Origin of the sequence: Candidatus Poriferisodalis sp. (assembly GCF_965262965.1) — a bacterium.
Taxonomy (GTDB): Bacteria; Actinomycetota; Acidimicrobiia; order Acidimicrobiales; family Poriferisodalaceae; genus Poriferisodalis.
In genome coordinates this window covers 2,527,158-2,642,500 of sequence record NZ_OZ253573.1, presented here as the reverse complement: position 1 = coordinate 2,642,500, position 115,343 = coordinate 2,527,158, and the positions used below count along the sequence as shown (strand labels likewise).

The following is a 115,343-nucleotide window of genomic DNA, read 5'->3' as shown; positions in this document are numbered from 1 at the left end:
ATCATCTCGGCGCTGCGCCGCAGCCGCTTGTTGTACCCGTCGCGGTTGGGCAGGTACGCGAACCACGGCCGAAGATGCGCCTGGGCGTAGCGCACGAACTGCGACTCGTTGTCATAGCCCAGCAGCGCCGAGATCACCGCCAAGGTGACCAGCTCCGCGTCGGTCAGCTTCGGGGCGAACCCCACCACAGGTGGACCCCACCCCTTGGAACTAATCATCTAGGAAACTCAGCGTCGTTCAGTCTGCCTGGGCCCGGATCGGCGATCACTCTGTGCCGCTGTTGAGGTGCTTGATGGCCTTGGCGGTGTAGTCGCCGTGCGGCCCGTCGTGGCTGAACACGTAGGCGTTGGTGCGGTTCGCGTCGCCCGCCACCGCGATCACGAACTTTGACGGCTCCGACACGATCGGCACCAGGCGGTCCGGATCGTTTGAGGTTGCGAACTGTGGTGGCAGGTCGCCGACAGCGACGACATCGGTGAGCCGGGGACGACCTGCCGACAAATTCGTCCATTCGCCGATGAGCTTCTCGAAGCGCCATGCCGGAATGCGCGCGTGCTCGAACAGTGCCTCAGCCAAGCGTGCCTTCGTCCACCCAGCCCTTGCGCATGTGCGTGCCAGGATCGGCGAGAGCACGAGCAACGGCCGGTAGTGCAAATGGCCCAAGCCATACAGGTGGCCCAGATCCCAGCCGGTGACTCGGGCCAGACCGTCGCCCAGGTACGGCACGATCTCCTGCGGTGTCGAGCCGAACACGCTGCCGACGATCACGCCGCTGTTGAATCGGGCCATGGTCGCCACGTCGTCGTGCGCGCCGAAGCCGAACTCGGCACTGACGGGTTCCCAGCCGATGTCAGCCAGCGTGGCGGTGTCCTCGCACAGCACGACCCGGAACGTGTTTCCGAAGGTGGACTTGTCGTGTTCGGCGGCGGTGAAGCCGAACACGTTGCGCTGGTACAGCCGCAGCCAGCGACCGACGCTCGTGTTGGCGCGCACGCCGTCGCGCAACGCCCCGACGCCGGAGTTGAAGCCGAGCTCTGCTGCCCGCGGCCCATCGAGGATCATCAGCGCATCGGCGCCGGTGGTGTTGCCGGAGTGCTCTGCGCCATAGTGCGGGTCGGCCAGGATGCGAGCAGCGGCCAGCAGCACCCCCAGGTGCCGCGGCTCGCAGCCCGCCATGACGGCGTTGGTCGCCACTGACCACACGGTCATGGCGCGGCCGGTCGTGCGAGCGAGGCCCAGCGACTGCTGTGGATCCAGGCCGGTGCCAGCCAGGAAGGCCTCCACGCGGTCTGGTGTCGGTGGCACGATCGGCAGCCCGTCGGACCAGCCCCGGTTGGCGAAGATCTCGTTGACGTCGTCGATGGAACCGCTCGCCACTATTTCGTCGGGTTCTGGGTCGTCGGGTTCTGGGTCGTCGGGCGCCGGGTCGCTGTGGGAGGCGGTGTCGTTCGTGCTGTTGCTGACCGCCGCTTGGCCCGTGAGCCCTTCGACGACAGCGTCAACGGTGTAGGCGACGAAGTTGGCCGCCATCTCGTCGGCGGACTGGGCATCGACGTGCCCCACGGTGACGGCCAGCGGCAGTCCTTCGAAACCGTGCCCTCGTGCGGTCGCGACGGCTTGACCCTCGAAGCTCTCGCATACCAGCGAAACTGACGGCACCCCGGCCGACTCGGCTGTCACTGCTGCCCGCGCCACGGCGGGCGTGCAGCTGCCTCAGCAGCCCATGCCCGACACGACAGCGTCCACGGCTCGTGAGCGCAGCGAATCGGGCAGGCGGTCGATCACGTCGGCTTCATCGGGACCGTGAGTGTTGCCGAACGTGTCGTAGCCGATGAACTCGGCGTCGGTGTAGCGGGCGGCGAGCTCGCGTTCGAGGATCGGGAACAGCTCGTCGCCTCGGAACAGGTAGTCCCACAAGAAGGCGATCCGCTTGCCGACAAGGGTGTCGAGTCGTGGCGCGAGTTCCCGGTGTTCGATTCCCAACCGAGATCGGGGCCAGACGACGTCGTAGGAGGGTTCCATGGTCAATTTCGGGGTCCTTCTAACGTGAACTTTCAAACATCCTGCCGTTGCGAGCTTCGCTTCGTGACATCAGGCAATGGTTGCTGTCAATTGGGGCGAGATCAAGTGCAGATCAAGTGCGTCGACGTCGCCGCGAAGTCGACGAGCGCCTTGCGATGTCGTGGCGTGTGGCGTCGCTGGGTAGCTTCACCCGGCGTGATCGATCTCCGGCGGCTCCGTGACGACGCTGCGTATCGCGACGGCGCGATTCGCAAGGGCGCCGAACCCAGTCTCATCGCTGAGGTGCTTGCCGCCGATGAAGCGTGGCGGTCGCTGACGCACCAGGCCGAGGAGGCCCGAGCCGCGCAGAACGCGGTGTCGCGTGAGATCGGCCGTGCGGCACCCGACGATCGCTCGGCCAAGATCGCCGAGGCGGGGCGCCTCAAGGAAGATGTGGAACGCCTTGAGACCGACGAGCGCGCAGCCGCGCAGCGGCGCACTGAATTGGCGCTGCGGGCTCCGAACCCTGCGGCGGCCGACGTGCCGTCGGGCGCCGAGGAGCACTTCGAGACTGTGCGCGAGGTCGGCGAGTGCGGCGAGCCGCCTGCGTACGACCACGCCGAGATTGGAGCGCTCGCCGGTCTCGTCGACTCTGAGCGCGGTGCGCGCAACAGCGGCAGCCGGTTTGCGTACTTGAAGGGCGCTGCGGTCCGGCTCGAGTTCGCGCTGGTTCACTGGACGTTCGACGTGCTGGAGCGCCATGGATTCGTGCCGGTAGTGCCGCCCGTGCTGGTGCGCGAGGACCTGATGGTCGAGGCCGGGTTCTTCCCCGCAGACCGTCATCAGGTGTACGAGATCGCCGGCGATGATCTGTTTCTCATCGGGACATCAGAGGTTGCGTTGGCTGGCCTGCACCGGGGCGAGCGTTTGGGTCGGGCTGAGCTGCCGCTGCGCTATGCCGGGTTCTCGTCATGCTTTCGCCGCGAGGCCGGCACCCATGGCCGGGACACCCGTGGCATCTTCCGGGTACACCAGTTCGACAAGGTCGAGATGTTCTCCTTCTGCGACTCGGACACCAGCTGGGACGAGCTGGAGGCACTGCGAGCCATCCAGGAGGAGATCGTCGGCTCGCTCGATCTGCCGTACCGGGTCATCAACGTGGCCGCGGGCGACCTGGGGGCTGCGGCGGCCAAGAAGTACGACCTCGAGGTGTGGCTGCCGTCTGAGCGGGCGTACCGCGAGGTCACGTCGTGCTCGAACTACACCGACTACTCAGCCCGGCGCCTCGGCACTCGCTGGGCAGACGACGACGGCACTGGCCTGGTCCACACGCTCAACGGCACGGCGTGTGCCATCGGCCGCACCCTCGTGTTCATCATGGAGAATCACCAGCGCCCCGGCGGTTCCATTGCCGTGCCCGAAGTGCTTCACCCCTGGCTCAACTTCACCGAGATTCCCGCACCGACCTGAGGCTCCGACCCGCGGCAACTGTCAAGGAATCTTGGCCACGAACCAGGTGGGTGTTGTTTGGTGCCGCTGGGATGGCGCTGGGCGGGGTTCGCCACAGCAGCGGTCCACCGTCGGGGATCGCAGCGCGCAGCACCGAGACCGCCGCGTCGAGCACTTCTATGTGATCGGCGATGTCGACCACCAACGGGCCGCCGGCTCGGCGCTTCGACCACGCATCGCCACAGATCAGAGGGATATCTCCGCGGACTCACACACCCAAACCCACCAAACTCATGAATAATCAGGGCTAGCGTTCCCACATGGTCGAAGAGGCTTGCTGTCGGAAGCGAATCCTGCTTGCGGCAGCGGTATGCGCCTTGTTTTTGGCCTTCCCGGCCGGGGGCAGCGCTGCGGCGCAAGCGGCCAACAGCCAACCGGCGTTCCCGTCCAGCGAGGACGGCGCGCGATCGGTGGCCGAGAACACCGCCGCAGGCGAAAACGTCGGCGCGCCTGTCGGGGCCACCGACGCGGACGACGATGAGTTGACCTACACGCTGGGCGGCGACGATGCCGCGTCCTTCTCCATCGTGGCCTCCACCGGCCAGCTGCAGACGCTGGCCGGCCTGGATTTCGAGGGCAAGAACTCCTACAGCGTTACGGTGTCGGCCAGCGACCGGAAGGATGCCACCGGCAACGCGGACACGGCCATCGACGCCACTATTGACGTCACCATCAGCGTTACCGACGTGGACGAGCCCGGAACGGTCATCGTGTCTCCCGGGCAGCCACGGGTCGGCGAGGTGCTCCGGGCCAGGGTGAGTGATCCGGAAGGAGTTGCGGTCGGCTCAGGCATCTGGGGCTGGGAGAAGTCCAACGACGAGACAACAGGCTGGTCGAGTGTTCAAAGTGCTTCGCCTTTCCCTAGCTCCTACGAAGTTCAAGCCGCCGACCTGAATCATTACTTGCGGGCGACCGTGGGATACGTCGACGGGCTGGGATCCCCCAAGAGCGCGAATGCTGTTACCGGCCGTGTGGCTGCCAAAGCGGCGGCGCCGCAGATTCATGTGGAACAGCTCGTGTCGGGCCTGAGCATCCCGTGGGGAATCGCCTTTGCGCCCGACAAGACGATGCTGTTCACCGAACGCGCCGGCAAGCTGAGCGTCCGCCTCGCCGACCCCTTGGTCGATGGGATACCTAGCGACGGTGCCAACCATTCCGGCTGCCGGCTGCGCTTCGGGCCGGACGGCTATCTTTGGATTGCTACCGGGGATGCGGCAACCGGGTCGGCGCCCCAGAGCCTGACCAGCCTTGGCGGCAAGGTGCTGCGGGTAGTCGCATCGACTGGCGACGGGGCGCCGGGCAACCGATTCTCTGCCCCCAATTCGCCGCTGATCTACACCTACGGCCACCGCAACCCCCAGGGCCTGGCCCTGCGCCCCGGCGCCGGCGGCCAGATGTGGATGGTGGAGCACGGCCCGGCTTTTGACGACGAGATCAATCTGTTGACCGCCGGCGGCAATTACGGCTGGGACCCGGTGCCCGCGTACAACGAGTCAGCACCCATGACCGACCTGGAGAAATTCCCCAGCGCCATCGAGGCCAAGTGGGCCTCCGGGAACGCAAGCCTGGCCGCCAGCGGCGGCATCTTCCTGGAGGGCGCCTGGTGGGGCCCGTGGGATGGCCGGCTGGCGATGGCGTCCCTCAAGGACAAGTCATTGCGCGTCCTTGAGTTCAGTCCGTCCGGCGACCTGTTGAGCGAGATAAGCGTCAGCAAACTCAAGACCGCCTATGGCCGGCTCCGCACCCCGATGATGGGGCCCGATGGCGCCCTGTATGTCTCCACCTCCGAGGGAAACGGCGCGGACAAGATCCTGCGGGTCACTCCCCAGGTGGCGCCCCGGTTCCCGGCCGATACCGACACCATCCAGAATGCGCCGGAGAACGCCGATATCGCCACCATCGTCGCCACTGTTGCGGCCGAAGAGCCGAACGGCGAGGCTGTCACCTACTCCCTGGGCGGGACCGACGCGGCCTCCTTCAACATCAAAAACACTGCCGTCGGGGAATTGCGGGCCAACGCGCCGCTCGACTACGAGACCAAATCCTCGTACCAGGTCGATGTTGTCGCCACCGACCCCAACAGCTTGAGCAGCAGAGTAACCCTGACCATCACTGTTACCGACGAGGAGGAGGCGGGCGCGATGGCCCTGTCGTCGCGAGCACCCGTCGTCGGCGTAGACGTGACGGCCAGTGTCACCGACCCCGACGGGGGTGTTTCCAGCATCGTTTGGACCTGGAGCAAATCCTCGGACCAAACCACGTGGACCGCTATTGCCGGCGCAACGTCGTCCACGTACAGACCGGTTGCCGCCGACGTCGGCAGCTACCTGCGAGCCACGGCGGTTTACACCGACAGCCGAGGATCGGGCAAGAATGCGCAACAGAAAACGGACGCCCCGGTTGCGGCGCCTCCGGTCGGGGTGAGCGTGTCCGAGACCGCGCTGACGTTGGCCGAGGGCGGCCGCGCCGCCTACACCGTGGTGCTGGACGGCCAGCCCGCCTCCGACGTGGTGATCACGGTGACCGCCGGCGGCAGTTCCGACGTGACGCTGGACACCGACGCGGCGACGTCCGGCAACCAGGACAGGCTGACCTTCACCCGGTCCAACTGGAGCACGGCCCAGACGGTGACGGTGGCCGCCGCCCACGACGCCGACGCGGTGAACGACTCGGCCACCATCGCCCACGCGGTGGTGCCCGCCGAAAGCGCCGACGAGTACGACACCGCGACCATCGCCGGGGTGGCCGTGACCGTGACCGACGACGACACCGCCGGGGTGACGGTGTCCGAAACCATGCTGACGGTGGCCGAGGGCGCCAGCGCCACCTACACCGTGGTGCTCGACGCCCAGCCCACCTCCAACGTGGTGATTCGCATTGACCGCAAGAACCCGGACGTGGGGGTGGACGCCGACGCGGGCAGGGAAGGCGACCAGGCCGTCATGCTCTTCACCCCGGACAACTGGAACACGCCGCAGACGGTGAAGGTGTCCGCCGCCCACGACGCCGACGCCGCGGACGACCAAGCCCAGCTGGACCACGCGGTGAGCTATACGGCCGACAGGTCTGGCCCGTACAACAGCGTGCTCGCCTCCGGGGTGACCGTGACCGTCACCGACGACGAGACCGCCGGGGTGACGGTGTCGGAGACCGCGCTGACGTTGGCCGAGGGCGGCCGCGCCACCTACACCGTGGTGCTGAACGCCCAGCCCGTCGCCGTCGTGCTGATTCGCATTGACCGCAACAACGGGGACGTGAAGGTGGACGCCGACGCGGTTAACCAAGGCGACCAGGCCTTCATGCTCTTCACCCCGGGCAACTGGAACACGCCGCAGACGGTGAAGGTATCCGCCGCCCAAGACGCCGACGCCGCGGACGACCAAGCCCAACTGGACCACGCGGTAAGCTACAGGGACAACAGGTCCGGCCCGTACAGCAGCGTGCTCGCCGCCGGGGTGGCCGTGACCGTCACCGACGACGAGACCGCCGCGGTGACGGTGTCCAGAACCACGCTGACAGTGGCCGAGGGCGCCAGCAACACCTACACGGTGAGGCTGGACACCCCGCCCTCCTCCGACGTGGTGATCACGGTGACCAGCAACAATTCGGCCGTGACGCCGACGCCGGCGCGGCTGACCTTCACCGGGGACAACTGGAGCACGGCCCAGACCGTGACGGTGGCCGCCGCCCACGACGCCGACGCCGCCGACGACTCGGCCGCCATCGCCCACGCGGTGGTGCCCGCCGAAAGCGCCGACGAGTACGACACCGCCACCATCGCCGGGGTGGCGGTGACCGTCGCCGACGACGACGCGGGCGTGACAAACTCCGAATCCACGCTGGCGGTGGCCGAGGGCGGCAGCGCCACCTACACCGTGGTGCTGGCCACCCGGCCCTCCGCCGACGTGGCGATTATCATCGCCGACGACAACCCGGACGTGACGTCGGACACCGACGCTACGCAGTCAGGCAACCAGAACCGGCTGACCTTCACCCCGAGCAACTGGAACACACCGCAGACGGTGACGGTGGCCGCCGCCCACGACGCCGACGCGGTGAACGACGAAGCCCAGCTGCGCTACACGGTGTCGTCCGGCGACCCGTTCGGCCCGTACAGCGGCTTGGCCGCCGCCGGGGTGGCTGTGACCGTCACCGACGACGAGACCGCCGGCGTGACGGTGTCCGCAACCACGCTGACAGTGGCCGAGGGCGCCAGCGCCACCTACACCGTGGTGCTCGACGCCCAGCCCACCTCCGACGCGGTGATCACGGTGACCAGCAACAATTCGGCCGTGACGGTGGACACCGACACGGGGACGTCCGGCAACCAGAACACGCTGACCTTCACCTCGAGCAACTGGAGCACGGCCCAGACGGTGACGGTGGCCGCCGCCCACGACGCCGGCGCGGTGAACGACACGGCCGCCATCACCCACGCGGTGGTGGCCGCCCAAAGCGCCGACGAGTACGACAACGTGACCATCGCCGGCGTGACCGTGACCGTCGACGACGACGAGACCGCTGGCGTGACGGTGTCCAGGCCGAGGCTGAGGATGGCCGAGGGCGCCAGCAAAACCTACACCGTGGTGTTGGGCGCCCAGCCCGCCTCCGACGTGGTGATCGCGGTGACCAGCGACAACTCCGACGTGACGGTGGACACCGACACGGGGACGTCCGGCAGCCAGAGCACGCTGACCTTCACCCCGAGCAACTGGAACACACCGCAGACGGTGACGGTGGCCGCGGACCAGGACGCCGACGCCGCCAACGACACGGCCTCCATCACCCACGCGGTGGTGGCCGCCGAAAGCGCCGACGAGTACGACACCGTGACCATCGCCCGGGTGAGGGTGACCGTCGTCGACGACGAAACCCCCACCGCCGGGGTGACAAGCTCCGTGTCCAGGCTGACGGTGGCCGAGGGCGGCAGCGCCACCTACACCGTGGTGCTGAACACCTCACCCCCACCCGGCTTCGCCGCGACGGTCTTCATTACTTTCGTCTCCGACGGGAACGTGACGCTGTCGCCCAGGCAGCTGATCTTCGGTTCCGGAAATTGGGACACAGCGCAGACGATAACGGTGTCCGCCGAACAGGGCACCGAGGGAGGCCACAGGGTCCAACTTTCCTACGTTGTACGGTGCACCTGCAGCCAGTACAACGGCTTGAGATACGACAACGTGGTGGAGGTGATCGTCGTCGACGACGACGCCGTCGGGGTGACGGTGTCCGAAACCGCGGTGTCGGTGATCGAGGGCGGCAACCGCGCCTACACGGTGGTGCTGAGCAGCCGGCCCTCCTCTGACGTGGTGATCAGCGTCACCAAGAGCGGCAGCGCCGACGTGACGGCGACTCCGGCGAAGCTGACCTTCACCTCCAGCAACTGGAGCACGGCCCAGACGGTGACGGTGCGGGCCGCCGAGGACGCCGACGCGGTGAACGACACGGCCTCCATCGCCCACGCGGTGGTGGCCGCCGAAAGCGCCGACGCGTACGACGCAGCCGCCATCGCCGCGGTGGCGGTGTCCGTCGACGACGACGAGACCGCCGCGGTGACCGTGTCCAAGTCCACGCTGACGTTGGACGAGGGCGCCAGCGGCTCCTACACGGTGGTGCTGGACGCCCAGCCCTCCGCCGACGTGGTGATCACGGTGTCCGGCGACAACCGCGACGTGACGGTGTCGCCGGCGAAGCTGACCTTCACCACCAGCGACTGGAGCACGGCCCAGACGGTGACGGTGGCCGCCGCCCACGACGCCGACGCGGTGAACGACATGGCCTTCATCAGCCTCGCGGTGGTGGCCGCCGAAAGCGCCGACGAGTTCGACGCGGCCGCCATCGCCGGGGTGGCGGTGTCCGTCACCGACGACGACACCGCCGCGGTGACGGTGTCCGAAACCGCGCTGACGGTGGTCGAGGGCGCCAACGACAACTACACGGTGGTGCTGGACGCCCAGCCCTCCTCCGACGTGGTGATCGCGGTGTCCAGCGACAATTCCGACGTGACGGTGGACACCGACACGGGGACGTCCGGCAGCCAGAACACGCTGACCTTCACCCCGATCAACTGGCGCACGGCCCAGACGGTGACGGTGGCCGCCGCCCACGACGCCGACGCGGCGAACGACGCGGCCTCCATCACCCACGCCGTCGACACCTCCCTCAGCGCCGACGAGTACGACACCGCGACCATCGCCGCGGTGAGCGTGTCCGTCGACGACGACGACGCCGCGGTGACGGTGTCCAAGTCCGCGCTGACGGTGGCCGAGGGCGCCAACAACACCTACACGGTGGTGCTCGACGCCCAGCCCTCCTCTGGCGTGGTGATCAACGTCACCAACAGCGGCAGCGCCGACGTGACGGCGTCGCCGGCGAAGCTGACCTTCACCCCGAGCAACTGGGGCACGGCCCAGACGGTGACGGTGGCCGCCGCCCACGACGCCGACGCGGCGAACGACGCGGCCTCCATCACCCACGCCGTCGACGCCTCCCTCAGCGCCGACGAGTACGACGACGCGACCATCGCCGCGGTGAGCGTGTCCGTCGACGACGACGACGCCGCGGTGACGGTGGCCGAGTCCACGCTGACGGTGGACGAGGGCGCCAACAGCACCTACACGGTGGTGCTGGACGCCCAGCCCGCATCCAACGTGGTGATCGCGGTGTTCAGCGACAACCACGACGTGACGGCGTCGCCGGCGAAGCTGACCTTCACCACCCGCAACTGGAGCACGGCCCAGACGGTGACGGTGGCCGCCGCCCACGACGCCGACGCGGTGAACGACATGGCCTTCATCACCCACGCGGTGGTGGCCGACGAAAGCGCCGACGCGTACGACCCAGCCTCCATCACCGGGGTGGCGGTGACCGTCACCGACGACGAGACCGCCGCGGTGACCGTGTCCGAGTCCACGCTGACGGTGGCCGAGGGCGCCAACGGCTCCTACACGGTGGTGCTGGACGCCCAGCCCTCCTCTGACGTGGTGATCGCGGTGTCCAGCGACAACAGCGACGTGACCGCGACTGCGGCCACCCTGACCTTCACCCCGAGCAACTGGAGCACAGCCCAGACAGTGACCGTCGCCGCCGGCCACGACGCCGACGCGGCGAACGACACGGCCTCCATCGCCCACGCGGTGATGGCCGCCGAAAGCGCCGACGAGTACGACAACGTGACCATCGCCGAGGTGACCGTCACCGTCACCGACGACGACGCCGGGGTGACCGTGTCCAAGTCCACGCTGACGGTGGACGAGGGCGACAGCGGCAACTACACGGTGGTGCTCGACGCCCAGCCCGCATCCGACGTGGTGATCGCGGTGTCCAGCGACAACCGCGACGTGACGGCGACTCCGGCCACCCTGACCTTCACCACCAGCAGCTGGAGCACAGCCCAGACAGTGACCGTGGCCGCCGCCCACGACACCGACACGGCGAACGACGCGGCCTCCATCACCCACGCCGTCGACGCCTCCCAAAGCGCCGACGAGTACGACACCGCGACCATCGCCGCGGTGACCGTCACCGTCACCGACGACGACACCGGGGTGACCGTGTCCACGTCCGCGCTGACGGTGGCCGAGGGCGCCAACAACACCTACACGGTGGTGCTGAACGCCCAGCCCTCCTCTGACGTGGTGATCGCGGTGTCCAGCGACAACCGCGACGTAACCGCGACTCCGGCCACCCTGACCTTCACCAACAGCAACTGGAGCACAGCCCAGACAGTGACCGTGGCCGCCGGCCACGACGCCGACGCGGCGAACGACTCGGCCTCCATCGCCCACGCCGTCGACGCCTCCCTCAGCGCCGACGAGTACGACAACGCCGCCATCGCCGCGGTGACCGTCACCGTCGACGACGACGACACCGCCGCGGTGACCGTGTCCGAAACCACGCTGACAGTCGCCGAGGGCGCCAACAACACCTACACAGTGGTGCTGAACACCCAACCCGCCTCCGACGTGGTGATCGCGGTGACCAGCAACAATTCCGACGTGACGGTGGACACCGACACGGGGACGTCCGGCAGCCAAGACACCCTGACCTTCACCTCGATCAACTGGAGCACAGCCCAGACAGTGACCGTGGCCGCCGGCCACGACGCCGACGCGGCGAACGACTCGGCCTCCATCGCCCACGCCGTCGACGCCTCCCTCAGCGCCAACGAGTACGACAACGCCGCCATCGCCGCGGTGACCGTCACCGTCGACGACGACGACACCGCCGCGGTGACCGTGTCCGAAACCACGCTGACAGTCGCCGAGGGCGCCAACAGCACCTACACAGTGGTGCTGGACGTCCAGCCCTCCTCTGACGTGGTGATCGCGGTGACCAGCAGCAATTCCGGCGTGACGGTGGACACCGACACGGGGACGTCCGGCAGCCAAGACACCCTGACCTTCACCCCGATCAACTGGAGCACAGCCCAGACGGTGACGGTGGCCGCCGGCCACGACGCCGACGCGGCGAACGACTCGGCCTCCATCGCCCACGCCGTCGACGCCTCCCTCAGCGCCGACGAGTACGACAACGTCGCCATCGCCGCGGTGACCGTCACCGTCGACGACGACGACACCGCCGCGGTGACCGTGTCCGAAACCACGCTGACAGTCGCCGAGGGCGCCAACAGCACCTACACAGTGGTGCTGGACGTCCAGCCCTCCTCTGACGTGGTGATCGCGGTGACCAGCAGCAATTCCGGCGTGACGGTGGACACCGACACGGGGACGTCCGGCAGCCAAGACACCCTGACCTTCACCCCGATCAACTGGAGCACAGCCCAGACGGTGACGGTGGCCGCCGGCCACGACGCCGACGCGGCGAACGACTCGGCCTCCATCGCCCACGCCGTCGACGCCTCCCTCAGCGCCGACGAGTACGACAACGTCGCCATCGCCGCGGTGACCGTCACCGTCGACGACGACGACACCGCCGCGGTGACCGTGTCCGAAACCACGCTGACAGTCGCCGAGGGCGCCAACAGCACCTACACAGTGGTGCTGGACGTCCAGCCCTCCTCTGACGTGGTGATCGCGGTGACCAGCAGCAATTCCGGCGTGACGGTGGACACCGACACGGGGACGTCCGGCAGCCAAGACACCCTGACCTTCACCCCGATCAACTGGAGCACAGCCCAGACAGTGACCGTCGCCGCCGCCCACGACGACGACACCGCGAACGACTCGGCCTCCATCGCCCACGCCGTCGACGCCTCCCTCAGCGCCAACGAGTACGACAACGCCGCCATCGCCGCGGTGACCGTCACCGTCACCGACGACGACACCGCCGCGGTGACCGTGTCCGAAACCACGCTGACAGTCGCCGAGGGCAACCACAACACCTACACAGTGGTGCTCGACGCCCAGCCCTCCTCTGACGTGGTGATCAACGTCACCAACAGCGGCAGCAGCGACGTGACCGCATCGCCGGCCACCCTGACCTTCACCACCAGCACCTGGAGCACAGCCCAGACAGTGACCGTCGCCGCCGGCCACGACACCGACACGGCGAACGACACAGCCTCCATCACCCACGCCGTCAACGCCTCCCAAAGCGCCAACGAGTACGACAACGTGACCATCGCCGCGGTCACGGTGACCGTCACCGACGACGACACCGCCGCGGTGACCGTGTCCGAAACCACGCTGACAGTCGCCGAGGGCAACAACAGCACCTACACAGTGGTGCTCGACGCCCAGCCCGCATCCAACGTGGTGATCAACGTCACCAGGAGCGGCAGCGCCGACGTGACCGCGACTCCGGCCACCCTGACCTTCACCACCAGCAACTGGGACACAGCCCAGACGGTGACGGTGGCCGCCGGCCACGACGCCGACGCGGTGAACGACGCGGCCTCCATCGCCCACGCCGTCGACGCCTCCCGCAGCGCCGACGAGTACGACGCAGCCGCCATCGCCGCGGTGAGCGTGTCCGTCACCGACGACGACGCCGCGGTGAGCGTGTCCAAGTCCACGCTGACAGTCGCCGAGGGCAACAACAGCACCTACACAGTGGTGCTCGACGCCCAGCCCTCCTCTGACGTGGTGATCAACGTCACCAGGAGCGGCAGCAGCGACGTGACCGCGACTCCGGCCACCCTGACCTTCACCACCAGCAACTGGGACACAGCCCAGACAGTGACCGTCGCCGCCGGCCACGACACCGACGCGGTGAACGACGCGGCCTCCATCACCCACGCCGTCGCCGCCTCCCAAAGCGCCGACGAGTACGACAACGCCGCCATCGCCGCGGTGAGCGTGTCCGTCACCGACGACGACGCCGCGGTGAGCGTGTCTGAGTCCATGCTGACAGTCGCCGAGGGCGCCAACAGCACCTACACGGTGGTGCTCGACGCGCAGCCCTCCTCCGACGTGGTGATCAACGTCACCAGGAGCGGCAGCAGCGAGGTGACGGCGACGCCGGCCACCCTGACCTTCACCACCAGCAACTGGGACACAGCCCAGACGGTGACCGTGGCCGCCGCCCAGGACGCCGACGCGGTGAACGACACGGCCTCCATCACCCACGCCGTCAACGCCTCCCTCAGCGCCAACGAGTACGACAACGCCGCCATCGCCGCGGTGACCGTCACCGTCGACGACGACGACACCGCCGCGGTGACCGTGTCCGAAACCACGCTGACAGTCGCCGAGGGCGCCAACAGCACCTACACAGTGGTGCTGGACGTCCAGCCCTCCTCTGACGTGGTGATCAACGTCACCAGGAGCGGCAGCAGCGATGTGACGGCGACTCCGGCCACCCTGACCTTCACCACCAGCAACTGGGACACAGCCCAGACGGTGACCGTGGCCGCCGCCCAGGACGCCGACGCGGCGAACGACACGGCCTCCATCACCCACGCCGTCAACGCCTCCCTCAGCGCCAACGAGTACGACAACGCCACCATCGCCGCGGTGACCGTCACCGTCACCGACGACGACACCGCCGCGGTGACCGTGTCCGAAACCACGCTGACAGTGGCCGAGGGCGCCAACAGCACCTACACGGTGGTGCTCGACGCCCAGCCCTCCTCTGACGTGGTGATCAACGTCACCAAGAGCGGCAGCAGCGACGTGACCGCGACTCCGGCCACCCTGACCTTCACCACCAGCAACTGGGACACAGCCCAGACAGTGACCGTCGCCGCCGGCCACGACACCGACACCGCGAACGACACAGCCTCCATCACCCACGCGGTGGTGGACGCCGAAAGCGCCGCCGAGTACGACAACGTGACCATCGCCGCGGTGACCGTCACCGTCACCGACGACGACACCGCCGCGGTGACCGTGTCCGAAACCACGCTGACAGTGGCCGAGGGCGCCAACAACACCTACACGGTGGTGCTGAACGCCCAGCCCTCCTCCGACGTGGTGATCGCGGTGTCCAGCGACAACCGCGACGTGACCGCAACGCCGGCCACCCTGACCTTCACCCCGAGCAACTGGAGCACAGCCCAGACGGTGACCGTGGCCGCCGGCCACGACGCCGACGCGGCGAACGACGCGGCCTCCATCACCCACGCCGTCGACGCCTCCCAAAGCGCCGACGAGTACGACGCAGCCGCCATCGCCGCGGTGAGCGTGTCCGTCACCGACGACGACGCCGCGGTGAGCGTGTCTGAGTCCATGCTGACAGTCGCCGAGGGCGCCAACAGCACCTACACGGTGGTGCTCGACGCGCAGCCCTCCTCTGACGTGGTGATCAGCGTCACCAGGAGCGGCAGCAGCGAGGTGACGGCGTCGCCGGCCACCCTGACCTTCACCACCAGCAACTGGGACACAGCCCAGACGGTGACCGTGGCCGCCGGCCACGACACCGACGCGGCGAACGACGCGGCCTCCATCACCCACGCCGTCGACGCCTCCCAAAGCGCCGACGAGTACGACGCAGCCGCCATCGCCGCGGTGAGCGTGTCCGTCACCGACGACGACGCCGCGGTGAGCGTGTCTGAGTCCATGCTGACAGTCGCCGAGGGCGCCAACAGCACCTACACGGTGGTGCTCGACGCGCAGCCCTCCTCTGATGTGGTGATCAACGTCACCAGGAGCGGCAGCAGCGAGGTGACGGCGTCGCCGGCCACCCTGACCTTCACCACCAGCAACTGGGACACAGCGCAGACAGTGACCGTCGCCGCCGCCCACGACGCCGACACCGCGAACGACACAGCCTCCATCGCCCACGCCGTCGACGCCTCCCAAAGCGCCGACGAGTACGACGCCGTGACCGTCGCCGCGGTGACCGTCACCGTCACCGACGACGACGCCGCCGCGGTGACCGTGTCCAAGTCCACGCTGACAGTCGCCGAGGGTGCCAACAACACCTACACGGTGGTGCTGAACACCCAGCCCGCATCCAACGTGGTGATCAACGTCACCAAGAGCGGCAGCGCCGACGTGACCGCGACTCCGGCCACCCTGACCTTCACCAACAGCAACTGGGACACAGCCCAGACGGTGACGGTGGCCGCCGGCCACGACGCCGACGCGGCGAACGACGCGGCCTCCATCACCCACGCCGTCGACGCCTCCCAAAGCGCCGACGAGTACGACGCCGTGACCGTCGCCGCGGTGACCGTCACCGTCACCGACGACGACGCCGCCGCGGTGACCGTGTCCAAAACCACGCTGACAGTCGCCGAGGGTGCCAACAGCACCTACACGGTGGTGCTCGACGCGCAGCCCTCCTCTGACGTGGTGATCAGCGTCACCAGGAGCGGCAGCAGCGAGGTGACGGCGTCGCCGGCCACCCTGACCTTCACCACCAGCAACTGGGACACAGCCCAGACAGTGACCGTCGCCGCCGCCCACGACGCCGACGCGGCGAACGACGCGGCCTCCATCACCCACGCCGTCGACGCCTCCCAAAGCGCCGACGAGTACGACGCCGTGACCGTCGCCGCGGTGACCGTCACCGTCACCGACGACGACGCCGCCGCGGTGACCGTGTCCAAAACCACGCTGACAGTCGCCGAGGGTGCCAACAGCACCTACACGGTGGTGCTCGACGCGCAGCCCTCCTCTGACGTGGTGATCAGCGTCACCAGGAGCGGCAGCAGCGAGGTGACGGCGTCGCCGGCCACCCTGACCTTCACCACCGGCAACTGGGACACAGCCCAGACGGTGACGGTGGCTGCTGCCCAAGACAGTGACACCGCGAACGACGCGGCCTCCATCGCCCACGCCGTCAACGCCTCCCAAAGCGCCGACGAGTACGACGCCGTGACCGTCGCCGCGGTGAGCGTCACCGTCACCGACGACGACGCCGCCGCGGTGACCGTGTCCAAAACCACGCTGACAGTCGCCGAGGGTGCCAACAGCACCTACACAGTGGTGCTGAACACCCAGCCCTCCTCCGACGTGGTGATCAGCGTCACCAAGAGCGGCAGCAGCGACGTGACCGCAACGCCGGCCACCCTGACTTTCACCACGAGCAACTGGGACACAGCGCAGACGGTGACGGTGGCCGCCGCCCAGGACACCGACACGGCGAACGACGCGGCCTCCATCGCCCACGCCGTCAACGCCTCCCAAAGCGCCGACGAGTACGACGCCGTGACCGTCTCCGCGGTGAGCGTCACCGTCACCGACGACGACACCGCCGCGGTGACCGTGTCCAAAACCACGCTGACAGTCGCCGAGGGCGCCAACAACACCTACACAGTGGTGCTGAACACCCAGCCCGCCTCCGACGTGGTGATCGACGTCACCAAGAGCGGCAGCAGCGACGTGACCGCAACGCCGGCCACCCTGACCTTCACCACGATCAACTGGGACACAGCGCAGACGGTGACGGTGGCCGCCGCCCAAGACAGTGACGCAGCGAACGACACAGCCTCCATCGCCCACACGGTTGTGGACGCCAGCAGCGCCGACGAGTTCGACCTAGTCACCGTGGCCGCGGTGACCGTGACCGTGGCCGACGACGACGCCAGGCTGGTCTTGGATGTCAGGGATTTGAGTATGAACGAGGGCCGCAGTAACACTGCCTACGATGTGAAGCTGGGTGGCCAGCCCACGGGTAACGTGGTGGTGCGCGTAACCGTGAGCGGCAGCAGCGACGTGGCAGTGGACACCGACGGCCGCACAGCCGGCGACCAGAATACGCTGACCTTCACGAATGGCAACTGGGACACAGGGCAGCTCGTGAGGGTCCGGGTCGCCGAGGATGCCGACGCGGTCGACGACGAGGCCACCATCACCCACGCGGTCGTGGACGCCAGCAGCGCCGACGAGTTCGACGCCGCGCCCGACGCCGTGCGGCTCGTGACCGTCGACGACGACGACGCCGCGGTGACGGTGTCCGAAGCCACGCTGACGGTGGACGAGGGCGGCAGCGGCGCCTACACGGTGGTGCTGGACGCCCTGCCCTCCTCCGACGTGGTGATCACGGTGAGTAGCGACAACACCGATGTTGCCGTGTCTCCGGCGAAGCTGACCTTCACGACGGCCGACTGGAGCACCGCGAAGACGGTGACGGTGCGGGCCGCCCAGGACGCCGACGCCGCGAACGACGCGGCGTCCATCACCCACATGGTGGTGGACGCCGAAAGCGCCGACGAGTTCGACTCGGTCATCGTCGCGAGCGTGAGCTTGACCGTGGCCGACGATGACGCCGCGGTGACGGTGTCCGAATCGACGCTGGCGGTGGACGAGGGCGGCAGCGGCGCCTACACGGTGGTGCTGGACGCCCAGCCCTCCTCCGACGTGGTGATCACGGTGAGTAGCGACAACACCGATGTTGCCGTGTCTCCGGCGAAGCTGACCTTCACGACGGCCGACTGGAGCACCGCGAAGACGGTGACGGTGCGGGCCGCCCAGGACGCCGACGCGGTGGAAGACGCGGCCTCCATCACCCACATGGTGGTGGACGCCGACAGCGCCGACGAGTTCGACACCGAGACCATCGCCGGGTTGAGTGTCACCGTCACCGACGATGATCTCTCCACGCTGGTCGTGGATGCCACCCTATTTGAGATCAAGGAGGGCGGCCGTAACGCTGGCTACTTCGTGAAGCTGAGCGCGCAGCCCACGGGTAACGTGGTGGTGCGCGTAACCGTGAGCGGCAGCAGCGACGTGGCGGTGGACACCGACGGCATAACGGCCGGCGACCAGGATACGCTGACCATTTCGAGGGGCAACTGGGATACAGGGCAGCTCGTGAGGGTCCGGGCCGCCCACGACGACGACGCCGTGAACGACACAGCGTCCATCACCCATGCGGTCGTGGTCGCCAGCAGCGCCGACGAGTTCGACGCCGCGCCCAACGTTGATCTGCCCGTTGCCGTGGCCGACGATGACACCGCCGCGGTGACCGTGTCCGCGTCCACGCTGTCGGTGGCCGAGGGCGCCAGCGGCTCCTACACGGTGGTCCTGGACGCCCTGCCCTCCTCTGACGTGGTGATCAGCGTGGCTAGGAGCGGCAGTCCCGACGTGTCGGTGTCTCCGGCTACTTTGACTTTCACTTCGAGCAACTGGGACACGGCTCAAACGGTGACGGTGGCTGCTGCCCACGACGTTGACGCGGCGAACGACACAGCCTCCATCGCCCACGCGGTGGTGGCTGCCAGCAGCGCCGACGAGTTCGACGGCGTGGCTATCGCCTCGGTGACGGTGTCTGTGACCGACGACGATGACAGCGCCGCGGTGACCGTGTCTGAGTCTGCGGTGACGGTGGCTGAGGGCGCCAACAACACTTACACGGTGGTCCTGAACGCGCAGCCATCAGGCAATGTGGTGATCAACGTCACCAAAAGCGGCAGTCCCGACGTGTCGGTGTCGCCGGCTACTTTGACTTTCAATTCCAGCAACTGGGGTACAGCGCAGACAGTGACCGTCGCTGCTGCCCACGACAGTGACACGGCGAACGACGCGGCGTCTATCGCCCACGCGGTGGTGGCTGCCCGCAGCGCCGACGAGTACGACGGCGTGACTATCGCTTCGGTGACGGTGTCTGTGACCGACGATGACATCGCCTCGGTGACGCTGTCCGCGTCCACGCTGTCGGTGGCTGAGGGCGCCAACAACACTTACACCGTGGTCCTGAACGCGCAGCCATCAGGCAGCGTGGTGATCAACGTGGCCAAAACCGGCAGTCCCGACGTGACCGCGACTCCGGCGACCCTGACCTTCACCCCGAGCAACTGGGGCACGGCCCAGACAGTGACGGTGGCCGCCGCCCAAGACGCCGACACGGCGAACGACGCGGCGTCCATCGCCCACGCGGTGGTGGCTGCCCGCAGCGCCGACGAGTACGACAACGTGACTATCGCTTCGGTGACGGTGTCTGTGACCGACGATGACACCGCCGCGGTGACCGTGTCCAAAACCTCGGTGACGGTGGCTGAGGGCGCCAACAACACTTACACGGTGGTGCTGAACACCCAGCCATCCGCCAATGTGGTGATCAACGTGGCTAGGAGCGGCAGCAGCGACGTGACCGCGTCGCCGGCTTCTTTGACTTTCACCACCAGCAACTGGAGCACCGCGCAGACAGTGACGGTGGCTGCTGCCCAGGACGCCGACACGGCGAACGAATCGGCATCCATCACCCACGCCGTCAACGCCTCGCGAAGCGCCAACGAGTACGACAACGTGACTATCGCCTCGGTGACGGTGTCTGTGACCGACGATGACACCGCCGCGGTGACCGTGTCCAAAACCTCGGTGACGGTGGCTGAGGGCGCCAACAAGACTTACACGGTGGTGCTCGATACCCAGCCCGCCTCCGACGTGGTGATCAGCGTGACCAGGAGCGGCAGCAGCGACGTGACCGCGTCGCCGGCCACTTTGACTTTCACCAACAGCAACTGGAGCACCGCGCAAACAGTGACCGTGGCTGCTGCCCAGGACGCCGACACGGCGAACGACGCGGCGTCCATCGCCCACGCCGTCAACGCCTCGCGAAGCGCCGACGAGTACGACAACGTGACTATCGCTTCGGTGACGGTGTCTGTGACCGACGATGACACCGCCGCGGTGACGCTGTCCGCGTCCACGCTGTCGGTGGCTGAGGGCGCCAACAAGACTTACACGGTGGTGCTGAACACCCAGCCATCCGCCAATGTGGTGATCAATGTGACCAAAAGCGGCAGTCCCGATGTGACGGTGTCGCCGGCCTCTTTGACTTTCACCACCAGCAACTGGGGCACCGCGCAGACAGTGACGGTGACCGCTGCCCAAGACGCCGACGCCGTGAACGACACAGCCTCCATCGCCCACGCGGTGGTGGCTGCCCGCAGCGCTAACGAGTACGACAACGCGACCATCGCCTCGGTGACCGTGTCTGTCGACGACGACGACACCGCCGCGGTGACCGTGTCTGAGTCGACGGTGTCGGTGGCTGAGGGCGCCAACAAGACTTACACGGTGGTGCTCGATACCCAGCCCGCCTCCGACGTGGTGATCAACGTGGCTAGGAGCGGCAGCAGCGACGTGACCGCGTCGCCGGCCTCTTTGACTTTCACCACCAGCAACTGGAGCACCGCGCAGACAGTGACCGTGGCTGCTGCCCAAGACGCCGACACGGCGAACGACACAGCCTCCATCGCCCACACCGTCAACGCCTCGCGAAGCGCCGACGAGTACGACAACGTGACTATCGCTTCGGTGACGGTGTCTGTGACCGACGACGACACCGCCGCGGTGACCGTGTCCGAAACCGCGGTGACAGTCGCCGAGGGCGCCAACAAGACTTACACGGTGGTGCTGAACACCCAGCCATCCGCCAATGTGGTGATCAGCGTGGCTAGGAGCGGCAGCAGCGACGTGACCGCGTCGCCGGCCTCTTTGACTTTCACCAACAGCAACTGGAGCACCGCGCAGACAGTGACCGTGGCTGCTGCCCAGGACGCCGACACGGCGAACGACGCGGCGTCCATCGCCCACGCGGTCAACGCCTCGCGAAGCGCCGACGAGTACGACAACGTGACTATCGCTTCGGTGACGGTGTCTGTGACCGACGATGACATCGCCTCGGTGACCGTGTCCAAAACCTCGGTGACGGTGGCTGAGGGCGCCAACAAGACTTACACGGTGGTGCTCGATACCCAGCCCGCCTCCGACGTGGTGATCAGCGTGACCAGGAGCGGCAGCAGCGACGTGACCGCGTCGCCGGCCACTTTGACTTTCACCAACAGCAACTGGAGCACCGCGCAGACAGTGACCGTGGCTGCTGCCCAAGACGCCGACACGGCGAACGACACAGCCTCCATCGCCCACGCCGTCAACGCCTCGCGAAGCGCCAACGAGTACGACACCGTGACTATCGCTTCGGTGACGGTGTCTGTGACCGACGATGACATCGCCTCGGTGACCGTGTCCAAAACCTCGGTGACGGTGGCTGAGGGCGCCAACAAGACTTACACGGTGGTGCTCGATACCCAGCCCGCCTCCGACGTGGTGATCAGCGTGACCAGGAGCGGCAGCAGCGACGTGACCGCGTCGCCGGCCTCTTTGACTTTCACCAACAGCAACTGGAGCACCGCGCAGACAGTGACCGTGGCTGCTGCCCAAGACGCCGACACGGCGAACGACACAGCCTCCATCGCCCACGCCGTCAACGCCTCGCGAAGCGCCAACGAGTACGACACCGCGACCATTGCCTCGGTGACCGTCACCGTCACCGACGACGACACCGCCGCGGTGACCGTGTCCGAAACCGCGGTGACAGTCGCCGAGGGCGCCAACAACACTTACACGGTGGTCCTGAACACCCAGCCATCAGGCAACGTGGTGATCAGCGTGGCTAGGAGCGGCAGCAGCGACGTGACCGCGACTCCGGCGACCCTGACCTTCACCCCGAGCAACTGGGGCACGGCCCAGACAGTGACGGTGGCTGCTGCCCAGGACGCCGACACGGCGAACGACGCGGCGTCCATCGCCCACGCGGTCAACGCCTCGCGAAGCGCCGACGAGTACGACAACGTGACTATCGCTTCGGTGACGGTGTCTGTGACCGACGACGACACCGCCGCGGTGACCGTGTCCGAAACCGCGGTGACAGTCGCCGAGGGCGCCAACAAGACTTACACGGTGGTGCTGAACACCCAGCCATCCGCCAATGTGGTGATCAGCGTCACCAGGAGCGGCAGCAGCGACGTGACCGCGTCGCCGGCCTCTTTGACTTTCACCAACAGCAACTGGAGCACGGCCCAGACAGTGACGGTGGCTGCTGCCCAGGACGCCGACACGGCGAACGACGCGGCGTCCATCGCCCACGCGGTCAACGCCTCGCGAAGCGCCGACGAGTACGACAACGTGACTATCGCTTCGGTGACGGTGTCTGTGACCGACGATGACATCGCCTCGGTGACGCTGTCCGCGTCCACGCTGTCGGTGGCTGAGGGCGCCAACAAGACTTACACGGTGGTGCTGAACACCCAGCCATCCGCCAATGTGGTGATCAATGTGACCAAAAGCGGCAGTCCCGATGTGACGGTGTCGCCGGCCTCTTTGACTTTCACCACCAGCAACTGGGGCACCGCGCAGACAGTGACGGTGACCGCTGCCCAAGACGCCGACGCCGTGAACGACACAGCCTCCATCGCCCACGCGGTGGTGGCTGCCCGCAGCGCTAACGAGTACGACAACGCGACCATCGCCTCGGTGACCGTGTCTGTCGACGACGATGACACCGCCGCGGTGACCGTGTCTGAGTCGACGGTGTCGGTGGCTGAGGGCGCCAACAAGACTTACACGGTGGTGCTCGATACCCAGCCCGCCTCCGACGTGGTGATCAACGTGGCTAGGAGCGGCAGCAGCGACGTGACCGCGTCGCCGGCCTCTTTGACTTTCACCAACAGCAACTGGAGCACCGCGCAGACAGTGACGGTGGCTGCTGCCCAGGACGCCGACACGGCGAACGACACAGCCTCCATCGCCCACGCCGTCAACGCCTCGCGAAGCGCCAACGAGTACGACAACGTGACTATCGCTTCGGTGACGGTGTCTGTGACCGACGACGACACCGCCGCGGTGACCGTGTCCGAAACCGCGGTGACAGTCGCCGAGGGCGCCAACAAGACTTACACGGTGGTGCTGAACACCCAGCCATCCGCCAATGTGGTGATCAGCGTGGCCAGGAGCGGCAGCAGCGACGTGACCGCGTCGCCGGCCTCTTTGACTTTCACCACCAGCAACTGGAGCACCGCGCAGACAGTGACGGTGGCTGCTGCCCAGGACGCCGACACGGCGAACGACGCGGCGTCCATCGCCCACGCGGTCAACGCCTCGCGAAGCGCCGACGAGTACGACAACGTGACTATCGCTTCGGTGACGGTGTCTGTGACCGACGATGACATCGCCTCGGTGACGCTGTCCGCGTCCACGCTGTCGGTGGCTGAGGGCGCCAACAAGACTTACACGGTGGTGCTGAACACCCAGCCATCCGCCAATGTGGTGATCAGCGTGGCTAGGAGCGGCAGCAGCGACGTGACCGCGTCGCCGGCCTCTTTGACTTTCACCAACAGCAACTGGAGCACCGCGCAGACAGTGACCGTGGCTGCTGCCCAGGACGCCGACACGGCGAACGACGCGGCGTCCATCGCCCACGCGGTCAACGCCTCGCGAAGCGCCGACGAGTACGACAACGTGACTATCGCTTCGGTGACGGTGTCTGTGACCGACGATGACATCGCCTCGGTGACGCTGTCCGCGTCCACGCTGTCGGTGGCTGAGGGCGCCAACAAGACTTACACGGTGGTGCTGAACACCCAGCCATCCGCCAATGTGGTGATCAATGTGACCAAAAGCGGCAGTCCCGATGTGACGGTGTCGCCGGCCTCTTTGACTTTCACCACCAGCAACTGGGGCACCGCTCAGACAGTGACGGTGACCGCTGCCCAAGACGCCGACGCCGTGAACGACGCGGCGTCTATCGCCCACGCGGTGGTGGCTGCCCGCAGCGCCGACGAGTACGACGGCGTGGCGATCGCCGCCGCGGTGACGGTGTCTGTGACCGACGATGACACCGCCGCGGTGACGGTGTCCGAGTCCACGCTGTCGGTGGCTGAGGGCGCCAACAACACTTACACGGTGGTGCTCGACGTCCAGCCCTCCGCCGATGTGGTGATCAACGTCGCCAGGAGCGGCAGCAGCGACGTGACCGCGACTCCGGCGACCCTGACCTTCACCCCGAGCAACTGGAGCACCGCGCAGACAGTGACCGTGGCTGCTGCCCAAGACGCCGACACGGCGAACGACACAGCCTCCATCACCCACGCCGTCAACGCCTCGCGAAGCGCCAACGAGTACGACACCGCGACCATTGCCTCGGTGACCGTCACCGTCACCGACGACGACACCGCCGCGGTGACCGTGTCCGAAACCGCGGTGACAGTCGCCGAGGGCGCCAACAACACTTACACGGTGGTCCTGAACACCCAGCCATCAGGCAACGTGGTGATCAGCGTGGCTAGGAGCGGCAGCAGCGACGTGACCGCGACTCCGGCGACCCTGACCTTCACCCCGAGCAACTGGGGCACGGCCCAGACAGTGACGGTGGCTGCTGCCCAGGACGCCGACACGGCGAACGACGCGGCGTCCATCACCCACGCCGTCAACGCCTCGCGAAGCGCCAACGAGTACGACAACGTGACTATCGCTTCGGTGACGGTGTCTGTGACCGACGATGACATCGCCTCGGTGACCGTGTCTGAGTCGACGGTGTCGGTGGCTGAGGGCGCCAACAAGACTTACACGGTGGTGCTGAACACCCAGCCATCCGCCAATGTGGTGATCAGCGTGGCCAGGAGCGGCAGCAGCGACGTGACCGCGTCGCCGGCCTCTTTGACTTTCACCAACAGCAACTGGAGCACCGCGCAAACAGTGACCGTGGCTGCTGCCCAGGACGCCGACACGGCGAACGACACAGCCTCCATCGCCCACGCGGTCAACGCCTCGCGAAGCGCTAACGAGTACGACACCGCGACCATTGCCTCGGTGACCGTCACCGTCACCGACGACGACACCGCCGCGGTGACCGTGTCCGAAACCGCGGTGACAGTCGCCGAGGGCGCCAACAACACTTACACGGTGGTCCTGAACACCCAGCCATCAGGCAACGTGGTGATCAGCGTGGCCAGGAGCGGCAGCAGCGACGTGACCGCGACTCCGGCGACCCTGACCTTCACCCCGAGCAACTGGGGCACGGCCCAGACAGTGACCGTGGCTGCTGCCCAAGACGCCGACACGGCGAACGACACAGCCTCCATCGCCCACGCCGTCAACGCCTCGCGAAGCGCCAACGAGTACGACAACGTGACTATCGCTTCGGTGACGGTGTCTGTGACCGACGATGACACCGCCGCGGTGACCGTGTCCAAAACCTCGGTGACGGTGGCTGAGGGCGCCAACAAGACTTACACGGTGGTGCTCGATACCCAGCCCGCCTCCGACGTGGTGATCAACGTGGCTAGGAGCGGCAGCAGCGACGTGACCGCGTCGCCGGCCTCTTTGACTTTCACCAACAGCAACTGGAGCACCGCGCAAACAGTGACCGTGGCTGCTGCCCAGGACGCCGACACGGCGAACGACACAGCCTCCATCACCCACGCCGTCAACGCCTCGCGAAGCGCCAACGAGTACGACACCGCGACCATTGCCTCGGTGACCGTCACCGTCACCGACGACGACACCGCCGCGGTGACCGTGTCCGAAACCGCGGTGACAGTCGCCGAGGGCGCCAACAACACTTACACGGTGGTCCTGAACACCCAGCCATCAGGCAACGTGGTGATCAGCGTGGCTAGGAGCGGCAGCAGCGACGTGACCGCGACTCCGGCGACCCTGACCTTCACCCCGAGCAACTGGGGCACGGCCCAGACAGTGACGGTGGCTGCTGCCCAGGACGCCGACACGGCGAACGACGCGGCGTCCATCACCCACGCCGTCAACGCCTCGCGAAGCGCCAACGAGTACGACAACGTGACTATCGCTTCGGTGACGGTGTCTGTGACCGACGATGACATCGCCTCGGTGACCGTGTCTGAGTCGACGGTGTCGGTGGCTGAGGGCGCCAACAAGACTTACACGGTGGTGCTGAACACCCAGCCATCCGCCAATGTGGTGATCAGCGTGGCCAGGAGCGGCAGCAGCGACGTGACCGCGTCGCCGGCCTCTTTGACTTTCACCAACAGCAACTGGAGCACCGCGCAAACAGTGACCGTGGCTGCTGCCCAGGACGCCGACACGGCGAACGACACAGCCTCCATCGCCCACGCGGTCAACGCCTCGCGAAGCGCCGACGAGTACGACAACGTGACTATCGCTTCGGTGACGGTGTCTGTGACCGACGATGACATCGCCTCGGTGACGCTGTCCGCGTCCACGCTGTCGGTGGCTGAGGGCGCCAACAAGACTTACACGGTGGTGCTGAACACCCAGCCATCCGCCAATGTGGTGATCAATGTGACCAAAAGCGGCAGTCCCGATGTGACGGTGTCGCCGGCCTCTTTGACTTTCACCACCAGCAACTGGGGCACCGCTCAGACAGTGACGGTGACCGCTGCCCAAGACGCCGACGCCGTGAACGACGCGGCGTCTATCGCCCACGCGGTGGTGGCTGCCCGCAGCGCCGACGAGTACGACGGCGTGGCGATCGCCGCCGCGGTGACGGTGTCTGTGACCGACGATGACACCGCCGCGGTGACGGTGTCCGAGTCCACGCTGTCGGTGGCTGAGGGCGCCAACAACACCTACACGGTGGTGCTCGACGTCCAGCCCTCCGCCGATGTGGTGATCAACGTCGCCAGGAGCGGCAGCAGCGACGTGACCGCGACTCCGGCGACCCTGACCTTCACCCCGAGCAACTGGAGCACCGCGCAGACAGTGACCGTCGCTGCTGCCCAAGACGCCGACACTGTGAACGAATCGGCATCCATCGCCCACGCCGTCAACGCCTCGCGAAGCGCCAACGAGTACGACAACGCGACCATCGCTTCGGTGACGGTGTCTGTGACCGACGATGACACCGCCGCGGTGACCGTGTCCGTGTCCGCGGTGTCGGTGGCTGAGGGCGCCAACAACACTTACACGGTGGTCCTGAACACCCAGCCATCCGCCAATGTGGTGATCAACGTCACCAAAAGCGGCAGCAGCGACGTGACCGCGTCGCCGGCCACTTTGACTTTCACCACCAGCAACTGGAGCACCGCGCAGACAGTGACCGTCGCTGCTGCCCAAGACGCCGACACGGCGAACGAATCGGCATCCATCGCCCACGCCGTCAACGCCTCGCGAAGCGCCAACGAGTACGACACCGCGACCATCGCCTCGGTGACCGTGACCGTCACCGACGACGACACCGTAACCCCGCCGTCCGGTGGTGGTGGTTCGCCCGGTGGTGGTGGTTCGCCCGGTGGTGGTGGTTCGCCCGGTGGTGGTGGTTCGCCCGGTGGTGGTGGTTCGCCCGGTGGTGGTGGTTCGCCCGACCAGACTCCGACGTTCGCCTCGCGAACGGTGGGCGACCGGATCTATACGGTAGGCGAAGATGTGGGGACGGTGAGCCTGCCCTCCGCTCTTCGGGGTGACGGCGGCCTGCGGTACAGCCTGTCGCCGGGGCTGCCGCCGGGGCTGCGCTTCAACTCCAACCGCACTATCACCGGCACGCCCAGCGCGGCGTTCCCGCGGACCCGGTTCACCTATACCGCGACCGATTCCGGCGGCGACAGTGTTGGCCTGCGCTTCTTTATAACCGTGAACGAGAGGCCGGGGGTGACGGTGTCGGCCACGGAAGTGATGGTGGCCGAGGGCGGCGCCAACGCCTACACGGTGGTCCTGGACGCCGAGCCCGCCTCTGACGTGGTAATCAGCGTGACCAGCGACAACGCCGACGTGACGGTGGACACCGACGCCGCGACGTCCGGCGACCAGACCACCCTGACCTTCACCACGGCCACGTGGGGCACGGCCCACACGGTGACGGTGCGGGTGGCCCAGGACACCGACGCTGTTGGCAAAATGGCCTCCATCACCCACATGGTGGTGGCCGCCGACAACGCCGCCGAGTACGCCGGGGTGACCGTCGCCGGGGTGGCGGTGACCGTCGTCGACGACGTGACAGAGAGGAGCGTGGCGGAGAACACCGGCGAGGTCGTGGGCGATCCGGTCGCAGTCATGAGTCAGGACGGCGGCGCGCTGACCTACACGCTCGGCGGTGCCGACGCGGCCTTGTTCACCATCAACGCCGACACGGGGCAGATCAGGCTCCGGGCCGGGACGGCGCTGGACTACGAGGCCGAGAAGAACGTCTACGAGGTGATCGTCACTGCCACGGACTCATCGGGCGCGACTGTGACCGTCGCTGTGACCATCACAGTGACCGACGTGGACTTAGGTTCCTACGATGTGGACAACAACGAAGTGGTCGACCGTGACGAGACCATTGCGGCGGTGGCCGACTACTTCGCCGGCCGAATCACCAAGGATGCGGTGCTAGCGGTCATCCAGCTGTTCTTCTCCGGCTGATTCGATGCGCTGGGGAGTGAAGATCGGTAGCCGGCATGGGCAGGGAGCTTTGACCAGGAAAATGAGCTTCCCCCCTAAACGTGGAGACATCGTCTATGAGGAGACGCTATGTCACATCCACGACGCAAGTATGACTCGGAGTTCAGAGCCGGTGCTGTGCGGATTGTCCGGGAGACGCGAAGGCCGATCGCTGAGATCGCCCGCGAGCTCGGGATCGGTGCGGGGGTTCTTGGGAACTGGGTCCGCAGGGACCGCATCGAGCGGGGCGAGGCCGAGGGGCTCAGCGCCGACGACAGAGCTGAGCTGGTGCGGCTGTGCCGCCGCTGGGCCGATGTACCTCGCCACCGTCGAGGACCTGTTCAGCCGGCGGTTGCTCGGCTTCACGCAGTCCGACACCTACCCTCGGCTGGCGCACACCCGCCGAGTCGTTCGTCTCCACCCTCGAGCACGAACTCGTCACACGCCGCCACTACCGAACCCGAGACCAGGCCCAAGCCGACATAGCCGCCTGGATCGATACCTGGTACAACACCAAACGCCTACACTCCACCAACAACATGCTCAGCCCGATCGAGTACCGAGTACGAACTAGCCAACGCAACCTAACCAAACCCTCTACGATTAGGGGGGCTTAACCGCTCTGAATCACCACGGGTTCAGTAGAGACTCGGATTGATTCATCGCCCTCGTACGACGCAGCAGGGACAACGTCTTGGGTTGTCGCACCTAGAGGAATTAAGACACTCAGTGAGAATGGAGGGTGGGCTTGCGAAAACTTGACCACTCCGCAATAGAAGGTGCAATCTCTACTCTAGAGGTGGACAGTAGCTTGGGCCGCTGGCAGCGGACCCTGTTTCTGACGGTGGTATGGGGCCTGTTTGCTGCCGTCCTGACCTTGGGTAGCGCCACGGCGCAGGCGGCCACCAGCCAGTCGGCGTTCCCGTCCGAGGATACCGACAGCGTTACGGTGTCGGCCAGCGACCAGAAGGATGCCGCCGGCAACGCGGACGACGCCAGAGTGGCGCTGCAGAGCAGCGCCACTCCTGGGGTGACGGTGTCCGTGTCCGCGCTGTCGGTGGCCGAGGGCGCGAGCGCTACGTACACGGTGGTGCTGGACGTCCAGCCCTCCGGTGACGTGGTGATCAACGTAAGAACTGACGCGGTGTTCAACGTAAGAAAGAGCGGCAGCGCCGGCATGACGGCGACGCCGGCGAAGCTAACCTTCACCTCGAGCAACTGGAGCACGGCCCAGACGGTGACGGTGTCCGCCGCCCAGGACGCCGACGCAGTGGACGAAGTGGCCTCCATCGCCCACATCGTCGACCCCGACCCAACCGGCGCCTACGAGTACGTCTTTGTGTTCGTCGGCTCGGTGGCCGTGTCCGTCGACGACGACGACGCCGGGGTGACGGTGTCGGTGTCCGCGGTGACGGTGGCCGAGGGCAGCGTCAGCACCTACACGGTTGTGCTGGACGCGCAGCCTTCCGCCTTCGTGACGATCAGCGTCACCGAGAGCGGCACCGGCGTGCGTGTAAATCCGCCGCGGCTAGATTTTTACCTGAATTCCTGGAGCACACCTCAGACGGTGACGGTGCGGGCCTTGCGGGACGCCGACGCGGTGGACGACACGGCCTCCATCGCCCACTCGGTGGTGGCCTTGAGACGCGCCGACGCGTACGGCGTCGTGTCCATCGGCTCGGTGGCGGTGACCGTCGTCGACGACGACGCCGGGGTGACGGTGTCTGAGTCCGCGGTGACGGTGGAAGAGGGCGGCAGCGGCTCCTACACGGTGGTGCTGGATGCCCAGCCCGCATCTGATGTGGTGATCGCGGTGTCCAGCGACAACGCGGTCGTGACGGTGTCGCCGGCCACCTTGACTTTCACCCGGGCCAACTGGGACACAGCGCAGACGGTGACGGTGGCTGCTGGCCAGGACGCCGACGCGGTGAACGACGCGGTCTCCATCACCCACGCGGTGGTGGCCTCGAGCAGCGCCAACGAGTACGACAGGTTGACCATCGGCCCGGTGGCCGTGACCGTCCCCGACGACGACGACGTCGGGGTGACGGTGTCCGCGTCCGCGCTGACGGTGGCTGAGGGCGGCAACAACACCTACACGGTGGTCCTGGACGCCCAGCCCACCTCCGACGTGGTGATCAGCTTAGCCCGCAGCGGCAGCAGCGACGTGACGTTGTCTCTGGCCACGCTGACCTTCACCACGACCAACTGGAGCACGGCGCAGACGGTGACGGTGGCCGCCGCCGAGGACACCGACGGGGGGAACGACACGGCTTCCATCACCCACGCGTTGTTGGCCGGCCGGAGCGCCGACGAGTACGACGCGGTGAAAATCGCCGCGGTGCCGGTGACCGTCCGCGACAACGAAGTCGGGGTGTTTGTTTCAGTGTCCACGCTGGTTGTGCTCGAGGGCGTTGGGCTCGAGGGCGATGTGCAAGAGGGCGATGTGCAAGAGGGCGATGTGCAAGAGGGCGAAGTGGCCTCCTACACGGTGGTCCTGAATGCCCAGCCCACCTCCAACGTGCTGATCCATGTCACCAGAGAATATGACCCCCTGAAGGTGTCTCCGGCCTTCCTGACCTTCACCCCGAGCAACTGGGACACGGCGCAGACGGTGACGGTGACCGCGGACCAAGACTTCGACGCGGTGGACGACACGGCCACCATCGCCCACGCGGTGGTGCCCTACCGGAGCGCCGACGAGTACGAGGAGGTGACCATCGCCTCGGTGGCGGTGACCGTCGACGACGACGAGATCGCCTCGGTGACGGTGTCTGAGTCCGCGGTGACGGTGGCCGAGGGCGGAACCGACACCTACACGGTGAAGCTGAAACCTGATTTGTCCTCTGTCGTGGTGGTCGCGGTGTCCAGCGACAACGCGGACGTGACGGTGTCTCCGGCCACCCTGATCTTCACCACTTGGACCAAGGAATGGACAGTGACGGTGGCCGCCGCCCACGACGCCGACACGGTGAACGAAACGGCCTCCATCACCCACACGGTGTTGGCCTCCCGCAGCGCCGACGAGTTCGATGCCGTGACCATCGACTCGGTGGCGGTGACCGTCACCGACGACGACGAGCCGCCGCGTGGTGGTGGTTCGTCCGGTGGTGGTGGTTCGTCCGGTGGTGGTTCGTCCGGTGGTGGTTCGTCCGGTGGTGGTTCGTCCGGTGGTGGTGGTTCGTCCGACCAGACTCCGACGTTCGCTTCGCGGACGGTGGGCGATCTGATCTACACGGTGGGCGAAGATCTGGGGACGGTGAGCCTGCCTCCCGCTGTTGGGGGTGACGGCGGCCTGCGGTACAGCCTGTCACCGGGGCTGCCATCGGGGCTGCGCTTCAACTCGGACCGCACTATCACCGGCACGCCCAGCGCGGCGTTGCCCCGCACCCGGTTCGCCTATACCGCGACTGATTCCGACGGCGACATTGTTGACCTGCGCTTCTTTGTCACCGTGAACGAGAGGCCAGTAACCAACGTGGCCTCAGGTTCCTACGATGTGGACAACAACGAAGTGGTCGACCGTGACGAGACCATTGCGGCGTTGGCCGACTACTTCACGGGCCGAATCACCAAGGATGTGGTGCTAGCGGTCATCCAGCTATTCTTCTCCGGCTGATTCAATGCGCTCGAGAGTGAAGATCGGTAGCCGGCATGGGCAGGAAGCATTGACCAGGAGAACGTTGGCGTTGTTAGCGGTCGCCGTGGCCGTGGCCGGATTCGCGGGTCTGTTGCATTCCGCTCCCGTGGGGGCGACGTCGCACAAGGCCGTCCGGTCCTTCTCCGCGCCGTGGGTCCTTCCCGACGGCGCGTTGGAGGTCACGATCACCGCCGCCGGATACGGCGCCTTCGGCCAGGTCGTGGAGACGCTGCCGTCTGGGTTCAGCTACGAAGGCTCTGACCTGTCCGAAGCAGCGGTGGCAGTCAATGGCCAGACCGTCGCATTCACGCTGCTGGGCGACGAGCGCTTCACCTATACGGTCGCCGCTCCCAGCGCGGCGGGTGTCTATTCCTTTTCAGGGATCCTGCTTGACACGAACAAGGCCGAACAGGCGGTTGACGGCGAATCCAGCATCAGGGTCGGCCCCGCACCCACGACCACGACCACGACCGCCCCCGCCCCCACAACTACGACCACGACCGCCCCCGCCCCCACAACTACGACCACGACCGCCCCCGCCCCCACAACTACGACCACGACCGCCCCCGCCCCCACAACTACGACCACGACCGCCCCCACAACCTCAACCACCACAGAACCCGCACCCACCACCACCCCGGCACCAACCACCACAGAACCCGCACCCACCACCACCCCGGCACCAACCACCACAGAACCCGCACCCACCACCACCCCGGCACCCACCACCACAGAACCCGCACCCACCACCACAACCACCCCCACCACGGCACCAGAACCAGAGGAAGGCCCGCCAGTAGGGTTGATCGCTCTGCTAGGCGCATTCGCCGTCTCGGCGGCAGTTGCCATCACCGTGTACGTCCGCAAACGCCGGCGGTAGACCACGCCCCGCGGCAGGGTGCGCCCGCGGGCGGGCATGGGATCTATGGATGCAGAAGTGGGGCCGGCGACGTCGCGGCGGTATTCGGCTGAGCAGAAACGGCACGCGGTGCGAATGGTGTTGCTGGCGGCGGTATGGGCCCCGCTTGCTGTCTTCCTGACCCTGGGTAGCGCCTCGGCGCAGACGGCCAACAGCCAGCCGGCGTTCCCGTCCAGCGAGGACGGCGCCCGGTCGGTGGCCGAGAACGCCGCCGCAGGCGCGGACGGCGACGCGTCGGTCGGGGCCATGGACGCCGACAGCGACGTGCTGACCTACACGCTGGGCGGCGGTGATGCCGCGTCCTTCCACGACGCCAGGGTGGCGCTGCAGGCCGCACCTGGGATGATCAGGTCCAAGCCCTCGCTGAGGGTGGTCGAGGGCGACACCGCCACGTACACCGTGAAGCTGACCGTACTGCCCACCTCCAACGTGGTGATCAGCGTCACCAAGAGCGGCAGCAGCGACGTGACGGTGTCTGCGGCCACGCTGACCTTCACCCCGAGCAACTGGAACACGGCGCAGACGGTGACGGTGGCCGTCGCCCACGACGCCGACGCCCGGAGCGACGCGGCGATCATCACCCACGCGGTGGTGGCCGCCGAAAGCGCCGACGAATACGACTATGCGACGAGCCAGATGGCGGTGTTCACCATCGACGACGAGACCGCTGGGGTGACGGTGTCTGCGTCCGCGCTGAGTGTGGTCGAGGGCGGCAGCGCCACGTACGCCGTGAAGCTGACCGTACCGCCCATCTCCAACGTGGTGATCAGCGTCACCAAGAGCGGCAGCAGCGACGTGACGGTGTCTGCGGCCACGCTGACCTTCACCCCGAGCAACTGGAACACGGCGCAGACGGTGACGGTGGCCGCCGCCCACGACGCCGACGCCAGGCACGCCGAAACGGCCTCCATCAGCCATCTTGTGCTGTCCATCAGCAGCTCCAACGAGTACGTCTTGGCGACCATCGACACGGTGGCGGTGACCGTCACCGACGACGACACCTACACGGTGACGGTGTCGTCGTCCACGCTGACGGTGGCCGAGGGCGACATCGGCTCCTACACGGTGATCCTGGACGCCCGGCCCTCCTCTGGCGTGGTGATCAAGTTGACCAGCGACAACGCGGACGTGACGGCGCCTTCGAGGTGGTGGGAGCGCGGGGACTACGAGGGCCGTGTCACCGTGGTACCGGTGGCTAGGCCGGTGCTGATCTTCACCCCGAACGACTGGAACACGGCGCAGACGGTGACGGTGGCCGCGGCCCAGGACGCCGACGCGCTGAACGAAACGGCAACCATCCGGCACACGGTGGTCGCTGCCGAAAGCGCCGACGAGTACGACAACGCCTCCATCGCCGCGGTGACCGTCACCGTCACCGACGACGACACCGCAACCCCGCCGTCCGGTGTGCGTGGTTCGTCCGGTGGTGGTGGTTCGTCCGGTGTGCGTGGTTCGTCCGGTGGTGGTTCGTCCGACCAGACTCCGACGTTCGCTTCGCGGACGGTGGGCGATCTGATCTACACGGTGGGCGAAGATCTGGGGACGGTGAGCCTGCCTCCCGCTGTTGGGGGTGACGGTGGCCTGCGGTACAGCCTGTCACCGGGGCTGCCGCCGGGGCTGCGCTTCAACTCGGACCGCACTATCACCGGCACGCCCAGCGCGGCGTTGCCCCGGACCCGGTTCGCCTATACCGCGACTGATTCCGACGGCGACAGTGTTGACCTGCGCTTCTTTGTCACCGTGAACGAGAGGCCGGTGACCAACGTGGCCTCGGGTTCCTACGATGTGGACAACAACGAAGTGGTCGACCGTGACGAGACCATCGCGGCGGTGGCCGACTACTTCGCCAGCCGAATCGCCAAAAATGAGGTGCTGGCGGTCATCCAATTATATTTCTCCGGCTGATTCGATGCGCTGGGGAGTGAAGATCGGTAGCCGGCATGGGCAGGGAGCTTTGACCAGGAGAACGTTGGCGTTGTTAGCGGTCGCCGTGGCCGTTGCAGCGTTGGAGGTGAGGAAGGCCCGCCAATAGGGTTGATCGCTCTGCTAGGCGCATTCGCCGTCTCGGCGGCAGCTGCGATCACCGTGTACGTCCGCAGCCGTCGGCGGTAGCCCACGTGATTCACCCTGGGTGTTGCGCAGGCTGGTTGTTTGAATCACCCCGAGTCTCTACGCAACCCGGTGTGATTCAGGTTGATGCGCGCTAAACGAGCGTGAGACCGGTGTAGGCGGCCGCGGTTGCGCCCGTGATCGTCAGCGAGACGTAGCCGAGCGCCAGCACAGGGCTGGCCCTGCTGAGTCGTGCACTTTCTCCGAGGATGCCCGACACGGTGGTGAGAGCACCGAGGCCCGCGGTGCCAACGATGGTTGCGGCGGCGCCCGAGGTGCTTGCGAACAGGCCCAGGACGAAGGCGCCCGCGATGTTGACCAGCAGCGTCCCGCCCGGCCCGAGCGCAGTGCTCGTTCGCCAGCGCAGCACGGTGCCTGCAGCCGCTGCGACGCTGAAGCCGACGATGACCGCGACCGTCGTCATGGCCGTGCCCGTTGGACGTGAACTACCGCTCGGCCTGTGATGAATGCCCCGGTGCAGGCTGCAACCGTCAGGCCAAGCCATGCACCGGCCGTCCCGACCCGACCGTCGTCGAGGAGCCGGGCCAGCTGAAGTGCGAGCGCAGACATGCTGGTCAATGCCCCGCAGAAACCGGCCGTCAGCCAGGGTGATGGCGCAGCAGGGCTTCGGGGAGTGCTGCGGGAGCCCAGCCGAGGGTGACCTTGGGCATGTGACCGTCCGGCGCGAGCTATAGCCCATCCGATGAGGCCGCAGCCCGCGACGTTGACCACGAGCAGAGCCCAGTCGTCATTGATCTGTGTGGCCACAGCCCACCTGCCCGCGGCACCGACGATGCCGGCCACAGCGACTGTCCATGCGATGCGCCGTCGCATCGGGAATCCCTCAGCCGGCGAGCGACGGTTCGGGCACCTGCTCGCGACGATCGCCTGCCAGGCCCTCGGTGGGCGACCATGCGCGAGCTGCCGCTGCCAGGCCCTCGATAAGCGCTTCGTGATGGGGTACCCGGCCGGGCCCTCGGAATCCCGTCCACATCGGGCTCTTGCCGCGGATGCGTGGGGGCAGCTCTATCTGCACGCCGCCATCGCGGGGCAGGTTGCAAGGGTTGCACGGATGCTGCCCTGCCAGGGAGCGGGGGATGTCGTCGAGACGGTGAAGGATCTCGTAGTGCGGCAGCCGTCCGATCAAGTGCACGGCAACGTGGGACGCCAGCGTGCGATTGCGGCCGCCCAGCAGCACCGCTCGCAGCAGACGTGGGCTGCCGAAGCCATGGACCGCCACGACGACATCGACATGGTCCAGGAACGCAGCGAGCACCGCTGAGTCCGCAGGGTCGAAGCAGTGGCTCGGCAGGTGCCACTGGTCGTCGGGGCCTTGCAGGCACGCATACACCGAGGCGCCGCTTCGCTCTGCGGCGGTGATCGCGATGTCGTCGGTGATCTCTTCGAGCCAGCCGCCGTGAAACGCCATGAAGCCGAACTTCGAGCGCAGCTGCAGCACCTCGCTCACACCCGGCCGGCCGAGCAACGCTGCAAAGGGCCGTTCGGCGTCGAGAAGCGTGCGGTCGGCCAGGTGCAGTGCCACAGCGATTCAGTTCAGCATCTCGGCGGCACTGTCTGCTTGGTGCGGTTTGGGAGCTTCATCGACGTCGGACGCCGCCGCGTCAGCGTCGTCGCCTCGATCTGTCAGCACCATCGCCATGCCGCCGACGGCCAGCACGATGCTCATGACGAGCCCCAGGCGGACCCCGCCGACGGACGCAACCCAGTTGCTCACGCTGCTGCTCCAGCGCTCGACGGTCACCACCAGCCCGTCATCGCTGCGGTCGGTCAGGTCGATGATCCAGTACCAGACGGTGAACGCGCCCGCCGCAATCATCAGCACCGCGGCGATCGTGTCGGTGTGACGCATCAGCGCCCGCAGCTTCCCCAGCAGCCATCCCCGTGCGAGTGCCAGACTGACGGCCAGCGACGTGAGCACCAGGCCCATGCCCAGCGCGTACAGCACGAACGACACCACGCCGCCGACGAGGCTGTCGTCGCCGGCGGAAGCCGTCACGACGACGAGGAACGTGGCGAGCCCGCACGACACCGATGCCACCGCGTAGCTGACGCCGAACAAGAAGAGCGAGCGAACGTCTCGTCCGGTACCGCCTCGCTCGAACTTCGGCAGGATGACCGTGAGCCGGAAGCCCGCCAGAATCGCTATGCCGAGTCCGATGAGACCGATGCCGATGAAGATGGCAGCCCACGGGACGTAGTCGCGCAGGGCGTTCAGGCCCGCCGAGAGGGCGATGCCCACGATGCCGAACACGGCAACGATGCCGCCCGTCACGACTGCTCCGGTGGCGAGCGCCCGACCGACACCGGCGCGCGAACTCCCCTCACCCGCTCGCCGGTCGATGCCCAAGAAGAACGAGAGATAAGCGGGCAGCATCGCAAACCCGCAGGGATTCACCGTCGCCACGATTCCGGCGGTGAAGGCAAACGTCAGACGTGCACCGTTCATCGGCCCGCTGCCTGCGTGCTCGCGTGTGCGACCGGCTTGTGCGCGCCGGATGGATTCAACATCGTTTCGCTCACCGCCCGTCGTTCGTTCATAGTCCGTAGTGCTCCGTCGCCCGGCTGATGATGTCGGCGAGCGTCAGCAACCCGCTGTGAGTCTCGAGGATCTGGCCCTGCGGCGACACGAAGACCGTCGTGGGCATTCCCAGCCCGCCGAAGTCCACGAACAGTTCGCGGTCGTCCATGCCGGTGGGGTAGGTGACCCCGCGATCGGCCACGGTGGACAGTGCCTGCTCGGGAGGATCTTGGAAGGCGAGACCGAGGACCGCCACATCGGAGCCGTGGTCGACCCAGAACTGCTGGAAGTCGGGCATCTCGGCAACGCACGGCACGCACCAGCTCGCAAAGAAGTTCACGATCAGCGGGCAGCCCTGGTAGCCGGCAAATGCGGCCGGAAGTTCGTCGAATGTCGCGAAGCCAAGCGCGTGGACGTCGTCGAGGCTGGTGTTTTCGGAGTTGGTGGCAGGGTCGATGCTGCTGCAGTCCGTCGGCGCAGTCACTGCTGACAAACCCGCGTCGGCTGCACTGCCGCCGGTCGCGGAGCGTCCCTCCACTTCGGCTTCCATGGCCACCAGCGAGGTCATCTCCGGTCGACCGCCCCCTGCCAGCACGAACGCCGTGGCCCCAAGCGCATAGACGCCAAGCAAGGCAAACACACTCCCGCGCCAGCCCCGGAGCTGCGTACGCCAACGCGCGCCGTGCGGTGAGTCCATGCCGCCGCGAGGCTACTTGTCGCTCCTGCGTGCCTTTGGGCGCTCTGGAGTCTCGGGTCGGTGTCCCCGCACCGCTTTCGCTTGTGGGGCCAAACGGCCCGCTCCGGGGCTGTCAGCCGCCCATTTCGGGCAGCCTCAGTCCTCCGGAGCGGGCCGTGGGCGATGCGCCTGCTGGGGGAGCAGCGGCCATCGGCTGTGTTCGACCTGATGCACCCGCTGCACGGCAGTCGCGGGACTGCCGTGCAGCGGGCGGCTCTGGGCGCGCCTCGCAGGGGGATGACTCAGGCGCGCACCAGATCGGGAGGCAGGGGAACCTCCTCGATTGCGAGCTGGGGACGTGGCCGTTTGGGAGGCCGCCCACGGGGACGCTTGTCCCTGCAGACCCTGCCGTTCTCGAAGAGCTCACCACCCCACACGCCCCACGGTTCATGTCGGGTTGTGGCAGCGGCGAAGCACTCTTTCGAGACCGGGCAGATCGAGCAGATGGCCTTCGCCCGCGCGATCTCGTAGTAGTCCTCCGAGAAGAACAGGTGGGTCATCGTGCCCACGAGGTCTCGGCAGCGGCCGTCGACGCGCCACGCATCCTTGGTGGCTGTCTCAGTGTTGCGAATCTCAAGTGTCAGCATGAGTTCTTCCTTTCGGGGTATTGGTGCTGTGGTTTGGATGGGTTTCGAGGCCGCTGTGGTTCCGGCCCCAATGTGGTTCCGGCCCTGGAACGCAAAACGGCCGCTGGGTTGTCCCAGCGGCCGTTCGGAGGATCTTGATGTTGCAGTTCGCTACATCAGGCACTCCGAAGGCCGAAGGGCGTGGCGCTTGCCGACGATTGCGGTATGGGCGCCGTTGCGGTGCATCGGTCGACCCGTCACAACCACCATCTGCCACATCGCGGCCCGGACGGCGTCGCTGGCGCCATACCCAAAGCGGCAACCGATCAGGTTGTACCGACCTTGGTGCGCCGGGCAGCGCACCGGGCGCGTCGGCACTACGACGCGGCTCGTTGGGTCGGGCGTTGTGCTGCAGGTGCCGAAGTCGGACATCTGGGATTTCCTATCAGGACGGTGTCGGTGACGTAGTAGTCGATCGCTGCGGGCACCCGTCGATAAACCGCAGCGTTCCCTAGCGGATCACGCCAGCGTGATCCGTGTCAAGCGATTAAATCGCCTCCGGGGAATTTCGCCACCCGATGGGCCCGCAAGAGTTCGGCAGGCAGGCGAAACGTGCCTCAGTTGAATTCGTATTCGAGGACGTCGTCGGAGCGACGGGTGACGCCGACTTCGCCGATGTAGCGCAGGTGCTCGAGGTGGGCGAAGGTCTCGGACTCGGCCATCGGGCCCCAGGATCGTTCCTTGAAGAGCCGTTTCATGTAGTCCTGCACGGGTGCGCGCCCGAGCTTGTCGGACGACTCGCGCAGGAGGTCGAGGCGCTCGTTGTGGTGGCGCTTGATGTCGTCGACGCGACCGGCAAGGTCGGTGAAGGGCTGGCCGTGTGCCGGCAAGCCCAGCTTCACGCCCTCAAAGTCGGCGACGCGATCGAGGCTGGCGAAGAAGTCCTTGAGCGGGTCTTTGGCAGTTGTCATGCCGGAGATGTGCGGAGTGATCGTGGGCAGCACATGGTCGCCGCAGATCATCATCCCGCCTTCGGGATCGAACAGGCACAGGTGATCGATCGTGTGTCCGGGTGTGTGGACGGCGACAAACTCACGGCGGGCCAGCGCAATGCGGTCGGCGTCGTCGACGCGCTTTGTCGGATGCGGTGTCGCAAACCAGCGCCCGCCCCAGCCGTTGCGCATCGCCATGTAGCCGATCTTGGCGCGCAAGGGCATCTTGTATCGCTCGCCGCCCCACGGGGTTGGGCCACCGGGACCCGTGTCACGCCCGCCGAACACCGGATCAGCCACAAGTTCGCTGTTCTCGCCGTTTGACGACACCACCTCGAGCGGGTCCTCATCCTCGTCGGCGGTGTCCCACCACAAGCGGAAGTTGCGGTGCGTCACTAGTTCGGCCCCGAATTGACGAGCGAAGCGGCCGGCCGCGCCGAAGTGGTCTGGGTGGCTGTGGGTGACGATGATCGAGTGGACGCGCTCGGGCGGCACCCCGGCCGCCGCCAGGCCCGCCATCAGCGCCCTCCAATTCGCCGGACCAGGCAGGCCTGGATCGACCAGTGCGGCGCCACGTTCGTCGTCGAGGATGTAGCAGTTGACGTGCCCGAGTCCCGGCATCGACATCGGCAGCTGGATGCGGCGCACATCGGGTGCGAGCTCGGTGACGTTGTTGTCAGGCGGCATCTGCTCTTCGCGAGTCGGACGTGACACGGCGTGCAGGCTACCGAACCTTCTAATGTCCGTTCGATTCTGGGGTCGCTGTCCCATCCGAATCCGGCGGCGGAACCAGCCAATGGTCCCGGTAGTAACGGAGCTCGTCGATGCTCTCGAGGACGTCGTCGAGGGCACGGTGCTTGGTGGCCTCGGTGCGCGTCTTGCACAGTTCGACCCATGCGGTGGCGATTTCGGGACGCCACCGCTTGATGAGCTCCTTGATCGATGACACGTCGACGACGCGGTAGTGCAGGTACTGCTCGAGGTCCGGCATGTACTGATCCAAGAAACGCCGGTCGGTGCCGATCGAGTTGCCGCACAGCGGCACGGTGCGCGGTTCGCGGACATGTTCGGCCACGAATGCAAGCGTCTGTTCCGCAGCTTCGGAAACGGTGACGTGTGACTGGGCGATCTCGTCGAGCAGACCGGTTGTCTCGTGCATCTTGCGTACCACGGGCTCCATCGCATCGAGGTCAGCTTGCGAAGCGCCGATCACCATGGAAGGGCCGACAGCCACGGTTTCGAGAAAGTCATCGGTGATGACCGTCGCGATCTCCACGATGCGATGACGACGATGATCGAGACCGGTCATCTCGAGATCTAGCCAGACCAGCACGGCTGCATCGTAGGCACGCACCGGGCGGAACCGGCTTTAGCGTTCAGCCAATGAAGGGTCTGCTGCGTCGGAGTCCGGGACGGAGACTCACGTCAACGGGTCTCGAGCCCAGCGAGCGGCTCATTGCCGGCGTCGCGGTTCTCTTCGCCATCGTGGTAGCCGGCACGACTGGCTATGTCCTGCTGGGTCTTGACGCGCTCGACGCGCTCTACCAGACGGTCATCACGATCTCGACGGTTGGCTACAGCGACCCGGAGAATGTCGGCGGGCGCTACCAGCTGTTCACCATCGGGCTCATTCTGTTGGGCACAGGCACGACGCTGTACACCCTCGGTGTCGTCATCGAGATGCTGTTCGAAGGCAGGCTCGACGATCAGTTCAGGAGGCGTCGCATGCAACGCACCATCGACGGCCTGTCCGGCCACGCGGTCATCTGCGGATTTGGCCAGGTCGGCCGCGCCATCGCCATTGCCTTGGAAGACGCGGGCCATGAGGTTGTCGTCATTGACCGGGACGAACGCGTCATCGACGAGGACGGACGGACGGTGGTCGGAGACGCCACCGAGGACCGAACACTGCAAGACGCTGGCGTCACGCGCGCCAAGACGATGGTGCTGGCGCTCGACTCCGATGCCGACAACCTCTACGTTGCGTTGAGCGCACGGTCGTTGTGCCCGGGTCTGTTCATCGTGGCGCGCGCCAACTCGGCTGGGGCTGTCCCCAAGCTGCACCAGGCCGGCGCGAACCGGGTGATCAATCCTCATGAGATCGGTGGCTCGCGCATGGCTGCCATTGCGATGCAACCCGGGCTCTCTGAGTACTTCGAGGATGTCCTGCGTCGCACTGATCAGGACGTACGACTGATGGAGCACCGAATCCCGCCTGGCAGTCGATTCACGGGTCGACCGCTGTCAGAACTGACGCTGGAACGCTCTGCAGGGACCACGGTGCTGGCGATCCGCCGGAATGAACGATGGCAGGCCACGCCCCAGGGCGGCTTCCAGCTCGCGGTCGACGACTTGCTCGTCGTGCTCGGTACCGATGAGCAGCTCAGCCTGGCCGTAGCACTCTTGGAGGACTCCTCGGCACCCGGTGGCTGACTCGGGCTCAGTCTCCGACGAGGTGCAGCGAGCGCCGGGTCGCCAGCAGACGCTCGAAGCCCTCGCTGTCAGCCAGGTAACGGCGTTTGGCGACGCGTGCTCTGGCGCGCTGCCGACGCGCCCGCACAGCATCACGATTCCGCGGGTCGCTCCGAGACAGGCCGGTACTCCCGAAGCGGCTCGTACGTGATGTTGCGACGATCGCACTAGTGGGTGGCGCACGAGTGAGTGGCGCACGAGTGAGTGGCGCACGAGTGAGTGGCGCACGAGTGGGTAGCGGACAAGCGGCCGTCTTCGCATTGGGATCGGTCTCGAATTCGAACTGCGAGGCGTCGAACAGCGTCAGGGCGGTCGGAGCGGGCGGTGTCGATTTCATGGACTCATCGATACTGCCGGGGTGTGACGGTCATGCTGTTCGGGCCAATGGTTCGAGCGTCGGCGTCCTTCGAATCGGGCAGCGGCATCGGCACGCGGCGGATCAGCGGCCCGAGTGACCGAAGCCTCCGAGTCCTCGCTCGCTGTCGTCGAGCGACTCGACCAAGGTCCACTCGGCCGCCTCGACACGCTGGATCACCAGTTGGGCGATCCGGTCGCCGCGCTGCACCTCGTAGGGCTCGGTGGGATCGGTGTTGAGCAGCAGAACGCGCAGCTCGTCTCGGTAGCCGCTGTCGATGAGGCCGGGCGAATTCACGCATGTGATGCCGTGTCGAAGCGCGAGCCCGCTGCGGGGCTGCACGAAGCCCGCATACCCCGGGGGAATGGCGATCGCAATTCCTGATCGGATCATCGCCCGACCCCCGCCCGGGGCGAGCGTGACCGTCTCGGCGGCGACGAGATCGCAGCCTGCGTCACCGGGCTTGGCGTAGCTCGGCAGCGGCAGGTCCGGGTCGATGCGTCGAATGGGAATGGACACCACGGCGACCACAGTAGGGGCACCCATTCCGAGGAGACCGTCTTGGGTCGGAGCGCCTGGCTCTTTGGTCGGCTGGCGTCGCTGGGGTAGGCCGCCCGGGGCTCGAACCCGGCACCTTGGGATTAAAAGTCCCCTGCTCTACCCGATGAGCTAGCGGCCCGAAGTCCGTTCGCGCCCCAGTGACACTCCGGCACTGCGACCGATGCTAATGGCGTCCCGGCCCGCTCTAACCTGATGCTGGTGACCGATGCGCACTCCCAGCCAGCCGCTACCGCGCCCGAGGGTCTCGACGATGACGAGCTTGACCGCATCGAATCAGAGCTCGCCCGAGCCGAGCGGACCTTGGCGTTGCTGGCCGACGACGACATCGAGCCGTCGGCCGCGGCGGAGTGGCTCACGGAGTCCTGAGACCCAGATTTCTTCGGTGAATCACTCGATCATGAGGTCGATGTCGGAGGACACCAATTCGACTCGGTTGCGGGGCTCGAGCTGATCCCATGACCACTGCGCGTCTGCGGCGGCTCCATCGAGCCAGAACCATCGGCCTGCCAGGTTCGGTACCCGCTCGTCATCGAGACCAACGCGGGCGTCAATGGTCTTGAGCACGCCGGCGTGCCCGACCAGCAGCACCCGGCCGCAGACCGACAAGTGTCGTTGCAGCGCAGGCAGCAGACGTCGGGCGATGCTGTCTTCTGATTCGAAACCGAGGGGCCAGCGTCGCGCGACCACATCACCGGGCCAGCCTTCGTCGATCTCGGCCCGGGTGAGGCCTTCCCATGGTCCCGCACTGCGCTCGCGAAGAGCTTCGTCCGCCACGACCTCGCCGGCACCGAGTTGCTTCGCGATGATCTCCGCCGTTCGGCGGGCTCGCTGCAGGTCACTGGAAACAACGAGATCGAATGCCGGCAGATCGACTGCTCGGTGGGTTCGCGAGATCGCGTGACGATCAACCGGGGGGGTGCGCCGATGGCCGTCCGCGTTCTGCAGCGCAGCGCCCAAGGCATCGGCGGCAATCTCGGCCTGCCGCTCACCCAGCGAGGTCAACGGAGGATCCGCTTGCCCCTGCCAGCGGCCACGCAGGTTCCACTCGGACTGGCCGTGGCGGATGGCGAGCAGCTCGGAGTGTGCAGTCACGGCGCCAAACGGTAGTGGTGACCGCGGCGCCGACCGCGGACAACAGGCCTCTCTCAGCGATCGCTCACCGAATGCTCGGTAGCATCGCGGCGATGCCCAGCGTGACGATCCGCCTGTTCGCGAGGGCGCGCGAGACGGCGGGAGTCGGGAGCACCCGCCTCGAAGCCTCATCCGTCGGCGCCGCGCTCGAGACGGTGCGCGACACATTCGGCGCTGAGTTCTGCGCAGTGCTCGCCGCAAGCCGCGTTTGGCTCAACGGGGAACCAGCGGACGCCGCGTCGGAGCTGGCTGACGGCGATGAGATCGCTGTCTTGCCGCCGGTGTCGGGCGGCTGAACGCAGCGGCGGTGACAACGTCGCTGACCCCGGCCGCGGCCGCGCTGCGCGCCGTCGCACGGTGGTTGGGGCCACCGACCGAACCACGCGACGCACGCGTCACTGCGGGCTTATTGTGGTACGCGACGCTGCTTGTCGCGCTGCGAATCGGGGCTCTGGCGTTCGGCCTGCTGATGACCGCGATAGCGGTGCTCGGTGCCTGGCAGGCAGTGGTGGTCCGTTGCCGCGCCCATGGCGCAGCCACTCCCCGCGCCGGCTCGAAATCTCCTGCGCCGCTCAGTGAGGCTCACCGCTTGCCGGCGTGTGCGCTCGCGGGCGCGGTCGCGCTCGCGGGGGTCTTCAACACCCGCCTCGCAGGTGCAGTGATAGCGGCCGCGGTCGGGATCAGCTTCGTCGTCGTGGGGGCCTTGCGGCCCGGCTCGGGGCCGTCTGGCACGTCCGCACCGCCCAGCGGCGCCACGCCGAATGTGCTCGCCCGGGCGGGTGTGCTCATGCGTACATGGATGCATGTCGGAGTGGCTGCTGCGTGCGCCGCCGCCGTGGCACGATATTCGCTGGGCTCGGCGCTGGTGCTCGTGAGCGCAGCAGCCGCGTATGACGCCGGCGCGCACGCCAACGCGGCCCCCCGGGTGTGGGGACTGCGCGGTCCGCTCGCGGGTGTGATCGCAGCCGCGGCGGCGATCTTTGCGTTGACGGGCCTGAGCGTGCCGCCGTTTGCTCCCGACGACGCCGCTCGATTTGTCGTCGTGGCCGCGCTGACACTGCCGCTGGGTCCAGCTATTGCCAGGCCGGTGACTGTCGCTGCCCTGCGCTCGCCAGTCGGCCCGGCGGATCACGCCAAAGCTGCACCTCTCGCGGATGCCGACCGGCGATGGGGGCATCCGTTGCACACCGAATGGGCCGTGCGGCGACTCGACTCGCTGACCCTGACCGCTCTCGGGTGGATGTGGGGTCTGGGCATCGTGACGATCTGATTGCTGCTGCCGACTGTCGCGACATCTCGACAACTCGACGTCCCGATGGGCGCGGCGCCCCGACTGCGTAGCGTTATTGCCCGTGAATGCACTCTTCGGAGCGGCGCCAGATGATCGGGCGATCATTGACGACACCGCGCCAAGCGGTCCGGTGTCATCGGTCGCGGTGCTGTGCATGCATACATCGCCGCTGCACCAGCCGGGCAGCGGCGACGGTGGCGGCTTGAACGTCTACGTGCGCGAGCTCACCGCCGCCGTGGCGCACTTGGGCGTCAGGTGCGACATCTACGTGCGACGATCGCACGAGGCACAGCCCGACGTGGTCGAGGTAGAGCCCGGCATGCGCGTCGTCGCGGTGAACGCCGGTGCGGTGTCGTTGGCCAAAGACGACCTCGGAGCTGTGACATCGACCTTCGCCGAACGTGTCGGGCGGCATCTCGCCGATCGGCCGGTCGACGCAATTCACGCGCATTACTGGCTGTCCGCCGTGGCTGGGCATCAGTTGAAGCACAAGCTCGACGTCCCGCTCGCAGTCACATTTCACACGCTCGGACGAGTCAAGGCCAGCACCGGGGATGCTGAACCCCATCACCGGGGCGAAGCCGAGCAGCAGGTCATCGATTGTGCCGACGCGGTCTTCGCCTCGGGCGACGCCGAGGCCGCGCAGCTGCAATCGCTCTACGACGTACCGCCCGAACGCGTGCACGTGCTCACTCCCGGGGTTGACCGCGCGATGTTCGCGCCTGGTCAGCGTCACGCCGCACGCGCTGCGATCAGGCTGCGGCCCGGGCCAGTGCTGCTGTTCGTAGGACGCATCCAGCCGCTGAAGGGCGCAGAGCTGGCCACAGAAACGCTGGCCGCGCTGCGGGCGGGCTGCGCTGGCGGTGCCGATGCGCAGCTGGTGATCGTCGGTGGACCGAGTGGCCCTGACGGTGACGCCACGCTTGCGCGACTGCACGCGATGGTGACCGACCTCGGTCTCGATGACGCGGTCACCTTCGTCGATCCGCTCCCGCACCACCTGCTTTCCACCTACTACCGGGCTGCCGACGTGTGCCTGGTGCCAAGCCGGTCGGAGTCGTTCGGTCTTGTCGCCCTCGAAGCAGCGGCGTGCGGGACACCGGTGGTTGCATCGGACGTCGGCGGCCTGCGTGACAACGTCGTCGACGGCGTGACGGGATTTCTGGTTGCGCGTCGCGACAGCGGTGCGTTTGCCCAGCGAGTCACAGAGATTCTGAGCGACCCGCTGCTCGGCCTTCGACTCGGCGACGCCGGCTCACGGCGCGCGGAGAGCTTCACGTGGCGAGCGAGCGCGCGCGCTGCTCTCGAGACACTCAGCGGCGCCGCCCGTCGCGAATTGGTCGCGTGCGTGTGAGCAACATCGGTCCTCGCCGATGACCCGGCGTCCGGCGACGGTTTCCGAGCTGGACGCACTCGAGACGCGGATCGACCGATGGCTTGCTGAGTGGGCGGAGGCCCAAGCCGACGACGCGGCCCCCGACGACGCGGCCCCCGACGCCGCGTCTGTCAGCGCCGCGGCCCCCGACGCCGCGTCTGTCAGCGCCGCAGCCACCGATGACAGGCCGATGCTCATCGACGTCACACGCGACGACGACATCCCGCGGCGCTGGTACGTGCGGTTGGCAGGGGAGTCCCGCGACGTCATCGCCGTGTGGCTGACATTGCGCCAGCGCACGTTGGCCTACGAGACCTACGTGCTGCCGACGCCCCCGCATCGCCCCGACCAGGTCGCCGACTTCGTGCTGCGCCGCAACTACTCGCTGGTGGGTGCGCAGTACGGCATCGGCGCCGAGGACGCTGTGTTCCTCACCGGCGAGCTGCCGACGCATTGCATGGATGAAGACGAACTCGATCGCATCGTCGGTTCGCTGTGGGCGTACGTCGAACGCGACTTCACCACCTTGTTGCGGCTCGGTTTCCAGAAATAGGAACTAATTTTCAGCACAGATCATTTAGTTTCATGTTCGCCGGGGCACACGCCTGCAGGCGAGCAGGGAAGTGCCTCACCGACGGCGAGTGTCCCGGCGACCAGCCCCGCTACCGTGACCGCCATGGCTGACAGAGTCGAGTTGCTCATCGTCGGTGGCGGAAAGATGGGCGAGGCGCTGCTGGGTGGCCTTGTGTCTTCGGGTCGGAACTTCAGCGGTATCGCTGTCGTGGAACCGGTAGCGCAGCGTCGAGCCGAGCTGGCTGACCGCTACGGGGCCTTGGGCGTGCAGGTCGCCACGGAGGTCGTTCCGTCCGACGGGGCGATCCTCGCCACCAAGCCTGATGTGATTCCCGACGTCGCCGCTGCTGTGGGACAGGTCGGCACACGCCGTTTGTTGTCCATCGCCGCAGGAGTCCGGCTGGCCACGCTCACGAACGCAGCGGGTACCGAGTTCGGCATCGTGAGAGCAATGCCCAACACACCTGCACTGGTGTCGCAAGGTGCCGCCGCGATCTGCGGCAACGACCAGGCCACCGAGGCCGACCTTGCATGGGCCGAAGGAATTCTCGGCGCTGTGGGTCGAGTTGTCCGTGTGCCCGAGCATCTGATGGACGCGGTCACAGGCCTGTCCGGTTCAGGACCGGCGTACGTCTTCCTCGTGGCTGAAGCGATGATCGAAGCCGGTGTGCTCATGGGTTTGACCCGACCTGTCGCCACTGAACTGGCCAACCAGACGCTGCTGGGCGCTTCGACGTTGCTTGGCGAGGGACGATCCCCCGCAGACCTGCGGGCTGATGTGACCTCGCCAGGTGGCACCACGGCTGCGGGCCTGCGCGAGCTCGAGCGCCACGGTGTGCGCGCTGCATTTGCCGCGGCCATCGAAGCCGCAACTGCGCGCTCCGCCGAACTTGGCGGCCAGTGAACAAGCCGCGTCCCACACGTCCCGCTTCGCTGTTCGTGGGCAGGCATCTCCCATGAGCCACTTCGGCACCATCACATGCCTCAGCGACCTCGGCAACGCCGACGAATCGGTCGGCGTCATTCATTCGATCCTGCGCCAAGCCGCACCTCATGCCTTGGTGATCGACCTCAGCCACGAGATCGACCCAGGCGACACGCGCACTGCAGCGCTGATGCTCGCGCGCAGCGTGCCGTATCTGGCCCCCGGAATCGTGCTTGCCTCGGTGGGCCACCGGCTTGTTCGCCCCGCGATCGCGGTATCGGTGGGCGATGGCCAATCGATGCTGGTCGGGCCGGACAACGGGGTGCTGGCCGCGGCGACGGCGGCCGTCGGCGGGGCCGACGAGGCTGTGCTCATCGGGCTCGACCCCGCATCGGAAGCCGCGTCGGCACTGCACCCGGCACGCGACGTGCTCGCTCCGGCCGCAGGCCGCCTCGCGGCGGGAGAGCCGCTGTCGTCCCTCGGCGCAGCCGTTGACCCTTCGTTGCTGCTGCCCGCGCTTGTGGCGGTTCCGCGCATCGCAGATGACGGCATGGTGATTGCCGAAGTGCTGTCGGTGACGCGCTGGGGCACCGTGCAGATCAACGTCGACCGGGAGATCTTGGACGGCCTCGGCGACCTGCTGGTCGCGGAGTGGGCGCCGACTCCGCAGTCCGACACGTCGCAGGCGGTGCGACTGATGCCTCCCCGGCAGGCGGGTACCAGCGGCCTCGCGCTCGCCGACGACCCACACGGACTGCTCGAGCTCACGGTCGCCGGCGGCAGCGCGGCCCATCTCGGCCTCGACGTCGGCACCGAGGTGCGGCTGCGCCCGGCGACGTGAGTTGAGTGACGTGAAACGGGCGACATGAGACCGCGGACTGCACTGGTGCTGGGCCTGCTGGCGACGCTGATTCTGCTCGTTGCCACGATCCAGTTGCTCGTCGCCATTGGCTGAAACGGCGCATCGGTCGCACATTGGTGCCGCAGTGATGTAGCAACCGGGTGTCGGACCGGCGAGAATGTCCGGGCCGCATTCCTGACCCCTGGGAAGTCCTCGTGTCCATCGTTGTCATGGGTGTAAGCCACCGCAGTGCGCCGCTTGACCTCTTGGAGCGCTGCACGGTTTCCGCCTCCGACTTGCCCAAGCGACTCGACGACCTCGCTGCATGCGAGCACGTCAGCGAGGCCGCCATCGTCTCCACGTGCAATCGCACGGAGGCCTACGTGGTCGCCGAGCGATTCCACGCGGCGTTCGGCGAACTGCGCGATTTCTTCGGCACGCTTTCGTTCGCTCCGCCAGCCGAGCTGTTCGACCATCTCTACGTGCACTACGACGATGACGCAGCACGACACCTGTTCGGCGTCGCCAGTGGGCTCGAATCCGCTGTGCTGGGCGAGGGAGAGATCCTGGGTCAAGTGCGAGCCGCCTGGGACGCAGCGCGCGTCGAGGGCACGGCGGGAGCTGTGCTCAACCAGTTGTTCCGCCATGCCGTGGTCGCTGGCAAGCGCGCTCGGACCGAGACGGGCATCGCGCGGGGCACCGCATCGGTCAGCCACGCCGCAGTGAGCATGGCGATCGAGCATCTGGGCACCTTGGAGGGTCGTCAGGTGCTCGTCGTGGGCGCCGGCGAGATGGCCGAGGGCATGATCGTGGCGCTCGCAGCGGCCGGACCGGCTGCGGTCCATGTTGCCAACCGCACGTCTTCTCATGCGCAGGCATTGGCTGAGCGCGTCGGAGGGCATCACCTGCCGCTCGGGCGGCTCGCCGATGCGCTGAGCGAAGTCGACGTGCTGCTCACCTCGACAGGTGCGACTTCGGTGATCGTGGGCCACGCCAGCGTGGGCGACATCATCACCCGGCGCGCTGGGCGGCCATTGCTCATCGTGGACATCGCAGTGCCGCGCGACGTCGACCCGGCGGTTGCCCGGCTGCGGGGCGTCACGTTGCTGGACATGGACGATCTGTCACGCTTCGCCTCGTCAGGTCACGCTGGTCGCGTTGGCGAAGTCACTGCGGTCGAGACGATCCTGGATGCCGAGACGGAGCGATTCGCGCAGTCGCGGTCTGCGCGTGAGATGGCTCCCCTCATCGAAACTCTGCGCGGCAGAGCCGAAGCAGTGCGGGCGCTGGAAGTCGAACGCGCCTTGGCGTCGAATCCCGATCTTGACGACGCCGCCCGCGACGCACTCGAGCGGGCAACCAAGTCGTTCGTCAACAAACTGCTGCATCACCCCACGGTCGCCCTGCGGGCCGCTGCCGGCAAGGCCAAAGGCGACCGCCTCGCTGACTCGGTACGCGACCTGTTCGACCTTTAGTCGGGGTTTGCGCCCAGCGTGAGGATTGCGACGCGTTCGAGCCCCTTGGCACTCTGGCAAGCGCGCGCGGTCGCACATGCGCTCGAAGCTGCCGGCTCGTTACGGTCGGCTGCGGAATTGGTGCCGGTCACCACGAGCGGCGATGCCGACATGAGCACGCCGATCTCGCAAATGTCCGGCCGCGGGGTCTTCGTCACCGAAGTGCAAGCCGCCGTCCTCGACGGACGCGCCGATTTCGCCGTACACAGCGCCAAGGACATGCGCTCGGAGCCGACTGACGGGTTGACTCTGGCGGGCTGCCTGCCGCGCGGTGAAGTTCGAGATGCGCTCGTCGGCCTGCCACTCGACGAGATCCCGCACGGCGGCATCGTCGCGACGGGCGCCCAGCGCCGACAGTGCCAGCTAGCGCACCTCCGGAGAGATCTCCGATTCGTCGGCCTGCGCGGCAACATGGCGCGCCGTATCGCTACCGCAGATGGCCCCGACGTTGACGCTGTGGTCGTCGCCGCGGTCGCGCTCGAGCGGCTTGACGAAGTGCACCGAATCGCACAGTGGTTCGGACCCGATGAAATCCTGCCCCAAGTCGGACAGGGCGCTATCGCGATCGAGCATCGAGTCGGGGACTCGACCGCAGCAGCAGCGACGGCGGCAATCATCGACGCGGTCACCACCCGTTGCGTCGAGGCCGAGCGCGCGTTCTTGCGGACACTCGGCGGCGGCTGCGACCTGCCGACCGGTGCCTACGCGACGCTCGACGACACCGGCACGCTCGAGATGTCAGCGTTGCTCGCGAGTCCCGACGGAACCGACCTCCTGCGCGCCGCGGGACGTGACACGGATCCGAACGCGCTTGGCACCGCGCTGGCACGACAGCTGCTCGCCGACACAGAGTCCCTCGCCTGCGCTGCAGAAGATGTCTGAAGGCGTGCCTGCGGGGCAGTCCGGAGCGCTCGCGGGGCGCACGGTGGTCGTCACTCGGGCCTCCCACCAGGCTGCACAGCTGGCCGAGGTACTGCGGCAACACGGCGCGAGGGCCGTGGTTGCACCCGCACTGGCGATTGTGCCCCCGCTCGACGGTGGGCAGCCCCTCGACGACGCCCTGCTGCGACTCGAACGCTTCAGCTGGGTGGCTTTCGCGTCCCCGAACGCGGTGGCTGCGACCTTGGCTCGCGCTGACCGAAGAGGTGTTCGGCGCCGTTTCGCCCGCATCCGAGTCGCGGCAGTCGGTCCGTCAACTGCGTCCCGCGTCATGGCCGAACTGGACCGTCCGCCGAATCTGGTGCCGGATCAGCACGACGCGGCTGGCCTGGCTGCGGCGTTCGCAGATCCGCGGCCCGGCGACGCGTGCTTTGTCCCCCAATCGGCAGCGGCCCGACCTGAACTGGTCGATGGCCTACGCGCCCGCTGCTGGGAGGTCGCGGCGGTCACTGCCTATCGAACGGTGACGCCGACGCTGTCGGACCATCTTGCCGCCGATATTGCCGCTGCAGATGCCGTCGTGTTTGCATCCCCGTCGGCCGTGCAGGGCCACCTTGCTCAGACCGGCGGCCTGCTGGCGAACGCGAAGGTCGTCTGCATAGGTCGCACGACGGCAGCCGCGTGTTCCTCCGCAGGCCTCGAGGTTGCGGCCGTCGCTCCGCAGCCGTCCGACGCCGGACTCGTCGACGCTGTTGCACAAGCGCTCAACGCCACACAGCCAGCCTCGTAGTCCTGACAACCCCACCACCCCTACGCTGCGAACCGTGACGGAGCCCCACCCGACGAACACAGGCTTGTTCGAAGCGGCCCGGCGTGTCATTCCCGGCGGGGTCAACTCGCCGGTGCGAGCCTTCGGCTCCGTCGGCGGCACGCCGTACTTCGTGGAATCGGCCAGCGGGCCGTACGTCACCGACGCCGAGGGCCAGCAGTACATCGACTTCGTGCAGTCCTACGGGGCGATCATTCTTGGCCACGCCCATCCCGCTGTCACCGAGGCGGTGGTATCGGCTGCGGCGGACGGCACCTCCTACGGCGCGCCCACCGCGCGCGAGGTGGCGCTGGCTGAGCGCATCGCCTGCGCAGCACCGGGTGTGTCCCAGGTGCGGCTGACCAGCAGTGGCACCGAGGCGACGATGACCGCCGTGCGACTGGCCCGTGGCTTCACCGGCCGGCCGCGCATCGTGAAGTTCGCCGGCTGCTACCACGGCCATGCCGACTCGCTGTTGGCTGCGGGCGGCAGCGGAGTCGCCACGCTGGGGCTGTCGGGTTCAGCCGGAGTCCCGCCGAGCGCGGTGGCCGACACGGTCGTCGCGCCCTACAACGTCGTGCCCGAACTCGACGACCGGATTGCTGCGGTGGTCGTCGAGCCGGTGGCGGCGAACATGGGTCTGGTGCCGCCGGTGCCCGGCTTTTTGGAGGGCCTGCGACAGGCCTGCGACGAAGTGGGCGCGCTGCTGATCTTCGACGAGGTCATCACCGGATTCCGCCTCGGGCTGGGCGGTGCCGCCGAGCGCTACGGGGTGACGGCCGACATTTCCTGCTTCGGCAAGGTGATCGGCGGCGGCTTGCCCATCGGCGCGCTGGGCGCACGCACCGAGATCATGGAGACGCTGGCACCGACCGGTCCCGTGTACCAAGCCGGGACGCTCTCGGGAAATCCGCTCGCCACCGCAGCGGGCCTCGCCGCGTTGGACCAGCTCACACCCGAGGCATACGCACAGCTCGAAGCCCGGGCCGGCCAGTTCGCCGACGGCATGCGTGGCGTCCTCGCGGGCGCCGGGTTCGATGCGAACGTCTGCCAGGTCGGCACCCTCGTCGGTTTGTACTGCGGCGCGGGCCCCGCCTCAGGCTGGGTGCCGGCGGACTACGACGATGCCCGTACCACCGACGAGCAGGCATACGCCCGGCTCCACGCCGGGTTGCTCTCGGGCGGGGTGGCATTCGCCCCTGGTGCCTACGAAGCGATCTTCGTCAGCCTCGCCCACACCCCCGAAGTCATCGACCAAGCCTTGGCGCTCATGGCCGACGCTGCCGACGCTGCCGCGGCTGCCGCAGGGCTGTGAACCGATCACAGGAACCGGGATGCTTGATGGAGTCTGCCACCGGCTCGTATTCGGGCAATCAACGGTGATCGAGGAACAGCGCCGCCGACAGGCCCCCCCACCGGCCAAATCGAACTCCCCGCAGACTGTGGAACGCGGCACTACGCAGGGTCATTGCGACAAGTGGGTGATGGGAACCACCGCGATGTCGTCGTTGGTCTCGAACGCCGGGCCGACGGCGGTTACGACGATCAAGCGCAACGGGTTGCCGGATCGTTGGGTGTCGACTTTGGCGCGCAGGCGGCGCAGTGATGCAATTGCCGCCTCGATGGCAGCCGCTCCGCCGAGTTTGATCTCGACGGCGGCCCAATCGCTGGCTCCTCGGGTGACGATCGCATCGACTGCCAGCTCCTTGCTGTCGCGGTAGTGCATGACTTCGGCGTCGAAGGTCTGGGCGTAGACACGAAGGTCGCGGATCACCAGCGATTCGAAGAGGAAGCCGAGCGCCTCGAGGTCGGCGATCAGTCCCTCTGGTGATGCTCGCAGCGCTGCGGTCGCGAGGGAAGGATCCACGAAGTATCGCTTTGGTGTGGAACGCAGCGTCGCTGTGCCACGGAGGTGCGTCGACCACGCTGGGAGAGGTTCGATGACGAACGCATCGGCCAACCGGTCGAGATACCGCCGAACTGTGTCGCGGTCAGATGGACCGCCGAAGCCTGCGGTGTCTTCAACCAACGTTCGCAGCGAGGCGGATGTGGCTTCGTTGCGAGCGAGAGACGTGATCAGTGCCAGCATCTTCCGCGGGTCGTGCGCGGCGGGCTCTCCGGTGGAGAGGTTGATCTGCGAGACGTCGCGCAGGTAGTCACGCAGGCGCTCCCGGGCGTCGGTGTGATCCATGGTGGTAAACCGCGGAAATCCGCCGCGGCAGATCAGTCGTGCGACGCGCCCAAGATCTGACTCGGCGGGATCTGCGGCGCAGGGGCCGCCGTCCAGCAGGCTCGCGAGCGAGACCGCGCCAGACGAATCGCCCGATTCCCACAGCGACATCGGGCGCATCCGCAGCCGCGCGACGCGACCGGCTCCGCTGTGGTCGGTGGCGGCGACGGCGGGCTTCACCGAGCCCGTCAAGATGAATTGACCGTTGATCCCCCGGTCATCACACGCGTGGCGCATTGCATTCCACAGGCCATCGGCAACATGCCACTCGTCAAGCAGTCTCGGCGTGTCGCCAACGAGGAATGAGGCAGGGTTCACCTCGAGTTGTCGACGGGTCGAATCGAGCTCGTCGAACCGCACCATGCTGTTGGCAAACATCCGACCGGTCCACGTCTTGCCGCACGCACGGGGACCTTCGACCACGACGGCAGGTGCCGTTCGCAGCAATCGCTGCATGTGATGGTCGACAACTCGCGGCACATAGCCATGGGGCCCTAAGCCGCCCATAGTCATACTGCAAAATATACCGTTCCTATACCACTGAAAATACCCTTCAGATTCCGTAAGAAAGACCCTCGTCGGACGCTTCCCGGGACTGGCGCGGCGCGGACTGCGGCTAGCTGCGATCGCGCCAGAGCCGCGCCATCGCCGACGCGGCGCGGTAGATGCGCTCGGGACCGCCACGCTGGTCGTCGCGGAGCAGGTCGGTTGACACTCGCATGACCAGGTTGCCCATCTGGGGCGAGCGAATGGCGAGCTGTGTCAGGCGTCGCATCAGACCAGGTCGGCCGAGCGCGCGCGTCGCGATACGCCCGAGATGGTGGTACCGCTGCCAGCGCGCAGCCAACTCAGTCTCGTAGCGCCGCAATTCGAGTGCGTCGTCGGCTTCGAGCGCTCGACCGATGACCTCAGCCGCGAGCCGGCCTGTGCCCAGCGCGGGTCCGATGCCGTCGCCGTTCCAGGGATTCACACTGCCGGCCGCGTCACCGGCCACGACCCAGTTGGGGCCTGAACGCGGCCGCACAGATCCGCCCATGGGCAATCGGCCCCCGACGGGAGGCGTGTGCGGACCGTCCGGGTCGATCTCCCATCGGTCGGGAATCTGGCGCGTCCACTGCTCAAAGAGACGATCCAGCGAGATCGCCTCGTTGCCGTCGTGGTGGCTGAGCAGGCCCACGCCGACATTGGCCGTGCCGTCGCCGACCGGGAACACCCAGCCGTACCCGGGCAGCTGACCGCCGTCGCGGTCGATGAGCGCGAACACCGATTCGATCCACGGCTCGGCGTGACGGGGAGTCGGGTAATAGGCGCGCATCGCCAGACCCTGCGCGTAGGTACGCGTGCGGGCGGTGCCCAGCGCGCGTCCGAACGTCGACCGCGGCCCGTCGGCGATCACCACGTAGCGAGCGTGAGCGACGAGGGGTCCGCTGGGCGCACCACCGGTGCCGCTGCCCACCGCGTGGCAACCGCGCAGATGGCCATCGGTGAGCAGCGGCGCTGTCACGTGGGTGCCGGTCCATATGTGTGCACCGGCCGCGCGCGCTCGTGCGGCGGTCAGAGCATCCAGTCGAGGTCTGCGTACGACGACGCCGTACCCGGGAAGCCGCTCGTCGCACGGCCAGCGCATCTCCAGGCTGCGCCCGTGTGCGGTCATGCGGAGACCCTCGTGGCGATGCCAACGTGCCGCGACCGGGTCGCATCCCATGGCGATGAGCTCGCCCACGGCGCCCGGTGTCAGAGCGTCACCGCAGGCTCGCTCGCGTGGATGGGTCGATTGCTCGATCAGCAGGACGTCGTGCCCCGCGTGCGCTGCCCAGTAGGCGGCCGCGCACCCTGCAGGCCCGCCGCCCACAACGAGCACGTCACAGGCTCTGGTCTCGGTCACGTCGCGTTCGGGCACACGCAGATGAGGCTGGCGCGCCACAGGCGCGCATCTTGGCGGCTAGTGGCCGCCACCACCCCCGCTGTCCGAGCCGCCGCCGAGGTGCTCCCACTCGGCGTCGCGCTCTGCTTCGACCTCATCGCTGATGTCCTCGCCGCCGATGACCTCGCGGACATATCTGGCGACGGAATAGAGCTGGTGGGGCTGGAGTACCTCGCCGAATGCCGGCATGTTCGATCCCGTCTCGCCCGAGACGTGGGGACCGCCCGCGCGGTTCGGATCGCCGTAGACCCGCCCGATGCCGGTGCCCTCCGAACCGAGCGAGACCCATTGGATGAACGAGTCGTCGAGGCTCGGGAACGTGGCGAGGACCTCGCCGTTGTGGAGCGGGCGGCCCACCAGGCTTCCGTCAGAGCCTGACCCGCTGCCGCCGTGGCAGCTCGCGCAACGCACGGCGTACGTGGTTGCGCCCTCGTTGATAGCGGTGATCGGCACGGGCGGCGGCTCGGTCAGCTTCCAGTACACGAATCCCCACAGCGGCAAGCAGACCAGCACAGGAAGCACCCACACAGGAATGCGGTGGCGAGTTCGCGCGGCAACGACCCACTCGGGATCGGGTGCGATGGCGGGTTCAGTCTCTGCCAGCGCGGCCTGCTTGGCCGCAGCGATCATCTCTGCGGGCCCCGGCCCGGCGGCTACGGCCGCGCCAGGCGCTGGCGCACCAGGCGCCGCTGCGCCGCTGCCGTCGTCCTCCAGCACGCCCAAAGCGACGCGACGCTGTCGCGAGCGCTCCAGCAGGTACTCGGGAACTTCGGCCACTGTCTCCTCCGCGGGGTTGCCCCCAGGGCTTATCGAACGAGTTTGCGGTGCCAGCGTGCGCAGCGCAGGTTACGCGCCCGAGCACCCGGAGCACGATACGCGCCCGAGCACACCAGCGGGCAAGTCTGCCACGCAGTCGAAGCCTCGCGGCGTGCCCAGCGGCGTGCCCAGCGGCGTGCCCAGCGGCGTGCCCGTGCGGCGTGCCAGCGAGGCTCTGCCGGTGCCGTAGCGCGCGGGCGAAGGCTGCAGCGAAGACGCCGTCGGCCGATCCGACCTCCGGATTTGTGGACCCTGACGTTTGCCGTGCTAGAACATCGCGCGCCATAGCCGGGGTGCCGGTAATCTTTGCCCCGGTCTCGCTGCGGCCGACAGCCGCAGTTGCGCCGAATTGCAGCAAGCCGAAGCCGACAGGACGACGCGGGAGGAAGAACGAGTGGTCGCGCTCTTCACATCGATCCTCGTGACCGCGCTGATGGTCTGGGGGATCGTCGCCTACGGCAAGCGCCGCCCGACGGACCGCCCGACGACCTGGGGCGAGGCCATGCTGGGCGCGGCGTACGTGTTCATGCTGCTGCTCATGGTCTTCGGCATCGTCCCCGACCGGTGGGTGCGCCTGACCGACAACGAGTGGGGCTGGTCGGTCGAGCGGTTCCTGTTCACCGATGGGCAGTTCCTCACATCGCCCATCACGTTCCCGCCCACACGCATGGACTTGAAGAAGGTCAGTGACCTGGTGGTCGTGATCGAGCATCTCGCAGCGCTCGTCGGCCTGTCGCTGCTGTGGCTGTGGTGGCAGCGCCGCGACAAGGCTCAGCCCGCCGACGAGCCCACATCCGATTTCGGACGTCCCCTCATCAAGGGCAACTGAGAGAGCGCAGAGATGGCAAGCAGTGACGCCAACCCGCCGATGCCCAAGTTCCGGGACGACTACGTCCTGCATCAGGTCGATGCCGCGTACCTCGATGCAGCGGTCAAGCCGAAGCAGTTCATCAACATCGACCAGTCCGAGTGCATCCAGTGCGAGGGCTGCGTGGACATCTGCCCGTGGAAGTGCATCTGGTACGTGTCCACCGAGGCGGTTGACGAGGCCGTCGGCGTCGACCTGCCGGGTCTCGACCCCACCGACAACGCCATCTTCATCATCGACGACGACGTCTGCACCCGTTGTGCGCTGTGCGTCGACCGTTGCCCGACAGGCGTCATCACGCTTGGCAGGGTGAGCAACACTCCGCCTCCGGGCGGCGACGTTCACGGCCGCACGCATACGCACGGCTACGCCTACGGGATGCGCCTGTAGCGCCGGCACTCCCACGCACACCGAAGGAACCAGCCCGGATCGATATGGCGAACACGCTCGAAAATCCCAATGGCAAGCCGAAACTGCCCGATCGTCTCGCGAACGCGCAGCAGGCAGCCGCAGATTGGATGCAGGACAGCCAGTTCTGGACGTCGGTCTTCCGGCCCGGCTCGATCTTCCGCAAGGGCTACACCGACAGCCCGCGGAACCGCTCCTATGTCGTCATGAACAGCGTCCTGTACCACCTTCACCCGGTGAAGGTGAAGCGGCACGCGGTCAAGGTCAGCTACACGTTGTGCCTCGGCGGTCTCAGTTTCTTCCTGTTCATCTTGCTGACCATCACGGGCATCTTCTTGATGTTCTTCTACCGGCCCACCGACACGGCGGCCTGGGCGGATATCGAGAGTCTGCACACGCAGGTCGCCTTCGGCCTGCTCGTGCGCAACATGCATCGATGGGCCGCGCATCTCATGGTGCTGTCGGTGTTCTTGCACATGGCGCGCGTCTTCTACCACGGCGCGTACAAGGCGCCGCGCGAGTTCAACTGGGTCGTCGGGGTGATGCTGCTGCAGCTCACGTTGCTGCTCAGCTTCACGGGGTACCTGCTGCCCTGGGACCAGCTGTCGCTGTGGGCGGTGACCGTGGGCACGAACATGATGGGATTCACCCCAGTGTTCGGCGACCAAGTGCGTTTCGTACTGCTGGGGGGCAAGCAGATCGGCGCGGAGACGCTGCTGCGCTGGTACGTGCTGCATGTGCTCATGCTCCCCTTCGTGATCGTCATCTTCATGGCGATCCACTTCTGGAGAGTCAGAAAGGACGGAGGCATCTCGGGACCCTTGTAAGGAACCCAGCGACGGAGCGCCTCATCGACAGCTCGCCGTCCGTTTCCTTACGCTGCCCCCGACACCCACAAGCAGATGACCGAGATTCCCGAACACCTCCTGCGGCGAAGCGCCGACGCCCGCTCTCGCCTCGTCGGCGACTCCGCGCCGGGCGATTCCGCCGCATCCGCCGCCGCGCCGCCCAGCGACGACGACGGTGTGACGATCCCGCGTTCACTGCTCGCAGCCAGCCAGCAGCCCGGCGGCCCCTCCGCAGCTGTGGGCCCCGCTGGGGCTCCTGCGGGCGGCGGGGTGGCCACGGCACTGCCGCCGCTGATGGCGGGTCCGGGGGGAAACACGCACCGCCTGCTGACAGTGGTGAAGTCCGGCTCCATCCAGGACGTCAAAGCCAGCCCGGGAGACAAAGTTCACGTCTGGCCTCACCTGCTGGCGGCAGAGTTCACTGCTGCGCTGTTCATCACAGCATTCACGCTGGTGTTCTCGCTGTTCGTCAACGCTCCGCTGCTCGAGCTGGCGAATCACAACGAGACGCCCAACCCCTCCAAGGCGCCGTGGTACTTCCTCGGGCTGCAAGAGCTGCTGACCATGTTCGATCCAATGATCGCCGGCGTGACGATCCCCGGCGTTGCGCTCGTGCTGCTGGCTTTTGCTCCCTACATCGACAAGAACCCGTCACAGCGCCCCGAGGACCGTAAGTTCGCGATCTCCATCCAGACGATCCATCTCATGTTCTGGGCGGTGCTCGTCATCATTGGCTCGTTCTTCCGGGGCCAAGGATTCAACTTCACCTACCCGTGGGACACCGGTCTGCACGGCATCTTCCACTTGTAGGAGCACGTCGGCATGTCCACCGGAACGGTTCTCGCGGTCGCGATCCCGGTCATCGTGGTGCTGGGCGCCGTGGTGGCCTTCGTGTCGCTGCGTCGTCGTGATGCCACGGGCCTCGGGTACCTCTCGCGAGAAACACGTCGCCGCGACGAGCAGGTCACAGCGTCTGCCGAAGCTGGCGATGCCGCTGGAGCCTTCGGCGTCAGCGCGCAGGCTCGGGACCTCGAGCGCTCGGTGGCCCTGGAGCGCCGGCCCGCTCCTGTCGCTGTGGCCGCGCCCGAGATGCCCCAGGACTGGGCGCCGCCTCCTGCATCCCAGGTAGGCGTTACTCGCCGCCAGTTCCTCAACCGGTCCTCCGTGATGCTGATGGCAACCGGCTTGGGCACGTTCAACGCAGCGATGATCGCGTTCTTGTGGCCCCGCCCGACAGGGGGTTTCGGCTCGAAGGTCAAGATCGGCACGGTGGCCTCTGTGGACGAGGCCATCGCCTCGTCGACCCCGGCGGTCAACTTCTCGTACTTCTCCGAAGCGCAGAGCTATATCCAGCCGTACCCGACCGACTCGGCCACGCTGGATGCAGCTGAGGCCGTGTACTCGGGCACCGTGCTCGATGCCATGAAGGCGGGGTACGTCGCACTGTGGCAGAAGTGCCCGCATCTCGGCTGCAAGGTGCCCGTGTGCGGCAGCTCGCAGTGGTTCGAGTGCCCGTGCCATGGCTCGAAGTACAACCGGGTCGGTGAGAAGAAGTCCGGCCCTGCGCCGCGCGGCATGGACCGCTTCGCGGTGACCATCGAAGAGGGAAACGTGTTCGTCAACACCGGCACCGTCGCGCAGGGACCCGCAATCGGCACCGACACCACCGGGCAGGGCCTGGAGGGGCCGCACTGTGGTTGACGTGATTGGGCATGACCTGATCGGGCCCGAACTCATCGGGCAAGGGGTCCCTCAGCTGCTGGCGGCCAGCACCGAGCGGTCTGTCGCGGTCGTGCTGCTGGCCGTCGTGGTGGTCGGTTGGGCCATGTACGTGTTCGTGAACATCCGCCAGGCCAAGGCGGAGGCGGGCAGCGAGATCGAGCTGGCGCCCAACCGGGGCCGTATGCCCGATGACGAGGAACTCGAGGGCCCCAGGCTGGAGAAGGTGCAGGCCTTCGGTGTGCTGATGCTGCTCGTGATGGCGCTGGTGCTGCCCGTGTACTGGATGCTCGAGGGCGGCCGCCGCTCAGGCGCCGAGACGGCGTTCTCAGAAGATGCCGCCAACCGGGGCGAGAGCCTCGCTGCCGAACAGGAATGTACCAACTGCCACGGCGCCGATCTGGGCGGGGCGCGCTTTGCGCCGGTGGTGCTCGACATCGGGCACCAGTTCGTCGACACGGGCTCCTTCATCATCAACACGTCTTGGGAAGCACCGTCGCTCGACGACGTGTTCACGCGTTTCGACACCGACGCCGAGACGCTCGACGAGACGAGCGAGGTGCGCCAGATCCTCGTGTATGGCCGCGGCGTCATGCCCGCGTGGGGCCTTGACGGCGGTGGCCCGTTGAACGATCAGCAGATCGACGATCTCGTCGCCTGGTTATGGCGCGAGCAGATCTCCGATGAAGAGGCGATGGAACGGGCCGCGACCCGCAAGGCAGCAGAGCAGGCCGCGAACCCTGACAAGTCCGAGGGCCAAGTGCTCTTCGAGCTGAACTGCGCGCGCTGTCACACGCCGCGCTGGCCGGGCCGCGGTCCGGCGCAGCTGCCGAACAATGGCGGAACGGTTGATGTGCTTCCTGGTCCGCCTGGCGCTGGCCGCTACGGTCCTTCGCTCAACAGCGTGAGCCTGGGGCGCCTCTTCCCCGAAATTGAAGACCATGTCGCGTTCATCGCCGCAGGTGCGGCCGACAACGTGCCCTTCGGCGAGTTTGCTCGTCTCGGCAATTACGGCATGCCGGGTTTCGGACGGGTGCTGGCCGAAGACGAGATCCGCGCCATCGCCGAATACGAACGGAGCCTCGATCCCGAGAGCCAGACTGCGATTGAGTTCGAACGGCTGCGCGAAGCGGGGGATGACTCATGAGTGCCTCAATCTTGGCGATCGTCAGCTGGGATCCGGTCCTCACCGGCTACCTCGCGGTCATCATCGCTGTGGGCGTGTTGTGCGGTTCGGTGTACTTGCTGCTGGCAACCAACCTCGGTGTGCGACTCGGCTTCTTGGTGGCATGGACCGGCCTGTGGGGCTGGATGCTGCTGATGTCATTGGTGTGGTGGGTCTTTGGCATCGGCTGGATCGGCAGCCAGCCCGGCTGGAACGTCACCCATGTGGCGGCGAACCCAGCGACCGTGCCCGTGGCGGTGGTACAAGACCTCGCCCGATATGACCTCGACCAGGCGCCCCCCGAGTGGACAGAAGTAGACGAGGCAGATATTCGATCGGCAGCGGACAGCCACGTCGTGTGCAACGACGCCGACCCGCGGCGCTTGCTTGCCGTGAACTCGTGCCGGTTCTCCGCTGCGACCGATTTCGTCACCCATCGTGTGCTGATCACTGGCGGCGAGCGCTACCGACCCTTGGGCGTTCCCGACAACGTCGTGACGCAGTACTTCCTCCCGAGTCGCGGGAAGCCGGAGTACGCCGTCGTGCAGATCCAGCCATTCGCGCCGACGCCCGACGTCGATCCGAACCTGGTTGATGACGAAGGCACGGTGATCTTGCCGCAGGCGCAGATCGACGACGACGCGCCCGTCTACTCAATCGTCATGGTCCGCGACCACGGTAGCGTCAGGTTGCGGCCAGCGCTGTTGGCGATCTTCTCCGCGTTGCTGTTCGGCTTGGGCTGTTATCACCTGCACCGACGGGATCAGGCGATCTGGGCGGTGCGCGAAGCTGCTGGCCAGTGACCGATCCCCGAGCAGCTGATGGGCCAGTGACCGACCGGGCAGTGTCGAATCGGTCCGGGATCGGTCAGACTGGCGCCGGAGTTCGACCGACGACGCATTGAGGGGGTCCGTGGGCATGGAGCAGTATCTGCCAGTGCTGGCGCTCGGTGTGCTCGCGGTCGTGTTCGTGCTGCTGAGCATTGTGGCGTCGCGCATGCTGGCACCGCGGCGCGACACGAACGCGAAGCTGGCGCCGTACGAGTGCGGCATCGTCGACCAGGCCGCCATACCCGAACGCTTCCCGGTTCGCTTCTATCTCGTGGCGATGCTGTTCATCATGTTCGACATCGAGATTGTCTTCCTGTACCCTTGGGCAGTGGCCAATGCTCAACTCGGCCTCTTCGGCTTCATGGCGATGCTGCTGTTCGTCGTGGTGTTCTTCCTGTCGTTCGTGTACGAGTTGGCCATGGGCGGCCTCGAATGGGGACCCCGTCGGCGCATCGCGGTGCCCCTGCCGCCCGCGACTCGCAGCGGTGTGACCGGTGTGGTCACGGTTGGCACCGTCGGCCGCGAGGTCGAGGCATGGAGCGGCGTGAGTCAATCCGGTGGAGCGGGCTGATGGCTGGGATCGACGAACTCAAGTCGAAACTCGGTATCGACGACGGCTTGGCCGGGCTCGGGCACAACGTCTTCACGGCGCCCCTGGAAGAGCTGGTGAAGTGGTCGAGGCGCCGGAGCCTCATGCCGGCCACGTTCGGCTTGGCGTGCTGCGCCATCGAGATGATGGCAACGGGCACAGCGCACTACGACCTGGCTCGATTCGGCATGGAAACGTTTCGCGCATCGCCTCGCCAGGCCGACCTGATGATCGTGGCTGGTCGTGTCAGCCAGAAGATGGCACCGGTGCTGCGCCAGATCTACGACCAGATGATGGAGCCCAAGTGGGTGCTCTCGATGGGCGTCTGCGCTTCGAGCGGCGGGATGTTCAACAACTACGCCATCGTTCAGGGTGTCGACCAGGTCGTGCCGGTGGACATGTACGCGCCGGGCTGCCCGCCGGGTCCCGAGACGCTGCTGCACGCGATCCTGGCGCTGCACGAGAAGATTCGCACCGGCGAGCTCACCCAGCGCCGCACTGAGCGCGGCGGCGGAGCGGGCATTGCCCTCGACCACGCCACAGGGGCCCGCTGATGGCGGACGCTGCAGCGCCAGCCGGCACCGACGACGCGGTGTCGAACGACGCCGCGCAGGCCGCTGGGCCAACGGCGTACGGCGTGCCGTGCTCCGACGAGCGCGGCCAGCTCGTCGTGTACCCCAGCCGAGACGAGTATCTCGCCGCCATCGGGATGGCTGCTGTCGACGGATTCGAAATGTGTGTCGACGTGTGTGCTGTCGACAATCTCACCAACCGCACTCGCAGCCTGCCGCGCGGCGTGACGCCCGAGCGCTTCGAGGTCGTCGTGAATCTCCTCGACATGCGCGGCCGCCGACGCCTGCGAGTGCGCACCCAGGTGCCAGCGGACGACCCGCAGGTGCCGTCGCTTGTCGGGCTGTACCAAGGCGTCGAGGCGCCCGAGCGCGAGGCGAGCGATCTGTTTGGCGTTGCCTTTTGCGATCATCCCGACCCGACCCGCATCCTGCTGCCGCCCGATTGGGAAGGTCACCCGCTGCGCAAGGACTACGGCATCGGCGCCATTCCCGTCCAGTTCAAGGCGGTCGAAGGTCGATGAGCGCGACGACTGCTGTCGACGACGCACAGGGGGCGACCAGCGCGACGCGGATGCGCCGTCCCACCGATGCGATATTGCGCATCTCCGAGGACGAAGCACTTGCCGCCGCGGTCGTCGATGAGGAATCGCCCGAAGCCAGTTCGGATGTCAGTTCCGGTGATGGCCCGATGCTCATCAACATGGGTCCGCAGCACCCGTCCACCCACGGAGTGCTCCGCATCGCGATGGAGCTCCAGGGCGAGACAGTGCTGCGCTCCAAGCCCATCATCGGCTACCTGCACACCGGCATGGAGAAGACCGCCGAGGACCTCACGTACCTGCAAGGCCCGACCAACGTCACCCGCATGGACTATGCCTCGCCCCTGTTCAACGAGCTGGTGTTCTGCCTCGCTGTCGAGGACCTGCTGGGAACCGAGATTCCAGAGCGGGCGACCTGGATCCGGATGCTGATGTGCGAGCTGAATCGCATGAGCTCGCATCTGCTCTTTCTGGCGACGAACGGCATGGACCTCGGAGCCGTGGGGATGATGCTGTACGGCTGGCGCGAACGCGAGGACATCCTGCGGTTCTTCGAAAGCGTCACCGGCTTGCGGATGAATCACAACTACATCCGCCCGGGGGGCGTGGCCGCTGATCTGTCCGACGGATGGCAGGACGAGGTCGAGCACATCCTCACGGTCCTGCCCGGTCGGCTCGACGAGTTCGACACGCTGATGACCGGTCAGCCGATCTGGCGCGACCGCACCCAAGGGGTGGGCGTCATCACGGCCGACGAGGCGGTGGCCATGTCGGCCACGGGGCCGCTGCTGCGCTGCACTGGCGAGGCCTGGGACCTGCGACGGACCATGCCCTACCTGGCCTACGACGAGGTTGAATTCGACGTTGTGGTCGGCGCATACGGTGACACGTTCGACCGCTATTCCATCCGGCTGAACGAGATCCGCCAATCGATGCGCATCGTCGAGCAGTGCCTCGACAAGATGCCCAAAGGTCCGTATCGGACCGAGGACCGCAAGATCACCCCGCCGCCGCGCGCACGCATTGACGAGTCAATGGAAGCCCTGATCCATCACTTCAAGATCTTCACCGAGGGCTTTCGGGTGCCGCCGGGCGAGACCTATGTGGCGGTCGAGTCACCTCGTGGTGAGCTGGGCTGCTACCTGGTGTCCGACGGCGGTCCGAAGCCTCAGCGGGTGCACATCCGAGCGCCCTCGTTCGTGAACCTGCAGTGCCTCCCGCACCTCATGTACGGCGGGCTGCTCGCCGACGCCATCGCCGTCATCTCCTCCGTCGACCCGATCATGGGCGAGGTCGACCGATGAGCGTTCGGTTCCGCCGCGCCGGTGTCGGCTCCGCGCCCGACGGCGGGGAGACAGCTCGATGAGTTTCTTTACTGAGGAGAATCTCACCCTGGCGCGCGAGATCATTGGTCGCTATCCGAAGCCGCGTTCGGCGATGATCCCGCTGCTGCATATTGCGCAGGCACAGACCGGCTGGGTGTGCGAAGAGGCAATGGTGGAGATCGGAGAACTCGTCGGCACCACGTCAGCTGAGGTGCTGGGCACCTGTTCGTTCTACGAGATGTTCAAGCGGGAGCCCGTCGGCAAGTACCTCGTGAACGTCTGCGTCACGATGTCGTGCGCGCTGGCGGGAGCCGGTGAGCTCATGCACCACGCCGAGGAACGGCTGGGCGTGCGGGCTGGCGGCACGACGCCCGACGGCATGTTCACGCTCGCTGCGGCTGAGTGTCAGGCGGCGTGTACCGAGGCACCGTGCCTGCAGGTCAACTACCGGTACCGCTATCGAGTGGACGCCGAACAGTTTGACCAGCTCATTGACGAACTTGGCGCCGGTGCACTGGGCCGCGAGATTCCGACGCACGGAACCACCGCACGCATTCGCCAGCACATTCCGTCCGACCGTGCCGTCGGAGCCGTGCCGCCCGATGACGTCAACGAGGCACCGGTGTGGCTGGCGTCGTCGAACGGAGCCGCGGGAGGAGGAGGCTGATGGCCTCGTACACGATCGCGCACGCTCCGGGCTTCGTCGCCAACGACGCGCCGCGGATCGTGACCGAGCGTTTCGATCATCCCGACAGCTACACGCTCGATCGGTACCTCGCGACCAACGGCTACGCAGGCATCCAAACCGCCTTGGAGCGCGCCCCTCAAGACGTGCACAGCGAGATACGCGAGGCAACCTTGCTGGGCCGCGGCGGCGCGGGATTCCCCGCCGGCGTGAAGTGGGGCTTTTGTCCTCCCGGTGTGTGGCCGCGGTACTTGGTGGTGAACGGCGACGAGTCCGAGCCGGGCACGTACAAGGACCGGTTGCTGATGGAACTGGATCCGCACCAGCTCATCGAAGGCTGCCTGATCGCTTGCTACGCGGTGGGGCTCTCGCAGTGCTTCCTGTACATCCGGGGTGAGATGGCGCTCGCACAAGAACGCGTGGCCCAAGCGCTGAACGACGCCTACGCAGCCGGCTGGGTAGGCCGCAACATCTGCGGCACCGAGTTCTCAGTGGACATCGTGCTGCACTCCGGTGCTGGCGCCTACGTCGTCGGCGAGGAGACAGCGCTCATTGAGAGTCTCGAAGGCAAACGCGGCATGCCGCGACTGAAGCCGCCGTTCTTCCCGGCGGCGGTGGGCCTGTACGGCCAGCCCACCATCGTGAACAACGTCGAGACGCTGGCGAACCTGCCGTGGATCCTCCGCCACGGAGCGTCGGCGTTCACCGCCATCGGTACGCCGACCTCGCCAGGCACCCGGATGGTCGCAGTCAGCGGTCATGTCAATCGAGGGGGCGTGTTTGAGATCACCAACGGCACCACCACCTTCCGGGACCTCATCTACGGCGAGGACTTCTGCGCAGGGTTGCGGCCCGATCGCAAGCTCAAGGCGTTCGTGCCCGGAGGCGGCTCGGCCCCCTGGTTCACTCCCGCACAGCTCGATCTGCCATTCGAGGCGTCCGAAATCGGCCCGCAGGGCTCGATGCTCGGCTCCGGCGCAGTGATGGTGATGGACGACACCACTGACATCCCCGCAGCGGCGCTCACGCTGACGAAGTTCTATGCCCACGAGTCGTGCGGAAAGTGCGTGCCGTGCCGAGAGGGCGCGACCTGGCTGGAGCGCATCCTGCGTCGCGTCTGCGACGGCACCGGGACGCCACGTGATCTCGACTTGCTGTTCGAGGTGGGCGCCACGATCTCTCCCGGCGAATTTCCGCACGCTGGCGTGCCCGAACGCGGCCTCGAGCCGAAGTCATTCCCCTACCAGATGACGACGATCTGCTTTGTGGGTCCGTCGGCGTACGCGCCCGTGCATTCCGCGATGACACTGTTCCCCGAAGAATTCGAGGCCAGAGTCGCGCCGAACGCGCACCTCGATGCAGAAGTCGCGCCCGACGGTTCGGTGAACGACGGCTCGATTTCGGAGGTTGCTGTCCGTGTCTGATACCACGACCGCTGACGCAACGGCTGGGCCGAATACCGTGGAGGTGACGATCGACGGTGTCGCTGTCGCGGCCCAGCCCGGCGAGCTCGTGATTGCAGCTGCGGACCGAGCCGGCGTCCATATACCGCGGTTCTGTTACCACGAGCGGATGAGCCCTGTCGGCATGTGCCGCATGTGCCTCGTCGAGATCGACACGGGGCGTGGGCCGCAGCTGCAGCCCTCGTGCATGGTGCCGGTTTCGCCCAACATGACCGTCGCGACCACCAGCGAAGCCACGCGTCAAGTCCAAGAGGGCGTACTGGAGCTATTGCTCATCAACCATCCGCTGGACTGTCCCGTCTGCGACAAGGGCGGCGAGTGCCCGCTGCAGGACCAGACGATGGCCTACGGCCCCGGCGAGTCGCGCTTCGTCGAGGAGAAGCGGCACTTTCCCAAGCCGATTCCCATCTCCGACCTCGTGCACCTCGATCGCGAGCGGTGCATTCTGTGTGACCGCTGCACCCGATTCGCCGACGAGATTGCCGGCGATCCGCTCATCGACTTCGTTGAGCGCGGCAACGAAATGCAGGTGCTGACGTTCCCCGGCGAACCCTTCACGTCGTATTTCTCGGGCAACACCGTCCAGATCTGCCCTGTCGGGGCATTGACCGCCGCGCCCTACCGATTCAAGGCGCGCCCATGGGACCTCAACCAGACTGAGTCCACCTGCACGACCTGCGCGGTGGGCTGCCGGATAGCGGTCCAGTCCTCGCGCAACGAGCTGGTCCGGTATCTCGGCGTCGATATCGACCCCGTGAATCACGGCTGGCTGTGCGACAAAGGCAGGTTCGCCTTCGGAGCTGTGCACAGTCCCGATCGGGTGACAACGCCGTTGCGCGCACGGCCCGAGCCCGCTGCCGCTGTGGCCGACGGCAGCGCGTCAGATCCGGCGCAACGCTTCGAGTCGGTGGACTGGTCACGGGCGCTGTCCGCGGTTTCCGGGGCGGTGTCTGGCGCCCGGCCCGGCACCATTGCCGTGCTCGGCGGTGCCCGAGGCACCAACGAGGATGCGTACGCGTGGTCGAAGCTGGCCCGCACCGTGCTGCGAACCGACCATGTCGACGCGCAGCTCGCAGACGGTCTGCCCGCCGAGCTGGTGGTGGGTCTGCGGTCCGCGACCATCGACGAAGCGTGCAACGCCGGCACCACGCTGCTCGTGTGCGGCGACCTGCGCGAAGAACTGCCGGTGCTGCACCTGCGCTTGCGTGGCGCGGCACGAGCGGGCACCACGCGACTCATCGAGGTGACGCCGACCGAAACCGGCTTGACCCGAAACGCCGTTCGCAGCGAACGGTGCCGCGGCGGCGAGGCGGCCTCGGTGCTGCGTGACCTGATTGACGGCGATGACCCGTTGAGCGAACAGCTGGCGTGCGGCTCTGTGGTGGTTGTGCTGGGCCGCTCGTCGGTCGCCGAATCGGCTGATGCGGTCGCAGAGGTTGCTTCGGTGATCGCCACTCGGGTGCCCCACGCCCAATTCCTGGTCGCATCTCGCCGGGGCAATGTGCGCGGCGCGCTGGACATGGGGCTAGCGCCCGGGCTACTGCCAGGCCGTGCCAGATCGAGCGCGCCTCCCGCCGGGCTCGCAGCCGCATGGGGAGAGTTGCCTGCCGACGTAGGCCATGACGCCACGGGCATCCTGGCTGCGGCCGCCTCGGGCGAGATCGACGTGCTGTTCCTGCTGGGTGCCGACCCGCTCGGCGACTTTCCCGACAGTCTCTTGGCGCGACTGGGCGTTTCCGGCGCGAGGACTGTCGTGGCTGTCGACACGTTCTTGACGCAATCCGCGGCGGAAGCCGACATCTTCCTGCCAGCGGCTGCGTTCGCCGAGAAGTCAGGCACGACGACCAACTTGGAAGGCCGCGTCTCCGCCCTCGGAGACCTCGTCACCTCGCCCGGCTCGGCGCGTCCGGATTGGATGATCGCCGCCGAGTTGGCCGTGCTGTGCGGCGGGGACCTCGGATTCGTGACTTCCGATGAGATCACCGCAGAGATTGCAGCCCTGTGTGCCACTCACGCCGAGGCCGTGGGGCCAGCGCTTGAAGCCGACGGCGTGCTCGCCGTCGGCGCAGCATTCCAGCCGGAGCTTCCGCCCGAAGGGTCCGCCCCGCCCCACGATGGGTACGGCTTGCGCTTGGTGTGCGGACGCACGCTGTATGACGACGGCATCGCCGTGACGCAGACACCGGCGCTCGCGGGGCTTCGGACCGAACTGGCGCTGCGCGTGCATCCGGTCGATCTGGATCGGGTCGGCGTCGCCTCGGGTACCGAGGTGGAGGTGCATTCGGACCGCGGAGCGCTGCGGCTGCGGATCGTGGCGGACGCCGGCGTGGCCCGCGGGAATGCGGCACTGCCGTTCAACGCTGCGGGCGTTGACGTCGGCGTGCTCATCGACATCGAGGCCCCCGTCATCGACGTGCGGATCGAGACACGAATCCCGGGGCGGCCTGGCTCATGACTGGTGACCCGCTGTTCTCCGACGGAGTCGACTGGGGCGACATCGGCGTCATGGGCGTGAAGGTCCTGGTGGCCTTCGGTGCCCTGCTGGTCGCCACCATGTTCATGATCTGGTTCGAGCGCAAGCTGATCTCGGACATGCAGTACCGCATCGGCCCCAACGTCGCGGGCCCCTGGGGCCTGCTGCAGGCGCTTGCCGACGGCATCAAGTTCTTCTTCAAAGAAGACCTTCGACCCGCCAATGCCGACCCGCTGGTGTTCCGGCTGGCGCCCTACATCTCGGCCGTCACGGCGTTCGTAGCGTTCGCCATCGTGCCCGTCGGGGGTGTGTTCACCGACACTGCTGGCCGCAGCGGCACGGTGACCTTGTTCGGCAAGGAAACCATCTTGCAGGTGGCTGATCCTCCCGTGGGGATTCTCTTGCTGCTGGCAATGTCGTCGGTCGCTGTGTACGGCGTGATGCTTGCGGGCTGGTCGTCCGGGTCGAAGTACCCGCTCATCGGCGCGGTACGGGCGTCGGCGCAGGCCGTGTCCTATGAGGCTGCCCTCGGCATGTCGGTGGTGGCGGTCGTGATCCTGGCGGGAACGTTGTCCACTCAGGGAATCGTGGCCGCTCAGGCCGGCGGCGTGAACACGTGGTTCGTCGTCTCGGGTGGTGTCGTGCCGTTCGGGGTTTTCCTGATCGCGGCAACGGCCGAGCTGAATCGCCCGCCGTTCGACTTGGTGGAGGCCGAGCAGGAACTGGTCGGCGGGTTCCACACCGAGTACTCGTCCATCCGCTTCGCCTTGTTCTTCCTGGCCGAGTTCATGAACGTCATCACCATGTCGGCGATCATGACGACACTCTTTTTCGGCGGTCCGGCCGGGCCCATTTTCTTTGGCTGGACCTGGCTGTGGCCCACGGTGTGGTTCCTGGCCAAGGTGCTGGCGTTCCTGTTCGTGTTCGTGTGGTTCCGGGCAACGCTCCCGCGCTTGCGCTACGACCAGCTCATGTCGCTGGGTTGGAAGGTGCTCATTCCGGTGATGCTGTTCTGGCTGATGTTCCTCGGCCTCAAGCAGCTAGCGATCGTGGAGGGTTGGAGCCAGGTGTGGACGGTGATCGCCAGTGCGATCGGGTTCGCCGCCGGCTGGGCACTGCTGTCGGTCGCGCTGAAGGCGGCCAAGCGAAACACCCAGCAACCAGACCCAGACGATGTGCCAATCGATGTGCCAGCGGGAGGTCAGCGCTGATGGGCTATCTCGACGGCTTCAAGGTCACCTTCGGCAAGCTCTTTGACGAGCGAGTCACCACCGAATATCCCCAGGAGAAGCGGCCGAAGCCGCCGCGCTTCCATGGGCGCCACGTGCTCAACCGGTACCCCGACGGCATGGAGAAGTGCATCGGGTGCGAGCTGTGCGCCGGCGTATGCCCAGCGCGCTGCATCTATGTGCGCGGCGCGGACAACCCGCCGGGCGATCCGGTGTCCCCGGGCGAGCGCTACGGCTACGTCTACGAGATCAACTACCTGCGCTGCATCCACTGCGACCTGTGCGTCGAAGCGTGCCCGACCGAGGCCATCACCGAGACGAAGGTCTTCGAGTTCAGCTTCGGGTCCCGGCGCGACGCGATCTACACCAAGGACCAGCTGCTCACTGACGACGACGGCCGGCCGCAGCGCCAGCCATGGGAGCTGTGGCACGAAGGCGACGACGAGCACACATCGGGCTGGATGCGCGCGACGTCGCCGTCGGGCAGGCCTGAGTACGAGGGACGCGTCGGCTGGAGCGCCGAGCTGGGCTACGGCGTGCGTGCACCCGAGCAGGGCCAGCACGCGGATTACGACGATGACGAGCACCCCGCCGCCGAGCATCCCGCCGCCGAGCATCCCGCCGCCGAGCATCCCGCCGCCGAGCATCCCGCCGCCGAGCATCCCGCCGCCGAGCACCTAGGCGATGGGGGGCACGCAGCAGGGGGCGGCCACTGATGGTCGAGGTGATCGTCTTCGCGGTCGCCGCCGCAGCGTGCCTCGCCGGCGCGTTCGGCGTGGTGTTGACACGCAACCCGGTTCACGCGGCGCTGATGCTGGTGATGACGCTGTTCGGCATAGCGGTGCTCTTCGTCGCCCTGCAGGCGCACTTCCTGGCCGCCGTGCAGATCATCGTCTACGCCGGTGCCATCGTGGTGCTGTTCCTGTTCGTGATCATGCTGCTCGGCGTGGACCGGGCCGCCGCGCTGTCGCTGGGGGCGCTGCCGCAGCAACGCTGGGCTGCCGCAGTCTTCGCCATGACTGGATTGGCCGTGCTGGTCTGGCTCGTCGCAGCAGTGGACCGGCTGTTCGACGGAAGCGGCGGCGAGAACGAAGTGCTGACTGATGCGCTGACCGATGCCGCCGCAGCCGACGCTTATGGCACCGGCGTGAACGACCTCGCACATTCCCTCTTCTCGGACTACGTCTACGCCTTCGAGCTGACGTCGCTGCTGCTCATCGTCGCGGTCATCGGCACGGTGATCCTGGCTCGGCGCAGCGAGTACTCCGCAGTGTCCGATGAGGCAAGTCAATGAGCGGCCCGGTGAGTGCCTTGGCGGTGACGACCAGCTGGTACCTGGTGCTCGGTGCGCTGCTCTTTCTCATTGGTGGCTGCGGATTGCTGGTTCGGCGCAACCCGCTCGTGATGCTGATGTGCGTCGAGCTGATGCTGAACGGCGTGAACCTCAGCTTCGTGGCCTTCGCCGACCGATTCGGCGACGTGAACGGGCACACCGTGGTGCTGTTCGTCCTCGTCGTGGCGGCAGCTGAAGTTGTCGTCGGCCTCGGCCTGGTGGTGGCCGTGCTGCGTGCGAGTCCCCGTGCCACAGCGGACGATCTCTCGGCATTGAAGGGCTGAAGTCGTGGTCGAACTGGTCTGGCTCATCCCCGCGCTGCCTCTGGCCGGGTTTGCCGTCCTGCTGCTGGCGGGACCGCGCATCGGCGAGCCTCGAGCCGGCGGGCTGGCGACCGCCGCCAGCGCGGGCTCGTTCTTGGTCACCCTGATCACCTTCGGCGGACTGCTCGGACTCGATGCCGCCGCAGGGGGTGCCGGCGGCCGCGGTGGCCGTTGGCACACCTCGACGCTGTTCGAGTGGATGCCCATCGGCGGCCTCGAGGTAGATGCCGCGCTGCTGGTCGACCCGCTGTCGATGACGATGGCGCTGTTCGTCACCGGCGTCGGCACGCTCATCCACCTGTATTCGGTCGGCTACATGGCGGGCGACCCGAAGTACTCCAAGTTCTTCCTGTACCTGAACCTGTTCCTGTTCTCGATGCTCATGCTGGTGCTCGGCGACAACCTCGTCGTGACGTTCTTGGGCTGGGAGGGCGTGGGCACCTGCTCCTACTTGCTGATCTCGTTCTGGCACGAGCGGCCGACTGCGGCAACGGCGGGCAAGAAAGCCTTCGTCACCAATCGGATCGGCGACTTCGGATTCATGGTCGCCACGTTCTGGCTGTGGACCACGCTCGGCACAGTGTCGTACACGGGCTTGGCCGCGACCGCGCCCGCCTTGGCCAACGGGACCGGAACGGCCGTGTCGCTGCTGCTGCTGCTGGCGGCCGCCGGCAAGTCTGCGCAGCTACCGCTGTACGTCTGGCTGCCCGATGCGATGGAAGGCCCCACGCCGGTCTCGGCGATGGTGCATGCGGCCACGATGGTGACCGCGGGCGTCTACCTGCTGGTGCGGCTGAACCCGGTGCTGACCGACGACGCCTTGCTCATCATCGCCATTGTGGGCGCGGCCACGGCGCTGTTCGCAGCGTTGGGTGCCGTGGCGCAGCACGACATCAAGAAGGTGCTGGCGTACTCCACAATCAGCCAGCTCGGGTACATGTTTCTCGCGATCGGCTCGGGCGCGTACGTGGCGGCCATCTTCCATGTGGTCACGCATGCGTTCTTCAAGGGTCTGCTGTTCTTGGGCTCGGGCTCGGTCATCCACGGCATGGGCGACGAGCAGGACATGCGCCGGATGGGTGGGCTGCGAATCGCCATGCCGATCACCGCGGGCACTTTCATCGTGGGATGGCTGGCCATTGCCGGCGTCCCCCCGTTTTCCGGCTTCTGGTCGAAGGACGAGATCCTGCTGGCTGCATGGGAGCAGCCCGACATCATCGCCGGACCGCTGCGCGTCGGACATCTGCTGTGGATCGTGGGTCTCGTGACGGCCCTGCTCACCGCGTACTACATGAGCCGCCAGACGTTCCTGGTGTTCTTCGGGGGCCAGCGGTGGGACGACAAGGTCCACCCGCACGAGTCGCCGGCAACGATGACGCTGCCGCTCGTGGTGCTGGCTGGCGCAGCTGCGGTCGGCGGCGTGATCAACCTGCCGCTGGTGGGTGATTGGCTGGTGCTCGAGCACTTCTTGGACCCGGTGTTCGCGCACGCCCATCATTTCTCTTCGCCGACTGCCACCAAGCTCGCGCTGGCGCTCGTGGCGACCATTGCCGCGGTCGGCGGCATCGCTGTCGCCGTCGCCGCGTGGCTCCGCTCCCGCATCCCGACCGAGCGTTTGGAACCTGCGCTGCTCGAGAACGTGTTCTACGTCGACTCCTCGATCTCGAAGTTCGTGGGCGGTCCTGGGATGGCTGCGTTCGATGCCGCAGCGAAGGCTGACAAGCGCTTCGTGGACGGCGCCGTCGACGGAGTCGGCTGGCTCGCGCGCTTCGTCGGCCGCATGGTCCGACCGCTGCAGTCGGGCTACCTGCGCCACTATGCATCGGGCGTTGCTGTCGGAGCCGTCGTGCTCGTCATCTGGCTGGCACTGCGAGTTGCCCTATGAGCGGGGCCGCGTTGCTCGCCGCAGCCGATAGCGCCGCGGGTGGATTCCCGCTGTTGAACGCGCTCATCTTGGTGCCCGCTGTGGGGGCCGCGGTCGTGGCGCTGCTGCCGCGCAGCCGACCCGACCTGGCTCGGCCGCTCGGCACCCTCTTCGCAGCAATTGCCGGCGCGCTGTCGCTGTCGTTGGCGTGGCAGTTCGATGCCGCGAACGGGAGCTTCCAATTCGAGAGCACCGTGTCGTGGATTCCCGCGCTGGGTATCTCGTGGCACGTCGGCGTGGACGGCATCTCGTTGTGGCTGGTGGTGCTGACCAGCCTGGTGGTGCCGATCGTGCTTGCCGGCGTCGATCCGCACCACAACCCCAAGCCGTACACGGCCTGGATGCTGCTGTTGCAGGCCGGCTCGATCGGCGCATTCGTGGCGCTCGACCTCTTCGTGTTCTTCGTGATGTTCGAGGTCGTGCTGGTGCCCATGTACCTGCTGATCGCAGGCTGGGGCTATGAGGGCCGCCGCTACGCGGCGATGAAGTTCTTCCTCTACACGATGGCCGGCTCGGCGCTGCTGCTGGTCGCCATCGTGGCCACGGCGGTGCTCGGCTCACCCGACAGCGGGTTGACCTTCGACTTGGTGACGCTCGCCACCACCCAGGGTCTTGCCCAAAACACTGCGCGGCTGTGTTTCGTGGCGTTCGCGATCGCCTTCCTGGTCAAGGTGCCCGTGGTGCCGCTGCACACGTGGCTTCCCGATGCGCACACCGAGGCCCCGACGGCGGGCTCGGTGGTTCTGGCCGCCGTCATGCTGAAGCTGGGCACCTACGGCCTTCTGCGCTTCGGGCTGTACCTGTTTCCCGAAGCCTCCGACTGGGCGGCGCCCGTGCTGGTCACCGTGGGTGTGGTCGGCGTGATCTGGGGTGCCATTACCGCGGCGATGCAGCGTGACCTCAAACGCCTCGTGGCCTACTCGTCGGTAGCGCACATGGGCTTCATCGTGCTGGGCATCTTCGCTTTCACTGCTCAGGCCGTCAGCGGCGGCGTGATCCAAATGGTCAACCACGGCATCAGCACCGGTGCGTTGTTCCTGCTGGTCGGAATGCTGTACGAGCGGCGCCACACCCGCCGGATCGACGAGCTCGCAGGCATCCAGTCCGCGGCGCCCGTGTTCGCGGGCGTATTCACCGTCATCATGCTGTCGTCGATCGGCGTACCAGGCCTGAACGGCTTCGTCGGCGAGTTCTTGATCCTGATCGGCTCGTTCGAGACCCGGCGCTGGTGGACCGTCATCGCAGCGACAGGTGTGATCCTGGCGGCGATCTACCTGCTGTGGGCCTACCAGCGGGTGTTCCACGGACCGCCGGCTGCAGCCGATCGAAAAACCCCCGACCTGCGCCGGGGCGAGCTGGCAACGCTCGCGCCGTTTGTCGTCGCGGTGGTGGCACTCGGCGTGTACCCCAAGCCGCTGCTCAACGCCGTCGAACCTGCTGCTGACAAGCTGCTGGCGCACCTCGAGCTGCACAGCGACTTCAAGCTGGCTGATCCCGCAGTCCCGGTGGTGGTTCGCGATTCTGGCGAACACGCCGATGCTGAGTCCAGTGAAGGCGAGCACAGCGACGCTGGGCACAGCGAGGACGAGCACTGATGACCAGCTTCGAATCGCCGGCTGTCGACTGGTGGGTGCTGAGCCCTCAGATCGTCCTGGTGGCCATGGTGCTCGGCCTCTTGCTGGCGTCGTCGCTTGCCCCGCGTGCGCTGCCCGCCTGGGTCTCCACATGCACGTCGGTGGCGACCGGCGCGGCCGTCGGGGTCATCGCAGTGATCCAGTGGAACTCCGCAGGCTTTACGGCGCGCTCCACCCTGGCTGGAGCGTTCGTGAGCGATGGTTTCAGCCTGCTGCTCACGATGCTGATCGGCGCCGGCGTGGTCATGACCGCGCTGGTGGCCCACAGCGCGCTGGACCGTTACGGCATGACACCGCCCGAATTCGCCGCGCTGTTGCTGGCATCTGCCGCCGGAGCAGTCGTGATGGTCGGCGCGAACGATCTCATCGTTCTGTTCTTGGGCCTGGAGTCGCTGTCGATCGCCCTGTACGTGCTGATCGCGCTTGCCGGTCGCCGCGCCACAGCACGCGAGTCGGCAATGAAGTACTTCGTGCTCGGCGCGTTCAGCTCGGCATTCTTCCTCTACGGCATCGCGCTGGTCTATGGCTCCACGGGCAGCACCCGCCTCAGCCATATCGGTGAGTTCCTGGAGAGCCACTGGCTGCTGGATGAGCACTTGCTGCTCGCGGGCATTGCACTGCTGCTGGTGGGCTTGGGCTTCAAGGTGGCCGCGGTGCCGTTCCACTTCTGGGCGCCCGACGTCTATCAGGGCGCTCCGAGCCCCGTCACCGGCTACTTGGCGTCGATCGCGAAGGCCGCCGGATTCGCTGCGCTGGCGCGCGTGCTGTTCGTGGCGTTCGGCCCCCATCGCGTCGCATGGGCACCGATCGTGGTGGGCCTCGCCTTCGCGACCCTCGCCGTCGGCGCCGTGATGGCCATCACCCAAACTGACGTGAAGCGCATGCTGGCATTCAGCTCGATCAGCCACGCAGGCTTCGTGCTCGTCGGCCTCTCCGCGGCGGGTGGAATCGGATGGTGGGCTGTCGCCGTCGGAGACGAGGCACCGCAGGTGCTCGTGATCGTCGACCATGGAGCGGTCTCGTCAGCGGTGTTCTACCTCGTTGCCTACTCGTTCATGGCGCTCGGCAGCTTTGCCGTGCTGTCGGTGATGGCGTCTTTGGGCGTGCCCTCGCCGGACGCCGTCGAACAGCACCCGCTCAGCCGCTATGGCGGATTGGCTCGTCGGCGTCCCGTGCTGGCGCTTGCGTTCGCTGTGCTGCTGCTGGCCCAGGCCGGCGTGCCGCTCACATCCGGCTTCGTCGCCAAGTTCGAAGTCATCCGCGCCGCTGTCGGAGGCAAGGGCTACGTCCTTGCTGCGGTCGCCATGGTCACAGCGGTGGTGAGCGCGTTCGCCTACCTGCGCGTCGTGCTCGCGATGTATGCGCCCGACAGCGACGTCGACGAAGCGCCGGTGCGCGCCCGAGCCGCCCGCCCGCGCTGGGGCGGCTTGCCCATGACCTCGGTGTTTGCCATCGCCATCGCCGTCGCAGTGACCGTGATCGTCGGCGTGCTGCCCCAGCGACTCCTCGAATGGAGCACCGACGCAGTCTTCGCCCTCGTCCCGTAGTCGACCCCGGCTCTCGCGGAAGCTGCAAAATCGGGCGACAAGCGCTGTTATGAAGAAGTATGATCCAGGTCGTGGCGACTGAACGACTGACTATCTCGTTTGAGGCGGGTCTCACCGGTGCTGTTCGTGAGGCCGCCGCGGCAGATGACCAGAACATGTCTGCTTGGCTGGCTGATGCGGCACGTCGCCGGCTTGTCACGCGGGGCCTTCGCGACGTGATTGCCGACTGGGAAGCCACCCATGGGACGTTCACTGAGGCTGAATTGGCCCGAGCGCGAGCAGAGCTGGGTCATTGACCGCTCTGGTGCTTGGCGCCGGGGCGCTCATCGCGCTTGATCGAGACGATCGCGCTATGTGGGCGCGGCTGCACGCGGCAGAAGAAGCTGGCGACATCGTGGCAGCTCCGGCAGGTGTTATCGCCCAGGCGTGGCGCGACGGCCGACGTCAGGCGCTGCTGTCTCGCGCCCTGATGCACTGCGATGAAGTTGTTCTCGATGGCCCCATTGCCCGCGCCTGTGGCCGGCTCTGCGCAGGCACCGGCACAGCCGACGTGATCGATGCCTCAGTAGCCGTAGCGGCTGCAGAATTCGCGCATCACACTCACACCGCCATCGCAACGTCGGACCCCGACGACATCGAAACTCTGACCTCCGCGCTGGATGCGCGGGTGAGCATCATCGGTGTATGACCGAAGCCGCTTCGTCAGCGACCGGGCGGCGAGAAGGTGATCGTCAGTTGTCGCGAGGCGCTTGTCGACCTGGTGCCCGATGCGGTGCTGGGCGGCGGGCCGCTCAACGTCGCGGTGGCGGCTGCGCGTCTCGGAGTGCCGAGCGCGTTCGTGGGTCGGGTTTCGACGGATTCCTACGGCGAGATGATCTGGGCGCACCTCGAGAGGAATCGGGTCGACGTGCGCGCGTGCCAGCGCGGGTCCGAGCCGACCGCACGCGCAATCGTCGAGCACACATCGAAGCTGAGCTTCCGCTTCGAGGGCGACGACACGGCTGACGCCTGTCTCGATGAGGTGAATCTGACGGTGTTGGGGTCCGGACCGCACATCGTGCACGGCGGCACGCTGGGGATGTTCCGTGGGCATACCGCTGATGTGCTGGCGTCGCTATGGGAGCTGAATGTCGCCGGTCGCCCGGCCGCGATGGCGACTCTGTCGACAGCCGATTGGGCAGGGATCGGAGGTCGCGCAGCAGCCGTGGCGGCCATCACGTGCTCTCGTGCGGGAGCCGATCCGCCGTATCTCGACGAGCTCTGAGCACCGGTGCGGAACTCAGGCTGCGGGCCGGTCGCGCGGCTGGCCTGCAACAGTGGCATAGAGCCAGGCTGACTGGCTAGCGTTGCGAGCCGTGTCCGACCTGTCCGAGCTGTGGCGGAGCTACCTCACCGTCGCCATCTTCGGAGCAGCGGCAGTTGGGATGGCGGCCGCCATGCTCGGCATCGCTCGCCTCCTGCGCCCGCAGCGCCCCACACGCCAGAAACTCATCGCATACGAGAGCGGCGTCGACCCTGTCGGCAGCGACTGGACCCAGAGCCAGATCCGCTACTACGTCTTCGCAGTGCTCTTCGTGCTCTTCGACGTGGAGGCCGTGTTCATCTTCCCCTGGGCGACGCGACTCGAGGTCTACGCCCTGTTCGGCCTCGTCGAGATGGCCATCTTTATCTTCATCTTGGTCCTGGGCCTCTTCTACGCATGGCGCAAGGGCGTCCTGCGGTGGGTGTGAAGGTCTGAGGGGAACAGCTCGATGGCACTCGTTGACAAGGTCAAGCTGCCCAAGCCGCTCTCGTGGCTGCTGAACTTCGGGCGCGCCCGCTCGCTGTGGGTGTACCAGTGGGGTTTGGCGTGCTGCGCCATCGAGATGGGTGCCGCATTCGGCTCACCTCGCTACGACGTGATGCGTCTCGGCGTCATCCCGCTTCCGGCCAGCCCGCGCCAAGCCGACCTCGTGGTCGTGTCCGGCACGGTCACCGACAAGATGGCACCGGTCATTCGCCGCCTGTACGAGCAGATGCCTGAGCCGAAGTACGTGATCTCGATGGGCTCGTGCGCCAACTGCGGCGGCCCCTATTGGGACAGCTACTCGGTGACCAAGGGCGTCGACCAGATCATTCCGGTAGACGTGTATGTCCCGGGTTGCCCGCCTCGCCCCGAGGCGTTGCTCGAAGGCATTGTGCTGCTGCAGGAACGGATCCAGCGCGAGGACATCGCTGAACGCTGGAAGGGTGAGCCCATCGTGGTGCCGACCCCGGCGCCGGCACCGACACGGGTGCCGCCTCCGGCGCCAGCGGTGAGCGCGGTGCCGCCTCCGGCGCCAGCGGTGAGCGCGGTGCAGGTGTAGGCATGGCCGACGACGACGCACAGGCTGGCGACGCGCTCGTCGACGAAGCGCGAACTGCGCTCGCGGCCGAGCTTTGCGAACTGCTCGGCGATGCCGTTGCCGAGACACATATCCAGCCCGGTCAGAACCTCTGGGTCCGTATCGACTTCGAGCACTGGCACACCGCAATGCAGTCGCTGCGCGACGCCGGCTTCAACTACTTCGGCTTCCTGTCGGCGATCGACTGGTCAGACGCCCCCGAAGGCCGCTACGAGGACACCGAGTTCGACGACACGTTCGATGATGACGACGCGTCCAGTTCGACCGCCGAACAGACCGTGCGCCACGGCGGCGGCGAAGCCCGCTTCGAGCTCCTCGCCCACCTGCACGCTCCCACCCGGCACCAAGCGATCATCATCAAGTCCGACATCCCCGACGTCGACGGCGCGCCGGCAGCGGTGCCGACGATCACCGACGTGTTCGACGGCGCTGACTGGCACGAGCGCGAGGCGCACGAGATGTTCGGCATCCATTTCGAAGGCCACCCCAACTTGGCGCATATCTACCTGCCGACCGAGTTCGAAGGCCATCCGCTGCGCAAGGATTTCCCCCTGCTGGCCCGTGCCGTGAAGCCGTGGCCGGGCGTGGTGGACATCGAGGAAATCCCGCCCGAGCTCGAAGCCCAGCTCGAGGCCGAGGTAATGGCCGAGTTCGAAGCGTCAGGTGCAGCCGGATGAGCCGGTCCTCCGCGGCGACATTGCGTGAACAGCAGGCCTACGTCGCTGCTCAGGCGGCCGACGCCCGCGTCAATGTCGAGCTCGACACCGGCGACATGCTGCTCAACATCGGGCCGCAGCACCCTGCCACGCACGGCACACTGCGCATCGCCTGCCAGCTTGACGGCGAACAGGTCATTACGGCTGACCCGGTCATGGGCTACATGCACCGCGGATACGAGAAGCTGTGCGAGGTCCGCACCTTCCCGCAGTGCACCACCCTCATCAACCGCATCGACTGGCTGGGCAGTTTCGCCAACGAAGTGCCGTTCATCCTGGCCGCCGAGCAGCTCATGGGCGTCACCGCACCGCCCCGAGCGCAGTGGATCCGCACGATCCTGTTCGAGCTGAGCCGCATCGCCAACGTGTCGCTGTTCCTCGGCGACATGGGCGTGCAGGTCGGCGCACTGACCCCGGTGTTCTTCGCCTTTCGCGACCGCGAACGAGTCCTCAACCAGATCGAAGAGGTCACCGGCGGGCGCTTCCACCCCAACTTCGACCGCATCGGCGGCCTCAAGGACGATCTGCCCCGGGGCTGGATCGCCGAGACGCATGCCGTCATGACCAAGATGCGCGAGTTCTGCGACGAGATGGAGGACCTGCTCGTCGGCAATGAGATCTTCCAGGCCCGGTGCCGTGGCGTCGGCATCATCCCACCTGAGGTGGCGCTCAGCTACGGCCTGTCCGGTGCCAACCTGCGTGCCAGCGGCGTCGACTGGGACCTGCGCCGCGACGCCAACCCCGGCCTGGCGTGGGATCAGATCGACTGGCGTGTCTGGACGCACCCCGGCGGCGACTCGTTCGCCCGCTACTGGGTGCGGCTGCAGGAGACACGCGAGGCCACCCGAATCGTCGACAAGCTGCTCGATGGCATCCCGTCCGGACCGATCATGGCCAAGGTGCCTCGGATCATCAAGGTGCCCGCCGGCGAGGCGTACGTGTCCACTGAGAATCCGCTCGGAGAGATGGGCTACTACGTCGTCTCCAAGGGCGGGCTGGGGCCGTTCCGGGTGAAGATTCGCACGCCCAGCTTCAGCAACATCTCGATCGTGCCGTGGGTGATGCGCGGTACCTACGTGCCCGACATCATCACCATCTTGGGCTCGCTGTACTTCATCCTCGGGGACATCGACCGGTGAGCCCTGAGCTCGTGGGACTGGCCTACTGGGCCGAGACCAGCATCAAGTTGGGCATTGCGCTGGCCGTCATCCCGACGGCCTCGCTCATCTTGGTCTACCTGTTCCTGTTCAAGATGATGGCGTTCATGCAGAGCCGGCTGGGGCCCAACGACACCGGCCCATACGGCTCGTTGCAGCTCATTGCCGAAGCAGTGAAGTTCCTCCAGAAGGAGGACATCAATCCCGCCGCCGCCGACCGGCGGGTCTTCCGCTTGGCACCGGTGGTGGTGCTGGCCTCCACGTTCTTGCTGTACGTCGTGCTGCCGATGGGCCCCGACGCTGTCGTCGAAGCGCTCGACACAGGGATCTTCTACGCCATGGCGGTCTCGTCGCTGTCGGTGCTGGGCATCCTCATGGCTGGCTGGGCGTCAGCCAACAAGTACGCGTTGCTCGGTGGCCTGCGGGCGGCGGGCCAGCTCATCGCCTACGAGCTGCCGCTGATCCTTGCCGTCATGGGCGTGGTCATCCAGGCCGACTCGCTCAACCTGCAAACGATCATCGAGGCTCAGGCCTCCGGCGAGATCTTCGGCATCGGCTGGATCGGCAACCCGTTCATCCTCACCCAGTTCGCGGGCTTCTTGATCTTCATGATCTCCGCGCAGGCTGAGCTGACTCAGACCCCGTTCGACATGCCCGTCGCTGAGACCGAGCTCGTCGGCGGTTTCCACATCGAATACACGGGCTTTCGCTTCCTGCTGTTCTTCATGGCCGAGTTCGGCACGGCGTTTGCGTTCGCAGCGCTGGCATCGGTCATGTTCCTGGGCGGCTGGTGGATTCCCGGCTTCGCCATCGACGCCCCGATCCTCAACGTCCTCGGACCGGGGGTGATGCTCGGCAAGATCCTCTTGGTGTCGATGCTGATCTTCTGGGTCCGCTTCACGTACCCGCGGCTGCGCGAGGACCAGCTGCAGAAGTTCGCGTGGAAGGTGCTGATCCCGCTGGCGCTCGCGAATATCGTTCTGACCGGAATCTTCAAGGTCGTGTTTTGAGATGGGCAGGTTCTAGATGTCACTGCTGCCAGGCTTGGTCAAAGGACTCGGCGTCACGGGCAAGACTGCCCTGCGCACGCTGTTCCCAAATCGCGGCCTGCGCACGCTGATCCCCGCCCCGCAGAAGGGCGCGGTCACCGTCCAGTACCCGCACGAGAAGGAAGCACCTCCCGACCGCGCACGCGGTGTCATCGCACTGCACGAGGAGAACTGCACGGCCTGCATGCTGTGCTCGCGGTCATGTCCGGATTGGTGCATTTACATCGAGGGTCACAAGGTCAAGGCGCCGCCTCGGCGCGCCGGCGGCAAGGCCCGCACGGTCAATTTCGTCGACCGGTTCGACATCGACTACGCGCTGTGCATGTACTGCGGCATCTGCGTCGAGGTCTGCCCGTTCGATGCACTGTTCTGGACGCCTGAGTACGAATACTCCGAACCAAGCATCGCCGACCTGCTGCACGACCGCATTCGCCTCGGCGAGTGGATGGAGACCGTTCCGGATTTCGGTGCCTACGAGCCCGGCTCGGAGCAGAAGGTCCGCGACGTGCCCTCCTTCGGACCCGATGACATGGCGCCCGTGCGCAAGCTGGGCGCCGATGATGCAGTGCCGGCAGCCGTTGAGGCCGACGGGTAGGGGCTGCGGGGATGATTGCGCAGAACATTGCCTTCGGCATCATCGCGGCAGCTGTCGTGCTGGCCGCGGTCGGCATGGTGACGACGCGCAACGTCGTGCACGCGGCCCTGTTCCTCGTGGCAGTGCTGGGCGGGCTGGGCGCGCAGTACATACTGCTCACTGCCGAGTTCATCGCCACGACACAGGTGCTCGTCTACATCGGCGCAGTGATGGTGCTGTTCCTGTTCGGCATCATGCTCACCCGAGCGCCCATAGGGCGAACGCCCCAGATGACCGGCCCGTCGTGGCCGGTCGCCGTCATCGCCGCCGTCGCGCTCGGTGGCGTGGTGGTCTACGCCCTGCTGAATGAGTTCGGCAGCGACTCACTGCGCGACGACGGCCACGTCTTTCGGACAGCGGACGTGGGGGACTCGGTCTTCTCGCAGTACATCATCCCGTTCGAGGCCGTCTCAGTGCTGCTGCTCGCAGCGCTGATCGGCGCCGTTGTGCTGGCGCGTCGGGACTGACGGAAACGAGGTGATCACGTGTTGCTGAACCAGTTCCTGCTGCTTGGTGCGGTGCTGTTCGCCGTGGGCGTGTATGGCGTGCTGGCGCGTCGCAACGCCGTGATGGTGCTGATGTCCATCGAGCTGATGCTGAACGCAGTGAACCTCAACCTTGTGGCATTCGGGGTGCAGCACGACGTGGTGTCGGGGCAGGTGTTCGCCCTGTTTGTCATCGCGGTGGCAGCCGCAGAGGCCGGCGTGGGCCTGGCCATCGTTCTGCTGCTGTACCGCAACCGCAAATCGATCGCGGTCGACGAGTTCGACCTCATGAAGGGCTGAACGCACGCCCATGTGGATGCTCGAGAACGCGTACCTGATCCCGCTGATCCCGGCGATTTCCTTCGTCGTGATCTTGCTGTTCGGCCGCAGCGTCATCGGCGCGGACCGGGTGCATCGCGTTGGCATCGCCGCTGTGGGCATCGTGTGGGTGCTCTCGATGATCGCTGCGGTGCAGTGGATCAACCACACCGACGACGGCTCTGGCGAATCGCAAGCCTCCGACGACCACGCGCTGATCTCGGTCAGTGAGGGCCATTCAGCTTCAGGCTTGATGGCCGCCGAGACCGACGGTCATGCCGAAGAGGGCGGCGACGGCGCCGCGGATGACGGCCACGGCGTTGCCGACGGTCACGGCTCGGTGGGCACGGAACCCGTCATCAGCACCTACGCGGGTTGGTGGTCCAACGCGGGTGTGGATTTTGCTGTCGGCACGCTCGTCGACGGCCAGACGGTGCTGCTGCTGATCGTGGTCACGTCGATCTCGCTGCTGGTGCACATCTATTCCAGCGAGTACGTGAAGGGCGACCGCCGCTTCGTCCACTACTTCGCCTTCCTGAGCCTGTTCACCGCCTCGATGCTCCTGTTCGTCATGGCACAGAACCTGGTCCAGATGATCGTGGGCTGGGAGCTAGTGGGCGTGTGCAGCTTCGTGCTCATCGGTCATTGGTGGGAGGAACGGCCCAACACCGACGCGTCGCTCAAGGCGTTCTTCACGAACCGCGTCGGCGACATCGGCCTGCTGATCGGCGTGATCATCCTCTACGGCACGTTCAAGACGTTCGACATCGACGCGATCAATCGGGCAATCGGCGCGCAGGGCGGCGACCATCACTTCGCCCTGCTCATGGCTTCGATAGCGCTCATGGCCGCGGTGGCGTCCAAATCGGGCCAGTTCCCGCTGCACACGTGGCTGCCCGATGCCATGGCCGGTCCGACGCCGGTTTCGGCGCTCATCCACGCGGCGACCATGGTGGTGGCGGGCGTGTACATGATCGGCCGGTTGTATCCGGTCTTCTATGAAGGCCTCTCGATCGGCAGCTCCTCGATCAACCTCATGGCGTTCATCGGCGGCTTCACGGCGCTGATCGGTGCCGGGCTGGCCTTCGCCCAGTGGGACATCAAAAAGGTGCTGGCGTATTCCACCGTCAGCCAGCTCGGCTACATGGTGATGGCGTTGGGCGTGGGCGCGTGGACCGCAGCGATGTTCCACCTGTTCACACACGCCTTCTTCAAGGCCTGCTTGTTCCTGGGTGCCGGCTCAGTCAGCCACGCCGCCCACCACACCTTCGACATGCGAGAGATGGGCGGCCTGCGCAAGCACATGCCGCACACCTACAAGACGTTCGTGATCGCAACCCTGGCGCTCGCGGGCGTGTTCCCGTTTGCCGGGTTCTGGTCCAAGGATGAGATCCTGCTCGGAGCCCTCGCAGGTCAAGAACGCGCCTATCCGCTCATGCTCATCTTCGGCTGCGTAGTGGCGTTGATGACCGCCGCGTACATGACGCGGGTCATCTGGTACACGTTCTGGGGCGAATACCGGGGGCACGGCCACCCGCACGAGTCGCCCAAGCTGATGACGGTGCCGCTGTGGATCCTCGCAGTGATGGCCGTGGTGGCGGGCGTGTTCAACCTGCCGTCAGGGGTGCTGTCGCCGTTCGGGCTGGAAGGCTTCGCGCACCGCGTCCAGACCTATGCCGAGCCGTCGATCTACCTGAACGCCGTCGGGCTGTCGCATCCCGACCCGTCGCTGATTCTGGCGTTGGTCGGCCTTGCGCTGGCCCTGGCCGGCATCGCCATCACGTTCCTGTACTACTGGCGCAACGCCGGCCCGCACGGGCTGACCGAGCGCAACCGCTACGCCAAGGCGGGGTACACGTTCCTCGAGAACAAGTACTACCTCGACCACCTCTACACCGACATCGTCGTCGGCTCGATCAAGGCGCCGATCGCGCGGGCTGCCGACTGGGTCAACCAGAACGTGATCGACAAGGTCGTGGACACCGCCGCAGAGACGGCTCGCGACAGCGGTCGGTGGGTATACCGCTGGATCGACCAGGGCACCATCGACGGCGGCGTGAACGCCATCGCCAGCGGTGCCGATGCGGGCGGTCAGGGTCTGCGGGGCATGCAGACCGGAAAAGTCCAGAACTACGGCTCACTGCTGTTCGGAACAGCAGCGGTCGCCGCCATCGTGTTCGTGATCGTGTTGTGACCGGCCAAGCCATGCCCAACGGTTGCCAAACCGGTCACCGCCAGATGATCGAGAGCTAGGGAGAGACAGCGTGGACGCAACTGGATTCGACGCTTGGGCGCTGAGCCTCGCAGTGTTCCTGCCGGTCATCGGCGTGCTCGTGATGATGGTGGTGCCAAGCGCCCGCGAGGCCGAGCTAAAGCTGATCGCACTGCTGTCCTCGCTGGCGGCGCTCGCCGTGGGCGTGTACCTGCTGTTCAGCTTCGATTACGGCAATGCCGGGACGCTGCAGTTCGTCGTTGAGAAGGGCTGGATCAACGCGATCCATTCGCAGTACATCGTCGGCCTCGACGGGTTGTCGATGCCGCTGCTGATCCTGTCAATGGTGATCGTGCCGCTGTGCATCATCTACTCGTGGGACCACATCCCCGAGCCGGGCAACGCCAAGGCGTTCCTGATCCTGATTCTGATCCTGGGCTCGGGCATGAACGGCACGTTCGTGGCGCAGGACCTGATCCTGTTCTTCGTCTTCTTCGAGGTCGTGCTGCTGCCGATGTACTTCATGATCGGCGTGTGGGGCGGCGAGAACCGGCGCTACGCCTCGCTCAAGTTCTTCTTGTTCACGCTGTTCGGCTCGGCGCTGATGATTGTCAGCTTCGTGGCACTGTTCTTCCTGTCGCGCGACGGCAGCGGCGCATTGCTGGAGACGTTCGACATGCGCGAGCTCTCCCGCGTCGCCGGTGTCGGGATCACTGCGGGCACACAGGCGCTGGTGTTCGCCGGCCTGTTCATGGGCTTCGGCATCAAGGTGCCGATGTTCCCGTTCCACACTTGGCTGCCCGACGCCCACACCGAGGCGCCGACGGTCGGCTCGGTCATCCTGGCGGCAATCCTGCTGAAGCTCGGCACCTACGGTTTTGTGCGGATCGCGTTGCCGTTCCTGCCTGAGGGAGCGAAGTCCTGGGCACCGTGGATCGGCTTGCTCGCAGTGATCGGCATCATCTACGGCGCATTGGCCTGCCTGGCACAGACCGACATGAAGCGGCTCATTGCCTTCAGTTCGGTGGCGCACATGGGTTTCGTGATGCTGGGCATCTCCACACTGACCGAGTTCGGCATCAACGCCGCAGTGTTCGGCATGGTGGCGCACGGGATCATCACTGGGATGCTGTTCTTCGTGGCCGGATCGGTGAAGGAGCGGTACCACACGCTTGAGATCAGCCGGCTGGGCGGGCTGCTCAAGTCCGCGCCGCGAATGGGCTGGATCCTCGGCATCTCTGCGATGGCCTCGCTGGGTCTTCCCGGGCTGGCCGGCTTCTGGGGCGAATTCCCGGCGATCCTGTCGGCCTACAACCCTGGCGCTGGCTTGCCCGAGGAAACGTTCCGTACCTACATGGTCATCGCTGCGGTCGGCACGGTGCTTGCCGCCGGTTACTTGCTCTGGCTGTTCCAGCGCAGCGCATTCGGCGAGCCGAGCGCGGAGTGGGATGGGCACGTCATTGCCGATGTGAACCGCTTTGAGTGGGTGGCGTGGACACCGTTGCTGGTGGCAATGGTGCTCTTTGGCATCTTCCCGAATCTGATCTACGGCATGGTCGATGACGTGTCGCACGGCATCGCCGAGAGCATCGCGGCGGCGACGGGGGGCTGACGATGGACGTGATGCTCGCCTTCGTACGACCTGACCTCGACTGGCATGCGCTCGCGCCCGAGCTGACCCTGCTGGCTGTGGGCACGCTCGTCACGGTTGCGGACATCGCGTTCGACGACAAGGTGCGCCGCCTGATGCCGACGCTGGCCGGCGTCGGGTTGCTGGCGACGCTGATTCCGATCCTGACCCTGGCCACGGACGGTGCCGAGCGGCCCATGTTCGACGGGGCGTACGTCGTCGACGATTTCTCGCTGGTGCTCAAGGCGCTGTTCGTGCTGGCCGGCTACATCGTCGTGCTGATGTCGGTGGACTACGTGCGCGACGGTGACTACTACGAGAACGAGTACTACACGCTGCTGCTGACGTCGCTGCTGGGCATGGTGATGATGGCCAGCTCGCGTGACCTCGTCAGCGTGTTCGTGGCCCTGGAGCTGCTGTCGATCCCGGCGTACATGCTGGCGGCGTGGCGCAAGGGCGGTCCGCGCTCGAATGAGGCGGGCCTGAAGTACTACCTGATGGGCGTGTTTGCGTCCGCAGTGATGCTCTACGGAATGTCGCTGCTGTTCGGCGTGACCGGCGGAACCGACTTCGGCACGATTGCAGCAGGGTTGAGCGGTGACTCAAGCCCGCTCGTCATCGTGGCGGTCCTGTTTGTGCTGATCGGGTTCGCTTTCAAAGTCTCGGCGGTGCCATTCCACACCTGGGCGCCCGACACATACGAGGGCGCACCCACGCCGGTGACGGCATTCCTGTCCGTCGCGTCCAAGTCGGCTGGCATGGTGGCGCTGCTCGGGCTGGTGTTTGTCGCCTTCGAGGGCGCTGCCGATGTGGTGCAGCCGTTCTTCTGGGTGCTGGCTGCGGTCACGATGACCGTCGGCAACCTCATTGCTTTGCGTCAGACCAACATCGTGCGGATGCTGGCCTACTCCGGCATTGCCCAAGGCGGCTTCATGCTGGTGCCGTTCGCAGTGGCCTTCGAAGGCTCGTCCGCGACGCTGGCCAGCGCACGGGAGGCGGTGGTCGTCTACATGATCATCTACGCCTTCATGAACTTGGGGGCGTTCAGCGTGGTGCTGGCGGTGTCACGCCGGACTCGTTCGGGCGCGATCACGAGCTACGGCGGGCTGTTCAGCTACGCGCCGGGTCTGACAGTGCTGATGACGCTGTTCCTCGCATCGCTCGCGGGCATCCCGCCTGCGGGTGGCTGGTTCGCGAAGTTCGTGGTGTTCCGGACGCTGGCGGATGCAAGCACGCCTGCGGGCTGGGTGCTGGCCGCGCTGGTCGCGGTGAACGCCGTCATCGCGTTCGGTTACTACGCGCGGGTGCTGATGCAGATGTGGTTCCAACCAGTGCCTGAAACCGTCGAGGTCGGCATCGACGCATCCACCGACGAGCCCGCCGATCTGGAATCTGCTGGCGCCGAACTCGAGCCGGCGGCCGTCGAGGACGGTGCTGGCGTCACCGTCGAGACGCGTGAGCGCCGCACGTTGCTGGTGCCCTTCGTGCCGGGACCGATCCCGATGACCGGCGCGTTGGCCGCGGCTCTGGTGATCACGGCCCTCGCGACGCTGGTCACCGGCATCTTCCCTGGGCTGGTCAGCCACTTCGGAGACGTCTCAACGTTCAATATCGGCGGCTGATCCGGCCGTTCTTGGGCACACGCCGCGGGACGCAGGCTTGTCACGGCTCGCCGACGGTTCGTAGGTCACGGGATTCGTGGGTCACGGGATTCGTGGGTCACGGGATTCGTGGGTCATGGGATTCGTGGGTCATGGGATTCGTGGACAACGGAACGGCGCAGCGCTCGCATGGCCTCCAGACTGGAACTGATGCCCGAACTCCTGCGCTTTGACGCGTACATGGACGAAGCCTTGTACGGCACTGCAGGCTTCTACGAACGCGGAGGTCATCCGGGTTCGCGTGACGGCGACTTCGCGACGTCGGTTGAGCTGGGCTCGTTGTTTGCACGGTGCGTGGCGAACTATCTGGACCGGACGTGGGTCGAGCTGGGCTGCCCCGATCCCTTCGTCGTTCTCGAAGGCGGTGCAAGTCGGGGGACGCTGTGCCGCGATGTGCTTGCAGCAGTCGACGGCTGCCGTGATGCAGTTCGCTACGTGATGGTCGAACGGACCGAGTCGCAGCGTCAAGCAGCGCTGGGCATTGCCGGCGAGGCCGCGGCGTTGGCTGACCTGCCCGCAGGGCCGTTGGTGGGCGTCGTGGTGGCCAATGAGTTGCTCGACAACTTGCCGATCCGCCTGCTCGAGCGTGCGCCGGCCGGCTGGGATGAAGTTCATGTTGAAGTCGGACCGCAGCACACGACGCAGGTCCGCCAGCCTGCGCCTGATGACGCCAGCGCGATGGCGACCGCGCTTGCACCCGACGCGCCCGTCGGCAGTCGGATTCCGCTGCAGCTGCGCGCCTCAGTCTGGGTACGAAGGGCGCTGAGGCTGCTCGAAGCAGGCCGAGTGCTCATCTTCGACTACGGCATGCGTACGACAGCCTCCCTGGCGCAGCGACCGCAGGACGAGTGGCTGCGCACCTACCGCTCCCAGCGTCGGGCCGACGATCCGCTCGAAGCGCCAGGCACTGCTGACATCACGTGCGAGGTGGCGTTCGATCAGCTGCCGTTGGGCGCGAAGATGTCGCCGCAGGCCGGTTGGCTCGGTGCGCACGGCATCGAGTCGATGACCGCAGCCGCGCGTGCGCTGTGGGAACGCAGCCGCGCCAACCCCACCGCCGAGACCCTCGCTGCACGAGCGCTTCTTGACGAAGCCGCCGCACTGGTCGACCCTCGCAGCTTCGGTGCGTTCTGGGTCGCCGAGTGGCGCGTCGGCTGAGCTGCGACAACAACTCCCCTGATGCAAGTCAGCTGATTCTGCAGTGGGGAGGTGTGGGGTGGCCTTCGGTGTGCAGATTTCGCTGGCAGCTGATCTCGTGGGCAAGGCCTAACTATTCAGGTTCCCGAAGTAGGTCGACGAGCTCCCACACATTGGAGCTCGGATTTGCACCAGGTTCGGAGCCATTTCGAGCGTGCTGCTCGCGAAGTGCTACTGCGCGTTGCTTGGCAGAGTCGTAGGCGATGAGGAGATCGACGATGCTGCCTGGATCAAAGCGCTTGGCCTGGACGATACCGAGATCCTCTGCGCGGCGCTGGGCGTGATGACGATCAATGTGGGCGGTCTGGTCTTCGAGATGGAGGAGGAGCCACAGCTCAAAGCACGGGTTGGAGAGGGCGACATAGATGTCGCTCTGACGCGCTTCGTTCAGTGCCTGGGGGAGGTTCGGGTGCTCATCGATGTCAAATACACACCAGATCTCGTCGTAGTAGGCGTCGTGGGATCGCCGACTCGACTGCCGCCGAGCTTGTTGATGCTCGCGGGCACGCTGGACGAGGGTGAGCGGAGCGAGGCCGGATTCTGCGAAGTCGATATGAACTCGACGATCGCGACGTGCCCATTGCGCTAGGTAGCCCGGTTCAGTGACGGTCCCTTCGGTCAGGACGCGAATAATGCGAAGCGGCTCCCGTCGTCGCGGCACACGCCGCGTAGTGACTCCTTTGGGCCGGTTCATCTATTGACGAGGTCCAAACCAATGCGAAGCTCGCCGGGGTCGACGGCTGGCACGGCGCCGAATCGACCCTGTAGGTAGCGTCGACCGAGAGCCTCGTCCCGTCGCGGCCGGAAATCGGCGAGAGGGTAGATGGATGTTGCTCCTTCGTGATCCTTCTCCGCGAACCAGATCTGGTCTCGTCCGAGCACTGCGTCATCGGAGTCACCGAGCACATCGACGTCGTGGGCGTTGAAGATCAACTGTGCGCAACGTCGGTTCATGTCGGGACTCTGGAACATCCCGACGAGCATTAAAACGAGGTGAGGGTGCAGACTCGTGTCCAACTCGTCGGCGAGAAGAACGTGTCCTCCATCGAGTGAGTCGAGGACGGGGCCGATAAGGCCCACCCACACCATGGTGCCCTCTGATTCATCCTCGGGGTCCAAGTCGACATCTCCTGTTGAGCCTCGGTGCTTGAGGCGCACGGAATCGGCGAAGACGACCTTGGTCTCTTCATCGGTCGCGTCGGGGGCGCCTTCCTCGCCTTCGAGGATCCGGAGAGCTCGTTGTAGACGCTCGGCAACCTCGGGGTCGACGGGCGCTCGCTCGATATCGGTGACGCCGAGGTCTGCCGCCCGAACGAATGCCATGACGCGCTCTTTGGTCTGGGGGTCGTTGACAAGTTCTGCGGTTCTGACGACTCGGGAGGCTCGATTCGACGATTCGGCAAGCCTGAGGTTGCGAAGGAACCAACCAAAGAGTGGCCCAAGCTGCTCGTCGTCGGCAGCTCCTGCAACTGACAACAGCAGCGCGTTGTCGCGTAGCAGCTGGCGTAGCGCCCGCCCTGTAGAGCGGAAGGGCGGCCCGAACGTGAGGCCGTCCAAGTTACGGTCAAAGACCAGAGCCTGGCGCCCCTTGGGGTAGTGGTACGCGTATTCGCCGAGGATGCGCTCGTCGTCGACCTCGAAGCCGTACTGCCAGGTCACGCCTTCGAAGATGAGCTCGATCGCGAATCGGCTCGGGCGAGTACTGAAAACGTCATCGAGGGCGAAGGCTCTTCGGTCGATACCGCTGGAGCGTGTGCCGGAACGAAATGAGCTGACGACAATGTTGCGCATGTCGGCGAGTGCATACAACATCGTGGACTTGCCGGATGCGTTGGCCCCGAAGAGACCCGCGGCAGGCAGGACGCCGATCGCTCTAGACGAGGACCGCGTGTGGATTTCACGGCGCACATCGGGGAGGGCAAGGCGCGTGGCGAGAAGGGAGAGATGGACCTCGTCTCGGTACGAGCGCACGTTGTCGGCGGTGAACGACAACAACACGCTCGACGCGGGAACCTCTGATTGGCTGCTCATTTCGCCATTATCGTGACAAATCCTCGGGTAGCGCAAGTTCGTGCGGCATTGACTGCCATGATAGGCCCTGATACGAGAAAAACTCTCGCTAATCGTCTTCAGACGTGATCTAGACGGCGCCAGCCCTCAGAGCGTGCCACAGGCGGTTGCACTACTGAGTGCGCATAGGAGGCTGCACATCTTGCAAATCGAACACCATCACCTCAAGACCTTCGCCGACGACGTGATCAACCTCAGTCGGGAGGTCGCCAATGAGAAGCGCAAGCAGGTCAACACCCTGCGTGATCGTCTCGAGACCCACATCGCGGCGAACCCCGGATTCGCTCTAGTGAAGATGCTCCATGCGGGCAGTGTGGCCAAGGGCACCGCTCTGCGGACCGTCAACGACTTCGACGTAGCGGTCTACGTTCGCAGCGAAGATGCACCTGCGGATGCCTCGTTGATCGACTGGATGACCGAGCGTCTCCGGGAGGCGTACGAGGGCCTCATCGGCGACGACCAGGTCCAGTCCGGCACCCACTGCGTCACGATCACTTTCAAGGGCACCGGGACCGTCGTAGATGTTGTGCCTGTCCTCTACGAGGGCGACCCGGACGATCGGGGATACCTGGTAGCACGTGACACGGGCGACCGACTGCTCACAAGCGTTCGTCTCCATCTCGAGTTCATCCGCAAGCGTAAGGCTGCAGCGCCGACCGACTTCGCTCAGATCGTGCGCTTCGTGAAGTGGTGGATCCGTAACCAGAAGATCGAGCACGGCGATCAATTCCGGTTCAAGTCATTCATGGCCGAGTTGATCGTCGCCGACATGATCGACAACGGGGCCGTTCTGTCCGACTACGTCGCCGGGCTTGAAGCGTTCTTCAGCGGCGTCGTCAATTCCGAGCTTCGCGGCCGTATCGCGTTCGCCGACTACTACAACGTGTCAGAGCTGCCCGCGGCGGGTGCCGACCCCATCGAGATCATCGATCCGGTCAACCCGGAGAACAACGCGGCTCGCCTATACACCGAGAGCGACCGAAAGCGAATCGTGTACAGCGCCGAAGATGCCCTCGACGCCATAGCCGAGGCCCGGTATGCGACGACCAAGGCTCGGGCCGTCGACTGCTGGCAGGTTGTTCTAGGAGAGCGCTTCAAGGGAGCTTCATCGTGAGCATGACCAGAACAGTCACCGAGACTTCCACATTTTCCGTAACCTCCGCTCGGCACGTGGCGTCGAAGGTAGCGGCAGATCTCCGCCTTATCCAACTGGCGTACGGAGACCCGGACGATGACAGGATTTCAAAGTACGAAGCGGAGCTGGTCGAGCTGCTCGCTGGACTCTTCGTCCACAGGATCACCTACGGCTTCAGGTGCAACGGACTGTGGATTCCACCTAGTCTGATCTACGAAGCCAGGATCGACGGAACGCTGACCGGTGATGATCGCGCAGGCAGGATCCCGCGAAACTGCGACATCAGCGGGGCGAGTTTCGCCTCATTCCTTATCTACAGCGCGGCTTGGGACAGCCTCACCCCCGAAGAAGTGTCTTCCGTCAGAGTCAAGCTTCCGTTTGAGCGGTCGTCTGGCGATGAGCCCGGGACTGCGTCCGGGTCCTGGAACGCAGACAAGGCTTACAGTCACAACGGCGGAGGCGTCGCTCGTACTGCGCTGAGGCCGATCGTATGAGCGACGACATCTTCGAAGAATTCATCGACCTGCCGGACCCAACGGCCCAGCGCCGATACCACCAACTTGTCGGCCTTGACGATGTCAAGCAGCGCCTGAGCGCCGAAGGCGAACTGCTGCTGTTTCCCGACCGTCTCCGAAAGTGGTCCAGGCGTTACCACGGGCCTGAGTTGCGAGCTGTCGAGGCGTTCGTGCAGCGACCGCCACTGATGATCTTCGCCGACGATATTGGAACCGGCAAGACGACCCTTGCCGAGACCTTTGGACATGAGATAGCGAGCCGCCACGGGCGCAGCGTCAAGGTGCTTCGCCTCAGCCTACGGGCGCGCGGCTCGGGGCACGTGGGCGAGATGACTCGCCTCCTCGGTGAGGCATTCGACACAGTGGCTGAGCGCGCCCGACACGCCGGTGCGTCGTGTCCGATCATCATGGTCATCGACGAAGCAGATGCGATCGCTCAGAACCGCGCCGACACACAGATGCACCACGAAGACCGTGCAGGTGTCAACGCTCTGATTCGCGGCATCGACCAAGTCGCCTCAGAGCGGCTTCATGTTGTCGTCGTGATGTGCACGAATCGACTTGACGCCATCGACCCCGCCATCGTCCGTCGTTCGGCGGCAACGTTCGAGTTCAAGCGGCCTGTTCTTGCCCATCGTGAGGCAATCCTCAAGTCGTTGTTCGCCGACGGCGTTCCTGACGCGGACTGGGGCACACTCGCGGCCTTGACTGGGCCGAGCGAGACGCGTGACTACGGCTACACAGCAAGCGACCTAAGCCAACGGCTGATTCCTCAGGTCGTCCTCACTGCCTACCCGGACCAACCGATCACCGAGAGGATGATCGCACAAGCGATCGCGCAAATCGAGCCGACGAAACCCTTCACCGGCTCATGATTGACCCCCTCGCCAATCGACCCCCTACCGGGGCCCGGTTGATCGGCGACGACTTGCAATTCCTGATCGGCTGGTACTGGGCGCTTGCGCTGCTCAAACCCAACAACATCGTGGCCATAGAGATCGAAGCCGCTGACGCCGCCAACCTGGACGATGTCATCATACGACGATCGGCGGCGGATGACACCTACTGCCAGGTCAAGGCTTCCGTCGACGGCACTCGACCTCTGACGCTCGACTGGCTCACAGGGCTCACCCCTCGCGGTGGCGCCAGCATCCTGAAGCGCTTCTTCGACTTCTGGAAGGACAGCGAAGGGATGGACCTTCGCCTGATCACCAACAAGAGCCTTGACAGCCACGATCCACTGCTATCGCAGAGGAATGCCAACGGCTATCTCGCAGATGCGCTGCGTCGACCCAAACCATCATCAACGCTCAACGATGCTGTCCAGGAGCTCCTAGAGCACCTCGGTACCGACAAGGCGACGCTGGTTCGCTTTCTGGACCAGCTTCGGATCGACACTGATGCGTCCATTACCGCTTGGCGGGACAAGATCGTCGACTGCGCGATGCCGTCCGTAGCGTCTGACACGGCTTCGTTGTTCGTTGGCGCAGGTTGGATTCGTGAACAGGTTGGGCGGACACGGCCTGTCCTCAAGAAAAGCGATGTGGAGGCCGCAGTCAACGCGCTCGGGCTCCGGACTGAACCGCCGGCCGCGACAATCGCCATCGCTGCACTACAGGAGATCCCGTCTGACGACGCCCTCGTCCACTTGGACCTCCGCTCTCACCTCCACCCCAGTGGGGGGACTCGCGCCTCCGCTCGATGGCCTGAGATTGCTTCGCGCGTATCGGTGGTCGGCGACCAATGCCTTGCAGCTGGACACACGCGGGTGCATGTTCGCGGCGCTTGCCGGCTCCCTTTGTGGTTCGCTGCAGGTTGCTCGCTGCGCGAGACCAGAGGCTTTGACATTGCGACCTTCGCGCACAGTCGTGAGTGGTCGTCGTCCAATGGCCCCGAACTCGCGGCAACGAACACGACCCTGGCTGACCAGCTCCTCGACGGCGGCGGTGACGAGTTCGCAATCGCTGTCTCGGTGGTCGCCGACGACCCGACGTCGGACGTCGCTGCCTTTCTTGCCGGGAGCGGGCACAACGGTCCCCTGTTCCGCATCCGGCGGTCACACCCTGAAGTTCCGATTGATCCGGCTCAGGGTCAGCCGCTCGCGCTTGCGATCCGCAATGAAGTACGCACGCTCTGCCGGAAACACAGGCCCGCCGAAATTCACCTTTTCCTCATTTGCCCGGCGCCAGTAGCCCTCCTCCTCGGGCATCTCTGGGATCGGTTTCCGCGAACCAACACCTACGAATTGCTCGGCTCGGGTCATGGATACGAGCGAGCCATCGAAATTGAGTCGAGCTGAACTGCCGGACTCGAGGATGGTGCCGTATTGAGTTCACAGGCCGAATGTCTCAGCGCAGCCGGCATCGACACGCTGGCCGCTGGGATAAGGGCGCTCTGGGACCGCAGCCGGGCGGTTCCAACAGCCGAAGCCCTTGCGGTGAGGGCCCTGCTTGACCAGGCCTCAGCGCTGACCGATCCCGATCCCGATCGCTTTGGTGCGTTCTGGGTCTCCGAGTGGCGTACCGGCTGAGCGGATCCGGGGTTTCACCCGTGCGTGCGGTCGCGCTGTGGGCCTCTCGGCGGGCGGCAACTACTCTGCGAATCTGGCTGAGCGGGCTTGGCGTTGCCGACACGGGCCGCTCGGATGCAGCACGACGAGACAGGGGTACCGATGGCTGACGCAACGACCGAAGCGACGATCGAGGACTACTACGTCGAGGATCGCATCTTCGAGCCCTCCAGCGAGTTCCAGGCGTCGGCGCTGGTGGCGGACCAATCGCTGTACGACGAGGCTGGCGCAGACCGGCTGGCGTTCTGGGCTCGCCAGGCCCGCGAGCACGTCACCTGGTTCCGCGACTTCGACACCGTGCTCGAGTGGGATCTGCCGTTCGCAAAGTGGTTCATCGGCGGCACGCTCAACGTTTCGTACAACTGCCTGGACCGCCACGTCGAAGCTGGGCGTGGCGACAAGGTGGCCTACTGGTGGGAAGGCGAGCCAGGCGACACTCGCACCATCACCTACGCCGATCTGCTGGAAGAGGTCTGCAAGTTCGCCAACGTGATGCGCGGCCTCGGCGTCGAGCGCGGTGATCGGGTGTGCATCTATATGCCGATGATCCCCGAGTTGCCGGTGGCGATGCTCGCATGCGCACGCATCGGCGCTGCCCACTCGGTGGTCTTCGGCGGATTCTCGGCCGACTCGCTGTCGGACCGCATCGACGATGCTTCGGCGAAGCTGCTCATTACCGCCGACGGCGGCTACCGGCGCGGCGATCCGTTCGGATTGAAGGACACCGCCGACGCCTCAGTTGCGGCCACTGAATCCATTGAGAACGTCGTCGTCGTGCGCCGCACCGGCCAGGAGGTTGCGTGGAACGACAGCGTCGACCACTGGTACCACGACCTGATGGCCGACGCGGGGGCCGACTGCCCGCCCGAGCACATGGACTCTGAGGACCTGCTGTACCTGCTGTACACGTCGGGCACTACGGCCAAGCCCAAGGGCATCATGCACACCACCGGCGGCTATCTCACGCAGGTGGCGTTCACGCACCGCTACGTGTTCGACTTGAAGCCCGATGCCGACGTGTTCTGGTGCGCGGCCGACATCGGCTGGGTGACGGGTCACAGCTACATCGTCTATGGCCCGCTCGCGAACGGTGCCTCGTCGGTGATGTACGAGGGCACGCCCGACACGCCGCGTCCGGAGTTCCGCGGCGGCGACCGGGCGAGCTGGCCGAAGGACCGGCTGTGGGACATCATCGAGCGCTACGGGGTGACCCAGCTCTACACAGCGCCGACGGCCATCCGCACGTTCATGAAGTGGGGAGCGGCCGAGGTCTCCCAACACGACCTGTCGAGCCTGCGAGTGCTGGGCACGGTCGGCGAGCCGATCAATCCTGAGGCCTGGATGTGGTACCACACCCACATCGGCGGCGGCGCCTGCCCGATCGTGGACACCTGGTGGCAGACCGAGACCGGCGGCCACATGATCACCCCGCTGCCGGGCGTTACCACCACCAAGCCAGGTTCGGCCACCCATGCGCTGCCGGGCATCTCGGTGGAGCTCGTGGACGACGCCGGCAACACGGTCGAACGGGGCGGCGGTTACCTGACGATCACCGAGCCGTGGCCGTCGATGCTGCGCGGCATCTGGGGTGACCCGCAGCGCTACCACGAGACCTACTGGAGCGCGTACGAGGGCCGCTACTTCGCGGGCGACGGCGCCAAGATCGACGACGACGGTTACTTGTGGCTGCTCGGCCGTGTCGACGACGTGATGAACGTGTCGGGGCATCGCATCTCGACCACCGAGGTCGAGTCGGCGCTGGTCGACCATCCGTCGGTGGCCGAGGCAGCGGTTGTCGGGGCAACCGACGCCACCACCGGCCAGGCCATCGTGGGTTACGTGATCCTGCGCGGCAGCCATGAAGCCTCCGACGAGCTGCGGGAAGAAGTGCGTCAGCACGTCTCCACCAAGCTGGGCGCCATTGCCCGGCCCAAGGCTGTGGTGCTGGTGCCAGACCTGCCCAAGACCCGCTCGGGCAAGATAATGCGCCGCCTGCTGCGAGATGTCGCCGAGGGCCGACAGCTCGGTGACACGACAACCCTCGCTGACGCTGGCGTCGTGGATGAGATCCGCATCCGCGCAGCCGAGTCTCCGAGCGAAGACTGAGTCTCGCTTGGCTGCACCCGGCGACGCACTGCCGAGGTACTGGTGGTGGCGTGACGGCCCAGTAGCGCCGGGCGACTGTGTCATCGCCGACATCGACGGCGTGCTCGCCGACGCGGCCCATCGCCAGCATCACCTCGACGGCCCGTGGCGCGACTGGGATTCGTTCTTCGCCGACGTCGGCGACGACGACGTTCTCGAAGAGGTGGCAGAGCTGCTGGTGCTGCTCGCCCCCGGACTTGTGGTGGTGGCGCTCACTTCGCGCCCGGCGTGGGTGTCCGATGAGACGCTTTGGTGGCTGAACGAGCACAAGCTCCGCTGGGATCTGCTGATCATGCGGCCGATGGGGGACTTCCGCCCGTCACCAATGTTCAAGGGCGAGCAGACCCAACAGCTTTTCGAGCGCGGCTTCACCCCCCGCCTCGCGATCGACGACGACATGCGCAACGTCCGCATGTACCGCGACCTCGAATTGCCCACCCTCTACATCGACAGCGGCTACCACACCCACTGATTCTTGGAGGGCAGCCGTCGCTGGGCAACGGCGATCGTTCCGCCGACGAGTGCTCGTGAAGCTCTCCGAGGATGGACGCGTTCCGCTGCGAAGTCTGGGGGACGGCGCAGTTCGGATGTTCGCCGTCGGTGTCGCACTCGCGAATGCAGCGAACGGGTTCCTCTTGATCGACGAGGCCGAGAACGGAATCCATCACACACTGCAGCAGGATTATTGGAAGCTCATATTTCGCGCTGCCCGCGAACACAACGTCCAAGTCTTGGCCACGACCCACCGTTGGGATTGCGTCGCTGGGTTCGCTCGTGCTGCCTGCAACGACCAAGAGTCGGAAGGTGTCGCACTTCGCCTTGAACCCGACGATGACGATGGCGGCGTCCGCGCCATCGAATACACGGAGAGGATGCTGAAGGTCGCTGCTGACCGAGGCATCGAAGTCAGATAGCACCGCAATTGGCGTCTGCTGCTGATCGATCTCCGAAGCTGGTGAAGGCCGAAGTTCATGCTTGGCTGGCCGTGCGGGCTGACGGAGCACGCATGGGTGGTGCGATAGGGCAAGGTGTGTTCGATCCGCAGCAGCCTGCGGCCCTGTCGGTGTTGTGTCGTTGGTCTGGCCTGGTGGGACGCACGCTCCGAGGTCGCAGGTGGGATCACGGTCACGGTCACGGCGGTCCTGTCGACGGTGTGTTGTTGGTTTGGCCGGCGGTGTTCGTTCGGGGTGTGGTGGTCCATCGGCGGGGGGCGGGGCGCCGTTCAAGGCGTTCGTTGTTGTTGTGGAGCTCGTAGTGGCAGTTGTTGCACAGGGCTGCGAGGTTGGGGATGTCGGTGGTGCCGTTGTCGGCGGCCCATTCGTTGATGTGGTGGTCGTCGCAGCGGTGCATGGGTGCGCGGCACAGCACGCAGCCGCGGTCGCGTATCGCGACGGCGAGGTGTTGGGCGGCGTTGGCGTTTCGGCGGCTGCGTCCGAGCCACAGGATTTCTCCGTTGGTGTCGAACAGTGCGCCGCGGATGTGGGTGTCGGGTGAGAGGTTGTCGAGGATTGACGGCGGGACGGGTCCGGTGCCGAGCAACTCGCAAAGTCCGTCAGGTCTGTTGCCGTCGATGACGCCGATCTCGGCGATGATGATGAGCTGGTTGGGTGCTTGGGCGGGCCGCCACCGGTCGATTGAGCGGCCCGCCGGGCTGTGGGAGGCGCCATCGCCGTCGGCATCACTGTTGCGGCCCCGGTCGGCATCGCTGTTGGGGCCGTGCCTGTCGTTGGTTTGTGGGCGGCGGGCGGTGTTGGGGTGGTGTGCGGCGGGGTGGTCGATGGTGGCCAGGGCGTTGCGGTCGGTGACCATCTCGAAGAGGCTGTCGGCGAGGCGTTGGCGGTTGTCGCGGATCTGGTTGGGTGTGGCGTCGCGTCCGCCGTCGAGACGCCACAAGGCGTCGCTGTAGTTCTCGAGTGCCTGGCGCACCAACGCGAAGCTGACCGGGTCGAACTCGGCGTGCAGCACGCCCATCCCGGTGGACTCATCGACGAACAACGACGCGCACCGTGCGCGGCGCTGACGGCCTAGCTCGGTCTCAGCAGCGTCGGGGTCGTGACGGGCCGCGAACGCCTTGGCCTGGTCGCGCAGCGTCTCGGGCGACACCTGCGCGGCGGCTTCGAGCAGCTCGGCTGCGGTGTCGACCGCGTCGGCGCTGGTGCGCCGCGCAGCGTCAGCAAGTATCTGGGCGTGCTCGACGTTCAGCTCGCCCACCGCGAGGCCGCGAGCGACGTTCGGCATCTGTGCGACCTGCTCGCTGGACTCGACGGTGCGCTTGGCGGTGCGCTTGCTCATACGCGCCCGGCCCACCAGCGCAGAGCGGCCCGACCCAGGACGGGCGGCTTCGAGCGCAGCGGTCGCTGAGAGCACCACCGCGTCCGCGGCTGATCGCAGCCGAGACGCCACGTCGATGACATCGGCGAGCGTGTCCCAGCCGGCATCGCCCAACGGCACCCGCGACGCCCGCGCGACCACGTCACGCGCCCCGCACAGCACCGACAACACACCCTCAACCGCCAACACCGGACCAGCCGGCGGCACCGCAACCGATACCGGCTCAACCGGCAACACACCCTCAACCGGCAACACCGGCCCGACCGGCAACACACCCTCAACCGCCAACACCGGACCAGCCGGCGGCACCGCAACCGATACCGGCTCAACCGGCTCGACCCGAAGCGATGCGGGCTCGGCCGGCAACACACCCTCAACCGGCAACACCGCCTCGGCCGGCGACGACAGCGCGGGCGGAGCGGCCACGGCCGCGTTGCTTGCCGATACGGAACCGGTCGGCATACCCGCCGCCGAATCGCTGCGAACGTCTGAGCGCTTCATGACAATGACTGTAAATGTGGGGTGTTATACGAAAGCCCCGAACGACCCCCAACGGCATCACCACACCCGAGCCGACACCAGCGCAACCCCCACACACCGCAACGCAGCGCACTCGTCACGGGCGCGTGCCCCTGCCCGATGACCGAGGCCGCACGAGAACGTCGCGTCGAGCCAGCAATCGTGCTGTGCGCACGCATGCACCCTCGCCTTCGACCGACGCAGCCCGCGAGGACTGCGGAACGCCGGCACCCGGCTCACCGACGACAGCGCAAACGTTAACGGGCACAGCGCTAGCCGCAGCGTCCTTCAGGTACGCGGCGAGCGGACCTGACAGCATGAGCGGATGCCACCTACAGCTCTGGTCATCGGAGGAACGGGGCCGACTGGTCCTGGCGTCGTCAATGGGCTGATCGAACGCGGTTACGAGACGAAGATCCTGCACACGGGCAACCACGAGGTCGACACGATCCCGCCGACCGTGGAGCACATCCACACGAACCCGTTCCGCATCGCCGAGGTGGAAGCGGCGCTTGAGGGGGCCACCTTTGACGTGGTGTACGCCATGTACGGCCGGCTGCGCGACCTCGCCCCCTTCTTCGTGGGCCGTTGCGGGCAGTTCGTGGCCGTCGGGGGAGTGCCGGCTTACAAGGGCTTCGCCCGGCCCAAGCTCAACTGGCCGCCCGGCATGCTGGTGCCGATCCGCGAGACTGCCGAGCGCGCCGTCGGCGATTCCAACGACAAGGTGGCCAAGATCGTCGCCACCGAGGACATCGTGTTCGACCACCATCCGAGCGCCAGCATCTTCCGGTACCCGCTCATCTACGGACCGGGCCAGATCAACCCTCGCGAGTGGCTGATCGTCCGCCGCATCATCGACGGTCGTCGGCGGGTCATCATCGCCGACGGCGGTCTCACCCTGCGCACCGCCGCCTACGGCCCGAACGCCGGCCATGCGCTCACCCTCGCCGTCGACCATCTCGACGCCGCAGCCGGCAAGGCGTACAACATCAGCGACGAGCACGTCCTCACGGCCCGCCAGACCATCGAGATCATCGCCGCCGCACTCGATGTCGAGCTGGACATCGTGAACCTGCCCGAAGACCTCGCCACTCCCGTGCGTCCCTTCCTGGGCGGCGAGCATCCGCTGCACCAGATGACCGGCCCCGATCTGCTGATCAGCGACTTGGGGTACCGAGATCTGGTGCCCGCCGTCGAGGCCATCGGTTTGACGGCCCAGTACTTGCGCGACAACCCCATCGAGCGCGGCAGTATCACCGAGATGCGCCTGCAGGACCCGTTCGACTACGACGCCGAGGACGCGCTCATCGACGCCTACCGGGCTGCGATCGGGCGCGCCAGCGAACTCGCGGCGGCCTACGACCCCGAATTCCGGGACCGCTACGCCCCCGGCTCCGACGACTGGCGCCTGGTCGAAGCGAAGAACTGACACGCCCACTGCCGCACCTGTAACCCCGTCCCGAGGGTGACCTTGGCGGGTTCGGGACCGTCGCTAGCCTGAGCGCGTTCTCGCGAAGCGACCCCCCAAAGGCGGCAATCGACGTGCGTAACACGGCCAAGACGACGGTCCTGCTGGCAGGCTTGGCGGGTCTGATCCTGTGGATCGGCAGCTTCTGGGGCCAAGGCGGCCTCACCATCGCCGTCATCATCGCCCTGGTCATGGTGGGCGGCAGCTACTGGTTCAGCGACAAGCTCGCTATCCGTTCGGCGCGGGCACAAGAGCTTGAGCCGCACCAGCTTCCCGAGTACTGGACGATCATACGCGAGCTGACCGAGCTGTCGAGCTTGCCGATGCCGCGGCTGTACATCTCGCCCGACCCGCAGCCGAACGCCTTCGCCACGGGCCGCAACCCGTCACACGCCGCGGTATGCGTCACCGAAGGGCTCGTCCGCTCCCTCAGCTGGTACGAGATCCGCGGAGTGCTGGCCCACGAGATGGCCCACATCCGCAACCGTGACATCCTCATCGGCTCCGTCGCAGCAGCGGTTGCCACCGCCATCACGTTCGCAGCCCGCATGGCGCAGTTCGCTCTCATCTTCGGGGGCGGCGGCGGGCGCGACAACGACCGCAACCCGATCGGCGAGCTGCTGCTGCTCTTCCTGGCGCCGGTCGCCGCGATGTTGCTGCAGATGGCAATCAGCCGCAGCCGCGAGTACCAGGCCGACCGCACCGCAGCCCGGATGATCGGCGACGGCGAACCGCTTGCCCAGGCGCTCGCAAAGCTGGACGTGGCCTCCAAGACCGTTCCCAGCCTGGCCGACCCGAATCAGGCGCAGATGTACATCGCCAATCCGCTGGCCAGCCGCCGGATGGGGTGGAAGGGCCTGTTCACCACGCACCCGCCGATGGACGAGCGCATCCGCCGCCTGCGAGACGGCTCCTGGCAGGAAGCGATATGAACCGGCGAGCCGATCCGACGAGTTGAGCCCGGGCGTCCGGTGTGTTGACGCCCGAAGACGAAGCAATGTCCTGGTGATGTTGCCGACGTCCTCACCCTGATCGAGTCCCTCACGTCCTGGCCCCTCATCACAGCCCGTCGCTCTCCGCGTCGACCGGTCGGGCTATAGGAATGTTCATGGTTAATTGAGATAATCTAATTTAACGTGTGGTGCTCCTGTTGGCGGGGCTTCACGTGGGGGGTCTGTGATGCGCGTGGGGGTTCGGGCCGGGTGGGCAGCTGTGGCGGCGGCGGCGCTGGCTTCGGTGCTGGGGCTGACGGCGACGGCGGTGTCGGCACAGCAGGGGCCGCCGGCCAAGCCGACCGGCTTGGAGGCGACTGAGGTGGCTCATGATTCGGTGACGTTGGGCTGGGACGATCCCGAGGACGACTCGATCAGCGGCTATCGCATCCTGCGCCGTGACATCGCGAACCAAGCCGCAGGCACGTTCACCACCCTCGCGCAGGACACCGCCGCCGCCGACACGTCCTATACCGACACGACCGTCGAGCCCGAGATTCACTATGGGTACCGAGTGATAGCGATCAACGAGACGGGCAGCTCACCGCGGTCGCTCAACGTGAGCCTCACCACCCACGCAGCACCCCAGCAGAACGGCTTCGGCATTGACGGCACCGACGACGTCTATTTCGATCCCGAGGTTCGCGACGCGCAGATCGACCCGTACGAGATCACCATGGAGCTGCCTGAAGGATGCGTGCTCCATGAGCTCGACAGCGATGGGAGCACGCCCTGGGTGGTCACGGGCGACGACTGTGCCGCTGTAGACCAACCGGGCCCGTTGTCCGTTCGAGTCGTTGCGCAGTACTTCCGGCTGGCTGTGGTCGCCGAGAGCACGGTGACCCTCAAGGTCGTTGGCCCCAACTCCTATCAGCTGTACCTGAGATCGGCAGACGGCACGGAACGCTGCTAGCCCATGGCAGCCGCGGACCCAACCTTCGCCCCTACCACTTCTACCAGGCGAGCCTTTCTGAGGTCCTCCAGCCCGGGGTCTGCGTCGTAGAGGTAGCCGCAATTGGACCTTTTCGGCCACTTGGGCTTCAAGCTGCTGTACGAGGGCGATCACATCCACTCGGGCGACGCCACCAAGCTCTGTGACCTGGAGATCAGCGGCGTCAACCTGACCGACTTCAACCACTCCACAGCCGACTATGCCCGCAATGTGGCTCTTCGGAAATGAGGGTGGAGTTGTCGGTGTAAGGGTCCCGGCGAGCAGCCACACGACCGTGTCGTTCGGCCATTCCGACGCGGACATCATCTTCGTCGGCCACCAGGTCAACCTCGACGCCGACGGCGAAACAGAGATCACTGTCACCGTGGCCAGCAGCGTCGTGCCCAACGTCGAGACCGCCTACCGGATCACGCTCACCGAGCTTGCGGGCACCACGAGCCCGGTCTCAGCCGACGCCAGCCTCAGCGCTCTGAGCATCGACAACATCGACTTCGGATCGTTTAGCAGCGAGACCACCGAAGACAGCTACGTGTTGGGCTTCTACGGGGCGCTCAACGGCCTCCTCATCACGATAATGCCCACGACAGCGCACAGCGGGGCTATCTGGCAGTCCAACCGGCCCGATGCCAAGACTGGCATCAACGGCTGTCAGATAAGTCTCAACGGCAGCGAGACCGTCACCGTCACCTCGCAAGACGGCGCCATTCACCGCACCTACACGCTGGCGCCAACGTCTTCCCTGCGCAGAGACGCCACAGACCCCACTGAAGACGTGCACGACGTCAGCTACGCCAATGGGCTGTGGTCTGACGGCAAGACGCTGTGGGTTTCCACCACGCGAGGCGCCGCGGCCGCCTACGACCTCCAAACGTTGGAGCACCTGCCCGGGCTCAGCCTCTCGACTGCTTGCGGCTATGTAGTGGGCCTATGGTCCGACGGCCACCAGGTCAGCCTCACCCCCGGCACCGATACCACGCTCACCATTACGGTCACCGCGCCCAACGGTGTCGGCACCGAGACCTACACAATCGAAATCACCGAGTCTGACTAGACCGGCTCGAGGCCATCAACGACGCGAAGCAGGCTCCGGGCCGTACACGACCATCGCCGAGATCACCGGATCTGCGACCGCCGGCTACGCCGACTCGACGGCATCGGAAGGCGGGCCCCTCGCAGAAAACGATCCGCGCTTGGGCCTCAGTCGCGGAAGTTCTCGAACTGCAGCGGCAGGTCGAAATCGCCAGCCTTCAGTTCCGCGATGACGACCTGCAGGTCGTCGCGCTTCTTCGACATCACGCGCAGCTGGTCGCCTTGGGTTTGCGACTGCACGCCCTTGATGCCGAGGCCCTTGATGAACTTGTTCAGATCCTTGGCCCGGTCCGACGAGATGCCCGCCGCAAGCGCAGCCGCCTGCCGAACCGTGGCGCCGGAGGCCTCCTCGACATCGCCGTAGTTCACAGCCTTGAGGCTGACCTGGCGCCGCACCAGCTTCTCCTCGAGCACCTGTCGAAGCGCCGTCAGGCGGTCCTCGGTGCTCGACTGCATCGTGATGCTGCCATCGCCGAGCTCGACGGCGCTGTGCGTGTTCTTGAAGTCATACCGGTTGGCGATTTCTCGGGCTGCTTGGTCCACGGCATTGCGGACTTCTTGCATGTCCACCTGCGAAACGACGTCAAATGAAGGCATGACCGCAAGCTATCCAGACCAGACCGCCACTGGCATCGGCGCCGGTAGCCTGCCCACCTCTGGGTCGGTGCCCGAGTGGCCAAAGGGAGCGGGCTGTAAACCCGTCGGCTTCGCCTACGGAGGTTCGAATCCTCCCCGGCCCACCAGCGACCGACTGTCCAGAACCGGCGTCAGCGCCCGACAGACCCACAACAGATCCGGCGATTGCCTGTCGCCGAAGGCGGTTCGTCGCGCTCAGCCCGTGCTTTGCGAAAACGCGTGCCGTACAGAATGCTGCCGTAGTAGTTGAACATCCGCCTTGCCTCGGGGTCGTCGAAGGGGTAGTCGGCACCGATCTGCGTCGCAGCGGCGAGCCCGGTGACCAGGCAGGTTTCCTGGCTGTTGACGAGCGTGTGGGCGCCGCAGTGCCAGGACCGCCGCTTGCCCTGAATGAAGCGGAACAAGTTGACCAGCACGGCATCGTGGGCTTGTCCAGCACCATCAGCGTCTGGTTCGCATTGCAGGCGAAGATCACCTTGTCGAACGTCTCTCGGACACCGTTGTGGTCTTCGACCACGACGCGGGTCGACTCGCGGTACACCTTGCGGACAGGCCGGCTGAGGCAGATCTTGTCCCCGAAGTCGGCCGACAGGTTTTCGTAGATGCGACGCGTTCCCTGGTCCCAGGTCTGCATGGGCGTCGCAGATTCGATGTCGAAGAATTCGAGGTACCTCGAAAAGAGCGACGCGGGCATGTCGAACACGTTCGTCGCCATCAGGAAGTTGACGAACATGGGCTTCAAGATCTTGTACCTGAAGTCAGCGGAAAAGCCGCCCAGATTGAGAACCGTCCCCATGCTGATGTAGTTGAACGGGTTGAGGGCGTTGAGGAACTTTGACTAGGACTTGGTCAGTCGGCCGAACCAGTGCAGCCGCTTGAGGACACGCTGGAACTTTGCGATCTCGGGTTGCAGCTGCTGCCTGATGTCGGAATCGAAATCGTGGGCGTAGATGCCGCCGTGGTACTTGACGCTGTAGCTGAATTGGGTGTCGACGAGGTCGATGCCGAACTGCTTCATCAAGATCAGGATGTGCTGATACACCGACGGGATGCAGGCCGCGACGGAAATGTCGAAGGGGACCAAGCTGCCGTCGTCCTGGGGCATATCGGCAGTCACCGCATTCCCGCCGATTCGATCGTTGGCTTCGAACAGCCGGAAATCAAACCGATCCGGGTGGTGATGCAGCGCCCACGCGGCCCCGAGCCCAGACACGCCTCCGCCGATGATCGCAATTCGTTGTGGGGTGATGCGCTGCGGCGTGCTGCGCTGTGGCGTTGTCGTGCTCCCGTCAGACGCCATTGTCTCCGATCCTACGGTTGTCGTCGATTCAGCTACGGGTGGTGCAACTCGGAGGCCCCGCTTGCCCCCATGCCGGGCAGCGATCGCTGTGCAAGCGTCACGTAGGGGTCGTCGCGGGATCTCGGCGGCCGGCTTGAGCGCACATCACGCCATGACTCACGCAACTCGACAGAGCCGTGATACGTACGGCCCCGGCCTGCACCGGCAGCATCAAGCACGCCAGCGTCAACGAGGGCCTTCAGATCTCGGCTGGCGGTGAGGTCCGAGATCGGGCCACCGTCGGTCATCTCGACGAGCCGGGCGTAGATCGACCGTCGAAGTCTGCGGCCGCGAGCAGCGTCGGCGAGGGCTCCGATCGCCCGAGGCGGCAGCTTTCGCCTGGCGACGAGCTGGGAGAGGTTGTCGTAGAGCTGCTCAGTCTCGTGAACGCGCCGCTGCAGCGTCCACGCTTGGCGATAGTGCGCTCGCAGCATGAAGCGGATCCACGGCCGTGCCGAATTCTCCGGGTGCCAGCTTCCTTGCCCCACTCCGGCGAGCACCGCGTAGTAGTCGGCGGTGTTTCGCCCGAGGTACTCCTCGACCGATGAGAATTCCGGCGAGACGATGCCCTCGGCCGAGAGGACCATGGTCTGCAAAGTGCGGGCCATGCGTCCGTTTCCATCGCGGAAAGGGTGGATCATCGCCAAGTTGAGGTGGGCCATCGCCGCACGCAACATGACCGGCACCGAACCGCTGCTCTGCAACGACTCCACGAGTTCCGCCATGAGAACGCCGACGAGCTGTGCGTCGGGTGCGGCGTAGACGCGAGTCGCGGTCTCATCTTCCACCCATACGTCCCCGGTGCGGTAGTGACCGGGCCGGATCCGTAGCTCCTGCTTGGTCATCATGAAGTGGAGCGACTTCAGCAGCGTCTCATCGACCTCGACTGGGTCCTCTGACAGCGAGAGCACGTACGTCATGGCATCGCGGTAACCGGTGAGCGCCAAGCGGGTCTGCTCAGCAGTATCGATGGGTTCTTCGTCTTCGATGGTGTCGAGAACGTCGTCGAGAGACGCCCGGTATCCCTCAATCCAATTGGAGCCTTGCACAGCTCGCGCGAAGCTCATGCGCCGCAGGTGACCCGCCCAGCGCCGGGGTCGGTGCACGACGTAGCGCGATAGCTCGCGGCGAAGCTGATCGATCTCGCGGATGACTATCAGGTCGGCATCGTCCGGTTCTGGTGTGACGAAGATCCTGGTTGACATGGGGTTGAAGTTATCAAATAATGATATGAAGTAAATATCATCATGTCATGGCGCTGATATCGACGGCGCCACCGGGGTCAGTGCAGGCAGCTCCCGGTTATTCCCGGCGTCGCACTTGACTCACACTCGGCGCAGGCTCGACACAGATCTGTCGCTGCGAGGCTGTCAGAGGGTTTCGCCCCGTCAGCGGCCGGCGGTGCTGCCCCCGTCGATGGGGTAGAGAGCTGCGTTGATGTAACTGGCGTCGTCCGAGGCCAGGAACGCGACGAGTGCGGCGACCTCCTCAGGTTCGCCGTAACGCTGCATCGGTAGGCGCTCGGCGATGGTCTTGCGGGCCTCGTCAGCATCGTCGGGACGCATGCTGGCTTCGAGCGACCGCATCATGCGCGTCTCGATCGGAGCGGGGCACACGGCGTTGACCCGCACGCCCAACGGTGCGAGTTCGAGCCCGGCGGACTTGGTGAGTCCGCTCACGGCGTGCTTGCTGGCCACGTAAGCAGAAAGACCCCGCGAGCCCTGCAAGCCAGCGACTGATGCCGTGTTGACGATGGCGCCGCCGCCGCTGTCGATGATCGCCGGTGCGGTGTGCTTGATGCCCAGCCACACGCCGCGCAGATTGACGGCAATGACCCGATCCCACATGTCTTCGGGATAGTCGACAGTGCTGGCCAGCGTTCCTTCGATGCCCGCGTTGTTGAACAGCACATCGACTCGGCCGAACGCATCACGGGCGGCCGCCACGTACCCGGCGACCTCGTCCGAACTGGTCACGTCGGCCCCGACTGCCAGCGCAGCGCTGCCGTGCTCGGTGGCGGCTCTGACGGCCGCGTCCAGATCGGCCGACGGCAAGTCCACCGCCACTACCAACGCCCCCTCGGAAGCAAACCGAGCACATGCCGCCAGCCCGATGCCGCCAGCCGCCCCCGTCACAATCGCCACACGCCCTGTGAACCTGCTCATTGTTTCCCCCTGCGAATTGTCCTTGGTCGACAGAACCCCGCCGAAGGTACTGCGGGGTCGCGTCCAGAGCGAACTCAGTCCGCGTGTTGGCGCAGGACCATTCGGGTGGGGGTGTAGACCATCACGATCTGGCGGTGCTGGTTGAAGACCTCGTTGCGGGTGGTGACGACACCACGGTCGCCGCGTGAGGTGAGGCGGGCTTCGGTGACCTCGGCGACTACTTGCAAGGTGTCGCCGACGAACGTTGGGCCCTTCACTTCCACCGTGGCGCCGAGGTAGGCGATGCCGGTGCCGGCGATGGCACCGCCGCTGATCACGAGGCCCTCCGCCAGCGACATGACGAGACTGCCTGGCACCAGTCGGCCGCTGTAGCCGGCTCGCTCGGCTGCGGTTGCGTCGAGGAACAGCCCTTCTCCGAAACCGAACTGCGTGGCGTACACGATCAAGTCGGTCTCGGTGATGGTTCGCCGGGCGGTGCTCCAGCGCTTGCCGACCGGCTGCTCGTCGAATGTCCAGCCCCGGTAGGGCCGGGGCGGCAACTCGCCTGTGTTGTCTGTGTCGCTCACATCGTCTCCTCGGTCACTCGATGCTGGTCACAGATCATCGCGGAAACACCGATCCGGTGACGTCCCAGGGCTTCGCGGACATCGCTCACCGCCGAGACACGGCGATCGTGGCACCGCGGCGCGGCGAGGGTGTTGACTGGGAGTATCTGCAGCGGATGCAGGAATGGGTGCGATGTCTGCAAGGTCAACCGCCGCCGTGAAACGAGGGAGCAACGATGAGCCAGACAGTGCTCGATTCAGCGGTCGTCGACGACGAAACCATCGAGCGTTTCCGCGTTGATGGCGTCGTGGCGCTACGCAACGTTGTCGACGCCGAGTGGGTCGAGCGGCTGCGCGAGGGCGTGGCCGCCGAAATGGCCCACCCGAGCCCCACCGCGCACGCCTATGAGTCCACCGGCTTCTTCGGCGGGCTGGACCTGTGGCGCGTCCATGCTGATTTCGAAGAGTTCGTCCTTGGGTCGCGCTTGGGCGAGTACGCCTCGGCCATGTTCGGCTCGCCGACCGTTCGCATGTACTACGACCAGCTCTTCGTCAAGGCGCCCGGCGCCAGCCAGCCGGTGCCGTGGCACAACGACCAGCCCTACTGGCCGATCTCAGGCCGTCAGGTGATGTCGTTCTGGATCGCCCTCGACGAGGTCGACGCCACCAGCGGCCGGGTCGAGTACGTACGCGGCTCGCACGCTTGGGACCGCTGGTTCCAGCCCCGCACCTTCGCACCGACCAACGCCCACGACTACAAGCAGAATCCCGACTACGAACCCGCTCCCGATGTCGAGGCCGACCGCGACGCCTACGACATCGTCTCGTTCGATCTCCAGCCGGGTGACGCGGTGGCGTTCTGGGCGATGATCTTGCACGGGTCTCGTGGCAACTCGAATCAGGGCTGTGCCCGCCGGGGCTACGCCGTGCGCTACATCGGCACCGACGTCCGCTACGACCCCCGCATCGGAACGGCCGAAGCGCTGCACTATGATGAGCTGGAGGCGGGCGCGCCGATGGAAACCGATCACTACCCGATTGTGTGGCCCCGCTCGGCCTGAGCTGCTGCGCCGCGCTCACCGCATACACCGCATTCGCCACGTTCGCCACGTTCGCCACGTCTGCTAGGCCCACCCACCCGAAGAGCCGAACAGGAACCCTCGTGCACAAACACGCCTCAGCCGCCCAGATCGACGCCGTCGCGGAAGGCGACCCCGACTATCTCGCCATCGCGCCGATCCGCGCAGCGGCGCTCGCCGATTCGCGGATCATCGAGACGCTGCTGCTGCTGCCCAAGGCTTGACGCCCGCGGCAGCGCCGCCGAACCTGGGCTGCCAACCGGTGCTGGCTGCTACGCGTTGACCGAAGTGTTGTTGTGGCGGCCGATTGTGCCGGACTGCATCGTGCGGCCCAGCATCATTAGCCAGATCAGGGCGATGACGGCCCCGATGCCGTTGATGGCGTTCCACCCCTCGAAGTCGAAGATCGAGGCGATCACCCAGAACAGGGCCGCCCATACCACACCGACAACGGAGACAACAAGGGCAGCGGCACGCTGAAGCCCTGCGGGCAGGATCGGTCGAAGCCCGATCGATACCGAACTCGCTCCCAGCATCACCAGCGGCAAGGCCACGATCGCGATTCCGGCCTTGATGGAGTGCATCGACACAGCAACCTGCATCACCTCGTCGCTCCCCGCCGCAAAGACCCCACCGAGGCCGTCATTCACAGCGATGACCATCATCTGATCGATGCCCTCACCGAGG

The 115,343-nt window shown here is 66.3% G+C and carries 95 protein-coding genes, 2 tRNA genes and 3 pseudogenes (2 of these 100 cut by a window edge); 73 read left to right on the top strand and 27 right to left on the bottom strand.

Going from position 1 to position 115,343, the window contains the following annotated elements; genetic code table 11:
* Positions 1-191: pseudogene (locus tag ACQY5K_RS12625) on the bottom strand (transposase); its annotated part reaches 313 nt to the left of the window's first position; the annotation flags it as partial.
* Positions 192-264: 73 nt separating this feature from the next.
* Positions 265-2,022, bottom strand: coding sequence for a UGSC family (seleno)protein (locus tag ACQY5K_RS12620; RefSeq protein WP_428122674.1), 1,758 nt, complete (start codon positions 2,020-2,022; stop codon positions 265-267).
* A 195-nt stretch (positions 2,023-2,217) separates the two neighbouring features.
* On the opposite strand from ACQY5K_RS12620, the gene serS reads away from it, so the two are divergent.
* From serS to ACQY5K_RS12585, 7 genes and pseudogenes are all read left to right on the top strand, one after another.
* Positions 2,218-3,471, top strand: a complete 1,254-nt coding sequence (gene serS, locus ACQY5K_RS12615) for a serine--tRNA ligase (protein ID WP_428115772.1) — start codon at positions 2,218-2,220, stop codon at positions 3,469-3,471.
* 299 nt (positions 3,472-3,770) lie between these two features.
* Positions 3,771-28,976, top strand: a complete 25,206-nt coding sequence (locus ACQY5K_RS12610) for a PQQ-dependent sugar dehydrogenase (RefSeq protein ID WP_428115771.1) — start codon at positions 3,771-3,773, stop codon at positions 28,974-28,976.
* Between the two features lie 108 nt (positions 28,977-29,084).
* Positions 29,085-29,210, top strand: a pseudogene (locus ACQY5K_RS12605) (transposase); the annotation flags it as partial.
* 80 nt (positions 29,211-29,290) lie between these two features.
* Entirely contained in the window at positions 29,291-29,611 is a 321-nt protein-coding gene (locus ACQY5K_RS12600; protein WP_428122672.1) for an IS3 family transposase, read from the top strand.
* Between the two features lie 182 nt (positions 29,612-29,793).
* A complete protein-coding gene (locus ACQY5K_RS12595) occupies positions 29,794-32,613 on the top strand; it encodes a hypothetical protein (protein WP_428115770.1) in 2,820 nt (939 codons plus the stop codon).
* Positions 32,614-32,677: 64 nt separating this feature from the next.
* On the top strand, positions 32,678-33,514 hold the full coding sequence (locus ACQY5K_RS12590) for a hypothetical protein (RefSeq protein WP_428115769.1): 837 nt from the start codon (positions 32,678-32,680) through the stop codon (positions 33,512-33,514).
* Between the two features lie 45 nt (positions 33,515-33,559).
* The gene (locus ACQY5K_RS12585) at positions 33,560-35,458 is read left to right on the top strand and encodes a hypothetical protein (protein WP_428115767.1); all 1,899 of its coding nucleotides are present in this window, start codon (positions 33,560-33,562) and stop codon (positions 35,456-35,458) included.
* Positions 35,459-35,756: 298 nt separating this feature from the next.
* On the opposite strand, the gene ACQY5K_RS12580 is transcribed toward ACQY5K_RS12585, so the two are convergent.
* The 9 genes from ACQY5K_RS12580 to orn all read right to left on the bottom strand — a co-directional run bounded on the left by ACQY5K_RS12580 (position 35,757) and on the right by orn (position 41,828).
* Positions 35,757-36,086, bottom strand: coding sequence for a CrcB family protein (locus tag ACQY5K_RS12580; protein WP_428115765.1), 330 nt, complete (start codon positions 36,084-36,086; stop codon positions 35,757-35,759).
* The gene (locus ACQY5K_RS12575; protein ID WP_428115764.1) at positions 36,083-36,496 is read right to left on the bottom strand and encodes a fluoride efflux transporter FluC; all 414 of its coding nucleotides are present in this window, start codon (positions 36,494-36,496) and stop codon (positions 36,083-36,085) included. The genes ACQY5K_RS12580 and ACQY5K_RS12575 overlap by 4 nt, the downstream gene beginning before the upstream one ends.
* Positions 36,497-36,506: 10 nt before the next feature.
* The gene (locus tag ACQY5K_RS12570; protein ID WP_428115762.1) at positions 36,507-37,205 is read right to left on the bottom strand and encodes a poly-gamma-glutamate hydrolase family protein; all 699 of its coding nucleotides are present in this window, start codon (positions 37,203-37,205) and stop codon (positions 36,507-36,509) included.
* 6 nt (positions 37,206-37,211) lie between these two features.
* The gene (locus ACQY5K_RS12565; protein WP_428115759.1) at positions 37,212-38,129 is read right to left on the bottom strand and encodes a cytochrome c biogenesis CcdA family protein; all 918 of its coding nucleotides are present in this window, start codon (positions 38,127-38,129) and stop codon (positions 37,212-37,214) included.
* Between the two features lie 88 nt (positions 38,130-38,217).
* Entirely contained in the window at positions 38,218-38,898 is a 681-nt protein-coding gene (locus ACQY5K_RS12560; protein ID WP_428115757.1) for a TlpA family protein disulfide reductase, read from the bottom strand.
* Between the two features lie 281 nt (positions 38,899-39,179).
* Positions 39,180-39,524, bottom strand: a complete 345-nt coding sequence (locus tag ACQY5K_RS12555) for a WhiB family transcriptional regulator (RefSeq protein WP_428115754.1) — start codon at positions 39,522-39,524, stop codon at positions 39,180-39,182.
* A 150-nt stretch (positions 39,525-39,674) separates the two neighbouring features.
* On the bottom strand, positions 39,675-39,935 hold the full coding sequence (locus ACQY5K_RS12550) for a hypothetical protein (protein ID WP_428115752.1): 261 nt from the start codon (positions 39,933-39,935) through the stop codon (positions 39,675-39,677).
* Between the two features lie 185 nt (positions 39,936-40,120).
* Positions 40,121-41,209 carry an MBL fold metallo-hydrolase gene (locus ACQY5K_RS12545; RefSeq protein ID WP_428115749.1) on the bottom strand — a complete coding sequence of 363 codons (1,089 nt, stop codon included), beginning with the start codon at positions 41,207-41,209 and terminating at the stop codon, positions 40,121-40,123.
* A 22-nt stretch (positions 41,210-41,231) separates the two neighbouring features.
* Positions 41,232-41,828 carry an oligoribonuclease gene (gene orn / locus ACQY5K_RS12540; protein WP_428115747.1) on the bottom strand — a complete coding sequence of 199 codons (597 nt, stop codon included), beginning with the start codon at positions 41,826-41,828 and terminating at the stop codon, positions 41,232-41,234.
* 50 nt (positions 41,829-41,878) lie between these two features.
* Between orn and ACQY5K_RS12535 the strand changes: the two genes are divergently transcribed.
* Positions 41,879-42,928: a potassium channel family protein gene (locus ACQY5K_RS12535; protein ID WP_428115744.1), complete on the top strand. Its 1,050-nt coding sequence runs from the start codon at positions 41,879-41,881 to the stop codon at positions 42,926-42,928.
* 478 nt (positions 42,929-43,406) lie between these two features.
* Here the strand turns inward: ACQY5K_RS12535 and dut are convergent, their stop codons facing one another.
* Positions 43,407-43,868, bottom strand: coding sequence for a dUTP diphosphatase (dut, locus tag ACQY5K_RS12530; protein ID WP_428115741.1), 462 nt, complete (start codon positions 43,866-43,868; stop codon positions 43,407-43,409).
* Between the two features lie 60 nt (positions 43,869-43,928).
* A tRNA-Lys gene (locus ACQY5K_RS12525) sits at positions 43,929-44,001 on the bottom strand.
* A gap of 80 nt (positions 44,002-44,081) precedes the next feature.
* Here ACQY5K_RS12525 and ACQY5K_RS12520 point away from each other — a divergent pair.
* Positions 44,082-44,249, top strand: coding sequence for a hypothetical protein (locus ACQY5K_RS12520; RefSeq protein WP_428115738.1), 168 nt, complete (start codon positions 44,082-44,084; stop codon positions 44,247-44,249).
* A 21-nt stretch (positions 44,250-44,270) separates the two neighbouring features.
* On the opposite strand, the gene ACQY5K_RS12515 is transcribed toward ACQY5K_RS12520, so the two are convergent.
* Complete coding sequence (locus ACQY5K_RS12515; protein WP_428115735.1) at positions 44,271-44,975, bottom strand: histidine phosphatase family protein; 705 nt, start codon at positions 44,973-44,975, stop codon at positions 44,271-44,273.
* A gap of 92 nt (positions 44,976-45,067) precedes the next feature.
* Here ACQY5K_RS12515 and ACQY5K_RS12510 point away from each other — a divergent pair, with 92 nt between their 5' ends.
* The 10 genes from ACQY5K_RS12510 (at position 45,068) to ACQY5K_RS12465 (ending at position 54,535) form a co-directional block, all read left to right on the top strand.
* Positions 45,068-45,310: a MoaD/ThiS family protein gene (locus tag ACQY5K_RS12510; protein WP_428115733.1), complete on the top strand. Its 243-nt coding sequence runs from the start codon at positions 45,068-45,070 to the stop codon at positions 45,308-45,310.
* A gap of 11 nt (positions 45,311-45,321) precedes the next feature.
* Positions 45,322-46,284 carry a hypothetical protein gene (locus ACQY5K_RS12505; RefSeq protein ID WP_428115730.1) on the top strand — a complete coding sequence of 321 codons (963 nt, stop codon included), beginning with the start codon at positions 45,322-45,324 and terminating at the stop codon, positions 46,282-46,284.
* 82 nt (positions 46,285-46,366) lie between these two features.
* Positions 46,367-47,659 carry a glycosyltransferase gene (locus tag ACQY5K_RS12500; RefSeq protein ID WP_428115728.1) on the top strand — a complete coding sequence of 431 codons (1,293 nt, stop codon included), beginning with the start codon at positions 46,367-46,369 and terminating at the stop codon, positions 47,657-47,659.
* Between the two features lie 19 nt (positions 47,660-47,678).
* Positions 47,679-48,233, top strand: a complete 555-nt coding sequence (locus ACQY5K_RS12495) for a YbjN domain-containing protein (protein ID WP_428115725.1) — start codon at positions 47,679-47,681, stop codon at positions 48,231-48,233.
* Between the two features lie 123 nt (positions 48,234-48,356).
* The gene (proC, locus tag ACQY5K_RS12490; protein WP_428115722.1) at positions 48,357-49,157 is read left to right on the top strand and encodes a pyrroline-5-carboxylate reductase; all 801 of its coding nucleotides are present in this window, start codon (positions 48,357-48,359) and stop codon (positions 49,155-49,157) included.
* A 52-nt stretch (positions 49,158-49,209) separates the two neighbouring features.
* Positions 49,210-50,019: an SAM hydrolase/SAM-dependent halogenase family protein gene (locus tag ACQY5K_RS12485; RefSeq protein ID WP_428115720.1), complete on the top strand. Its 810-nt coding sequence runs from the start codon at positions 49,210-49,212 to the stop codon at positions 50,017-50,019.
* 215 nt (positions 50,020-50,234) lie between these two features.
* Complete coding sequence (gene hemA, locus ACQY5K_RS12480) at positions 50,235-51,494, top strand: glutamyl-tRNA reductase (RefSeq protein ID WP_428115718.1); 1,260 nt, start codon at positions 50,235-50,237, stop codon at positions 51,492-51,494.
* An 18-nt stretch (positions 51,495-51,512) separates the two neighbouring features.
* The gene (gene hemC / locus ACQY5K_RS12475; protein ID WP_428115715.1) at positions 51,513-52,415 is read left to right on the top strand and encodes a hydroxymethylbilane synthase; all 903 of its coding nucleotides are present in this window, start codon (positions 51,513-51,515) and stop codon (positions 52,413-52,415) included.
* The gene (locus ACQY5K_RS12470) at positions 52,408-53,202 is read left to right on the top strand and encodes a uroporphyrinogen-III synthase (protein WP_428115712.1); all 795 of its coding nucleotides are present in this window, start codon (positions 52,408-52,410) and stop codon (positions 53,200-53,202) included. Before hemC ends, ACQY5K_RS12470 begins: the two co-directional genes overlap by 8 nt.
* Before the next feature lie 34 nt (positions 53,203-53,236).
* Entirely contained in the window at positions 53,237-54,535 is a 1,299-nt protein-coding gene (locus tag ACQY5K_RS12465; protein ID WP_428115710.1) for a glutamate-1-semialdehyde 2,1-aminomutase, read from the top strand.
* A 150-nt stretch (positions 54,536-54,685) separates the two neighbouring features.
* Here the strand turns inward: ACQY5K_RS12465 and ACQY5K_RS12460 are convergent, their stop codons facing one another.
* The 3 genes from ACQY5K_RS12460 to ACQY5K_RS12450 form a co-directional block, all read right to left on the bottom strand.
* A complete protein-coding gene (locus ACQY5K_RS12460) occupies positions 54,686-55,963 on the bottom strand; it encodes an ATP-binding protein (protein ID WP_428115708.1) in 1,278 nt (425 codons plus the stop codon).
* A 103-nt stretch (positions 55,964-56,066) separates the two neighbouring features.
* The gene (locus ACQY5K_RS12455; RefSeq protein ID WP_428115706.1) at positions 56,067-57,350 is read right to left on the bottom strand and encodes a geranylgeranyl reductase family protein; all 1,284 of its coding nucleotides are present in this window, start codon (positions 57,348-57,350) and stop codon (positions 56,067-56,069) included.
* Positions 57,351-57,392: 42 nt separating this feature from the next.
* Positions 57,393-58,151 (bottom strand): c-type cytochrome, encoded by a 759-nt coding sequence (locus ACQY5K_RS12450; protein ID WP_428115704.1) that lies wholly within the window; start codon positions 58,149-58,151, stop codon positions 57,393-57,395.
* A gap of 433 nt (positions 58,152-58,584) precedes the next feature.
* On the opposite strand from ACQY5K_RS12450, the gene ACQY5K_RS12445 reads away from it, so the two are divergent.
* The 36 genes and pseudogenes from ACQY5K_RS12445 to ACQY5K_RS12270 all read left to right on the top strand — a co-directional run bounded on the left by ACQY5K_RS12445 (position 58,585) and on the right by ACQY5K_RS12270 (position 93,068).
* A complete protein-coding gene (locus tag ACQY5K_RS12445; protein WP_419921476.1) occupies positions 58,585-59,019 on the top strand; it encodes a hypothetical protein in 435 nt (144 codons plus the stop codon).
* A gap of 12 nt (positions 59,020-59,031) precedes the next feature.
* Positions 59,032-59,448 (top strand): 4Fe-4S dicluster domain-containing protein, encoded by a 417-nt coding sequence (locus ACQY5K_RS12440; RefSeq protein ID WP_419921475.1) that lies wholly within the window; start codon positions 59,032-59,034, stop codon positions 59,446-59,448.
* 44 nt (positions 59,449-59,492) lie between these two features.
* Positions 59,493-60,293 carry a selenite/tellurite reduction operon b-type cytochrome ExtP gene (gene extP / locus ACQY5K_RS12435; protein ID WP_419921474.1) on the top strand — a complete coding sequence of 267 codons (801 nt, stop codon included), beginning with the start codon at positions 59,493-59,495 and terminating at the stop codon, positions 60,291-60,293.
* Positions 60,294-60,368: 75 nt separating this feature from the next.
* On the top strand, positions 60,369-61,124 hold the full coding sequence (locus tag ACQY5K_RS12430) for a menaquinol-cytochrome c reductase cytochrome b subunit (RefSeq protein WP_428115700.1): 756 nt from the start codon (positions 60,369-60,371) through the stop codon (positions 61,122-61,124).
* Between the two features lie 12 nt (positions 61,125-61,136).
* Positions 61,137-62,015 carry a ubiquinol-cytochrome c reductase iron-sulfur subunit gene (locus tag ACQY5K_RS12425; protein ID WP_428115698.1) on the top strand — a complete coding sequence of 293 codons (879 nt, stop codon included), beginning with the start codon at positions 61,137-61,139 and terminating at the stop codon, positions 62,013-62,015.
* Positions 62,008-63,180: a c-type cytochrome gene (locus tag ACQY5K_RS12420; protein WP_428115695.1), complete on the top strand. Its 1,173-nt coding sequence runs from the start codon at positions 62,008-62,010 to the stop codon at positions 63,178-63,180. The genes ACQY5K_RS12425 and ACQY5K_RS12420 overlap by 8 nt, the downstream gene beginning before the upstream one ends.
* Positions 63,177-64,001 carry a hypothetical protein gene (locus ACQY5K_RS12415; protein ID WP_428115693.1) on the top strand — a complete coding sequence of 275 codons (825 nt, stop codon included), beginning with the start codon at positions 63,177-63,179 and terminating at the stop codon, positions 63,999-64,001. Before ACQY5K_RS12420 ends, ACQY5K_RS12415 begins: the two co-directional genes overlap by 4 nt.
* A 115-nt stretch (positions 64,002-64,116) precedes the next feature.
* Entirely contained in the window at positions 64,117-64,599 is a 483-nt protein-coding gene (gene ndhC, locus ACQY5K_RS12410; protein ID WP_419921469.1) for an NADH-quinone oxidoreductase subunit A, read from the top strand.
* Positions 64,599-65,344: pseudogene (locus tag ACQY5K_RS12405) on the top strand (NADH-quinone oxidoreductase subunit B); the annotation flags it as partial. The gene ndhC and the pseudogene ACQY5K_RS12405, both read left to right, overlap by 1 nt.
* Positions 65,327-65,710 carry an NADH-quinone oxidoreductase subunit C gene (locus tag ACQY5K_RS12400; protein ID WP_428122669.1) on the top strand — a complete coding sequence of 128 codons (384 nt, stop codon included), beginning with the start codon at positions 65,327-65,329 and terminating at the stop codon, positions 65,708-65,710. The pseudogene ACQY5K_RS12405 and the gene ACQY5K_RS12400, both read left to right, overlap by 18 nt.
* Before the next feature lie 80 nt (positions 65,711-65,790).
* Entirely contained in the window at positions 65,791-67,032 is a 1,242-nt protein-coding gene (locus ACQY5K_RS12395; protein ID WP_428122667.1) for an NADH-quinone oxidoreductase subunit D, read from the top strand.
* Positions 67,033-67,090: 58 nt separating this feature from the next.
* Positions 67,091-67,720 carry an NADH-quinone oxidoreductase subunit NuoE gene (gene nuoE / locus ACQY5K_RS12390; protein WP_428115690.1) on the top strand — a complete coding sequence of 210 codons (630 nt, stop codon included), beginning with the start codon at positions 67,091-67,093 and terminating at the stop codon, positions 67,718-67,720.
* On the top strand, positions 67,720-69,162 hold the full coding sequence (gene nuoF / locus ACQY5K_RS12385; RefSeq protein WP_428115687.1) for an NADH-quinone oxidoreductase subunit NuoF: 1,443 nt from the start codon (positions 67,720-67,722) through the stop codon (positions 69,160-69,162). Before nuoE ends, nuoF begins: the two co-directional genes overlap by 1 nt.
* Complete coding sequence (gene nuoG / locus ACQY5K_RS12380) at positions 69,155-71,656, top strand: NADH-quinone oxidoreductase subunit NuoG (protein WP_428115684.1); 2,502 nt, start codon at positions 69,155-69,157, stop codon at positions 71,654-71,656. Before nuoF ends, nuoG begins: the two co-directional genes overlap by 8 nt.
* A complete protein-coding gene (nuoH, locus tag ACQY5K_RS12375; protein WP_428115682.1) occupies positions 71,653-72,885 on the top strand; it encodes an NADH-quinone oxidoreductase subunit NuoH in 1,233 nt (410 codons plus the stop codon). The genes nuoG and nuoH overlap by 4 nt, the downstream gene beginning before the upstream one ends.
* Positions 72,885-73,619 carry an NADH-quinone oxidoreductase subunit NuoI gene (gene nuoI, locus ACQY5K_RS12370; protein WP_428115679.1) on the top strand — a complete coding sequence of 245 codons (735 nt, stop codon included), beginning with the start codon at positions 72,885-72,887 and terminating at the stop codon, positions 73,617-73,619. Before nuoH ends, nuoI begins: the two co-directional genes overlap by 1 nt.
* Positions 73,619-74,197 carry an NADH-quinone oxidoreductase subunit J gene (locus ACQY5K_RS12365; protein ID WP_428115676.1) on the top strand — a complete coding sequence of 193 codons (579 nt, stop codon included), beginning with the start codon at positions 73,619-73,621 and terminating at the stop codon, positions 74,195-74,197. The genes nuoI and ACQY5K_RS12365 overlap by 1 nt, the downstream gene beginning before the upstream one ends.
* Positions 74,194-74,520, top strand: a complete 327-nt coding sequence (gene nuoK, locus ACQY5K_RS12360) for an NADH-quinone oxidoreductase subunit NuoK (RefSeq protein WP_428115673.1) — start codon at positions 74,194-74,196, stop codon at positions 74,518-74,520. The genes ACQY5K_RS12365 and nuoK (ACQY5K_RS12360) overlap by 4 nt, the downstream gene beginning before the upstream one ends.
* A 4-nt stretch (positions 74,521-74,524) precedes the next feature.
* On the top strand, positions 74,525-76,444 hold the full coding sequence (gene nuoL, locus ACQY5K_RS12355) for an NADH-quinone oxidoreductase subunit L (RefSeq protein ID WP_428115670.1): 1,920 nt from the start codon (positions 74,525-74,527) through the stop codon (positions 76,442-76,444).
* On the top strand, positions 76,441-78,078 hold the full coding sequence (locus ACQY5K_RS12350) for a complex I subunit 4 family protein (RefSeq protein ID WP_428115667.1): 1,638 nt from the start codon (positions 76,441-76,443) through the stop codon (positions 78,076-78,078). The genes nuoL (ACQY5K_RS12355) and ACQY5K_RS12350 overlap by 4 nt, the downstream gene beginning before the upstream one ends.
* Positions 78,078-79,664, top strand: a complete 1,587-nt coding sequence (locus ACQY5K_RS12345) for an NADH-quinone oxidoreductase subunit N (RefSeq protein WP_428115664.1) — start codon at positions 78,078-78,080, stop codon at positions 79,662-79,664. The genes ACQY5K_RS12350 and ACQY5K_RS12345 overlap by 1 nt, the downstream gene beginning before the upstream one ends.
* 71 nt (positions 79,665-79,735) lie before the next feature.
* The gene (locus tag ACQY5K_RS12340; protein ID WP_428115661.1) at positions 79,736-79,960 is read left to right on the top strand and encodes a hypothetical protein; all 225 of its coding nucleotides are present in this window, start codon (positions 79,736-79,738) and stop codon (positions 79,958-79,960) included.
* Between the two features lie 56 nt (positions 79,961-80,016).
* Positions 80,017-80,352 carry a twitching motility protein PilT gene (locus ACQY5K_RS12335; RefSeq protein WP_428115658.1) on the top strand — a complete coding sequence of 112 codons (336 nt, stop codon included), beginning with the start codon at positions 80,017-80,019 and terminating at the stop codon, positions 80,350-80,352.
* A gap of 36 nt (positions 80,353-80,388) precedes the next feature.
* Complete coding sequence (locus ACQY5K_RS12330) at positions 80,389-80,928, top strand: PfkB family carbohydrate kinase (protein ID WP_428115656.1); 540 nt, start codon at positions 80,389-80,391, stop codon at positions 80,926-80,928.
* Positions 80,929-81,019: 91 nt separating this feature from the next.
* Positions 81,020-81,394, top strand: coding sequence for an NADH-quinone oxidoreductase subunit A (locus tag ACQY5K_RS12325; RefSeq protein ID WP_428115653.1), 375 nt, complete (start codon positions 81,020-81,022; stop codon positions 81,392-81,394).
* A 21-nt stretch (positions 81,395-81,415) separates the two neighbouring features.
* Entirely contained in the window at positions 81,416-82,009 is a 594-nt protein-coding gene (gene nuoB / locus ACQY5K_RS12320) for an NADH-quinone oxidoreductase subunit NuoB (protein ID WP_428115651.1), read from the top strand.
* Between the two features lie 2 nt (positions 82,010-82,011).
* Positions 82,012-82,725: an NADH-quinone oxidoreductase subunit C gene (locus tag ACQY5K_RS12315; RefSeq protein WP_428115649.1), complete on the top strand. Its 714-nt coding sequence runs from the start codon at positions 82,012-82,014 to the stop codon at positions 82,723-82,725.
* Positions 82,722-83,903, top strand: coding sequence for an NADH-quinone oxidoreductase subunit D (locus ACQY5K_RS12310; protein ID WP_419921451.1), 1,182 nt, complete (start codon positions 82,722-82,724; stop codon positions 83,901-83,903). The genes ACQY5K_RS12315 and ACQY5K_RS12310 overlap by 4 nt, the downstream gene beginning before the upstream one ends.
* Complete coding sequence (locus ACQY5K_RS12305) at positions 83,900-84,931, top strand: complex I subunit 1/NuoH family protein (RefSeq protein ID WP_428115646.1); 1,032 nt, start codon at positions 83,900-83,902, stop codon at positions 84,929-84,931. The genes ACQY5K_RS12310 and ACQY5K_RS12305 overlap by 4 nt, the downstream gene beginning before the upstream one ends.
* Positions 84,932-84,947: 16 nt before the next feature.
* The gene (locus ACQY5K_RS12300; RefSeq protein WP_428115643.1) at positions 84,948-85,565 is read left to right on the top strand and encodes a NuoI/complex I 23 kDa subunit family protein; all 618 of its coding nucleotides are present in this window, start codon (positions 84,948-84,950) and stop codon (positions 85,563-85,565) included.
* A gap of 11 nt (positions 85,566-85,576) precedes the next feature.
* Positions 85,577-86,071 carry an NADH-quinone oxidoreductase subunit J family protein gene (locus ACQY5K_RS12295; RefSeq protein WP_419921448.1) on the top strand — a complete coding sequence of 165 codons (495 nt, stop codon included), beginning with the start codon at positions 85,577-85,579 and terminating at the stop codon, positions 86,069-86,071.
* A gap of 18 nt (positions 86,072-86,089) precedes the next feature.
* Positions 86,090-86,389, top strand: coding sequence for an NADH-quinone oxidoreductase subunit NuoK (nuoK, locus tag ACQY5K_RS12290; RefSeq protein ID WP_419921447.1), 300 nt, complete (start codon positions 86,090-86,092; stop codon positions 86,387-86,389).
* A 10-nt stretch (positions 86,390-86,399) separates the two neighbouring features.
* Positions 86,400-88,601 (top strand): NADH-quinone oxidoreductase subunit L, encoded by a 2,202-nt coding sequence (gene nuoL / locus ACQY5K_RS12285; RefSeq protein ID WP_428115640.1) that lies wholly within the window; start codon positions 86,400-86,402, stop codon positions 88,599-88,601.
* Positions 88,602-88,671: 70 nt separating this feature from the next.
* Entirely contained in the window at positions 88,672-90,231 is a 1,560-nt protein-coding gene (locus ACQY5K_RS12280) for a complex I subunit 4 family protein (protein ID WP_428115638.1), read from the top strand.
* A 2-nt stretch (positions 90,232-90,233) separates the two neighbouring features.
* Positions 90,234-91,871 (top strand): NADH-quinone oxidoreductase subunit N, encoded by a 1,638-nt coding sequence (locus tag ACQY5K_RS12275; protein ID WP_428115636.1) that lies wholly within the window; start codon positions 90,234-90,236, stop codon positions 91,869-91,871.
* Between the two features lie 189 nt (positions 91,872-92,060).
* Positions 92,061-93,068 carry an SAM-dependent methyltransferase gene (locus ACQY5K_RS12270; RefSeq protein ID WP_428115634.1) on the top strand — a complete coding sequence of 336 codons (1,008 nt, stop codon included), beginning with the start codon at positions 92,061-92,063 and terminating at the stop codon, positions 93,066-93,068.
* Between the two features lie 112 nt (positions 93,069-93,180).
* Here ACQY5K_RS12270 and ACQY5K_RS12265 read toward each other — a convergent pair whose 3' ends face one another.
* The gene (locus tag ACQY5K_RS12265; RefSeq protein ID WP_428115631.1) at positions 93,181-93,801 is read right to left on the bottom strand and encodes an RloB family protein; all 621 of its coding nucleotides are present in this window, start codon (positions 93,799-93,801) and stop codon (positions 93,181-93,183) included.
* Positions 93,798-95,138 carry an AAA family ATPase gene (locus ACQY5K_RS12260; protein WP_428115628.1) on the bottom strand — a complete coding sequence of 447 codons (1,341 nt, stop codon included), beginning with the start codon at positions 95,136-95,138 and terminating at the stop codon, positions 93,798-93,800. The genes ACQY5K_RS12265 and ACQY5K_RS12260 overlap by 4 nt, the downstream gene beginning before the upstream one ends.
* Positions 95,139-95,319: 181 nt before the next feature.
* Here ACQY5K_RS12260 and ACQY5K_RS12255 point away from each other — a divergent pair, with 181 nt between their 5' ends.
* From ACQY5K_RS12255 to ACQY5K_RS12220, 8 genes are all read left to right on the top strand, one after another.
* Positions 95,320-96,291 (top strand): CBASS oligonucleotide cyclase, encoded by a 972-nt coding sequence (locus tag ACQY5K_RS12255; RefSeq protein WP_428115626.1) that lies wholly within the window; start codon positions 95,320-95,322, stop codon positions 96,289-96,291.
* A 2-nt stretch (positions 96,292-96,293) separates the two neighbouring features.
* A complete protein-coding gene (locus tag ACQY5K_RS12250) occupies positions 96,294-96,806 on the top strand; it encodes a hypothetical protein (protein ID WP_428122665.1) in 513 nt (170 codons plus the stop codon).
* On the top strand, positions 96,803-97,702 hold the full coding sequence (locus ACQY5K_RS12245) for an AAA family ATPase (RefSeq protein ID WP_428115624.1): 900 nt from the start codon (positions 96,803-96,805) through the stop codon (positions 97,700-97,702). Before ACQY5K_RS12250 ends, ACQY5K_RS12245 begins: the two co-directional genes overlap by 4 nt.
* 38 nt (positions 97,703-97,740) lie before the next feature.
* Entirely contained in the window at positions 97,741-99,126 is a 1,386-nt protein-coding gene (locus ACQY5K_RS12240) for an SAVED domain-containing protein (protein ID WP_428115621.1), read from the top strand.
* Positions 99,127-99,153: 27 nt separating this feature from the next.
* Positions 99,154-99,357, top strand: a complete 204-nt coding sequence (locus ACQY5K_RS12235; RefSeq protein ID WP_428115619.1) for a hypothetical protein — start codon at positions 99,154-99,156, stop codon at positions 99,355-99,357.
* A gap of 141 nt (positions 99,358-99,498) precedes the next feature.
* Positions 99,499-101,502 carry an acetate--CoA ligase gene (gene acs / locus ACQY5K_RS12230; RefSeq protein ID WP_428115616.1) on the top strand — a complete coding sequence of 668 codons (2,004 nt, stop codon included), beginning with the start codon at positions 99,499-99,501 and terminating at the stop codon, positions 101,500-101,502.
* 7 nt (positions 101,503-101,509) lie between these two features.
* Entirely contained in the window at positions 101,510-102,013 is a 504-nt protein-coding gene (locus tag ACQY5K_RS12225) for a hypothetical protein (protein ID WP_428115613.1), read from the top strand.
* 55 nt (positions 102,014-102,068) lie between these two features.
* Entirely contained in the window at positions 102,069-102,455 is a 387-nt protein-coding gene (locus ACQY5K_RS12220) for an AAA family ATPase (RefSeq protein WP_428115610.1), read from the top strand.
* Positions 102,456-102,672: 217 nt separating this feature from the next.
* Here the strand turns inward: ACQY5K_RS12220 and ACQY5K_RS12215 are convergent, their stop codons facing one another.
* Positions 102,673-104,373, bottom strand: coding sequence for an HNH endonuclease (locus ACQY5K_RS12215; protein ID WP_428115607.1), 1,701 nt, complete (start codon positions 104,371-104,373; stop codon positions 102,673-102,675).
* Positions 104,374-104,716: 343 nt separating this feature from the next.
* Here ACQY5K_RS12215 and ACQY5K_RS12210 point away from each other — a divergent pair, with 343 nt between their 5' ends.
* The 5 genes from ACQY5K_RS12210 to ACQY5K_RS12190 all read left to right on the top strand — a co-directional run bounded on the left by ACQY5K_RS12210 (position 104,717) and on the right by ACQY5K_RS12190 (position 108,854).
* A complete protein-coding gene (locus ACQY5K_RS12210; protein ID WP_428115604.1) occupies positions 104,717-105,820 on the top strand; it encodes a hypothetical protein in 1,104 nt (367 codons plus the stop codon).
* Positions 105,821-105,933: 113 nt separating this feature from the next.
* The gene (locus tag ACQY5K_RS12205) at positions 105,934-106,791 is read left to right on the top strand and encodes a M48 family metalloprotease (protein ID WP_428115601.1); all 858 of its coding nucleotides are present in this window, start codon (positions 105,934-105,936) and stop codon (positions 106,789-106,791) included.
* A 247-nt stretch (positions 106,792-107,038) separates the two neighbouring features.
* Positions 107,039-107,764 (top strand): fibronectin type III domain-containing protein, encoded by a 726-nt coding sequence (locus tag ACQY5K_RS12200; RefSeq protein WP_428115598.1) that lies wholly within the window; start codon positions 107,039-107,041, stop codon positions 107,762-107,764.
* A 102-nt stretch (positions 107,765-107,866) separates the two neighbouring features.
* A complete protein-coding gene (locus tag ACQY5K_RS12195; protein WP_428115596.1) occupies positions 107,867-108,031 on the top strand; it encodes a hypothetical protein in 165 nt (54 codons plus the stop codon).
* Positions 108,012-108,854: a hypothetical protein gene (locus ACQY5K_RS12190; RefSeq protein ID WP_428115593.1), complete on the top strand. Its 843-nt coding sequence runs from the start codon at positions 108,012-108,014 to the stop codon at positions 108,852-108,854. Before ACQY5K_RS12195 ends, ACQY5K_RS12190 begins: the two co-directional genes overlap by 20 nt.
* Before the next feature lie 146 nt (positions 108,855-109,000).
* On the opposite strand, the gene ACQY5K_RS12185 is transcribed toward ACQY5K_RS12190, so the two are convergent.
* Complete coding sequence (locus ACQY5K_RS12185) at positions 109,001-109,489, bottom strand: YajQ family cyclic di-GMP-binding protein (RefSeq protein WP_428115590.1); 489 nt, start codon at positions 109,487-109,489, stop codon at positions 109,001-109,003.
* 61 nt (positions 109,490-109,550) lie between these two features.
* Here ACQY5K_RS12185 and ACQY5K_RS12180 point away from each other — a divergent pair.
* Positions 109,551-109,635, top strand: a tRNA-Tyr gene (locus tag ACQY5K_RS12180).
* 24 nt (positions 109,636-109,659) lie between these two features.
* On the opposite strand, the gene ACQY5K_RS12175 is transcribed toward ACQY5K_RS12180, so the two are convergent.
* Positions 109,660-109,944 carry a hypothetical protein gene (locus ACQY5K_RS12175; protein WP_428115587.1) on the bottom strand — a complete coding sequence of 95 codons (285 nt, stop codon included), beginning with the start codon at positions 109,942-109,944 and terminating at the stop codon, positions 109,660-109,662.
* Positions 109,945-110,130: 186 nt separating this feature from the next.
* On the opposite strand from ACQY5K_RS12175, the gene ACQY5K_RS12170 reads away from it, so the two are divergent.
* Positions 110,131-110,334 carry a hypothetical protein gene (locus ACQY5K_RS12170; protein WP_428115584.1) on the top strand — a complete coding sequence of 68 codons (204 nt, stop codon included), beginning with the start codon at positions 110,131-110,133 and terminating at the stop codon, positions 110,332-110,334.
* Between the two features lie 32 nt (positions 110,335-110,366).
* On the opposite strand, the gene ACQY5K_RS12165 is transcribed toward ACQY5K_RS12170, so the two are convergent.
* From ACQY5K_RS12165 to ACQY5K_RS12150, 4 genes are all read right to left on the bottom strand, one after another.
* Positions 110,367-110,828 (bottom strand): NAD(P)-binding protein, encoded by a 462-nt coding sequence (locus ACQY5K_RS12165; RefSeq protein ID WP_428115581.1) that lies wholly within the window; start codon positions 110,826-110,828, stop codon positions 110,367-110,369.
* Positions 110,829-110,860: 32 nt separating this feature from the next.
* Positions 110,861-112,072, bottom strand: coding sequence for a Fic family protein (locus tag ACQY5K_RS12160; protein ID WP_428115578.1), 1,212 nt, complete (start codon positions 112,070-112,072; stop codon positions 110,861-110,863).
* 183 nt (positions 112,073-112,255) lie between these two features.
* Positions 112,256-113,032, bottom strand: coding sequence for an SDR family NAD(P)-dependent oxidoreductase (locus tag ACQY5K_RS12155; protein ID WP_428115576.1), 777 nt, complete (start codon positions 113,030-113,032; stop codon positions 112,256-112,258).
* A 74-nt stretch (positions 113,033-113,106) separates the two neighbouring features.
* Positions 113,107-113,598: a MaoC family dehydratase gene (locus ACQY5K_RS12150; RefSeq protein ID WP_428115573.1), complete on the bottom strand. Its 492-nt coding sequence runs from the start codon at positions 113,596-113,598 to the stop codon at positions 113,107-113,109.
* 20 nt (positions 113,599-113,618) lie between these two features.
* Between ACQY5K_RS12150 and ACQY5K_RS12145 the strand changes: the two genes are divergently transcribed.
* From ACQY5K_RS12145 to ACQY5K_RS12135, 3 genes are all read left to right on the top strand, one after another.
* Entirely contained in the window at positions 113,619-113,798 is a 180-nt protein-coding gene (locus tag ACQY5K_RS12145) for a hypothetical protein (RefSeq protein WP_428115570.1), read from the top strand.
* Between the two features lie 15 nt (positions 113,799-113,813).
* The gene (locus ACQY5K_RS12140) at positions 113,814-114,638 is read left to right on the top strand and encodes a phytanoyl-CoA dioxygenase family protein (protein WP_428115568.1); all 825 of its coding nucleotides are present in this window, start codon (positions 113,814-113,816) and stop codon (positions 114,636-114,638) included.
* 101 nt (positions 114,639-114,739) lie between these two features.
* Positions 114,740-114,880 carry a hypothetical protein gene (locus ACQY5K_RS12135; protein WP_428115566.1) on the top strand — a complete coding sequence of 47 codons (141 nt, stop codon included), beginning with the start codon at positions 114,740-114,742 and terminating at the stop codon, positions 114,878-114,880.
* Positions 114,881-114,928: 48 nt separating this feature from the next.
* Here ACQY5K_RS12135 and ACQY5K_RS12130 read toward each other — a convergent pair whose 3' ends face one another.
* Positions 114,929-115,343, bottom strand: partial view of a hypothetical protein gene (locus ACQY5K_RS12130; protein WP_428115564.1) — the 3' portion only. The gene runs 338 nt beyond the window's last position; the window shows 415 of its 753 coding nt (coding positions 339-753); its start codon lies off the right edge, out of view; it ends in the stop codon at positions 114,929-114,931.

Excerpts from the sequence above, each read along its gene's own strand:
- ACQY5K_RS12610 (WP_428115771.1), top strand. The coding sequence starts at position 3,771 with ATGGTCGAAGAGGCTTGCTGTCGGAAGCGAATCCTGCTTGCGGCAGCG.
- ACQY5K_RS12585 (WP_428115767.1), top strand. The coding sequence starts at position 33,560 with ATGGATGCAGAAGTGGGGCCGGCGACGTCGCGGCGGTATTCGGCTGAG.
- ACQY5K_RS12580 (WP_428115765.1), bottom strand. The coding sequence starts at position 36,086 with ATGACGACGGTCGCGGTCATCGTCGGCTTCAGCGTCGCAGCGGCTGCA.
- ACQY5K_RS12575 (WP_428115764.1), bottom strand. The coding sequence starts at position 36,496 with ATGCGACGGCGCATCGCATGGACAGTCGCTGTGGCCGGCATCGTCGGT.
- ACQY5K_RS12565 (WP_428115759.1), bottom strand. The coding sequence starts at position 38,129 with ATGAACGGTGCACGTCTGACGTTTGCCTTCACCGCCGGAATCGTGGCG.
- ACQY5K_RS12560 (WP_428115757.1), bottom strand. The coding sequence starts at position 38,898 with ATGGACTCACCGCACGGCGCGCGTTGGCGTACGCAGCTCCGGGGCTGG.
- ACQY5K_RS12555 (WP_428115754.1), bottom strand. The coding sequence starts at position 39,524 with ATGCTGACACTTGAGATTCGCAACACTGAGACAGCCACCAAGGATGCG.
- ACQY5K_RS12550 (WP_428115752.1), bottom strand. The coding sequence starts at position 39,935 with ATGTCCGACTTCGGCACCTGCAGCACAACGCCCGACCCAACGAGCCGC.
- ACQY5K_RS12535 (WP_428115744.1), top strand. The coding sequence starts at position 41,879 with ATGAAGGGTCTGCTGCGTCGGAGTCCGGGACGGAGACTCACGTCAACG.
- dut (WP_428115741.1), bottom strand. The coding sequence starts at position 43,868 with ATGGGTGCCCCTACTGTGGTCGCCGTGGTGTCCATTCCCATTCGACGC.
- ACQY5K_RS12510 (WP_428115733.1), top strand. The coding sequence starts at position 45,068 with ATGCCCAGCGTGACGATCCGCCTGTTCGCGAGGGCGCGCGAGACGGCG.
- ACQY5K_RS12495 (WP_428115725.1), top strand. The coding sequence starts at position 47,679 with ATGACCCGGCGTCCGGCGACGGTTTCCGAGCTGGACGCACTCGAGACG.
- proC (WP_428115722.1), top strand. The coding sequence starts at position 48,357 with ATGGCTGACAGAGTCGAGTTGCTCATCGTCGGTGGCGGAAAGATGGGC.
- ACQY5K_RS12485 (WP_428115720.1), top strand. The coding sequence starts at position 49,210 with ATGAGCCACTTCGGCACCATCACATGCCTCAGCGACCTCGGCAACGCC.
- ACQY5K_RS12470 (WP_428115712.1), top strand. The coding sequence starts at position 52,408 with ATGTCTGAAGGCGTGCCTGCGGGGCAGTCCGGAGCGCTCGCGGGGCGC.
- ACQY5K_RS12460 (WP_428115708.1), bottom strand. The coding sequence starts at position 55,963 with ATGACTATGGGCGGCTTAGGGCCCCATGGCTATGTGCCGCGAGTTGTC.
- ACQY5K_RS12440 (WP_419921475.1), top strand. The coding sequence starts at position 59,032 with ATGGCAAGCAGTGACGCCAACCCGCCGATGCCCAAGTTCCGGGACGAC.
- extP (WP_419921474.1), top strand. The coding sequence starts at position 59,493 with ATGGCGAACACGCTCGAAAATCCCAATGGCAAGCCGAAACTGCCCGAT.
- ACQY5K_RS12430 (WP_428115700.1), top strand. The coding sequence starts at position 60,369 with ATGACCGAGATTCCCGAACACCTCCTGCGGCGAAGCGCCGACGCCCGC.
- ACQY5K_RS12425 (WP_428115698.1), top strand. The coding sequence starts at position 61,137 with ATGTCCACCGGAACGGTTCTCGCGGTCGCGATCCCGGTCATCGTGGTG.
- ACQY5K_RS12415 (WP_428115693.1), top strand. The coding sequence starts at position 63,177 with ATGAGTGCCTCAATCTTGGCGATCGTCAGCTGGGATCCGGTCCTCACC.
- ndhC (WP_419921469.1), top strand. The coding sequence starts at position 64,117 with ATGGAGCAGTATCTGCCAGTGCTGGCGCTCGGTGTGCTCGCGGTCGTG.
- ACQY5K_RS12400 (WP_428122669.1), top strand. The coding sequence starts at position 65,327 with ATGGCTGCTGTCGACGGATTCGAAATGTGTGTCGACGTGTGTGCTGTC.
- nuoE (WP_428115690.1), top strand. The coding sequence starts at position 67,091 with ATGAGTTTCTTTACTGAGGAGAATCTCACCCTGGCGCGCGAGATCATT.
- nuoF (WP_428115687.1), top strand. The coding sequence starts at position 67,720 with ATGGCCTCGTACACGATCGCGCACGCTCCGGGCTTCGTCGCCAACGAC.
- nuoH (WP_428115682.1), top strand. The coding sequence starts at position 71,653 with ATGACTGGTGACCCGCTGTTCTCCGACGGAGTCGACTGGGGCGACATC.
- nuoI (WP_428115679.1), top strand. The coding sequence starts at position 72,885 with ATGGGCTATCTCGACGGCTTCAAGGTCACCTTCGGCAAGCTCTTTGAC.
- ACQY5K_RS12365 (WP_428115676.1), top strand. The coding sequence starts at position 73,619 with ATGGTCGAGGTGATCGTCTTCGCGGTCGCCGCCGCAGCGTGCCTCGCC.
- nuoK (WP_428115673.1), top strand. The coding sequence starts at position 74,194 with ATGAGCGGCCCGGTGAGTGCCTTGGCGGTGACGACCAGCTGGTACCTG.
- ACQY5K_RS12350 (WP_428115667.1), top strand. The coding sequence starts at position 76,441 with ATGAGCGGGGCCGCGTTGCTCGCCGCAGCCGATAGCGCCGCGGGTGGA.
- ACQY5K_RS12345 (WP_428115664.1), top strand. The coding sequence starts at position 78,078 with ATGACCAGCTTCGAATCGCCGGCTGTCGACTGGTGGGTGCTGAGCCCT.
- ACQY5K_RS12335 (WP_428115658.1), top strand. The coding sequence starts at position 80,017 with ATGTGGGCGCGGCTGCACGCGGCAGAAGAAGCTGGCGACATCGTGGCA.
- nuoB (WP_428115651.1), top strand. The coding sequence starts at position 81,416 with ATGGCACTCGTTGACAAGGTCAAGCTGCCCAAGCCGCTCTCGTGGCTG.
- ACQY5K_RS12315 (WP_428115649.1), top strand. The coding sequence starts at position 82,012 with ATGGCCGACGACGACGCACAGGCTGGCGACGCGCTCGTCGACGAAGCG.
- ACQY5K_RS12310 (WP_419921451.1), top strand. The coding sequence starts at position 82,722 with ATGAGCCGGTCCTCCGCGGCGACATTGCGTGAACAGCAGGCCTACGTC.
- ACQY5K_RS12300 (WP_428115643.1), top strand. The coding sequence starts at position 84,948 with ATGTCACTGCTGCCAGGCTTGGTCAAAGGACTCGGCGTCACGGGCAAG.
- ACQY5K_RS12295 (WP_419921448.1), top strand. The coding sequence starts at position 85,577 with ATGATTGCGCAGAACATTGCCTTCGGCATCATCGCGGCAGCTGTCGTG.
- nuoL (WP_428115640.1), top strand. The coding sequence starts at position 86,400 with ATGTGGATGCTCGAGAACGCGTACCTGATCCCGCTGATCCCGGCGATT.
- ACQY5K_RS12275 (WP_428115636.1), top strand. The coding sequence starts at position 90,234 with ATGGACGTGATGCTCGCCTTCGTACGACCTGACCTCGACTGGCATGCG.
- ACQY5K_RS12270 (WP_428115634.1), top strand. The coding sequence starts at position 92,061 with ATGCCCGAACTCCTGCGCTTTGACGCGTACATGGACGAAGCCTTGTAC.
- ACQY5K_RS12265 (WP_428115631.1), bottom strand. The coding sequence starts at position 93,801 with ATGAACCGGCCCAAAGGAGTCACTACGCGGCGTGTGCCGCGACGACGG.
- ACQY5K_RS12260 (WP_428115628.1), bottom strand. The coding sequence starts at position 95,138 with ATGAGCAGCCAATCAGAGGTTCCCGCGTCGAGCGTGTTGTTGTCGTTC.
- ACQY5K_RS12250 (WP_428122665.1), top strand. The coding sequence starts at position 96,294 with ATGACCAGAACAGTCACCGAGACTTCCACATTTTCCGTAACCTCCGCT.
- ACQY5K_RS12245 (WP_428115624.1), top strand. The coding sequence starts at position 96,803 with ATGAGCGACGACATCTTCGAAGAATTCATCGACCTGCCGGACCCAACG.
- acs (WP_428115616.1), top strand. The coding sequence starts at position 99,499 with ATGGCTGACGCAACGACCGAAGCGACGATCGAGGACTACTACGTCGAG.
- ACQY5K_RS12215 (WP_428115607.1), bottom strand. The coding sequence starts at position 104,373 with ATGAAGCGCTCAGACGTTCGCAGCGATTCGGCGGCGGGTATGCCGACC.
- ACQY5K_RS12210 (WP_428115604.1), top strand. The coding sequence starts at position 104,717 with ATGCCACCTACAGCTCTGGTCATCGGAGGAACGGGGCCGACTGGTCCT.
- ACQY5K_RS12200 (WP_428115598.1), top strand. The coding sequence starts at position 107,039 with ATGCGCGTGGGGGTTCGGGCCGGGTGGGCAGCTGTGGCGGCGGCGGCG.
- ACQY5K_RS12190 (WP_428115593.1), top strand. The coding sequence starts at position 108,012 with ATGTGGCTCTTCGGAAATGAGGGTGGAGTTGTCGGTGTAAGGGTCCCG.
- ACQY5K_RS12185 (WP_428115590.1), bottom strand. The coding sequence starts at position 109,489 with ATGCCTTCATTTGACGTCGTTTCGCAGGTGGACATGCAAGAAGTCCGC.
- ACQY5K_RS12170 (WP_428115584.1), top strand. The coding sequence starts at position 110,131 with ATGCGACGCGTTCCCTGGTCCCAGGTCTGCATGGGCGTCGCAGATTCG.
- ACQY5K_RS12165 (WP_428115581.1), bottom strand. The coding sequence starts at position 110,828 with ATGGCGTCTGACGGGAGCACGACAACGCCACAGCGCAGCACGCCGCAG.
- ACQY5K_RS12160 (WP_428115578.1), bottom strand. The coding sequence starts at position 112,072 with ATGTCAACCAGGATCTTCGTCACACCAGAACCGGACGATGCCGACCTG.
- ACQY5K_RS12155 (WP_428115576.1), bottom strand. The coding sequence starts at position 113,032 with ATGAGCAGGTTCACAGGGCGTGTGGCGATTGTGACGGGGGCGGCTGGC.
- ACQY5K_RS12145 (WP_428115570.1), top strand. The coding sequence starts at position 113,619 with ATGCTGGTCACAGATCATCGCGGAAACACCGATCCGGTGACGTCCCAG.
- ACQY5K_RS12140 (WP_428115568.1), top strand. The coding sequence starts at position 113,814 with ATGAGCCAGACAGTGCTCGATTCAGCGGTCGTCGACGACGAAACCATC.